The following is a 115,343-nucleotide window of genomic DNA, read 5'->3' as shown; positions in this document are numbered from 1 at the left end:
AGTTGGTTCAAAATACGAAAATCAGATTGGTGCCTTTCTAGATACTACCATAATGAAATTAAAACAACTAAACCAAACAATTGATGAAATGAATAATAAATGAGCAATTAATGTTAACACTGGTATATAATGTTTAGCCTCCATTTCCGCTGTAACAACCAAACATCCCGAACGATCAATCATCGTCCGGGATGTTTTTATCTTCTTACTGTGTATGCGTATAACTAACCGTATCGTACTGAACGCTGCCTTTATTGTAGGTAAACCAGTATTGGATCGTATTTCCTGTGCTCAGTCCGGAAACGGTTGTTTCCCAGGTGCCGGAGTTGTTGGTCATGCGGAAGTTGCTCTGTGTGCCTCCATTAATCTTGTAATGCACATCGACATAAGCGGAGGAGTACCCGTTTGGCGTGAAGTAGATTTTCGCTTCGGATGCGGAAAGCTTCGTCGTACCGGCCGTATAATCGGCTGTTGTGAACGGTCCGGAACCGCCTGAGGCAAGAGTAGTAACATTCAAACTGCCGCTTGCTGCCGAACGGTTGCCTGCTGCGTCATAAGCTTTTACCGTATACGTATAAGCCGTGCCTGCAGTAAGACCGCTGTCTGTATAGCCCGTTGTTGCGGATGTGCCGACTACTGCTCCATTTCGCAGGATCTCATAGCCGGTGATGCCGACGTTATCGCTCGATGCCGCCCAGCTTAACGTTACACTGCTGCTTGTTTGGGACGTGCTGGTCAAGCTAGCGGGCACAGTAGGTGCTTGCGTATCGCCGCTCGAGGTGCCGGTAGTGACATAGATATCGGCTGTTGCCGCCGAACGGTTGCCCGCAGCGTCGAAGGCTTTGACCGAATAAATGTAGTTGGTGTTATTGCTTAAGCCCGAATCTGTGAAGCTGGTCGATGTCGTTGTTGCGATCGGAATGCCTGCTCGTAAAATATCATAGCCTGCGACGCCAACGTTGTCCGTGGATGCCGTCCATGACAGTGTTACACTGGAGCTCGTGTTGGTTGCACCAAGGTTGGTCGGAACGGTTGGCGCTTGTGTATCCGCACCGGATGCTGCGGAAGTGGTCACATTCAGAGCTGCGCTTGCTGCTGATCGGTTGCCTGCCGCATCGTAGGCTTTTACCGTATAGCTGTATGCTGTGCTAGCTGCGAGACCGTTATCTGTGTAGCTGCTTGAAGCGGTTGTTCCTACTACGCTACCATTGCGTGAAATCTCATAACCAGCTACGCCCACGTTGTCGGTTGATCCCGTCCATGACAGCGACACGCTGCTGCTGGTTTTGGCAGGGCTTGTTACATTGGTTGGTGCAGAAGGTGCTTGTGTATCGGATGGAGGAGGCGTCGAGCCGCCGCCGTTGAAGCTGTTTGCAGGTGCTGTGACGGTCGTTCCGTCCGAGAAGGTGACGGTTTTGCTGGCGTTTGTCATGTTGTAGACGACATAGGTTTTTACACCGTTTTTATTGAATACCACGGCTAGCGGGTAGTTGGCGGTAATGCTCTTGTCTGCATTTCCCATGGCATCCAGGTTGTAAATCCAATGGTACGTATTCGCTTTGGAGTTGCCTTCCTCCGGCGTCAGGGAACCAATTCCTGCATTAAACTGATTCTTGGCGTCAGTCGGATCCGAAATCGCACGGTACATCCAAATCAGATCCTTCCAAGCATCCCAGTTCGTGCCGCCGTTCTCCGCTGCCATGGCGTTGTAGTTTTTGGCCGTATAGGAAGGGTAGTGGGTTAAGTACAGATGTCCTGCGGTAAGCGGCAGGTAGTTGATGCCGTGAACCTGCTCCGGATTGCCTGTAAACCAGGTGCCATTAGCGCCTTTGCCGCCCCATACCATCGTGACAACGGAAGGTGTGTAGTCAGCTGGATGGGTATTGTCGTTCACATCGAACCAGTATTCGTTGATCGCGTTCATTTCGGTGGTGTACAGATAAATGCCAAGATCCCGAATGGATGTGTTGCCTGTAGCTTCGCCCCATAAAATAACGCCCGCCCAAGCATTCATCGCCTCGGAGGAGGATTCGTTATTGTTGCCGTCGCCGAAGTTGGCGTGACCGGATGCCCAGCTATGACCTGCATAAATATCAAAATTGCGCAGGAACGGGAACATCGAATCATTGCGGTTTGGACTAGCAATATCGCGAATCAGCAGATTGACCATGGCTCCCCAGTTGGAATCGCTGGCCCATGTTTTATCAACACGCGCGATTTCCGCAGCAGCCTTAATGAAATAGCCGTAGTGGAAGTGGTGGTCGTTCAGCTCCTCAGCGCTGCCAAAGCTGGATGGATAGCCGATCATCGTGCCCCAATTGCTGTTATAGTAAAATAATTTCTGCGTTTGCAAATTGCCGCTCGCATCGCTTGCCTTGAAGTAGTCTTCGAGGTCGCTCTTGATATCTCCGCGGAACTTGTTGGCTGCTGTGGTGTCTCCAACCTGATCGGCGATCGGGGCAAGCGTGGCCAGTCGACCCATTTCTTTGCCGAGCCAGTACGTATCAGAACCGCCTGTGTAAGTCTGTGCTTCCGCTTCATTCACATAGCCGGCTAGCGTTGTTTTGTTGTAACTGCCTTTGTCAGGAAGGGAAGGAAGGACGCCCGTAAACTTCATACTGGTTGTAAAAGAAGTGCCCTCGGCGACCTTCATGGTGCCTCGAACGGAGTTGTACGTATAGTTCAGCAGGGTCTTGGTTGTGTTCTTCCATTGATGAGGATAAAGCGCAAAAATCGTGCCGGAGCCTGTGCCCTCTTTTGCTGTCGTGGTGTAGGTGTAGGTTGTCGTTACCGTGCTGTCGGAAGGATTGTAAGCGTAGTTGACCGTGGTGTTGGTGATGTGATTGTACGCGTACTGCTGGAATTTACTCAGTGTAGCCGCTGTGTTATCCGGCAGAAGCGCAATGGAGAAATAGTTCTTGCCGTTCAGATTATTCGTCAGTACCGAGGATCCGATGCCGCTCCAAGTCGAGCCGCTGGGTCCGAACAGGGCATAATGTCTGCCATTAAATGTAACACCAAGCACGGCGCTGTTCGCATTGCCGGACCAGATGGTCGGTGCCGAAGGGAAAGTAAGCTTCGGATTTCCGCCCGCATACGTGAAGTAGACGTAAGGAGAACCGTGTCCGTAGGTGGCTTTCAGGCTGTTCGCTCCACTAGTGAAGGATGAGGTTACGAACCAGTCATTAAACGAGTCGACCTTAGCATCGGGGAACGTTGCCTGTGCGCTGTGTCCGATGGTGAAGTCGTCATTGCCGTTGGCGTCAGTAGGAGCGGGCATCCAGCCGCAGATGCAACCGGAGTTGGCTGTGATTGTAGGGTAGTAGACTTGAAAGCCTTCTGCCTTGTTTCGAACCGCGAGCGGATGCGGATACATGCGTTCCGAATACTGGGTCCAGGCCAAGCTGCTCCACCAGTCGTTGGTCGGCATTTTTTGTGTAACGGAGTTTGTCTTGTAAATCGTGGACGGCGCATCCGATGCACCCGAAGGCAGTACCGTGGAATAGCTGCCCGCCCCGGCAGGAACCTCTCCGCTAAATGCGCTTGCAGAAGTGGGCAGAGCGAGGGCTAACAGCAGAACGAAGGCGATCAGTGAGTGAAGCGTTTTACTCATAAACATACATCCTCCTTATGTTGTTTTCACAGTCGTATCATTTAAAACGAAATCAAGTCGTCCATGAACCCCTCCTCCGTACAAAATTGTAACCGTTTCCATCGAGATAAAAAGAAAAACACGAAAAATATTTCGTGAATCAAGGCGTAAATTTTACATTTCGAAAACGGTTTAGTTTTATATTATAGAAAATTGTGGATAAAAGCAATCTTTATTCAGGGTAAAGTGGAGTTTTCCCTTATTTTCTTTGTTAAACTACGAAAAGTTTTTCAAGATAAGTGAAATTAATTAATATCTTCGAAAAATATATGTCGCCATCTGTCGATAACTACATGGACATTCTCACTACCTAAATAGCGAAAAATGTCCTTAATTGACGAGGAGAAACGTTATAGATACAATGAGTTGAAACGTTCTAATAGATGAAAGGGAGGAGTCCTATGACCAAGCCTAAACAACCTACCATCGTAGATGTAGCCAAAGAAGCGGGAGTTTCGATAGCGACTGTCTCCAACGTACTGAATCGTAAAAACGTTCCGCTAGCCAGCGAAACCATACGTAAGGTAGAAGAGGCTGTTCAACAACTCGGATACCGCCGGAATGCGGCTGCTGCGAACTTAAGTCGGAGAAGGTCCTATGAGCTCGGGCTCATCATCCCGCATTACGGCGGATATTATGGAAGATTTGCGGAGATGCTTGAGCAAAAAGTGTTCGCCTTCGGCTACCATCTATCCGTATTTTCGGCAGCTGGCATGAATCCTTCTTTTGAACAAAGACACCTCGAGCTGCTGCTGCAGCGCCGAGTGGATGGACTTGTCTGCCACGGCCTTGCGATGACCAAGGAATCCACGCGTCAGGTGGTTGGTGAAGGAACGCCACTAGTTCTTTTTAATGGTTGGGGCTGGCCTGAGGATATTGTGAACATGGCCGTTAACCTCGATTTTGCCGAGGCTTCGCGGGAAGCTGTCAAACGTTTGCATGAGAGCGGCTGCAGTTCCATGATCTATGCTGGCAGGAGAAAAGGACTAGGTGCCAACGATCAGCGGATTGAAGGCTTCATGGAGGGCATTCGTGCCTATGCGCCTAATGCGGTGCATGCCGTTATTGATGCGGGAGATCAAGGAGTCGAAGGTACACTGGATGAAGCGCTGCGTCTTAGTCAAGGCAGGGGACCACTCGGTATCTATACATTTAACGATGCGCTGGCTTTGGAGCTGCTGTCGCTTTGCCATGAGCGGGGAATCCGAGTGCCGGAGGAAGTTCGGCTGATCGGGATGGACAATGAATTTTTCGCCGGAGTCAGTTACCCGTCCATCAGCAGCTTCGATATGCCCGTTGAGCTTCAGACGAACCTCGTAGCGGCCATTCTCATGCAGCAAATTGGAGAGGACCTGAGCGAAACGAGCGAGGAACTGCTTCATACGTACTTGCCACCAACCGGTCATGAGCTTCGACTGCCACTTATATATGTAGAGCGTCAATCGACCAGGGTGTAAAAAAGACCGTCTCTATTCCACGTTACCATGGATTCGAAACGGTCTTTGCCTTAGTGGGACAGATGAGTTTTCAGCTTCTCTTCTTCTTTATGCTTCAGGAACTCCTTGCCATACTCCCCGTGCGGATTAATATTCGCATGCTCGATTTGAATCGTCGCGTGCTCAATGCCATACTTGGCTTTCAGTGTTTCATTAATCGCAAGAATAATGCAGAACGGTTGCACCGCAGGATCAATAAAAATATGCGCCGTTAGCGAATAGTGATCCGTCGAGATCGCCCACAGATGCATTTCATGCACATCCTCGACACCTTCCACGTTGCGAATCGTTCCGCGGATTTCCTCCAAATCGAATTTCTCCGGCACTGATTCCATCAGAATCAGGTAAGATTCCTTAATGATTTTGCTTCCACCAGTAAAAATAATGCCGCCGATGACCATACTGATGAGCGGGTCAAACCATAACAGGTCCGTAAAATAAATGACTATGGAAGAAATAATAACTCCAACCGAGCTGAGCAAATCGCCAAGGAAGTGCCACAGTGCGCTTTGCACATTCAAATTATCTTCCTCTTTCACACTGTTGTGCAGGACAAGCGTCAGTACCAGATTGACCACCAAACCGATCGAAGCAATGCCGAGCATGAGCCCCAACTCAATTGACTGCGGATGAATAAGCCGCTGAATCCCTTCAATAAAGATACCCAGCGCGATCAGGCACAGAGCCAATCCGTTTAGCAGCGAAGCTACAATCTCAAAGCGTAAAAAGCCAAACGTAAACCGCGAATTAGGCGGGCGTGTCGCCAAGTAAATCGCAAACATACTGAGCCCCAGCGCAATCACATCCGAAATCATATGCGCCGAATCCGAAAGCAGCGCCAGTGAATTCGAGAGGATGCCCCCGACAATTTCGACAATCGTAAAGAACGAAGTAAGTATCAGGGTGATCCAGAGCGTTTTCTTCGACTTGCTTTGTTCCTTAACGTGGTGGAGATGGTGGTAATCGTAATCCGTAGCCATATGTGAACCTCCTTATGCACCCATTGAGAATGAGAATTAATCTCTTATTTAGAATTATTCTAATTAAGTAGTATCAGTATATGCCAGAAGCTCGCAAGGTGCAACCGGAAATTTCACAAGCCGACAAAATAACGCTTACTTTTTTGTTACACAAATGAAATATTTCTGTCACGGTTCCATAATCTTCGTCAGGTAATATAATAAACAAGACCCCCTTTTTAATATATAAACTTTTGAACCTGGCCCCGTTGGCTGGGTTCCTTTTTTTTTTTTTTGTCTGGGGGAGAGACACAGTAGTATCAATCATAGATAGCCTTTTACTTTAAGTTTGATGATATAATGAAATAAATGTAAATATTGGAAGTTTAATGGATTTGAATCTAAGAATGATTTATTAGGGGGTAAAAACCTAAAGATTTAGTTGAGAAAACATTGCTTTCTAATTGAAATATGGAATTTATATTAGTAGGAGAGTGAAACTTCGTGATACATATCGGATTGGACTTTGATGATACTTTAATAGATACAAGGAAATCTATTGTGAGAGTGCTGAATAAACAACTCAATCGTAACATTATGTTCGACGAAGTTACTATATATGAGATTTCCGAACTTTATGGGCAAACTTTTGAAGAATTTAAAGGGTTTTTTATCAGTAATCAAGATGAATTACATAAAATTGAACCATATCCATTCATAAAAGAAACAATTTCAAGACTTGCCGATAAAGTGAAATTTACAATTATGACTGGAAGACCAGTTGAATGGATGGATTCCTTAAAAAAGTGGGTTAAAGAAAATAATCTTAAAGTTGAGTCATCTCTATGTGCATCACAATTTGAGAATGGAAAGCTAGAATGTGCAAAATTAAATGATGTATCACTTTTTATCGAAGACCATCCAACACATGCTCTATCTTTAGCTGATGGGGGTGTCAACGTGTTATTGATTGATAAGCCGTATAATCAAGAGTGTCAACATCAAAGGATAACGAGAGTGAAGGATTGGACAGAGGTTGGAAAGATCATTGATGCTTTTGCTGACAAGATGTAAGGACGAATTGAATAAAAGAAAAGTGTTATTCAGTCGCGCCGCTGCTGCATCTTTGTGCGCGGTTTTTTGGTTTTTATTTGGTTTGCATAAAAGGGAATCCTTGATTCCTGCTGGGTCTCTCCTCGTAACCACTACCACCTCTCCCCTAACCCTTCCCCGCCAAGAGCCAATTATGTTAAAATAATGGCGGCTAACGCAGGTGTTGCCAGACAATTAACCAAAAGCTATGCCCATGAACGGGGGATGATGTGGGTACAGCAGACATGGAGAGATGCTTAGCGAAAGGCCGCATGTTGAAGTTCCGTTACAAGATTCACCGACCTATTTCTTGCGGCGAGCTGTCGATTGTATATATGGGGCGAGATATAGAGAAGTCGGAGACGGTGATCATTAAGGAGTATTTTCCGAAGACGATGGCTTTGCGTGATGTGGATGGGTGCTCGGTTGTATGCAGCAGACCCCGCCTAAAGCCGGCGTTTGACGAGTGGCAGGATGATTTTGCCCAAGAAGGGCAGATTTTGCAGGGGCTGCAGCATAAACATGTGGTCAAGTACCGCGATCAGTTTCAGGAAAATGGCACGGGCTATATCGTGACGGAGTACTGTAGAGGCGTGACGCTGAGCACGTACAAGGAGCGGAATTTTCCTCAGGAACAGGCGAAGTTTTGGGGGATCACGGTGCCTGCTCTCCTGGAAGCTTTGCAATATATTCATGACAAGGGGATCATTCATAGGGATTTGAAGCCGGGCAATGTACTGGTAACGCGAGAGGGGCTGCCTTGCTTGATCGACTTGGGGTCGGCTCTAGATTACCGTCATGCATCAACTCGTAGGCTGCAGACGACGCCCGGATTTTCCCCGCTTGAATTTCATTCCAAATCAGCCCGTTTAGGACCGTGGTCGGATTATTACAGTCTATCGGCGATTTTGTATTATGCAGCCAGCGGCATGGTTCCGCCTGATGTGGCAGACAGGGTTATTGAGGATCCTATTCGGGACATACAGTTATTGAACTCTCATTTATCTGCGCGGCTCGGTAAGGTCATCATGGCTGGGCTGTCTCTGTCCCCGAAGGAGCGTCCTTCCTCGCTTCGAACATTCATTACGGCCGTTCGAGCCGAGAAAAGCTTTCGAAATCTATCACCGAATCATACGATCCAAACAAGTCTATTTCCTTGAAACTCGAGGGAATAGGCTATTTTTTTTGAAAAAAACGACTTGATGGAAATTTTATCAAAATTTAATAGAATCATCTTTTTAGGTGAAAAGCACTGAAAAACGGTTTGTGACTTCGATGAGGATATTGTCGCAAAATCTTTCTTGTCTGATGAATTTGTCGAAATGGGAATGGAGTCATAGTTCAATTTCATGGGTTTTCTTTACAATTACATTTCAAAGGGTAGTTTGTCCTATAATTGTGCTTTATTGACAACATTTGCTAGTATCACCTATGCTAGTTTTCGAAGTTTCCCATTTGGAAAATTATAGGACACGCAAATCTTATGTTGCGAATGGAAGAAGGGGGCCGGGTGCATGGATATTATTCGCCAAACGAACCGCACGATGCTGTTTGAGGAGATAAATCCGGAAAAACTTGATTTACTGACCATTGTAGGGGAAGTCATTGGAATAGACAGCTTAAGTGACGAGAAGATCAAGGAAATTAACCAGCATCTGTTGGTGAAGAGTTTTGAGGAGTTTTTAGTTAAATTTTGTCCGACGGTGTACTCCTTTTATAACGCGTCCACGCAAAAAGTGATGTATACGCTTCATAAACCGGAAGGGATCCCGGATGATTGTATTTCCGAGATTCGGATCGATCAAAACAACGATTTTCTCAAAATGCTGTTCACGTTGATTGAGACAAAACGCAGTCAAGGTATCGCCAATGTGGATTTCAAATTTGAAAATCTGCTGGATATGATCTCGCCGAAAAAAGTGATGGACGATATTCGTCAAGTTCGAAAGGAAATTCATTACTACTATTCGGAATATGAGAAGCTCGAGGACGGCGATCCGCGCAAGCTGGATATCGGGGACAGGCTGAATGCCAAGTTTGAGGATGCCAGCAAGAACTACAACAATGTGATGGCGATGCTTCCACTTGCGATTGACGATATCAAGACAAGATTACTTCTTGGGCAATCCCAAAGCGACAATAAGACGGATTCCGTACAAATCGGGATGCTGATGATTGGCGATACGGGTGAGCTGAAGATTGTCGAGACGCCGAAGTCTGATGCGCTGCAGTTGGCTGCTGCGAACGAAGACAGCAATACCGGACTATTGACGGTGTTTCAGGAGGACTATGAGGCCATTACGGAGAATCCGACGGATTATGTAAAGAGCCTTGTCGTTCGTACGTTTTGCCCGCTGCCGGCTCTACAGACGGAAGTCAATGTCGAGCAGGAGGTTCAGAACTACAACACCTATCTGGAATTTTATAAATCGGCCAAAGATGATTTCGTCAAAACGGTTAAGCCGCTCGTTGAGAAGATTCTTGGCGTGAAAATGTTCTTCGACCAATATACGGCTAAAGGCCGAGGGATGATGCCAAGCCTGCTTATTACAAACGCCAAGCTGGATATGATGGTGAAAAGCAGCAATATTCCGCGCCTGGAGACGTTCCTGAACACGGTCAACTCGAAGAACGATTATACAGATACGGTATGGTTCGGTATTGTGCCTTCCATTCAAATGGAGAATGCCTCAGGCAATGTGCAGGTTCGACGGGAGAGATTCAGAGGTAACGTTGCTGTTCAGTCCAAAGAAGGCAACCAGGTTGAATCCTTGACACTTCTGCTCCAGTCCGTGCGTCCTTACCGTGTGCAAATCTTCTTCAACTTCGAAACCAGTGAGTTGACGACGTTCAACAGTATGGCCACATCGGGGATCGACCGATACATCGATAAGTGTGAAGTACTGACAAGGAAGGATTATAGCGAGTTCGCCATTCCGTGTATGCCGAATTTTACGGTCATTCCGAAGGATAAATCCGGCGTCGTCATTGACAGCAAGATGCTGAAGACGGAAGACGGTGTGCAGCTTTCCAAAGAGAAAGAGGATATTCTCAAGCTGTGGATTGAAGGAGTCTATATCGGAGCGTCCTACGTCGCAGCAGGGTTGGTTGCCGCATATCAATGTCCGGAATACTTGCGCGAGACGTTTAAATCCGTGAAGAAGGAGTTTCCGGGCGTCAGGTTCGATATCGAAGCAGGCGAAAATGCTTTGAAGGCTGTTACCACGATGGCTAAGGAAATTTCCGGATTCACCAACAATATTAAGGATTCCATCAACCGTAACAATTTTGGGTTCGTATTCTCTTCAGAGAACGCCCAGGTTCAGGGTACGAAGATCAGCCGGATTACGGTGTATAAGGCGAGAAGCCTGGCACTAACCGATGATGGCTATGATTCCATATATAAAACGTTGGTGAGCAGCTACATTGAGCGTATGCTGCGTTTTCAGACCAGCGATTTCAAGCATGACAATATCGTCAAGTTCTTTAGCAACAATCCAAGCAGTCAGAAGAGCCAATGGCTAGCGGCCAAAGGGTTTGTGAATTCCATCGTGCAATCCGGCGATGACATCAATTATATGATTGACGAGGAATCAAACCTTTGCCAGATTGATCTTATTTTCAACGGCAATGTGAAAAACCTTGAGGTTGCGATCAGTAAGTCAACGAGTGCCGTTAAGGTGTAAGATTCATCCGACTGTAACGGAGTAACCCGGGAGTCCGCCCGCTAGCAAAAGAGGGCGGCTGCTTACTCGCAAGTCCGCAGTTCTTATCTGTATGGTAAAGCCGGACTTACGGGTCCGACTTTATACATAAATTTCTGTCAGGGCGCAGAGCCCTGCGGAGCAATTATACTTTAGGAGGTTTTTTGGAATGGGTTTCAGACTGAAAGTAGAAGGATCAGAAACAATCGAATTGGGAATGGACAACATCCGTACAGTTGAATTTGACACGGATACACCGGACGATTCCAATGCAAGATCGACAGATGTAGGCGTTACGCTGAAAATTTCCGGCAAAATCATCACAGCAACAGATGGCGATAACGCCGACGATACCATGAAATTGGCGACATGGTCACTGGTTTCCGCAGAGAAAGCAGATTGCTACCGCAAAGTAACGCTGGAAGTAATCGCAGCTGATCAAGTGATCCGCAAAGTATATTTCCCTAACGCATTCGTTGTGGATTACAGCGAAAGTTTCGGCGATGTGGAAGGCGTAGGTACATTCACCCTTTTGATTAAGCAAAAGAAAGACAAAACGGAATTTACCAAAGTCGAAGGCGGCTACGCCGTATAATCCAGCGCTGATAGGCAGTGCCAATTTTAAGGGACTCTCGGGTCCCTTAAAATATTTGGCCAACTGCCATGCAGCAATCACATGACGACGGGATGAGCGCGATGAAAACAAGCTACGACATATTAGGTGTGAGCCCGAACGCTTCGCAGGAGGAAATCAAGAAGGCTTACAGAAAGCTCGCCAAGCAGCATCATCCGGATGCGAATGGGGGCAGCGCTGAATCACAGCAGCGGTTTATGGAAATATCCGAGGCTTACAAAGCGGTCGGGGACGAAGCTTCCCGGCATTCATACGATCAGAAGTTTCGCCAGAACGCGCAGGGCGAAAGCAGGGGCGCAGGTGAAGAGAGGGCTTCGCGAAGCTCGGCGAGCCAGGGGACGAGATCTTTTAACATGGAAGATTTCTCGCAAAACTTTGAGCAGTTTTTCGGTTTTAACCCGAAGACAGGAAGACCTGCCGAAAGCGGCAAGAAGGAACAAGCTGGGAAGAATCAGGCGGGCAAATCGTCCGATTGGTTTGAGTCTTATTTTGGTGTTCGAAAAAATAATCCGCAAATCCTTACTCGCACAACGAAGAAGCCATACAGTCAGGAGGGATCGCTATGAAGGTGGCAACGGGTTTTTATTGGATAAAAGTGATTGATGCGCTGTTGATATTGATTACGCTTGGCGCAGCGGTCTATGTGTATGGATTCAACCGTGCCCCGCTGCCGAAAATCATAGGGGGCACAGCCGTCGCGATAGCTGTTGTCGGTTTTCTTGCCGTTCGCTGGCTGCCGAAGCTGATGGCTGGAGAAGAACAATCCGCCGTCTCGAAGCTGGCGCTGCTAGATGAAGAGGAAGAAGTCGTACACGAGTGGCCGCTTCACGGGTATACGTCGCTGCTGATCGGCAAGAGCTCAGTGCCGGGGGAAGTGGATATCAACTTATTTGAAGCGGAGTATGCTTCGCTGATCAGCAAGCAGCACGCGGTGCTCAATCTGGTAGCGGGCAACTGGTTTGTTGAGGATATTCATTCGCGCAATGGCGTCGGCATCAAGAAAGTCCGGCAGCCGAAGAAGCGAAAGCTGGAAGTGGAAGAACCGCATCTGATTGAAATCGGTGATGTGATTTATATAGCGAATACAAGACTGCTGGTTCAGTAGTCAGTCATCAGCAAAGGGGATAAACGAGATGAGTTTAACTAGATGCTCCAATGGCCACATGTTCAGCACGAAAAAGCACGGAACTACATGTCCTTACTGCTTCATGTCGGTCGAAACCGCCGTCACAGCCGAGGCAAGGAGGAAGCCTCCGGTTCCGCTCGCTGCAGACGAGAAGACGATGCCGTATCTGGAAGACGCCGAGGGCGTTGACCCGGTTACCGGTTGGCTGGTATGTATCGAGGGTCCGCAGCTGGGACAGGATTACCGCATTAATGTGGAAAAAAACTTCATCGGTCGCGCGGAAGATATGCATATTCAAATTATCGGGGACAACACGATTTCCAGACGCAATCATGCAGTGATCGTCTATGATCCGAAGAAACGCAGCTTCTTTCTGCTGCCCGGCGACGCGTCGGGATTGGCGTATCACAACAATGAGGCGGTTTATTCGCCTGTCGAGCTGACGGCTTATGATGTCATTCAGCTCGGACGCAGCAAGTTTATTTTTATTCCGCTGTGCGGTGTGCATTTCGAATGGGATCACAATAGGGCTTAGGATGATGATAATGAGACAAATTGCCAATTGGTTAATCACTCCTGAAGCTGTGCCGTACACCGTACTGACGGGATGGGGGATTCTGTTTATTCTGCTCTTGCTGCTTCGAGGGCAGCTTAAAGCTCGTCTCTCGTTTCCCGCGATCCGTGTCGGCAACGGGCAGACGATCGGTCTGCGCGAGGAGCAGGATGACTATTTTGCGACTGCATTCATGGAACATGGTGCGCTGGCTGTGCTTGGCGACGGCATCAGCGGCATGGCTAACGGAAGATTGGCCAGCACGGCTGCTGTTACCGTGTTTGTGAAGGAATTCCAGCGACTTGGCAGGAGTGCCGATCTGCGTTCCTTCTTTGCCGGGACGGCGCGCCGCAGTAATGAGGAAATTGTCAGCAGTCTTGGCGGCGGCAGAGGCGGGACTACGCTTGTAGCTGCTGTTGTGTCTGATGGCTTATTGTATTGGGGTTCCGTAGGTGACAGCATTCTGACCGTCTATAGGAACGGAGAATTCATTCCCATCAACAGCAGGCAGACCTTCGGCAGTGTCCTGCAGTCTCGTTATTTGTCAGGCGAGATTACGAAAGAGGAAGCGGTGACGAACCCTTTGCAGCACCGGCTTGTGAACTATTTGGGCCATGAAGGCTTTAAGGATATTGAAGTGGGGAATGAGCCGTTCCGGCTGCAGAAGAAAGACAAGGTCATTCTTTGCAGCGACGGCGTGTACCATGCGCTGACGGAAATGGAGATCGAGCAGCTGCTGCGCAGCTCGCGCCATCCGCAGCAGGCGGCCGAACGCATTATTGAGGCAGTGGAAGCGAAGGGGCGAAGCAACCAGGATAACGCGACCATTGTTATTTTAGATAAAGGCTGGTAATTGCCATGAGAAAAGAGAACAGCGATTTTCAGACAGCATTTCTCTCGGAAGCGGGAACCTTCCTGAACAATAAAGATTATTTTGCTTACGCTGAGCTGGATGATTTAGCCTGTTGGGTGCTTGCCGACGGACTGGACAACGATCTGGAAACAGAAAGCGCGATGCTTGCCGTACAATCCGTGCTGGGAAGCTTCAGCGAACGGCCAACGCTTTCCAGGTCAAAGCTGAAGCGCTATGTGAAGCAGGCTCACAAGCTGCTGATGCGCGAGAGCAAGCGTGTGCGGCTGAAGGCAAGTCTCACGCTGGTGGCGACGGATTACAAGCATGCGGTGTGGGTAAGCGCGGGTCATACGCGCTTTTATCACTTTCGCCAGGGTAAGCTGCTGGCGCGCAGCGTCGATCAGAGCCTGGCGCAGCAGCTGGTTCACACCGGCAAGATTCGCCGGGATGATGCGGACAGACATGAAGAGAAGCATAATCTGCTGAATTACCTCGGCAAGCCGGACGGCTGCAGCCCTTACGCATCCCGCAAAGCCCGGCTGGAGGACGGCGATATCCTGCTGCTCTGCTCGCTTGGCTTATGGGAGGGCGTGCATCATGTCGAGATGCTGGATGCGATCGAGGAATCGGAAGGTCCGGAAGAGTTTGTCGATACGCTGGAGGAAGTCATGCTCAGCCGTCAGGGACGCACGATTCATAATTACACAGCTGCCGCCATCTATGCGGGCAAAGTGTATAAAGAACAGCCGAATAAACGCAATTGGGGCAAATGGGTCAAAACGGCCGCCATGCTGCTGATCCCTCTCGTGCTTTTCGGAAGCGGGGCTATTGTCTACAAGGTTCGTGCAGCGAATCAGAAAGCTGCTGCGGTAGCGAGCATGGTGGAGAGCGAGCAAAAGGGCGATAAGGAAGCGCAAGAGGGTGACTATGCTAAAGCTGCCGGCGACTACAGCGTGGCGCGCAATGCGGCGATTAAGCTTAATGATAAGGTGCATACGAAGCTCATAGCCGATAAGCTGCAGCTCGCAGATTTGGTCGTGGACGGCGATGACGCCATGAAGGATGGCGACTACGAGAAAGCCGTTAGCAAATATGAGGCCGCAGAGAAAGAAGCGAAGTCTCATGATGGTTTTGATATGAGCGGAGTCAGCGAGAACAAGAAGAAGGCGCAGACGTATCTGCTTGTTCTGGGGATGATTCAACAGGGTGATATGAAGCTGGCCGCCAAGGATTATGCCGGGGCCAAGGAAACGTATGAGGACGCGAACAAGCAGGCTGTGCTGGCAAATTTCGCTCAAGGGACACAGCAGATTTCGCTCAAAATGAATGAAGTAGACAACCAAATGAAGAGCATCAAGAAGAGCGAGCAGCAGGCTAAGGGCGAGGATATGGAAAAAGAGGGCGATAAGCAGATGGAAGCGGAGGAGTACCAGCAGGCGATCGCTACCTACACGGCCGTCCAAGGGATTTATCAGCAGGCTGAGCTGCTGGATAAGGTCCTCAGCGTAGAACGCAAGATTCTTGATGCGCAAACGAAGCTGAATCCGCCGCAGCCAAGCAGCTCGCCGGCGGCGGACGGCGCCCCGGGCTCCGAGTCCAGCTCTGGATAGCAGGCGGTCCCGGCCGAGGGATAGTAGTGCAGATGCAGAAAGGAACGACGGGATATTGATGAGAGAAATCGTGACGGATCGTCTGAGTAAGATGGAGGACCTGGAGCAGAGGAAGCTGCTCAGGCACATTTTGACAGGTGTGTTCAGCCAATTGGCCGACCGCCAGGAGGACGCCTGCCGGCAGCTGGAGGAGCGGGTATTCCGCGAGGTTGCCGGAAGCGGTGATTTGTATACGGTATACGCTTCGGTATGCCACCGTGAGGAGCTGGATCCCATCGATGAATTCCTGCATCCGATGCTGCCGGAGGATGCGCTGCCTGCAGCAATGCCTGAGGCGGGCGAGCTGGCGGCATGCTTGGAGCGTGGCGAGGAGGCTAAGCTCCAATCTTTCTATATGGAGTGCGATATGGACCGCATGAATAGGCTGCTGGCCGAGTGGCGGACCTTTCGGGGAGAGCTTGTGACTCCGGAGGGCACGATAGGCATGAAGGTACGAGTAACTGCCAAGAAGGATTACATTCAAGCTATAGAAAAGCTGTATGGATTGTTCCGATTGAACGGAGTCCCGTGGACGACCGTTAATCATCCGTACGCTTATAAATTTATCGATGTCCATTTGGTCGAATGCGAGAGTGTGCTGCACGAAGGGCTGGTTATTAACGAGATCCGAATCCATTTGGAGGAATATGAAGCCGATAAGCGTATCGATTGGATTCCCTTATGGAACATCGAGCGATTGATGTTTCAATCGTCCGGATTTCCGATTCCGGCTCTCGACAAGATCAATTATGAGCACGTGCTTTCGATACGCAGGACGGGTAGCGGCCATGGGTACCTGGTTGACGCCCATGAGGAAGAGCTGCGATATGTCAAGCGGGAAGTGAATGAAATCGTCATCGTTTCTCCGAAGAGTAAGGCCGGAGGCTGGAGCATGTGGAAAGTGGCCCAGCCCGATCTCGCGGTTGCAGGTAAGGGGGCCTCGGGTGCAGGAAAGGCGGCGGCGGCTTCGACAACGGCTTCGGCTTTGGCGGGAACCCCAGAGGGGATGTCCGCAGGAACGTCCGTAAAGAGGCCAGAAGGGCTGCCGGTGCACGTCAGCAACCGCCGCCGAATTACTTTTGCCAGCGGATTTGAACGGTTGCAGGCGGCTTCGCTTCGTTCCATCGGAGACGTGAAGCGAATCGTCTATTCGTTCGAAGCGGCCGCAGGTCTGCGTCTGGACAAGGTTGAGTTGCTGTCTTCCGATGCGCAGGCACGGATGGAGAGCGCGGAAAGGGGATTCTACTCCATGAATCCCTTCCTGAAGGATACGCTTCGGATTGAACGCGAGAAGCGGGTACTCCTGCTGGGCTTCACGGTAACAGTAGCAGCTCCGCTAGTGCTGGATCGCATCAGCTTTCTTATGTCTGAGGTGCAGCGCCATCTGCCGGAGTACCAAGTGATGGGTGCCTGTCTATGAATTATATCTGGGAGCTGATCGTCCTGGCGCAGCAGGCTGGGATGGATAAGAAGGAGCTGCGGTTTGCCTGCGCTGAATCGTTCTCGCCCTATATGGAGCTGAGTCTCCCGCTGCTGAATGCTCATGAGGTTGAGCCTGATGCGGAGATCAATCCGTACTACAGGTTTCATGATGTATTCGAAGAGCTGTGCGATGTAGAGAACACAGATGATGCAGAGCTGCGAGGGACGCTATTCGATATTGCGGTGCATTTCCTGGGAAATCTCGATGTGCTGCAGGGCATGAACAAGCGGGAGTTCTATACCCGTTTTCTCGTGGCTGATATGGAGAACGGCCTCTTCGGGGAGACGATTCAGGAGCGGATACGACTGTTCAGCGCGAAGGAGAAGGACATCATAGGGCTTCATTTACTGCGCTGCTATGAAACGGGTGAAGCGGAATATATGTGGAAAGAAACCGTGAAACGATTGTTTCCCGGCATTCTGTTATATGCGAAAAGCAATAGCGAAGGCGAGTTTCTGCTCTATCTCGGCCGAGGCGAAGACAACGCTGTGAAGGAGCGCTTGCAGCTGCTGCAGGAGCTGTTCCTGCCGCTATCCAGTCAGGTGGAGCTATTCTGGAGCGATCACATCGGTGTTATCGGCGTGGCGGAGACGATGCGTTTGGGCGAATCCGTGCTTTACTGAGCGTGATTGTACGGAGATGACAGGCTTAGGAGGGACAACATTGAGTTATTCATACAAGCTGTATGCGAAGCAATTTGGTCAGGATGCGGAGCGTGAAGGCATGCGGTATACGCGGGAAGAGCTGACCGAGATGACCACGTTCCAATTGCGCAACATTTGCCACAAGGAGAAGCTGGTCGAAGGAATGGTCCATACGCTGGACCGTGAAGGGCTGATCCACATGATTCTGAAATACAGGAGCGCAGAACGGAGTCTTCTCATAGAGTCGTTTAAGCCCGGCGGTATGCTGCGGCTGGAAGCGGCGCTGGATAAATATCTCAAGACGCAGCTCCCGGACCACGGCAGTATTCAGGTGCCTGCCAGGATCATTTTGTATGCCGGACTTAAAGTGGACAAGCTGGATCACTACCGGATCGAGGCGAGCGGCGGCATCGGAGAATCCAATGTGCTCTTGGTCAATGATCGGATGGAGCTGTGCGCCATCCTGAATCTGGTGAAAGACGGCCGGGAGGCCGGCGTGTATTACTTGACTACAGGCGGGGAAATCGAATGGAAGCGCACGGCGAACAAGCAGTATAGTCTGTTATTTTTCCGCCGTCAGGATTCGGAGTACTTATATAAAGCTTATACACAGGATAAGCCGCTGCTTCCAGTGAATTTGCAGTATTACAAAATTCCCGTGCCCGATCTGGAAATCCGCGAGGTAGAGGAAACTTCCGCCGTGCTGGCCATTGACTTTGGCACCTCCAACACAACAGCGGGCGCCTACCTGGACAGACGCTATGTATCTTCCGTATGCAGTAATGCGGTGCTCAACGGCAGGGTTCGGCTGGACAGCATCAATTATGTTAGCTTCCCGGACCATTCGGGCAAAGCAACGGAGTGGATCGAGGTGCTGCCTACCGTAGTCAGTGCGGCGGACTGCTCCAACCCGGCCGACATTCGTTATGAATTCGGCTATGATGCGTTGAAGTACATGAGAAAGAACGGCTTCAGCGGCACAGCCACTGTGTGTCACGCGATCAAGCGGTGGGTAAACAGTTATTCCCGAATGGAAGAAATCACTGACGGACAGGGCTACACCGCACATGTCAAAAGAGGCGACATTCTGCGCGCATATCTGCTGCACGTTATTCAAACTGCGGAGCAGCAGTTCAAATGCAGGTTCAAAGCGCTGCACATATCCAGTCCCGTCAAGCTGAAGTCGCAGTTTCTCGATATGTTCGCGGAGATCATTCCGGAATATCGACTAGAGACGGAGCATGCCCTCGACGAAGGGATGGCTGTGCTGTACAACACGATTGCCGAGCAGATCGAGAAGAACAGCTTCATCGACGGGGAGACTTACAAGGCGTTGGTCATCGACTGCGGCGGCGGGACGACCGACCTGTCATCGGGCAAGTTCCGCATTGAGAACGGCAGCATTTCATACAAAGTTGATATTCAAACTACGTATGAGAATGGCGACACGAATTTCGGCGGCAACAACATCACCTACCGCATCCTGCAGTTCATGAAGGTGGTATTTGCGGAATACTACCGCTCGGGCAGTGCTGCGATCGATATCGACAGTCTCATTGATATTCCTGGCAACGACCTGTTCCGGCATGTGGATGAGAGCGGCGTTGCTTCTGTCTATGAGCGGTTCGAGGCGCGCTACCGTCAGGCTGAATCAGTAATCCCAACACGTTTTGCGGAATATGAGAACCGTACCCGTGAAGAGTATCAGCGGGTCAAAAGCAACTTCTATTTCCTGTGGGAAATCGCTGAGAACATGAAGAAGGAATTTTTCCGCAAAACCGGGATTCTGCGCAACAGGTTCAACTCGGAGAGCGACAATCGTCAGGAGAACGACCTGAAAGTCACAGCCGTGGACCGATGGTGCTTGTCTGTGCTGGAAGACGGGCGGTTCAAGCCGGTCTATGAGTTTCCGAACGTTGTTTTCAATATTAAAGAGATCAACCATTTGATCAAAGCGGATATTTATGAAACCGTGCGAAAGTTTCTCGATGAGTTCTACCTCAGTGGAAAGCTGCAGGAATATTCCATTATCAAGCTGACTGGCCAATCGTGCCGAATCGATGCTTTTCGTGAAGCGCTTAAGGAATTTGTTCCTGGACGAAGCATCGAATTCAAGCAGAAGTCCGAGGAAGACGGTAAGGTGCCCGATCTGAAGCTGGCCTGCTTGCGCGGGGCTGTCCGTTATTTGAGCGCTCAGAAGGCAGGGCTGATCGAACCGCAGATCACGAATCACGATCCGGCAGTTCCTTACTCAGTCAGCGCTTACACGCATAACCGCAACGAAGTGCTCCTCATCAGCAGCTATGACAGGCTGAACCGCAGCTATGGCACGATTTCCAGGCCAATGGGAGTTGCCGAGGTCGAGCTTTACCTGAAGGGGAGCGACAGCAAGCTCCGCCATACCTATACATACACCAATGATACTGCGCAATACCAAAGCATGCTGTACAAAGACATTCACGCCTTATATGGAGATAAAATCCCCCAGGAGGACACGGATTCCATTGAGAATGGGGAAGTGAAATTTTTGTTTTTACCGGAGATAACAATTGGGGCTTTCATGTGGTTCCGGTTGCCCGTCAGAACGAGCAGCTGCTGGTTGGCCGCAAGAAGTTTTTTGCCTTTGAAAATGATCTGTCCGAATTGGATTTCTTCGATGGATTGAAATAAGCGGTATTCATGATTCATGGAAGAAAGGAGGGAGTTTCGTTTGTTTACGGATAGATTTCCGGAATTTCGCAAAGGACGAATTCTGAAGGCGGAGATGCTGGAGTGCGTGAGGGATTATCCGCGGAACCTGCTGGACATTCAGCTGCAGGACTATTCCGATGGCATTGTCGCAGGTTCCGGAATTCGCGTGGGAGAACGTCACATATTCATCGGCAGGGGGATGGTGAAGCATCAAGGCCGCATCTATGTGCTGCCGGAGGAGCTGCCACTGGAATACCGGGCTACCGGCGTCGAATGTGTGATTAAGCTTCGTCTGTTGAGCGAGCGTTCGGACGGCGACTTCACAGAGCGATTGAGCGAGGTTGTGCTGGATGAAGAGCTGAGCTGCAGTCCGGATGAGATGGAGCTGGGCCGCTTCAAATTGAAGGAAGGCGCCAGGATTCGTACGGACTACCGCAGCTTTGCTGATTATGCAACGGAGTACAACACCTTATGCGTCATCCATGCGCCTTATGCCGGTATCGGCGGTCCGACGCTGAATCCGCAGATGCTCCGCACATTCGCCTCCGAGCTGCTGCAAAGCGCTGCTACGGATGCCGCCGATCTTGCCTTCGGCATGACATGCCTGAACCAAGGTATAGCGGAGCGGACGATCATTCTGCATTATCTGGCCCGCAAGCTTGGTGCTCCTTACAAGGATTACACGAATGCGGTGATACACCGCAGCTTGTGCCGCATTTTGGAAAGCGTCAAGGCTGGGGGCACAGGACGTATGGGCCCTCGTTCCCATGGACCGCAGCGGATGATTGTGGATTGAAGAAATAGGGAAATGACGAAAGGATGGTGAAGGCATGGAAAAATTTATGGATGAAAGCATTATGGCGAAGCTGTATGAGGAAGCGGGAGATGAGAATGACACGGATGTGAAGGAACAAGGTCCGGATCCCGAGTCTCTTGTCATGCAGCCCTTGGTGAAGATCGGAGATGAGTGGGTTCCATTCGAGGATCGAGTTCTACTGGAGGGCAAAATCCGAAGCTGCGCACGCCCAGAACCTTTCATGAGATGTCCCCGGAAGTTGCAAAGCTGAAGTATCCGTCCAACCGCCGACCGAACTTGATTCTTACAGATGAGAGCACATCGGTGAATCTGGCCTTCAATTACTCTGAAACGCTGCTGGACGATGAAGATGTTGAAGATTTTACCAAAGCGATGGGACAGATGTTGAAGCGTTCCCAACCGGCGGCGCAATGGCTCAAGGAAGAAGTTGTAGAGATACATGGCAAGCCTGTTGGCTACAGCAGCTTTGTGATTCCAGTCGTAGATTCGGAGCTGTACCAGCTGATCTTCTATGTTTCCTTGGAAGGCAAAGCATTGCTGTGCACGTTTAATTGCTTGAAGGACCAAATGAAGGGCTGGGAACGCACAGCTGAGGGGATGATGTTCTCCCTGCAGAGCATACATAAGAAAGAGGAGGCGGCAGAATGAGTGTTTCGGCCCTCTCACACGATAACATCAAAGTCTCGCCCTATACGTTTACGAGCATCCAAAGCCTAGTGTGGACCCAGGCTGTCAACGAGCATGCTCGTCTTCATTTGACGGGAGTGGTGCCTGAGGAGCTGAAGGACAGCTACGTGACCGATACGCAAATCGGGACGCCTGTGACGATTGAGCAAGCAGACGACCAGGGGAAACGGACGTTGTTTCATGGCATGGTATTGAACATTAAGGTTAGAGCTGTAAGGGAAGTGTTCTACCTCGATGTGGAAGCGGTGTCCTATTCCTATGTCATGGATATTCAGCGCAAAAGCCGGTCGTTTCAGCATTCAGGGATGACGATTCCCGAGCTGCTGGCTAGACTGGCGTCCGACTATCCTGGCGCGGACATTATGGATGAAGCGACAGGCGGAGCGGCAATCGGCCGTCTGCTTTTGCAGTATCAAGAAACGGATTGGCAGTTTATGAAGCGGATCGCTTCTCATTTTCAAGCGGGGTTATTGCCGGCGCCGACATTCGAACAGCCGAAGATTGTTGTCGGCGTTCCGGATGGCGATGACAGAGGCGAACTCGAGGCTTTTAATTTTAGCGTAAAAAAACGTGTGTCCGACTTCCTCTATACCAAGGAAAATGCAGAATTTGCAGTGGGAGAGGAAGATTGTATCGACTATGAGGTCGAAACGTTGAAGCTGCTGAATCTGGGCAGTAAGGTCGACTTCCAAGGCAAGGCGTTGTATGTGAGGGAAGTGCATTCCGAGTTGGTCGACGGATTGATTCTTCATCGATATACCCTTTGTCCAAGAAATGGAATGAAGCCGAATCCCTTATTTAACGATTTGCTCATCGGCGCCTCCATCCAGGGGAAGGTCATAGGAGTCTCCAAGGATAAGGTCAGGGTACATCTGGACATCGATTCTTCAGCTCCTGAAGGCTCTTGGTGGTTCACCTATTCAACCGTCTACGCCGCAGGCGGAAGCAGCGGTTGGTACTGCATGCCAGAGATGGGAGACCGCGTGATTGTGCATGTTCCTAGCCGATTGGCGGAAGAAGCCGTGGCCATCAGCTCTCTGCGGCAAAACAACAATGCGGGAAGCCCGTCTGTTAAATATTTTCGCTCGGCTTCAGGCAAGGAAGTGAAGCTGACCTCTGAAGAGATCACAATTACGGGTAAGGACGGAGAAATCTTCATTCGTTTGCATGAAACAGAAGGAATTGAAATCATCAGTAAGAAGAACATCCAGCTTAAGACCGAGGAAGATATTACTTTGAACGCCGAGAAAAGCATACAAATCAGCGCGAAAGAATCGCTCGAGCTAACCTGCCGGGAAAGCAAGATCAGGATGGACGGACATACCGAGATCACCGGCAAGGAAGCCAAAACAAACTAACCGGGATGAGGAGCGGACAGGCCTTGATGCAGGATATAGCGTTAGCCGACTTTGAGACGGATGAAGTACAGTGGCGGGTCCAGGCAGCCCTGCTGGAGCTGGACTTGTATGTTCGAACTCATATAGATGCCTTGACTCAAGGTTTCATCGAAGCCATGAGAGAGGTGTGCGTTCAGGCTGCTGCCCTGCAGCAGCAAGGAGAGAAGGGGGACATCGCTTATGTGACGTGTTCCATGCTGCGAACGGAAATTCTGGATGGCGGAAATCGCTATGTGGCGGAAGCTTTTGACTCCCGATGGTTCTTCGATCGCAAGCTTTGTGAAGTGGAATATGACGCTTCTTGGGCGTTTGGTTATCTTCAACGCTGCAGGCAAGAGTGGCTGCAGGCGGCTGAGTCGTATCACGGGACCGTCAAAGCGCCGGACATTGAACGGATTATGCTGCGGGAAGCCCGCAACTTCCATGCCTATCTCGTAACCGTAACCAGGTACGCCATGCCTGAAGTCATTCGTTTGCCTGAGTATCAACAGCTTACACGGTCGCAAACGGTAGAATTTCGCCTTGGCGAATACATGGATCTGAGCGAAGTGGTATACAAGGATGACTTTCGTGAGACGGATTCGGAAGCTGTTCGCCGAACGCTGGCTGCTGAAGAGGAATCGGCGTATCGCTATGAAGTGTTCAACCATGCCCATCTCCAAGACCTAGAACTTGAGAAGGTCGACCTTCGGTACTCACGCTTGAATCAGTGCGATCTCTCGCGAAGTGTGTGGAATGGAGCCGTGCTGATGGGTACCCGCTGGGAGTCTTGCATGCTTGCGCATACCGATTTGAGCTTTAGTCTCCTGCTGGGTGCAGATTTCTCAGGCTGCATGCTGAAAGGTGCCAAGCTGCAGGGGATTATAGCCGGTCAAGGGACGATGCAGATGTCGGAGGGGGCCGTGCCCGTCAGTTTTAGAGGAGCTGATGTGCAGGAAGCGGATTTTACAGGCGCGGATCTGCGAGGCGCGATATTCATCGATGCGAATGTGCGGCATACGAACTTTCAAGGCGCTCGACTCGATCAGGCGCTCTTTTCATTCGAAGCCAGAGAGCAGCTTGCGCTGAGCGAAGAGCAGCTGCAGTCGGTCATTTGGGTGAAAGCGCAGGGGGAGGCAGGCGCATGAGATATTTTCAGATTACGGAGGATGAGCGGATTCTGAATGCCGCAAAGCCCATGGGAATAACGGATATTCCCAAAGAAATGCTCACCCGTGAACGTGTTCACGAGCTTGATGATTGGCTGCTTCAATTCCAGGTGCGGGAACAGCCGGGCGGGGGGAGATTCGTGGATTTCATCGAGCGTCCGATCCCGCTGTATTCCGAACCTTTCAAGCGTCACCTGGAAAAATGCTCGAAGCAGCTGCACGTTCAACCGGTCGTACTCACCGATCTCAAACACTTGAAGCAGGAATCCTACTGGTTGGTGGTGCCACCGGTTGTTCACTGTGTATCCGAACAGAGCGAATTTCGCAAGGACGGCACGCTTCAACAGCTGGTCATCCAAGAAGAGCAGATCAGGCATCCTTTTTTCAAGGTTGGGGGGTTGCTGGAGGATGTGTTGGTCGTCGACCTGGCGATGGCGGAGAGTATCTTGCGGCGAGGTTTGACCGGTATGAGGTTTAAGCGGCTGTCTAGTGTTGCTAAGGGGAAGGAGATGACAAGCGGATGAATATCATTCGAGGGCCAATCGAGGTCAAGCGGAGCGGCGGACAGACGCAGCAAACCTTTGTCGTGGCTGGGGCGGTCGTGAGCTGCAGCTGCGGGAATATGCGAACCAGACTGACGATGCCGCTGAGTCACGGGGTATCGATCAAGGGGAAACCGCAGCTAACCGTGGAGGATTACAAGCCGTACCAGAATATTATGCCCTTTGGCATGTGCTGTACGATTCAGAATCCGGAGGTGAATGCGGCAACGACTGCCAATGAGAATGTGCTGCGGCCGATGCCCTGCAAGCCCGTCATTCAGATGCCATGGACGCACGGAAAGCAAGATAAGCTCATTGAAGGAAAGCCTGCTTTGCTCAGTCCATCCACCACGACCTGCCAATATAACGGGATCATTTCAATCGAGGATGACGGACAGGAAATGTAGAGCGGCACACCGATATGGAAAGGAGGGAGCAAGTGAGTGGAAGCCGTAGAGAAGGCAATGGGATATGGCAATATCCGCATCATCTCGCCCTATGAGCTGCAAACCATACAGCACATGGACATCATTAGGCATCCCGGAGAGCATGCCAGGCTGACTCTCTCGGGAATCATCCCGGAGGAACATGGAACTTCCTACATGGAACACTCCAGCAGCAGAGATACCGTGGAGATCCAAATTGTAGAGGAGAACGGCTCAGCCAGGCGTTTGTTCAAAGGGATCGTCTCCTTACTGAAGATTAAGGCCGTTCAGGGCATTTATTACCTGGAGCTGGAATGCAGCTCCTATACCGCTATTATGGATTTGAAGCGTAAGAGCCGTTCATTCCCGAACCCACACATGACCTATGGAGAGCTTATCGAAACCGTCATGTCGGATTATGAACAGTCGGATGTGCTCGACTATGCCACGGGTTCTTCCGCTTTAGGGTCATTTACCTTACAATATATGGAGACGGATTGGCAATTTTTGAAACGAATGGCTTCGCACTTTGGTTCTGTACTTATGGCCGATGCTGCTGGGGATGGGCCTAAACTGATGGTGGGTCTGCCGGATGGCAGAATGCGATCGCTGCCGGAAGAGCCGTTCATGGTCAAACGAAGCCTTGCCGAGTGGATGAACATCGCGTTCAACGATGGGCACGGCAGCGAAGGAGAATTCACCGCTTATTCCATAGTGACGGACCAATCGTACCAGATCGGAGACAAAGTGATGTTCCGGGAAGGGGAACTCACCGTAGTCGGGTACACAGCTGCATTAACAGACGGGCTTCTAAGTTATACCTACATGCTGTCTCCCCTTGAAGCAGGAATGAGTGTTCTGCGAATCCTCAACCATGAGATGACGGGAGCGACCCTCCTTGGCAGTGTACAGGAGGTCAAGGGTCATTCGGTGAAGGTCAAGCTGGATATCGACGAGGGGCGTAAGGGCGCGGCTTCAGGCTGGTTCCCGTACGCCTCCGCATACTCCGCCGAAGGTTCCGGCGGGGGCTCTACGATATGCCAGGGACCGGCGATCGGGTACAGCTCTATGTGCCGGGGTGTGAGGAAGGAGGGACCGTAGCCGTAGGCTCCATCCATAAGAGCCCTCCATCTAGCGACCCTTCGGTGAAATATTGGCGTAACCAAGGCAAAGAAGTCTTGTTCGGGGGACAGGCCCTGACAATGACCGCCAAAAGGGATACAAACAGCGAGGGCATCTACCTGAAGCTGGACCTTGAAGAGGGAATCCATATCCAGAGTGACCAGGGCATTTTCCTTCATAGCGACAAGGATTTGATCTTCGAAGCCGAGAAGAGCTTAACGCTGCATGCTGAGGATGCCATCTACCTGCTTTGTGAAGACAGCAGCATCATCCTGGATGGGAATGCAGATGTACGGGCGGATGAAATTAAGATGGAGGGCACGCTCAAAGTACCCGTCTTCGTAGCACCGCTGCCGGCGGAGCTGGCTTCCATTGTGCCGCCGGTCATTGAGCAGGAGTCTGCGATCCTGCAGCGAAGAAGAGAAGAAGCGGAGAAGAAGAAGGGCGGCTTCTGGGGCAAATTGCTTGATGGCGTGCAAATTGCACTAGACGTCGTGGGTCTTATTCCCGGACTCGGAGAGGTCGCTGACCTTGCGAATGCAGGCATCTCGCTTGCCCGCGGAGACTATGTGGGGGCAGCGCTATCTCTAGCAGCGTGCATACCATTCGCAGGCTGGGCAGCCACCGGCGCTAAGTTCGCCAGACGAGGCATGGAGATGTACCAAGCAGGCCGAGCAGTCGTGAAAGCCGCCACGAAGGCGGCGGACGCGGTGCGATCTGTAGTGAAGGCAGGAGAAGCCATCCTTGGCAAAGTCTTCACTTCCGCAAGGAAAGCGGTAGAGAAGCTGGACGTGCATCAAGTCATAGATAAGATAAAGTCCAGCATGAACAAGGCAGTCTTACGGGCCCAAGAGAGCATAGCCAAGCTGGAAACACGAATTGATACGGTGAAACAAGCCGTAAAGAATAAATTGGTTTCCGATGCCAACGAAATAGGCAAGCTCGTGCTGAAAGCGGGCGAGCTCAGCGGTAATGCTTTGAAAACAGCCATGAACAGATTGGCGATGAACCTCGAACCGAAATTGGCGACAAGCACAGGCCATCATGCATTCAATGAAGCTGTAGAGAATACAGGGGAACAAGCAATTAAAAAGACAGAGGTGCAGCTGAATTACAACAAAGCGATGGCTGAAGCTGAAGAGGAAGCGGCGGCGAGAGCAGCGAAAGAGAAGGCTGTGGCTGAGGGGACGGGTGAAATTCCTACCAAGTTAAAAGCCACAAAGCTATCTTCAGAAAAGATTGATCTTGAGTGGTTACCCGATAAATACACTGCCGTTGAAGTTAAAGGCACTGTTAAAGTAGCAGGTAAAGAAGTCGATGTTTCAAGAAGAGTTTACCAAATCGAGATTGATAAAAAATACTATCCAAAAGATCCGAGTGCGGCTGGAATGAGCAACAAAGAATTAATGGAAAAAGGAGAGCTCCTTATGTTATTAAGGATGGTGAGGAGAGCAGAGTAGAATTACACCATTTGATTCAGCAAGAGCCGGGAGGAATGGTGGAAATAGCTGAAACAACGCATGATAAATATAGTTCTACTTTACATGGCTTGGTAGAAGATGGTAATAGTTTTAGAAATGATCCTGATCTTGAAAAGCAGTATAATAATTTTAGGAGCAATTACTGGAAGATGCGTGCAAATGAATAATTGGGAAGGGGCGAATATGCATGAACGAAACAATTAGTAAAATGATTGAGGAGTATTCCGAAGAAAAAGATTTCTTTGGAGAGGTATCTGAGGAATATATTCAGAGTGCCGAAGAAGCACTTGGATTAAAATTCCCACAAAGTTATAGGGGATTTGTAATTAGTTATGGATCTGGCGGGATATGTGGTGTTGAAATCTTAGGGGTTCAAGGTAAACTTGGTGCTTCAGTAGTAAAGTCAACAGAAAGATGGAGGAAATTGGGGTTAAGTGATGGCCTTATTGTGATTGAAGATTCGGGGGAATTTGTAAGGTGTATGTATTCCGCCGATTTTGTTGACGAAAAAGTTTATACTTGGGACAGAAATGGAAAGGAATTGTCTGTGAGGTATGATACGTTTGACGATTATGTTATAGATATGTTTCAGGAAGGGATCGACAATTTATAGGCAATGACCTTTTATTTACCGAACCTTGATCGAGTGCTCGTCACTCAGTCAAGGTTTTTATTTGTCCTATATTCTACTATTCCCTAAGCATTAGAACGCGCTAAAATCGAAACTCGTGCGCTAAAAAAGCATGCTGAATCAGCAGACCCGTAGTAAAAATCGTATTTGAAAACCAGTAGCTCATGCAAATTGTTTGATCACAAATACAGGAACATCATGCGCATAGGGCTTATTTCAAGTTCAGTACCTCATGCAAGTAATTTGGGAACGAAATTCACCCCCATGCTTATAATTTGGACCTCTTGTCAGGAAGCGGCCGATCTCATACAATCTCACAGAAGCAGGAGATATGCTGATTAGCAAGGGTTACAGCAACTTGAAATGCTGTAACCAAGGGGGAGAAACGATGCAAAATGTCGTTGGATATGTCCGAGTATCGACTCAAGGACAAGTAAAAGACGGTTATAGTCTGCAATATCAGGTTGATGAAATAAACCGATATTGTCAAGAAAATAACTTGAAACTGCTCCGAATTTACGAAGATCGAGGTATTAGTGGGGCCAAAGTCGATGAAGAAGGCTTGACCGTTGAACGTGAAGGTTTGCAAAACATGCTTGCCGACATCAGCCAGTTGAATATTCAAGGAGTTATCGTCTTGAATACTTCGCGTTTGTGGCGTTCGGACATGGCAAAGGTATTGATTCAGCGGGAATTAAAGCGGCATCGAGTCGATGTGAAGGCGATAGAACAGCTGAATTACAGTATTTATGCCTATGACCCGAACGACTTCTTGGTCAACGGAATGCTGGAGCTACTGGATCAGTACCAACGTCTTGAGATCGCATTGAAGCTTGGCAGAGGGAGAAGAAAAAAGGCGGAGCAAGGCGGTTATGCAGGTGGAGGAATCCCCTTCGGCTATAAAGTGATCAAAGGCAACAAACTGCTGGTAGTCGATGATCGCAAAGCAGCGATTGTCAGGCGGTTATTTGAACTGAAGCAACAGAACCTTCATTGGATATTGGCTCAGTACGCAGATCAGCTGAACAAGGAAGGTTATACGACTGATCAAGGCAAGAGCTTCACCAAAGTGCAGATCAAACGGATTTTCGACCATGAACCGGTTTACCGAGGCACATATTCATACGGCAGTATTGAAGCGGTTGGTCAACACCAAGCCATCATCTAAAAAAAATTACGGTCTGCTTAAAAAATGAGCGGATAATTCTATATGTCAATTGAACTGAAAGAATGGACTGGCTGGCGTCCCATTGCGGGTCTTCGGACTAACGCTCGAGCTGAGGTTGCCGACATTCTTTCCATTTCATTGACACATGGAGGGATTTCGATGCGCCATTACAAGGAAAAGCATATTTATGTCGGCGTGGACTTGCACAAGCATACCCATACCGCCGTTATTGTCAACTGCTGGAATGAAAAGCTCGGAGAAATTCAATTCAACAATATTCCGAATGCTTTTCCGGACTTTCTTCAGCAGGTAAAGGGCTATGCCAAAAGAGGCGTAACGCCACTTTTTGGACTTGAAGATGTCGGTGGATACGGGAGGTCTCTTGCCGTCTATCTGCTTGAAGAAAAGCAGAAGGTAAAGGAAGTCAATACAGCTCTGTCTTATGCTGAACGGAAAAGCTACCCAACTACAAAGAAAAATGATAGTTGGGATGCCGAATGTTTAGCCAAAATCCTACTGAATAAGCTGGACATCCTGCCGGATGCGAACGTGCAAGATGTATACTGGACAATGGGTCAGCTTGTATCCCGAAGAACAGGCTTGATTAGGTCGCAAATCTCGTTGAAGAACCAACTTCATGCCCAACTCAGTCACCACTATCCGAGCTACAAGAAGTTTTTCAGCGATATTGACGGCAAGTGTGCGCTTGTCTTTTGGCATACGTTTCCTTCACCACAATTGCTTGAAGATATGACAGCAGAAGAGTTGGCAAAAGTATTGCGAAAGGCAAGCCACAACACCTGCTCGACGAAGAAGGCGGAGGAAATCTTAGCTTTGGTGAAACGGGATGGCGACACCACCCGAGATTATCAGCACTATCGAGATTTCTTGATTCAAAGCTTTGTTCGGGACCTGCGATTCAAGCAGGAAGAGATGAAGAATATTCATGATGAGATCAAGACACTGCTCGGTCAGCTTGATTATAAGCTGGAAACGATGCCAGGCATTGATCTCGTTACCGCGGCGTACTTGATCGCAGAGATTGGTGACATTAACCGATTCCCAAGTGCTGATAAACTGGCGAGATTCGCAGGAGTCGCCCCGGTATTATTCAGTTCCGCGGGTAAAGGGAAAGAACAGAAGAGTAAGCAAGGCAACCGTATCCTTCATGGTCTATTTTATAACCTTGCCGTTCAACAAGTACAAGTAGCTAAAGGCAGCCGCAAGCCGAGAAATCCCTTCTTCCATGAATATTATCATCGGAAGATCGCCGAAGGAAAGTCGAAAAAGCAAGCGTTGGTGTGCGTGATGCGTAGACTCGTCAACATCATTTATGGGATGATGAAGAACAAGACGGAGTTCGTTTTACCGGATGCAAAGTCGATAGAAAAGCAAGTTGGATAAGGCTTATAATGGTGGTAACTGGAAGAAATGACAGGTGCCACTTTTTCATAGAAGGAATCAGCTTTACAACTTAGGGTACGGTTAAAGTTAATAAAACTTCAGTAAACGTACCTAGGATTGAAGAAATAGATGTTAAATTTAAACGCAATAAAAAACATGATTCTGAGGAATTTAAAAGGCAATTAAAAGATCAACAAGACGGAATTAATGAGTTAACTGTAGAAGAGTTTATTGCTAATAGGGATAGGTATTTGAAAGATGGCAGGGCATTGGAAGGGGACGCCGCTCAAAAATTAGCTAGGAAGAAGGCGCTTCAAGATAAGATTGATGAATTTCGTGAAGAAGGTTTATCATATCAAGAGGCAGAACAAAAAGCTAATGAGTGGATAAAGGATAAGGCAGCACTGCATAACCCTGACCAAATTGCTGGTGGTTATCCAGAAAAAATTGACGGGTTGGGTGATTTGGGGATTAATTCATCCCTTGGATCACAGTGGAAAAATAAAATTGGAGAATTGGATAAAAAAATTAGAGACTTAGCTAAAAATATGACAGAAGAAGAAAGAAAGTCTACCTATTTGAATATCAAATTAACAGAGTAATTAGAGGAGGAAGTATGTCTAAAATCTTTGATGATTTTAAGTTTAAAGAAAAGACCCCTATAAGTGTTATTGAAAAATACAAGGATAATGTACCCGTCCAAGTGGTTGAAGTATGGAGAAATTTCGGATTTGGTGGCATTAATAATGGTTATCTTAGGGTTGTAAATCCCGACGATTTTCAAGAAGTATTAAATGACACTTATAGTAGAAATCAAAGGGCTATTCCATTATTCACTACAGCTATGGGCGATATTTTAGTTTGGGAAGATGAGTATTTATTGTCACTTAATTACAGAAAACATAAAGTGAACGTAGTGGCAAAAAATTTCAAGTTCTTTTTTAATGATATCTTTGATGATTATTACCTAAATAATGCTCTAGATTGGTCCCCATATCCAGATGCAATTAAAAAATATGAAACACCTGCTTTTGATGAATGTTTCGGTTATGTTCCTCTTCTTGGGTTAGGGGGCAGAAAAAGTGGAAAATTTAAAAAAAGTGAAGTTGATAGAACATATCTATTTGATAACTGAATTCATGGGTGAGATTGAGTGACTCAAGTAATTGGTTCAATTTTTTGGTTGGGGGCTACCCAGTGCTGAATGAACTCATAATTCACCGACGTTGCCCGCCTCGCATCACGCACCGTCTATTAAGCGGGCGGGAGATAACGAAGCTAAGCAATATCAAGTTTCCATGCCAGTGCGAAGATTTAACCGAATGAGAAAATCATCAGATAGTGTGACGAGATGCGGTAATCTAATGGAGTTAATTAGGGAATTACCGTTAATTTCTATGTAGTCTTGTTATTCACGGATTACTCCCGTTGTGACAAATTCAAGAATCCAAAAACGTCCTATGCTTCTGTATGTCTGGTGTGATTCCTGCCTGTAGAGTGTCTAACCTATAAGGGAGGACACTTGAATGGAGAAATCATTCATGAATCACCCAGTCAATGAATGCATTCAGAAGCTAGGGCTAACACACCGAGCGTTTGTTGTCTTGTATGACATCTCATGGGAAAGGTTTCGTAGTTGCTTGTATGGTTACACCGATTCCATCCCCCGCGCCATCCTGAATGTCATGGTACAGCATGGCTATGATGAGCAAGAAGCACAGCGGCAGTATCTCTTATGGAGGAAATGGACAGTCCAGCAAAAGCTAACCGCCCCCGCCGCCGCAGAAGGAAGGGCGCATCCATGAAACGACTACCGTTAGATACAGCCTTGACCCTGATGCGGCGGGAGAACGTGCTCGGACATTGTTCCAATGGTATGGACGAGCTTGTCGGCATCTTCGTAAAGTATGTCAAAGACCCGATGTCACAAGAGCAAGTCGAGCTTAGCCTCGCTCATTACCTTGCTAAATCGAAGCACAATGATGTCGTTCAACGGAATCAAGTCTTAGCAAAGGTTGCTCGATTCTTAAATCAGTATGATTGGCGGCTATCTGACGATCATATGGATTACTATCGTAAATACTTGCCGTTGTTTGGCTAACCTATCCCCGCCGTTGTGCGGGGATTTCTTTTTATACAGGTCTTAACTGCCGCGTCACCTCTTCGTATAGAGAAATTGAAGGAGCATCGCTCCTGAAAACATAGAAAAGGATGATGAACATGGCAGGATATCAATGGTTGGATGACATGAAAAACCAGTTTCACTACATTGACGACGAGGGCGCATTCGCGGAACTGGACGGAGAACAGGAGAAAGGCAGTTACGTAACATGCCGCCAAGTGAATAATACTTACTTCCTATCCGTTCCTCAAGTGCTGAGAAGGTGCTTCTTTCTTTCAGTAAATGAAAAGGCGGTGCTGTGGGAGTTGATGTCGTGGCTTGATGATATCGGGTATAGTCGAGTCTCTCTCAAAACGCTAAGTCTGTATACAGGAATTTCTGAAAAAACGGTTAGTACCATGCTCAATGGGCTTGTAATGAAGGGGATTATTCGTAGAAAACATACGTCCTCGACAGATATATTCATGGTTTGCGATCTGTCGAAAAACCCTTATATACTCCTGAGCGAGGGGATTCATTATTGGATAAGAACCTTTATCCGCCGATGCCTTCCCGAAGAAAATAGAGCCAGAAAAATAGAAAACCTGTTTGCATACGATGTTCCCCTATCCTTGAATCTTGCTCGTAAGGCGGTGAATAAGATTGTCCGTAACCCTCGTATCTAGGGCTTGCTGAACGAATCAATTTAGTTTCAAAAGCCTCACGTTCACGCATAGCCGAACCGTTTGCAACCCCGCGAAAAAAGACAGAAAGAAAAGCCGTAGTCTTCGCTCCAGATTCATCACGAGGAACTGCATGCTGATGACCGTCTCGCTCGTCGCCTGAAGGCGTGCTCGAATACGACCAAGCCCATAGCAACGCTTGCCCTCGCCGAATTTGCCTTCGATTGCGTTACGTTCCGATGCGTCGACCTTGGAGAGGCGCTTGGCTTCCTCTTGATTAGCGGATGGTCGCCCAAGTTGCGGTCCGCTGAGGCGGATGCCCAAACCCTTGCAATACCGCAGGTTTTCACGGTTACGGTAGATCTGATCCGCAAGCACCGCTTCGGGGTAGAAGCCAAATCGTTTGTAGTAGGCTTCGACTGAGGCCTTCAGCGTGAGACCTTCGTTGAAATTGTCCCAATCCCGTTTCTCTTCAAACGCAAAGCCGTTCACCAAGCTGATGGCGACTTTCGCGCCAAACTCTACGCTGGCCTTTGCCTTGCCGCGCACAATGGGACGAACGTGCGGTTGCGAGATGCTGACGATCCGATCCGGGATGCTGTGCGAGCGTTCATCGAACATCTGCCGTTGCTGGCGGTACAGCTCCTGAATGACCAACAGTTTTTTGTACAGGCTCCTAGGCAGTGCCGACAGATGACTAGTTTCAGCTAAAGCAGCAACCGTTCGTAAGTTGCGCGCAACGAACCGCAGTTGCTTTCCGATCGCTTTGCGCATCGTGCGGGGCTTTACGCGCCGCTGCTTGGACACAGCAAGGTACGCCTTCCTGGCTTTTTGCCGATAGGTTCGCGGTTTTGCGGTCTTTCCACGGTGCGGCTGATGAAGCAGGTCAATGATGATTTCCAGTTTTTCGCGCGCATCATTCAGCAGCGACAGGTCGGTTGGATACGCCATGTCGGCGGGAGCGCAGGTGGCATCAAGGAGCAGCTTTCCTTGATGAAGAGGCGCTTCGGCGTTTTGATGCGTGAGACTCCCGCTTGCGCTTCCTGCAGCGTTGCCTCCACTGGAGTCGTCATCATCCGAGCCTTGCTCGTCTGTCTGTTTCTGGACCTCTTCGAGGGCAATCCATTCATTCACTTCTTGAAGGACGTCGCTGCCAAGTCGCTTACGGAAGTGAGTCATAAGTGATGCGTGAAACGGACGTCGATTCTGATAACCAGGCAACCCCAGGAAGTACTGCAGATACGGGTTCTCCAGAATCTGCTGAAGTGTTTCTCGGTCATCGGTCCCGAGCCGCTCTTGAATGATGAGCGCCCCGAGCGCGACACGGACGGGTACCGCTTTTTGACCCTTTTGGCTCCTTTTGAAGGATTTGGCGTACTTCTCCTCAACCTTTGCCCATGGGATCATCGCCGCGAGAAGCACCCAGCGGTTATCTTCGCTTAATTTTCCACCAAACGGCAGGAAGAAGTCGCCTGGCAGAATGAGCTGACCTTCACTTCGCTGAAACATGATTTTGCCCTCCAGATGCACGGTTTTTACCGGACTACCTACCGGTTTCCTTGCATCCTATTTCGACAAAAGGACGGTTAAACCCTTGTTATTTCTAGGTTTTTTTTCGTTCAGCAAGCCCTATCTATGAACACTTCATTCAGAAGCTCAAACAAGAGGGAAGTTTCAAGGAACAGTACGAGGAAACGATCAATGAGGTGATGAAAACGTTGGAAGGTTACTATGAAGAGGAGAACCAAAAGCTCGCATAGTTCAAATTTTGGGATATACAGCTTGGAGCCGAAGCATTTACAGCGGGTGAAGGTGAACATACTCTGCCCCCTGGAGCAAGTTCCTAAGACTATCGAAGAAGGTTCAGACAATTAAGTATAGTATTATAGACAAGTGGTAAGGAAATGAGGTAAATATCTTTTCTGTTCATGCTTCCTCGCAAGCTCGGAAGCCTCTCTATGAACTGACTGGACTAGAAACATCTTATATCGTGCATCACCTTTCCAGAAAAATACCCCGTAGGAATCACGCCGCCCCCGCGCCCGCGAGGGCGGTTCTTGCTTTTCCTAGACACTGGGGGGGGTCTTCGATTGCTTGTCCTGATTCTCCGAAACGATTAAAAGTATATATTCATTTTGCTCTTAACCCCCTTTACATGCCTTCCGTGATATGGTTCTGTATTTCCCACAGCAAGTTGGTTTCGCCCTTTGACAATCGCATATAGAAGCCTGTGAACTGCCCCGCTGCCCGCCTGCTCGATGTATGCGAAATCCGCGGCGGCAGTAGCTGATTCCAAGGGCGTTACGAAAACTAGAATTATTGAAACGAGGTGATCGAATGAAAGATCGTGTAGTCGGTTATGTTCGGGTCTCTACGCAAGGACAGGTGAAGGATGGCTATTCGCTTACCTACCAGACGGAGGAAATCCAGCGGTACTGCGCCAGCCACAACCTCGAACTGCTGGACATTTATAAGGATGAAGGCATTTCGGGGGCAAAGGTAGACGAGGACGAGCTAACCATAGAACGGGATGGACTTCAAGAAATGTTGTCCGATCTGAAATGGCGAGATGTGAAGTATATCGTTGTTCTGAACACTAGCCGCTTATGGCGAGCAGACATTGTGAAGGTGCTGATTCAGCGGGAACTAAAACGGAATAAGGTTGATGTAAAAGCCATTGAACAGCCGCAATACAGCATCTATGCCCATGACCCGAATGATTTCCTAGTAAACGGCATGATGGAGCTACTAGACCAATACCAGCGGTTAGAGATTGCCTTGAAGCTAAGCCGAGGACGGCGCAAGAAGGCACAGGAGGGCGGCTATGCGGGCGGTAGAGTAGCATTCGGTTATTCAGCCGCCAAAGGACAAAAGACGCTCTCCATCGACCCTGTGCAGTCTGAGACGGTACGTAGGCTGTTCGAGATCAAGACCGAGCATCCGTCATGGTCACTGTCTCAAATCGCCGCAGAACTGAATCAGGCGGGCTACAGAACGGTTCAAGACAAGCTCTTCACGAAAGTGCAGGTGAAGCGAATGCTAGACCGTGAGGAATTCTATCGAGGTATGTATCGTTATGGACAGATTGAAGCAAAAGGCGTACACCAGCCAATTATTATCTAATCTCTACCGCCACGCTTAACTGTGGCGTAGCCGTATCGTATAGAGCAAGTAGATGTATCACTAAACAAGGTTAAACCAGAAAAGAATGGATAGGCTTGCGTCCCAATGCGGGTCATGCGAATGACTAACGCTCGAACTGAGGTTGCCGACTTTCTTTTCTATTTCATACATTCGTAGATCGAGGTGATGTCTTTTGAACGGGCATTATAAACAAAAGCATATTTACGTAGGCGTAGACCTTCATAAGGCTACTCATACTGCCGTGATCGTAAACTGCTGGAACGAGAAACTGGGCGAAATCCAATTCGAGAACAAACCCGCCGCCTTCGAGGAACTGCTTCCGTTTGTCAAGAAGTTCTGCAAAAGAGGCATGACCCCGATCTATGGATTGGAGGACGTGGGCGGCTATGGACGGTCATTAGCCGTGTTCCTCGTTGAGAACAAGCAGAAGGTGAAAGAAGTCAATTCGGCTCTTTCCTACGCTGAGCGCAAGAGCTTCCCAACCACACAGAAAAGCGATAGCTGGGATGCGGAATGCGTGGCAAAAATCCTACTGAACAAGCTCGACATCTTGCCTGATGCCAACCCACAGGACATCTATTGGACAATCGGTCAGCTTGTAGCAAGAAGAAATGCTTTGATAAAGGCTCATACCGCGCTCAAGAACCAGCTTCACATGCAATTATCCCACCACTATCCGAGCTACAAGAAGTTCTTTAGCGATATGGATGGGAAATGCGCCTTGGAGTTCTGGCATACCTACCCTCGCCGCATCATCTGAAAGGCGTGAGTTTGGAGGATTTACGGGAGATGCCGTTGAACGCCAGCCATAACCCCTGTTCGACTAAGAAAGCCGAGGAAATCATGGCATTGGTGGCGGCTGATGGCGAGACTAAGCGGGATTACCAAGAATCTAGGGATTTCCTGATTCAAAGCCATGTCCGAGACATCCGTTATAAGAAGGAAGAAGTTCAGAAGGAAGAAGAACAACTAAGCCGCATGATGAAGCAACTGGGCTTTCAGCTAGAGACAATGCCAGGCATCGACCTAGTAACGGCATCGGCTCTAGTGGCTGAGATCGGAGACATACACCGTTTTTCCAGTCCTGACAAGCTGGCTCGTTTTGCAGGTATTGCTCCTGTAAAGTTCAGTTCGGGTGGGAAGGGCAAGGAACAAAAGAGCAAGCAGGGAAACCGCACCTTGCACGGCATCTTCTATAACCTTGCTGTCCAGCAGGTGCAAGTCTCCAAAGGAAGCAAGCTCCCCCGCAATCCTGCTTTCCTAGCTTACTATGAACGAAAACAAGAGGAAGGCAAAACGAAAGGATAAGCGTTAGTCTGCATCATGCGGCGGCTGGTCAACATCATCTACGGCATGATGAAGAACAAGACACCGTACAACGCCCCGCCCCTCGCCGATCAAGTCGCCTAATGATAGAATGGTGGTAGTTGGAAAATTTGACTGCCACCATTCTATTAACGGGATTTAGCTTTACCACATAGGGTACGGGTGAAGTTGATACTCCGAAGGGAGTAGACGAAATTGATTTCGGTAAGTATTTGAAAAGTAAAATCGGTGGTCCTCCTAGTGATATGATAGATCCACATGCACACCATATTCTATTTAAAAAAGGGCTTGGGAAAACTCAACAGGAACTTGTGAAAGAGGGACAGGAAATTCTAAAAGAATATGGAATTGACTCGATTATGGGACTGGAGAATCTTGTTTGGGCTCCTAACAGGGTCAAAGGTCAGCGGAGGCGATAGCTCATTATGGATAACATACAGATATCAAAAGAAGTTCGTTCAGCAATTAAGCAGGGAGATTCTAAACGGTGTTTTGAACTTCTTGGAAACAACCAGAATCTAATTAATATAAATACTCCTTTTGGGACTTGGCTGCATGTAGCAGCATCAGAAGGCCAAGTAGAAATTGTTAAAGGTTTAGTTAAATTAGGGGTCGATGTGAATATCCGGGGTGGTGTTTACGGTGGCGGTCCGATCAATGAAGCAGCATCAGAGGGGCATATAGAGGTTGTGGATTTTTTGCTATCGCAGGGTGCAGAAATGGATGTAAGTGAACCTGAAAGAAATCCACTATTTGGGGCTATTAGTAACGGGCATGTCAAAGTCAAAGAGCCATTTCCTTTAGACGTATCCAAGCCAATCGACTATGTCAGGCTTCATTATTTTAATAAAGACGATGAATTTATGTTGGGATCGCAGATTCAATCGAATCTGCGAGATAAGCCTGACTGGAATCGTCCCACGTATCTGAATATTCCAAACAAGAAATCATTGACAGCGCTTTCCTTGGTTGTGTATGATGAGTTCATGGACGCGCGTTTACGAAGCGAATTAAGGTCTTGTATCCTTCATACAACCTTACAGTCCAAGTGTTTCAACTAAGCCAAGCAATATTTTTTTATTCGACAATAAACGCGTGTTCACAAGTGTTTTAGATCACTTTCACCTTTTTATAAACGCGTGTTTAGATATGCGAAAGGAGAGATGCCACAGATCACCTGAGGCCATGATTTTGCGTAGACACCTGAGAATAAACGCTAAGGTAATGAGGACTTAACTAAGTTACACATAAGTTACTTGGCCTAAAAAGCCGCGTCACAATTTCCATTATGAATATCAAGGAGGAGTTGTACGTGAAACACTTAAAGCACAGGGGAGCTATGAAGTACATCTTGGTTGTGGCAGGTATGATGATTGTGGTATCTCTGTCAGCATGTCAATCATCTTCAAATGATTCTGAAGAGAACGCGAAGGGGAATTCTGAAAGCGCTGACAAAGCTGCTGTAGAGATGGACTCGGAAGGAAAGTATAAGGAACCGATCACGATGAATTGGGCTGTCCAGACGGCAGCGGCTTCCAAGCTTCTGAACAATGAAACCTGGGAGGATAACCGCTGGAGCCGTTTGATTAAAGAGAAGCTGAATATTGATCTTAAGGTGGCCTTCTCTGCCGACAGCAGTACGGATGCATACAAAAACAAGCTGAATGCCGTCATTGCTTCCGGTGAGCTGCCTGATGTTTTCAAAACTCAGGATGCGAATGTATTTTTGCAGCTTGCGCAGAATGGGCAGTTGGCCGATCTTACAGAGGTCTATAACAAGTATGCGTCAGATTCGATTAAGGAGTATCAGAAGCGATTCCCGGATTCTTTTAAGGGGGCTTCGATCGACGGCAAGCTGTATGCGATTCCGCGGATGAATGATAACTTCCATGAGGCGCCGTTCCTTTGGATTCGAGAGGATTGGCTCAAGAATACGAATTCCCAGCCTCCAAAAACGGTGGAAGAGATGGTTGCTCTAGCGGAGAAATTCGCGAAAGGCGACCCGGACGGCAATGGCATTAATGGCGACACGTATGGTCTTGCACTTAACAAGGATCTCATTCGGCAAAATCATGGCAGCATTCTCGGCCTAGTCTCTGCGTTCGGCGTTCCCGGACGTGATGAGAGTGTGTTTTACCGTGATGAGAATGGAAAGATGACGTTTTCCTGGATTCAGCCGAACATGAAACAAGCGCTCACTGTGTTGGCGGATATGTATAAAAAAGGTCTGATCAACAAGGAGTTCACGAGCAAGGATGAATCCGCGCTGGTGGAAGATATTACGAGCGGTAAGATCGGTATGGCTTATGGCAGCAACTGGGGCACCTGGTATCCGTACAACAACGTGTACAAAAAGGATGGTGTCATCGTTCATCCATATCCGATCCCTACGGAGTCCGGCTTTGATTACAAGATTGGGATTGAAAGCAATGCGGTTGGCCAGATGACCATGGTCAGCGCGAATTATAAGCATCCGGAAGCGATCATTGATATTCTCAACTTGTACGACAAGACGGTCAATTATTCTACGAAGGATGATTACCTCAAGTATTGGTCGGATGAGCAGTACAGACTGTCTCCCGTATACATTGATCAACCCGGCGAGGTTTACGCAGCTGATTTGCTGAAGGCTTTTGACAAGAAAAGCTCTGAAGGCTTACCTCCAGCGGCGAAGCCCTTGTACGACTATATCACTGGTTTCGAAGATGGTTCTCTGGCAAAAGACGATAATGCCTTTGGCACGTGGGGCCAAATGTCCAAGTCCGGCTCTCTGCCGATTGTACTCAACAAGTACATTCCAGATAAGGCGATCGTCCAAAGTGTACTGGGGATTCAAAGACCCGATGTCTGGCTGACAAACGTTGCTTCACTAGATACGCTCACTATCACTGCTTTTACCGATATCATCACCGGGGCGAAGCCCGTCGACTATTTCGATACCTTCGTGCAGCAGTGGTTGAAGGCTGGCGGTCAGCAGACGCTTGATGAGCTAGATAAAATGTACCCGGCTAAATAAGGCATTGTGATGCAGACAGCAGCAGTCGGTCTTCTCTCTGCTGCTGTCTAGGCATACATTTGCTGCCATCCCGCAGCGATCCCAATGCCGAGCAGCAAACTCAACTCTATCAATCGTATAGGTGGTGGGAACCGGTGATTGCGAATGTAAAACGAAAGGATAAGCTGTTAAGGGAGCTTCCCTTATATATCATGCTCATCCCGGCAGTTGTTCTTGTGACGATCTTCAGCTATGGCTCTATGGCTGGCGTTGTCATCGCTTTCCAGAAGTTCGTCCCGGCCAAGGGGATGTTCGGGCATCAGCAATGGGTAGGCTTTCAAAATTTCCATACCTTATTCTCCATGCCCAACATAGGGGCGGTTATACGAAACACGGTCATTATTGCGGTCAGCAAAATGATTGCAGGAATCATTGTTCCGGTCGCATTCGCGCTGCTGCTCAACGAAGTCAGGAATGTATTCACCAAACGGTTTTTTCAGACGCTGGTCTATTTGCCGCACTTCCTCTCGTGGGTCATCTTATCCGGTATTCTGATCAATCTGTTGTCACCGAGCGCGGGCTTTGTCAATATACTCCTAACCAAGCTTGGGATCGAGCCGGTTTATTTTCTAGGTGATCCGGACGTATTTCCTGTGACGATGGTAATTACAGATATTTGGAAAGCGTTCGGGTTCGGGTCGGTCATCTACTTGGCCTCACTGACGGGCATCAACCCTGCATTATATGAAGCCGCAGTGATTGACGGCGCTAACCGCTGGAAGCAGACGCTGCACATTACGCTGCCCGGGATCTCATCCATGATTGTGCTGATGACTGTGCTCGGTCTTGCCAACATTCTCAATGGCGGCTTTGATCAGATCTATAACATGTACAGCCCCGTGGTATACTCCACCGGAGATATTTTGGATACGTTTGTATTCAGACTGGGTATTGAACAAGCACAGTACTCGCTATCCACGGCTGCTGGTTTGTTTAAATCAGGTGTGTCCATGATCTTTATCATTATTTCTTATTTGCTGGCTGATAAATTTACGGGATACAGAGTCTTCTAACGGAGGAAGGACAAATGACAATAAGGACATCGTTATCGCGGAAAATTTTCCTGGTATGCAATACCGTATTCCTGCTCGTGGTCGCATTTGCTTGCATAGCGCCGTTCATCAACCTGCTGGCCGTATCCTTCTCCGACAAGGTTGCAGTGGAAGCAGGTGAGGTTACGTTCTTCCCGGTCGGTTTTACGACCGTTTCGTATGAATTCATTATGAATACTTCGAAGTTCGTTGTATCACTCTTGGTATCACTCCAACGGGCTGCGATCGGCGTGCCGCTCAATCTTCTTTTGATCATCCTGACCGCGTATCCACTCTCGAAATCCACAGCGGACTTCAGGGCTCGAAGCATCTTTTCCTGGTTCTTTGTTGTGACGATTCTTTTCAACGCTGGCTTGATTCCCACCTATATGGTCGTGAAGACTACGGGGTTAATCGATTCGATCTGGTCGCTTGTTCTGCCAGGGGCGCTTCCTGTGTTCAGTATGCTGGTCGTGATGAACTATATGCGCAGCCTTCCTAAAGAATTGTTGGAAGCCGCGTATGTCGATGGAGCGGGTCATGTGCAGACCCTGATCCGAGTGGTTTTACCGGTTTCGCTGCCTACGATCGCGACCGTTGCTTTGTTTTCGGTTGTTGAGCATTGGAACAGCTGGTTTGACGGTATGATCTATATGAATCGTATCGAAAATTACCCGCTGCAGACTTACTTGCAGACAGTTGTTGTGAATCCGCAGGAATTCATGCGCAATAACACAGATCTAAGCGGAAATCTCTCCAAGTATTTATCCATGGTTAGTGCCCGCACGACAGGCGCAGCCCAGATGTTTTTGGCGATGATCCCGATTCTGTGCATCTATCCGTATCTGCAAAAATATTTCACAACGGGTCTTGTCATGGGCAGTGTGAAGGAATGATGAAGGAATGACCCTACTAGAAGGAAGGTGTTCTCTTGAAGAACAATATCAGCTTTGACGGATTTATTCAGATCGCCATCGTCGTGAAAGATATCCAAAAGGCAGCCGAGACGTGGGCTAGATTTTTCAATATTCCCGTGCCGGAAATTCGCTATCAAGCACCTGCGGCCAACCCCGATTTGACGTATCGTGGGAAGCCTGCCTATTACGGCCTGAAGCTGGCGAATATTCAAGTTGGCCAATTCGTCATTGAACTGCACGAGCCTGATGAGCATGAAAGCACCTTTCGAGAATTTTTGGATAAGCATGGAAATGGGGTGCATCATCTGGGCTTTCAGGTGGGGGATCAACGTGACGCCATCGTCGGCGAGCTGGAGGAAATGGGCTATGCGATGCGGACGATCGGTTATTACCCCGGCAGCAGCTGGACGATTGTCGACAGCGAGGATGATTTGGGCGTGAATTTGAATATCAAGCCTCGGGCTTAAAAAGTCATAACATATAGGGAGAGTCAACCATGAATCGTTTACAAGTTCCACGCCAGGTAGAAGAAAGAAACGTGATCAGCATTTTAGAAATCGTCGATGTACAAAGCGGTGAGCGTAAAGTGCTGGCCGAATATGATTTCTTGATCGAAGCGCCGAATTGGACTCATGACGGCAAGTATCTCGTATACAACAGCTCGGGCTGTTTATACACGTTCGATCTCTTAGCGGGGGAAAGCACCCTCATTGAATCCGGTTATGTGAATCAGTGCAATAACGACCATGTGCTCTCACCCGACAATTCACGCGTAGCGGTCAGCCATCATACTTACGAGGACGGTCAGTCACGAATTTATATATTCCCCATGAAGGGCGGTTCACCAGTTCTTGTCACGCCAATGGCCCCAAGTTACTTGCATGGCTGGTCACCTGACGGCAGCACGCTGGCTTATTGCGCAGAACGGGATGGGGAATACGATATCTACACCATTCCCGTTGACGGGGGAATCGAAACGCAATTAACGAACACAGCCGGACTTAATGACGGGCCTGAATATTCACCGGACGGGAAGCACATCTGGTTCAATTCCGTACGAAGCGGTCTTATGCAGGTGTGGCGTATGAATGCCGATGGCACTGATCAGGTGCAAATGACGTTCGACGAGAGCAACAACTGGTTCCCGCACGTATCCCCTGATGGAGAAGCTGTAGCCTATATCTCTTATCGAAAGGACGATGTATCTCCCGGAGACCATCCACCCAACAAGCATGTAGAAATTCGAGTCATGTCCAGTGATGGAGGCGAATTTCGTACACTCGTGGAGCTGTTCGGCGGGCAGGGCACCATCAATGTCAACTCGTGGTCACCTGACAGTAAGCAGCTGGCTTTTGTTAGCTACAGGTTGAAGGCGTAACGGATAGGTACACTAAATGAAGACCGTAAAATTAAAGGAGCGAAATATGGAAAATTCAATTCTTGGTACAACGTTTGTCTGTCAGATTGCTATGATTGTGCGTGATGTGGAAAAGGCGACCCGCCGCTTTGCCGAATTATTGGGCGTTCCCGCACCGTCTGTTATCATGGCGAATGAAGATGGCAGCGACACGGTCACGTATATGGGGCAGCCTACAAAGGGGAGGGTGAAGCTATCCTTCTTTCACATGGAGAACCTGGTTGTCGAGTTCATCGAGCCTACGGAAGATCCGACTACATGGAAGGATTTTCTGGACACTAAAGGCCCTGGTGTTCATCACATCGCATTCAAAGCCAAGAACAAAATGCTTGAAACAGCCAAGAAGCTGGAGGAATTCGGCTTTCCCCTTATTCAAAACGGCGATAAGTATGCGTATGTGGAAAGTACGGATGATTTAGGGGTTATTCTCGAGCTTCTGGATATTGATTAAAAGATTCATGCAGTTGTCTGGCAGGATGCAGCCTAGCTGAACGCCGGTTCTTCGTAATCACATATCGCCTCTCTAGGTGTTCCAATATTTACTAAATATAGTAAAATGGAATGAATAATCGCATTCGGGAGGCGAGTCATGAAGAGAATTATTTTGCTAATACTCACATCCATCCTACTCATCACGGCATGCTCCAAAGCTGAAGTCCCTAAGTATAACGACCCGGAAGAAGCGCTAAGAGCTTACTTCACAGCCCTTTATCATGAAGATTGGGAGATCTTGGCCCTATTATATGGTGGCGATGCGGAAGAGTTAGCAGGCTATAACTCGAGTATCGATAAAAACAACGTGCCTGAGCTCTTGAAGTCCTACTGTAAAATAAATGGAGGGCAAATCGTACAAATCGATAAAATCCTGAATCGGAAGGATATTTCTTCGGATGAAGTTGAATTTACGGTCACTTGCATCGATCAAGAGGGCAAACCGTTCAAGGTTCGATCAACGGAGTGGGAGCATGATGAGTTTCGATTCACTGTGAAACAAATAGGTGATTCCTATAAGGTCATGACGTTACCGCCTTATCAAGCATAGCAAAGGAGCTCAAGCCGCTGGCTGAGCTCCTTTGTCTTTTAACCGCTGGCTTGAGCAGCCAGTTACACCTTCCCCGCAAGCAAATCCTCAACCTTAGCCCTCGTCTCCTCACTAGACGGCATATTGACAGTCACGGTCAGATGCGGCGCATCCGAAACAAGGAACGATATTTGTTCAAAAACAAGCAGACCGGCCGTAGGGTGGTGATTGACCTTTTTCCTTCGGGACCGCTCAGAACGTCGTGCTGTGGCCACCAGGCTCGGAATTCCGGGCTAGCTTGATTCAGTTCCTCAATCATCTCCAACCACCAAGGATCGCCGGCGAATTTGCCGTAGCTTGCGCGGAATTGAGCTAAGCGGTGTCGGGCATGCTTTTCCCAATTGTCTTGGAGCACTTCACGTACGTAGGGGGAGTTGAATGTTCTCCACACGGTGTTGCGTTCCCTCGTAGTCATGGTTTCGTATTGGCCGTAGATCAAGCTTGCCGCTTTGTTCCAGGCGACGATCGTCAGCCGCTGGTCGGAGACAAAGGCAGGACTCGTTCCTTGCAGATCAAGGAAGTCTTGAAGCGAGGAACTAATTGGTTCTTCGATAGGTGTCACATCAGCTGGGAGCTGCTGCAAGGCCAGAATGAATAAATGCCTTCTCTCGTTGTAATCCAGCTGCAGGGTTCGGGCAATGCTATCCAGCACTTGGGAGGAAACCTGTATGTTTCGTCCTTGTTCCAGCCATGTATACCAGTCCACACTTACGCCCGAGAGCTGTGCAACTTCCTCGCGTCTCAGCCCTGGCGTACGACGACGGCCGCCTGAAGGCAGACCTGCTTGTTCGGGTGTAATGCGTGCCCGCCGGGTCCGCAAAAACTGGGCTAATTCTTCAAGCCGTGCCTGATGGGACACTTCCATGATTTCTCCTCCTGATTTCTTCAACGCATTTATATAGTAGGACTGTAACTCCTATGATAAATGCTCCACTTATTCTACTATTCCTTCTATTATACACTGCCAATAGGTCAAACGAAGAATACCTAGATTTGGGGACGGAGGAGAAGAAGTTTGGAAAAAGCATGGAATCTACAGTCCAAGCAAGAAGGAAGATGGGGCAAAACGCTGTTAATTCTCGGACTCTCGCTTGGATACTTTATGGTGCTTCTGGATATGACGGTGGTGAGTGTCGCGCTGCCTGCAATTCGAGTTGACCTAGGCGGAGGGATCGCTGGACTTCAATGGGTGGTAAACGCGTATACGATTGTGTTCGCCTGTTTGCTATTATCGATGGGCGCGTTAGCAGATAAAATTGGAGCGAAGCGTGTGTACATGGGTGGTCTGGTAGTTTTTTTGCTGGCATCAGCGATAACGGCCTCAGTGTCGTCACTGGGCAATCTGATCGGCTTACGGGCTGTGCTCGGTATAGGAGGCGCAGCATTGATGCCGGCCTCCCTGACGCTCATTGCCCACGCTTACCCAGTACCGGCTGAGCGTGCCCGGGCGCTTGGTATTTGGGCGGCGGTTACCGGGATCGCGATGGCGGCGGGGCCTATTGTCGGAGGCTTTCTGGTAGACTCCTTCGGTTGGCGCAGCATCTTTTTGCTGAACGTGCCGATTGCGCTTGTTAGTGTGGGATTGACCTATGGTCTAGTGAAGGAAACGAACCGTAAGCCGCAGCAAAGCTTCGACTGGGCAGGACAACTTACAGCGGTTATCGCCATTGCCGCATTGTCGTTCGGACTCATGGAGGGGGAGACGTATGGATGGAAATCCCCTGTGATCTTTGCAGCATGGGGCCTGGATTTATTAAGCGCCGTCTTCTTTGTGCGGATTCAAGCGAAAAGCAAAGCGCCGCTGCTTCCGCTCGGACTCTTTCGAAATGCTACGGTCTCCGCAGGCATGGTGGCAGGGATGGCGATTAATATGGGTCTCTCGGGGATTCTGTTCGTGCTGCCTTTATTTTTTCAGCAAACTGCCGGTTCCTCGGCACATGCTGCGGGTCTTGCACTGCTTCCGATGATGATACCGCTGGCTTTTAATCCTATCTTGACGGGGCGAATTGTAGGAAAGATAGGTCCGCGCATCCCGATGACAGTTGGGTTCGCTCTGGCTGCTGCTGGAACGATGATGCAAGTGTGGACGGCGGTGAACACGAATGACGCACTCACTTTCATCGCGTTATTGCTCATTGGGTTCGGAGTCTCTTACACACTCCCATCGCTCATCACCGCGGTGATCTCTTCGGTGCCGAAGGAGCAGAGCGGCGCGGTTTCAGGCGCGCTGAACTCCAGCCGTCAGCTCGGCGCGACTCTTGGGGTCTCGATTCTCGGTTCGATTGTCAGCGGCAGCGAATCTTTCACAAGAGGGATGCATGTATCGCTGGCTGTGACGGCCGTTATTTTGATCGGAGGCAGCTTGCTTTCTTATTGGATGATCGGGAGAAGCAAGACGCGATAACTGTAGAAATGCTCGGGTTTCCGCCTGTAAATAAATCTGAGATTATCTGTAATAGTCAAGCGTATATGATTGTGATTTGCTGTTCGAAGTTTAGATGAACCTGGCTGGCTGCCGGGTTCTCTTTATATATTTAAAACGACAAAAATCAACAAATATAGTAAGATAGTTTTAGGAAAAAATACCTAAAAAACGAATGGTGGTATCGGTTTGTGAACAAGGATTGGACAAAATGGTTGGTAACAACAATGATGCTTAGTATGGCAGTGCAGCCTGCCTCATCTTTAGCTGCTGAAAAGAAGGATTCAAGCGCGGCGCCCGGATTATCCTTTCAAGATTTTACACAGATTTCCCCTGCTAAAATTAAAGCCGTACAAGAAGCTGTCAGCCAAGGGCTAATGTCCGGTTATCCCGATGGAGCGTTTCATCCCGATGGTTTGCTTACGCGTGAAGAGTTGGCTGTCGTTCTTGCTAAAGCTCTTCAATTGCAAGTAAACTCCCAAGTGACCTCGTCTTTTAGTGATGTATCTGATTCCTGGGGCACTTCATACATCGAAGCAGTTCGTAAAGCCGGACTTATGGGAGGAGACTCCAATGAACATTTCCGTCCATCGGATACGGTAACTCGTGAGGAGCTTGCGACGGTATTCGTTCGAGCCCTTCATGCTTCTGATGTAAAAGGCGGGGAACGGGACCAGATTACCGATGCCGATGAGGTAAGCTCTTGGGCCGGCCAATCTGTGGATACGGCTCTAAGGCTGCAGCTATTACCTAAAAAAGAGGGCGGCTTCGCGCCAAAAGAACCGGTACAAAGGGAAGACATCGCCTTATTTTTAACAGATATTTTTAATCATAAGCAGCAGACAGCCGTCATCAACAAAATCGATGGGGATATTGTTACCATAGACGGCAAGCCCTATTTGATCGACGATCAAATGAAGAAATTGTTCAGCAGTCAAAACAAGGAGGCTCTGGAAGGGGCGACGATTACTTATACCTCTTCTAATCGTAATATGAATGGCATGACCGAGCTGACAATTAGCAAAAGCGGTAAAGCGGATCAACCTGTCACTCTGGATGTAAGCGGAAAGTCTTTGAGTGGAGTCCTACATATTTCAGGTGATTATGTTGTTTTGAAGGGCGATTCCTTTGAACAAGTTGAAGTACAGCAAGGTGCCGCTCATCTGGATGTTAACGGTAAAGTGAGCAAGCTCAACGTTCAATCAACAGGTAATGTTGCTCTCACAGGAAACAATACCATTGAGAATATGAAGGTTTCGGACAAAAACGTGAGAATTACGTTGAGCCAAGGCTCCATGATCGATAAGCTGGAGCTTCCGGAGCAAGTATCTGCCCCCGATGTCATTACCAATTACGAAGTAATGAACAATCACGTTACCGGAGGGGCAAGCCCATCCACTTCTACAAGCGGTTCCTCGTCAGGCTCCAAGAAGCGCAATCATTCCCCTGAGGTAGCCCGTGAGCTGGATGATCTTCAAACAACGGTCAACTTTGGAGACCTTCATGTGGATTTGACCGATGCTTTTTCCGACTCTGACTATGATCAGCTCCAGCTTCAAGCCGTTTCTTCCGATTCAGTTGTAGCTAGTGTCTATATGCAAGGTTCGGAATTAACACTGGAGCCGCTGCAAGAAGGAGTAACGACCATTACTGTAACGGCTAATGACGGACGAGGCGGTCAGGCTCAGAATTCTTTTGAACTCCAAGTGGTACCTCCCGATTATAGTGCTCCCATTCTTGTAGGCCAGTTACCGAATAAGCGCGTGGAACTAAACGACGGCAATGCGGAGATTGATTTGAACGGATTGTTTGAAGTGATGAACGGGGACACCCTGACACTAAGTGCGGAATCGTCGCAATCCGTGGTATCTAGCGTATATGTGAACCAAGCTCAATTAGTAGTAACGCCTCTTACTACGGGAGAATCAACGATTACCGTTACTGCAACGAATAGTCAAGCTGACTCGAACACAACAACCTTTGATGTGCATATCGTGGATACAACTGCTTTGGCGCAGGAGATCGCAGATTCCGAAACGTTACTTGCCGGTGCTGTGGTGGGGACAGATCCAGGAAACTATCCTCAATCAGCGGTAGATGATTTCTTACAAGCTGTGAACGAAGCCAAAGGGGTTAAGAGCGCCGATAGCTCCGTACAGCAAGATATGGTTGATGCATTAAGTACGCTTCAAGCAGCAGCAGCGACTTTTCATAGCACGAAAGTATCGGACGGCCCTTTTACGGCAGAGCTGGCAGCTGGAGCGAAGCTCTATCTTAACTCGAATTTATCCGGTACTTCGGGAGATGTTCAAATTAAAGATTCAAATGATGTTCCCTTCTACTCCTATGGCAAAAGAAATATTGCTGATCTTCTTAAAGTCAAGAAAAACAATCAGGATTTGACATTTGATTATCAAACTAGCAGCGATTTTGATGTGTTAGACAGCAGTAATGTGAAAGTGGCTGATGTGACGGTTGAGTCGGACAATCCGCTTGTACAAGTTACTGCAGGCACCAGCGGCTATACCATTCACCCGCTTGATGCAGTCACGGAAGCCACAGAGGCGCATCTTATCTTTAAAATAAAGGATACACATGGCTCTGAATCGTCCGTTTCCCTCCCTATCACCATGGATGAAACGGCACCTTCCGTTACGGATGCGGTTTATGCGGATCAATCCATAGTAATAACCTTTAGTGAAGCTATCTTAGCGACGATCGGAGGGACGGTATCTGTTCAATTCTCCGATACCGGAGATTTTACAACCGGACATGTGGATACGTTAAATAATACAACAGATTTTATAGTTTCAATTAATAACAATAAATTTTCTATTGCGTTAAATTCGGACAAATGGACAGCGCTGCAATCGAAATTAACAGCATTCAGCAAATTCAGGGTCTCTATTTCCAGTTATTCGGATTATTCGGCAAATCCACTGAGTATTAGTAATCAAGAAATATCGATTGGTCAGCCTTAAAAGAAAAGACTTGAATGGGGAAAAGGTGTATGTAGATGAACCAGGCAGTATGGGAGCTCAACCCCGCAAGCTTATCGGCGTTTCAATCCCTCATTCTGCCTGAGGCGGGTCTCATTTGGCAGGATCCTTCCGCGGATATCGTTGCGTTTGGAATAGTGAATGGGGAACAGCCCGCAGGTCTAGTGCTTGCACTGCTTGCGCCGAATCGAAAGGCGGCGAGGCTGCTATCCATTATGGTTCGGAGTGACATGCGAAGAAGGGGGCTCGGCAAGCAGCTCATGCTGGTGCTTGAACACAAACTCCGTGAACTCGGATACGTCAGCCTGCAGGTTGAGTTTCTGGCTGCTGAGGACTTGGAAAGTGAAGAGGGGGCCTTTCTCCAAGCATGCGGTTTCCCTTCACCCGAGCAGGGAATGTACATTCGCAGAGGGCGGTTGCGTGCAGTCGAAGACGCGCCATGGATGAAGCTCGCGCTGCCGGCTTCTTTTTCCTTGGAACCATGGCGCGATGTCACTCCTCATGATCGGGCGTTGATTCAAACGGAGGCGGGAAAGGAATATCCCGATGTGTTATCTCCTTTTGCCGATGAAGATCGGATTGATCCCGTACGGAGTTTGCTGCTAAGATATCAGGGACAGCCCGCTGGATGGTTGATTCTAGAGGAACTGGATGCTGAGACCATTTTGCTAAAAACCATGTATGTATATAGGAAGCACCAGCGGTTGGCTCGGGGAATTGCGCTAGGGTCGGTAGTTCTTAGAAAGCTAATTGATGAACGAAAATATCAATATGGTGCTTTATGCGTGGAGCAAGAGAATGAACCGATGGTTCGGTTTCTGCTCCGCCATATTTCCGGGCCAAGGCTAAGCAAAGAAGTTCTATGGAGAGCTTCCAAGTCGCTGCTTACAGTCGAGCGCAGCTAAAGGAGTCCATTCTATTTGAGAACATCACGCAAAAGGATTCGTAAAATCGTATTAGTAGCCATACTTCTGCTTATTGCGATGAAAATGTTTGGGCCGACATGGACGCCTCCCATTCGAGGAGCGAACAGCATAAGCACGTTAAAGCAGATCGAGATCAACGGTACGGGACACGAAGTTATGATCAGAGGCAAAGACCGGCACAATCCGATCATTATCTTTGTACATGGAGGTCCGGGGTGCTCGGAGATTCCCTATGTGACGAAATACCAGGATCTGCTTGAACAGTATTTTACCATTGTACAGTATGATCAGCGGGGGAGCGGGAAGTCGTATCACTTTTTCGAGGACTACTCGGGTCTGAATTCTGACCTGCTCGTTGATGATTTGCTGGCGCTGACCGATTATGTGGAGCAAGAATTCGGGCAGAACAAAGTGCTGCTGATCGGCCATTCATTCGGCACGTACATCGGCATGAAAGCTGCTGCTAAAGCGCCGGATAAATTTGCCGCTTATATCGGGATCGGTCAGGTAGCGGATCATGTGGAGAGTGAACGGGACAGCCTTGCGTTTATCATTGACCGAGCGAAGCAGGCAGGGAACCTTAAGGAAGCGGAGCAATTGGAGCTGCTGCGAGGGCCGGTTGAACGAGGAGAAAGTTACACCCCCAGAAGTGTCATTCGCAAATATGGCGGCGCAGCGAGGTTGATCGATGATAACGGAGACTATTATACGGGCTTCCTGTTCCATCCCGAGTATAACGGGCTTGATGTCCTTCGCTATGTAAAGGGTGTGGCTCTATCGCAAGAGCGTCTACTCCAAGAAGAAACGGAGCACGACATTACGCATCTTGTCCGCAAGCTGGACATTCCTTTTTACTTTGTAATGGGACAGTATGATTATATGACCTCGGTCAAAGCCGCCAAAAAGTACTATGAGGAGCTGGAAGCCCCGTCGAAGGACTTCATTGTGTTTGAGCAGTCGGCTCATTATCCGCAGTTTGAGGAAAAGGAATCGTTCGCAAGCTGGCTGCAGCAAACCTGGACGCAGTCTTTACAATCTCTTTTCATCACGTTGATATTGCCCGAATAGATGCCTGATAAGCTGTAAGCAGATACGGGATAAAGAAGCGGAAGAAACAATCGAATAGATAAGGGTAGAGATGAGGAGAAAACCCTTCCATGAAGCAAGCACAGGGCCCCAAGCGGGCGGATGTTTTTGCGGATTGGAGGGGTTTTTGTGTTCTCTGAATAACAACGGGAAAGGAGGAACCATACCCAGATTGATTCTTCTGCAAGAGGCAGCTGACCGACTTATCAGTGAGGAAAGGGTTGTATACCATGAAAAAATTTACGGCGACGACGATAAAGCTGGTCGTGGTCTTTACCATGATGACCGGGACGCTGCCGTCTGGCTTGCTCGGTGGACACGCTTATGCAGCGGACAATGAAAGAAGCTCGTTAGAAGCGAAGAAGACGCTCAAAGCTCCGGTAATTGACGGCAAGCTGGATGAATCGATTTGGCATCTAGACCAGTCCCTGGACCGGCATGTGGGTGAAGGGTCCTTCAAGGATTCGCGATTCGGCCTGCTGTGGGATAACCGCTATTTGTATGTAGCTGTTCAAGCCGATGATGATGTACTGATCCATAATGGATCTGGCTATTGGTTTGATCAGGATGGAGTCAACCTGTTCCTGGATCCGACGAAGCATCAATCGGCGCCTTTTGCCGCTGATGATATGCAGATCGGACTGATGGTTCAGCCGGATACGACGACACCCAAGCTGCAATTCGGTGCGGCGCTGAACAATCATAGCGGCAAGGATGAGCGTAAGATTTTGCGGGCTATGCAGAAGACGGGCTCCGGGTGGACGATGGAGGCGGCCATTCCTTGGGATATGCTGAACTTTGATCCGTTCCTCACCAAAGAGCTGGGCATGGAGATCGGCGTTACCGACCGCTACGGATCGGATACGGCTCAGCAGCGGACCAGCTACTGGAGCGCTTATCAATCCAGTTCGTTCTGGAATGATACGAGCGGGTATGGCATTGTCAAGCTAACAAACAGCCATCCGGTGTCTGGGGATGTGAATCCTGTGCTGTTGGATGAGAATTTTGACAGCTATGCCGACGGCAGCTTACCTTATGGCTGGATCTCGGATGTGAACAGCGGCAGCAGCCCTTTCACTGTTGTTCAGGATACGTACGGAAACGGCAGAATGCTGTTTGATGGGAAGGCTTCGGGCAAGCAGGCCAGAGCGATAGCTCCCGTACAGTGGGACAACTATACCATTGAAGGGGATATCCGGTTTGAAAGTGTCGTCAACGCCAAACGATGGGGAGCGATCATGTTCCGCGTCCCTTCGAGCGGGCAGGTTCCTTATGATCAGATGGCTGTCCGACAAGACGGAACCTATGAGTACGCTTATCGCAAAGCGGACGGAAACTGGTACTCGCCTACGCCGATTTCCGGTACCTGGAAGAAGTTGGCGTTGAATTCGGACTATACGCTCAAGGTTCGGGTATTCGGTAACAATGTCAAGGAATATATCAAAGCTAAGTCCGATTCTGACTTCACTTTGCTCACGGATCAAACGCTTCCTCAAGAAATCGTGATGGAGAAGGGGAAGATCGGCATTCAAGGCGACCAAAGCAAGCTCTCCTTTGATAATATCAAGGTCACGCGTGTGACGGCGGATGAGCTGTCGGTCATGTTACCGAGTGAAGCTGAGGCGCTATCAGGGGCAATGAGTGTTACAGCAAGTGTCTACTATTCTGACGGTATGAGGGAAGCAGCTCCTGCGGACGCTTTTAAGTGGTATTCATCCGACGATTCAGTTCTTAAAGTGATGGACCACCAGCTCTATCCGCTGAAAAAGGGAACCGTCAGACTAACCGCTGTCTACGCTGATACACAGTGGAGCGGGGAGTTAACGGTGACACCATCGGCTGCCGGAGCGGAGGTAACGACGCTGAAGCATAGCGAAGGCTATATCAAGGCGAATGCCGGGCAGGCTATCGATCTGCATACGATTGCGCTGCAGGCAGATTACAGCGATTTTTCCACCGGCGAGCTGACGGGTAGCGACGTCACGTGGACGGCGGAAAGCCCTGAAGTCACATTCAGTGGCAGCAGCATGACGGTAGAGCAGAAGGGCGTCTACCGTGTGACTGCGCATAAAGACGGAGCAGACCTGCCGCTTCTAGTCGTAGCTAAGAATGCAGCGGACAGCGACTACGTGCTGTATGAAGAGAACTTCGATTTCATAGCCGACGGCACTCTGCCGCAAGGATGGTCAAGAATTGAAGGAACGACAGCAAGCGCAGCAGCTGTGCAGGACGGCACCTTCCAGATCAATGCGCTCGCTTCACCGGATAATCCTTCACGGGTACTGCTTCCGGATTACTTGGATGCCTTTGGTGATTATAAAATTGAGGCGGATGTAACGAATTTGGGTTCTAACGATACAGCTAGGTGGAATTCCATCATGTACCGCATTCAAAATAGCAACTATCCGTATTTTCAAATGGCCGTCAGACAGGACGCCTCCGCAACCAATGGCGTTGAATTTGCCGAAAGAACACCGGCGAACGGATGGAATGTCCGCGAGAAAGGCCCATATCTGGAGGCTATCAATCCCGGCAACATGTACCATTACATGATCAAAGCGCATGGGAGCCGGGTACAGGAATGGATTGGCAGCGAGCTGCTGATCGATACGAACTTGGCTGACAGCTACCTGAAAGGACGAATCGGTCTTCAAGCTAACGGCAGCCGGATGAAAGTGGACAACATTCGCGTCACGCTGCAGCAGGAAGAGCTTCCTGCGATTGTGAATCCTTCGGATCAATATGTGGATGTTGCTGAGCCCGATACGCAAATTGCCATGGCGCCGACGCTTGTAACGGAAGCGACGAGCCTTGAGCAGCTGGAAGGCCTGACAGGCGCAGCCATGCCGGCTACAGTTATTTTGCATGTGGACAGCAGTTTGCAAGTAACGAATCCTGCCGGAACGGAGCAGCTCGGGAGCCTGGACACGGCACTGGCAGCATTACACGGCAAAATGATGCCATCTTTCTATGTGAAGGACAGCGAAACGGTGGATGCATTGGTCGCTTATGTGAAGCGTGCCGGCTTGGAGGACGCGTTCGTCATGTCCGACAATGGCGAGCTTGTGAGGCAGGCACGGACGGCTTACTCCATGCTTCGCGGGATTTGGGATGCAAGTGTGGCAGATTCTTCAGAAGCCTATATGGAAGCGAAGCTGCTGGACATTCGCAGACAAGCAACGGTCAATCTGGCGAAAATCGTGCTGCTGCCGGCGCAGGCGGCAACGCGTGCCAATATGGATTACCTGCAGAAGCGGATGGTTTCTGTTTGGGTCAAAGATTCATCCCCTGCTTCAGGCAAAGATATTGCGATGCATACCTTGATTACTGCGGGTGTAAACGGAATCGTTACCGATACACCGCAGGCGGCTGTCGATGCGCTGAAGGTGTACTCACACGGGCTGACCCTCATCCGTAAGCCTTACATGATCGGACACCGGGGTCTTCCGTCCAAAGCACCGGAAAATACGATCGAGAGTAACCGACTGGCCGTCGAGGCCGGGGCTGATTTTATCGAGAACGACATGTATATCTCCAAGGACGGACATATCGTGATCGTGCACGACTCGGATGTAAGCCGCACGACGAACGGCACAGGTAAAGTGGAGGACTTTACGCTCGAGGAGCTGAAGGCGCTCAATGCCAACAAGCCGTTCCCAACGGGCTATCCGGATGTGAAAATCCCTACCTTAAACGAACAGATTGATCTGGCGTTGGCAAATGATCGTATGATTATGGCTGAAATCAAAACAAGCACGTCCGAGGCGGTAGAAACCTATGTTCAAATCATCAAGGGTATGGGCGCGGAAGCGAACATCGATACGATGTCGTTTAATGCGAGTCAGCTCAGGCTGATGTCACAGCTGATGCCGGAGATGCCGCTCGGCCTGTTGGTGAGTGCGGGAACCGTAAAGCAGGATGATACGAAAAAGTCGCTTCGGGATGCGCTCAAGCTCGTACAGCCATTGAACGCTTCCTTTGACACAGGCTATAACAGCGAGCTGACCGGTAAGTTCCTGGAAGCCGCCAAGCATAGAGGATTAATCGTGTCGCCATGGACCTACGACAACCGAAATGATTTTATCAATATCTTCCTGAGCGGAGTTTACGGTATCACAACCGATTATGCGGATTGGGCTTCAACCTGGGCTGCATCCATTCAAGCCGATCAAGAGAGTTACACGTTGAAATCCGGTGATACATCAGCGCTGGGCGCCAAAATGACGACATTCAAGGGCGAGCAATCGGAAGTTACACCTGAGCTGGTGTGGCTGGATGGACAGGATCTCCTGGAAGCAAGCGGCAATGCAATCACTGCCAAGCATACCGGCACCGCCCATGCGCTGCTGCGCTACACGTATGCGATCGACGGCACGCGTCCGTATGACCTGTACACGCAGCCGGTCGAAATCCGCATCGACTCGGATGGCGGGGATAATGGCAGTGGTGGCGGTAGCGGCACCGATAACGACAACGACAATGGCAACGGCAACGGCAACGGTAATGGTAATGGTAATGGTAATGGTAATGGAAACGATAGCGGTAACGGTAGTGGCAACGGCGATGGAAATGGCAGTGGCAGCCATTCCTCCGGTCACTCCGGCAGCTCGGCTTCGCCTGCTGACCCTGTTCAAGTGAAGGACGAGAATGGTGTGAAAAGCGTCGAGTACTCGATTACGGATGATATCGTTCAGAACGCTGTCAATGCAGCTGCGGGTTCTGATCGTATAGTCTTCGACCTACAGCAAGAAAAAGACGTTCACAAGGCCGTGTTCACCTTGAATCCAGCTGCGCTGCAAGCCGCTTTGTCAGGTGAGAAGCAGTCATCGCTGGTGTTTCAAACAAATATGGGCAGCTTTGAATTACCGGCGGATCAGATCGATCTCTCCGTGCTTGGCAATAAGCTTGGAGTTTCACCGGATCAAGTGAGTCTCACTGTGCACATGCAGAGGAATCCTGATGCCGAAGCTGCTGCAAGTAAACAGGGCATGGAGGTAGCAGCTTCGCTGACCTTCGAAGTTAAGGCCTCAAGCGGTGAGGATGATCAGGTGGAAGTGTCCAGTTTTACGGCATATGTGCCTCGAACGTTTGCTATCGATACGGACAGCTCAACCCCAGCCCAGTCGCTGGCAGTGGTGCGTGCTGTAACGGATGTCAGCGGCAAGACGGTATACCAACCGGTGCCGTTCCGAATCGAAGCCGGCAAGGTTGTCGTGTACAGCCGTACCAACAGCACGTATCTGTTAGTACGCAGCCAAGCCGCAGCATTTAAGGACACAGCTTCCCACTGGGCGAAGGCTGATATTGAAAGAATGGCAGGTCAAAATATCATTCAAGGCGTATCTGAGGGCACCTTTGATCCGCAGCGGAGCATCACCAGAGCGGAATTTGCCACTATGCTTGTTCGCGCATTGGGGCTTGGCTCCGAGCCTGCGAAGGGTGCAGCTTACAACGATGTGAAAGCGTCCGATTGGTTCGCAGACGAGGTTGGCATTGCCTCGGCGCACGGACTGATTACGGGGTACGAAGATCGTACGTTCCGCCCTGACGCGCCGATTACCCGCCAGGAAATGGCGGTCATCTTGTACAGGGCCATGCAGTTTGCCGGCTACAAGCGTCCGGCTGACACCGTGAACGGCAGCACGGCCTTTGAAGATCGAACGGAAATCGCCGACTGGGCGAAGGAAGCGACAACAGCGTTGGCCAGCATGCAGTTGATCCATGGCGTTTCCGAGCAGCGCTTTGCGCCGACTCTTACGGGAACAAGAGCGGAAACGGCGGCATTACTCAGCCGCATGCTTCAGACGCTTACTTTTGCCAATTAATGTAAGGGGGAGATTCGGCTTCCCTTAGACAGCTGGCATACGGAAATTGAAATGAAGGGATCAGTAGTTTTCTGGGGAAGATTCAGCTTCCCTATTCTCTTAATACTCCACAAACAATAGAGGGTTATAGTAGGGAGTAGATTGAGTATGGAGAGGGTGTTCACTTGTGACAAGTTATCCCATCATCGCTTCGGTCACCAGAGAGGAACAGATACCAAGCGTGCTTGGCAGCAGCGTGCAGCGCGTCAATCTGATGGCCGGTCATATCGGCAATCTGGGCTCGATTATCGAGCAAATTCATCAATCGGGTAAGATGGTCTATGTCCATCTGGAGATGGTTTCGGGCCTTGGCAGAGACTCGCACACGGTCGAGTTCCTGGCTAGACAGTTCCGCGCCGACGGTATTGTTACGACCAAATCGAATGCGGTCGCTGCAGCCAGACAGGCCGGCATCCGCAGCATCCAGCGTATCTTCGCTATTGATACAGCAGCCGTGCAGACAGCAGTGCGGATGATCGCCAGTGCCCAGCCTGATGAAGTCGAGCTTATGCCCGGTTTGATGCCTAGGGTCATCAAGGAGCTGAAGGCAACCATTAAGCAGCCCTTGATCGTGGGCGGTCTGATCCGTTACGAAGATGAGATTGTCAGTGCGCTTTCAAGCGGTGCCGACTTTATCTCCTCAGGTGATCCATCGATGTGGCATTATGCGGAGGATGCCAGGCAGCTTTTACAAAACCGATAAATAACGTTGATATTACACAAACACAAGTCCGCTATGATGGTTCTATACAGGACATGCGTACTGTGGACTTCGGGTTGAGATGAGGAGAAAACCCTTGTTCAATAAGTGCGGAATAGGTCAGGCTGGCATCTTTGCGGGTGCCGGGATCCAGCCTATTTCGTATTTGGGAACAAGGGTTATTTTTGTTGGAAAGAGGTAGGATTGTGACGGCGAACGCGAACAGGGCAGAGCACACGGACAAGCTTGCCGTGGGTCAAGAACTGCTGGACTTGCAGCAGTACAAAGGGTACATGTTTGATCTGGATGGAACGATCTATGCTGGAAACAGGCTTTTGCCGGGGGTAGCGTCTGCGCTCCAGCTGCTGAGGCAGCGCGGGAAGCCGCTGCTCTTCGTAACCAATACCACTATCCGCACGGCGGAGTCGGTGAAGCAGCGGCTCGAAGAACTTGGCGTAGTCTGCGGAGACGACGAGGTCATGACGGCCCTTTGCGTGTCCGGCATGTATTTCAGGGAGCACGAGCCAATTGCACGGATCTTCATGATCGGCGAAGCGGCGATGAAGCAGGAGCTGGACCGCTGCGGTGTGGAGACGACGGAGGATGCACTCCGTGCTACACATGTTCTCGTCGGTCTGGACAGGCAGTTCACCTACGAGAAGCTGACGCAGGGCATGAGAGCGCTCCGCAACGGCGCACAGCTTATCGCTGCGAATCCCGATCCGTTTTGTCCCATGGATGACGGGGCGATCCCCGACACATGGTCGCTGGTCAAGGCGCTTGAAACCGCTAGCCTGCGGCAGACGGCCAAGGTGATAGGCAAGCCTTCGGCGTATTACGCCCGCAAGGCGCTCGAGCGGATGGGTCTCGCCCCGCAGGATTGTCTGATGGTCGGCGACCGCATGGAGACCGATATCCGGTTTGGGCACATGAACGGCATGCATACCGCCTTCGTGCTCACAGGCGCGGATTCCATTGAGGATATACCGTCTTCCGGCATCGAGCCGGACTATGTACTTGCTTCATTAAGTGAATTGGCAGGTTAATACGTAAAACTTCACTCATATTTCAAGGAGGAATTTCTCATGAAAAAAGTAATGATGACCCTGTTATCGGCTTCCATGCTTCTGACGGCCTGCGGCCAAAGCCAATCTGCAAAGCCTGCTGCCGCTCCGGCTCAAAGCACGGCTCCGGCAGCAACGCAAGAGACAGCCAAGGCGGATAAGCCTGTAGAGCTGCAGTTCTATTTTCCGGTAGCCGTTGGCGGACCGATTACCAAGCTGATCGATAAGCTGGCCGATGATTTCCACAAAGACAATCCGGCTATTACCGTGAAGCCTGTCTATGGCGGCAGCTACCAGGATACGATGACGAAGGTGGCAACGGCCGTGCAGGGCGGCAATTCACCTGATGTAGCCGTGCTTTTGTCCACGGACCTGTACAGCTTGATTTCGATGAATGCGATTGAAGATTTAACACCGCGTTTTTCCAAAGAATACTTTAACGGCTTCTACGAGGCGTTCATGGGCAACACCAAATCCGGCGATACGGTATGGAGCGTGCCTTTCCAGCGCAGCACGATCGTGATGTACTACAACAAGGATCTGTTTAAAAAAGCAGGACTTGATCCCGAGAAAGCACCATCGAGCTGGAGTGAGCTGAAAGAAGCGGCCAGCAAGCTGACGGTCAAGGATGGATCGGGCAAAGTCACGCAGTGGGGCATCGAAATTCCGAGCACCGGCTACCAGTACTGGATGCTGCAGGCGATGTCGCTGGAAAGCGGTACGAATATCGCGTCGGGTGACGGCAAGCAAGTATTTTTTAACAAGCCGGAAGTGCAGGAAGCGCTGCAATTCTACAGTGATTTGGGCCGCAAAGACCGCGTGATGCCGGAAGGCGCCCTGGAGTGGGCGACGGTTCCGTCCGATTTTATCAGCGGAAAAACAGCCATGATGTACCATACAACCGGTAATTTGACCAAAGTGAAGACCGACGCGAAATTCGATTTCGGCGTTGCGTTCCTGCCGGCTAACAAGAAATACGGTTCTCCTACAGGCGGCGGTAATTTGTACGTGTTCAAGAACATTCCGGAAGAACGTAAGCAGGCTGCGGTCAAATTCATCGAGTTCCTGACCAAGCCGGAGCGGGTCGCACAGTGGTCGATCGACACGGGATATGTAGGCACTACCAAAGCTTCCTATGAAACCGATCTGCTGAAAAATTACATCAAAGACTTCCCGCAAGCGGCTGTTGCCCGCGATCAGCTGCAATATGCCGACAGCGAGCTGTCCACCTTCCAGAACGGTCAAGTGACGAAGCTGTTTAATGACAACATTCAAGCAGCACTGCTTGGAAAAATGTCGCCGCAGGAAGCGCTGGAGAAATCCCAGCAGCAAGCGGATGCTATTCTTAAAAGCTTTCAATAGATTCGGAAACGAGGGATCCAAGTGAACGATCGCGCATCCAGCGCAGCAGCACGCAAAATCAATTGAGGGAAAACGGCTTCGCTTATGCGCTGCTGTTTCCCTCCCTCGTCTTTCTTGCCTTGTTCACCTTTTACCCGACAATCAAATCAGGGTACTTGAGCTTCTTCAGCTCGAATTTGGCAGGCAAGCATTTTGTCGGGGCCCAGCAGTATGTCCAGGTTTTTCAGGATGAGGTGTTTATCCAAGCATTGGTGAACAACGTATGGCTTGCTGTCGGAACCGTTCCGATCAGCATTCTGATTGCCCTTTATTTGGCCGTGTGGGTGAACAGCAAATTTGTAGGTACCGGCCTGCTTCGGGCTGCATTCTTTTATCCGACTTTCATTCCAATGATCGCCATTGCGAACATCTGGCTGTTTATTTATACGCAGGATTACGGACTCTTGGATAAATGCTTGAGTGTCTTCGGCGTGCATAGCCCGAATTGGCTGGGCGACCCGCATTGGGTCATGTTTTCCATGATTGTCATGGTGATTTGGAAGGAAGCAGGCTTTTTCATGATTTTCTATCTAGCCGGTTTGCAGAATCTGCCTAAAGAAGTGTATGAGGCTGCGGACATCGAAGGAGCAAGACCGCTGCAGACGTTCAAAGCCATCACATTCCCGCTGCTCATGCCCACGACGCTGTTTGTTATGATTATCGCGATCACCAACTCCTTTAAGCTGGTGGATCATCTGTACATTATGACCAAGGGCGGGCCGGATAACGCCAGCAATGTGCTGCTGTACCATATTTATGAGACAGCGTTCAGCTTCTGGGATATGGGCAAAGCTTCCGTTCTGACAGTGATCCTGCTCGTCATTCTGCTGGCGATTTCCGTTTTCAATTATGCGTGCCTAGACAAGCGGATCCATTACTAGGGAGAAAGGAGCCAATCTGTGCTGATTCTGACTCGAGCACTCAATCGTGCAATCATCCTACTGCTGGGGGCTATCTTTCTGGTTCCCCTGGTATGGACCATTTTTACTTCATTCACACCTTCGGCGGAAGTGATTACCAGAATCAACCCCTTCGCGGTTACGCACCCGACGCTCGCGAATTACTTCTCGGCCTGGGAGACCATCCCGTTCTTGACGTATTACGGGAATACCATTGAAATTGTGCTGGGCATATTGGCTGCGCAATTCGTGACGGTGACGCTGGCGGCATACGCGTTTGCCAGATTGAATTTTATCGGCCGTGGCCTCGTGTTTATCCTGTTTTTGACGCAGATTATGATCCCGCCGGATATTCTCATCTTCCCGAACTACACGACCATGAAAGAGCTCGGCCTGATCGACAGCAAGCTGGCGATTATGTTGCCGTACTTTGCTTCCTCCTTCGGCGTCTTCCTGCTTCGCCAGACCTTCAAGCAAATTCCGCTTGATCTGGATGACGCATCCAGAGTGGACGGAGCCTCATGGCTGCACACGCTTTGGCATGTGTATGTGCCTTCGGCAAAGTCGACCTACATCGCCTTTGGGCTGATCTCGGTGAGTGCGCATTGGAGCAGCTTCATGTGGCCCCTGATCGTGACGAATTCCGTGGAGACCCGGCCGCTGACGGTGGTATCGCGATCTTTGCCCAGTCCTTCGAGACCGGTGCCCAGTGGGGGACGGTCACGGCGGCGACACTGCTAGTGGTTTTGCCTCTGCTGCTCGCGTTCTTCGTCTTCCAGCGCCAGTTTGTGGAAAGCTTCATGCACACGGGACTGAAGTAAACTCGGAAAAACTTATCCAAAAATATCCATATTCGCACGGAGAGAAATCCCCAATCCTTTGCTATGAATTCGCATTTATTAGTAGAAAAAGGATTAGGTGATCCCTATGAACCTGAGCGAACTCAAAGAGCAGCCGTACGATCTCGTTGCCAGCCTGGGACAAAATTGTGACCCGGCCAGCTATCTGCGTGTACACGGGCTGCGTAAATTTTCCATGCCGCTCGATTGGGTCGTGTCTTCTTCCTTAAGTGACGTTAATCGATTACTACGCAACCGGTTTTCCGGTTACATGAATCTCAGCCATATGCGGCCTATTCTCGGCATCTCCCAATATGTCGATGAATCAGAGGCGCCTAGCGGCCAGCAGCAGCTCAAATCGTATTTTATCAAGGATACGCAGTATAACATCGTGTCCGTTCACGACTTTCCCATTGTTCCTCTGAAGACTTGGAGAAAGACGTATCCAGCTTATTACGATAAATTGAGCATGCGTATGGGACGATTTTTGCAGGGAATCGATCTTGCCAAATCTGTTTTGTTTGTCCGATACTTCGGCAGCTATGAACAAACGTTGGAATTGGAATCGGTTCTGAGTACGCTAACGAACAGGGAGTTTTGCATTCTCTTGGTGAATCCGGTGCCGAATTTGAAGGACGTCGTGGAGGTAGATTGGGGACTAAGGCGCGTCTGTTCGGTTCAAATCCCCAGCACGGACAACAAGGATGCTTGGTATAAGCTTTTGGGAGGGATTCGGTTGGTGTAGCAGGTTTGATGAAGTGCTTTGCGGCGGTTAGGAGCTGGATTCTTGCTGGGGCATTTGATGGTTTGCGGCTAGAAGGAGATGGAAGCAGGGTGGAGAATAAGGATAGCACAGGGTTTGCATGCATGAACCTCTAAGCTACTTATTATGAGCATGAAGTTGCATGGCTATACACAGCTTGGGTAGACTATAAGAGACTAATGATAACAAGGAAAAGCCTATTACGATCGTTCTCGAGGATCGAGCCTCATTTTAAACATGATCTCGATCCTCTCCGTACAAAGAAGGATTGTCCTATTTGGGGTAGATTGTCGTATAGAGAGGGACAGTGAGATGGATTTTACACAAATTAACCGTAAAAAGGCAGTGATTGATGCCAAGCGACCGTTGCCGTCAGCCGCGGTTACAACTTTAAGAGAGCGACTTCTAGTAGAATGGACTTACCACTCCAATGCAATAGAAGGCAACACGCTTACTTTGTCGGAAACCAAAGTAGTGCTTGAAGGAATCACGATTGGTGGCAAGTCGCTTCGTGAGCACTTTGAAGTCATTAACCACGTTGAGGCAATTGAATTAGTAGAGGAATTAGTAGGCAAGCAGGTTGTGATAAGCGAATTTGTTATTAAGCAGTTGCATCAATTAGTTCTAAAAAACATAAGGGATCGCGAAGCCGGAGCTTATCGAACTACGAATGTCTTTCTGCAAGGAAGTACGCATGTTCCACCGATGAATTCGTTAGTGCCAGGACTTATGAAAGATTTATTGGACTGGTATCGGCAAGAAAATAAGCTGCACCCTATTGAAATAGCTGCCTCCTTTCATCATCGATTTGTCTATATCCATCCTTTTATCCCCGTAAATGTGTACATAAATTAAAGTGTACATAATTTAAGTGAAATACTATAAAACTCCACATGAGAAAAGTAAAAGCAGCAATACTGAACGAGAAATAATAGTTTTTTTATTAGTGCTTAGATCAATTTAAAAGATTGGTATAAAGAACCACTTGCTACTCACGTATGTGATTTGAATAAACAATTCTGAAATTTAATGTGGAGGACGTAGCCTAAGCGAAGCGCGGGAGCGTTCTTTTTTATTGGACAAAGGGGCAATAGAGCATGGTTGCAGCATACTAAACTAAAGGGTTGATTTTTAGAAGGAATCTATATAAAGTTATTGTGATGACCATAATTGTGAAGGTCACTTAAAGGATTATTTACTTACGTTCTTCATTGTGGATTGAAATAGTGGAAGAAGTAACAAGTAGGTTAACTTGACTTAACTAACGAAGACCTAGTGCCGAATCTGGCAGATAAATCAAGAAGCTGACGGCGACTTACATACAAGACAAAAAGAAAAAACTCCTTTTTTTGCGAGGGAGTTTTTTAATATTAATTCGAAATTTACTCATGATTTTTCTTAAGTAAAGCTTATTACCTGAGATTGGGATAAGGGCTTAAGTCGATCTTCCCACCAAGATTATTTTCCGCTGCCTCTTGTATATCGTCTACCATTCCCGAACATCCATTTGCATTGTATATTTGCTTATTAGAATTCATCACGTTCAGTAATTCTTTAAACTGCTCTTCGTTAAAATCGTCTAATTTCCGTCTGACATGATCAAATCGCATATACCCATCTTGGTAACTACCGGCATTTGAAAAATATTTAATGAGCATTTTCCGATAGTCATCCATCTTATTGACCTGCCTTGCAAGTTCTCCGAATTTATGAAGGGAAATGTTACTAAAATTGCGAGAACGTAAGTACTGTGTTGCACTAATAAGGTGATCCTCCGGACTCCCACTGAGGAACCATGAACGGACATAACGAGAACTATTTCTCTTAATCTCCGCATCCATTTGCTTCTGTACATCTTCATCAAGAAGGGTAAATAGTCGCGGAGATTGATTAAACAAATCAATAATTTTATTTAGTTGTTCTTTATCTAGTGAAACCTGGCTATAGTACGCCGGGTCATCCGTCAAACACTTAATGACTAGATCAGGGTACATTCGATTAATTAACTCAATTGTTCGGGCATTTACATCCCTATTGTCCTCACAGTCCTTGTCATCCAGTCTATAAGTGAATTTCCAGAGTTTTTTAAACAGGCTTACCACGGCTTTCTCATTCATTTCGCCTAAGTACCGCTTCATAAACATTCGATCGTACTCAGACTCATCGTCAGCAAGGTCATAAATCTGAGGCAGTTTCGTGATAATCAGATCAACCAACTTGGCCGTATGAGCGGAGGACTTCGTCAGCACCCCCTCGAGCATGTTGCGAATATGCGCTCGAACAGTCTCTTTATTCGGCGTAAACAGCACATTGTCTTCCGTATCAAGAATATTGGGGTGCGCGGATAAATTGCGATGGTCCTTTAGATATTCAATATTCGCCTTGTCCGATAGCTCGAGGAGCTTGGTTTCCTGGGATATCTTGTCAACCAGCATCATCTCCCATCTGGAGGATGTGACGTCTCTCTTCTTATCTGCCTCCACCTCTTGTAAGATTCTCATCGCACCGGGATCATTTTCACGCTCCACCTGGTCCTTTAGTTTAAATACAAGATCAGAAATAACGACCGCATAGAGAGAAAGAACCGCAGATCTAAAATTCCCAATCGCATATGAACTCATAACCTCACGAAAATATTCTTTCGTTTTAGGGTGTTTAATACGTTCCGATGCTAGGTCTAAGGAATAATCTTGCATAGTTAAACGCTCCTTCGATTAATATACATCTACACTAACATTAACATGTTTTTCATTGAAAACATAATCTCGACCTGGGGATCTGAGAGAAAGAGGAGAGATTCGCGCCCAGCAAGCCGCATTGCTTCTCAAGCTCTTACTATAGTGTAGGGACGGACGAAAGCCCTAGCTGGGTTAGGGAAGATATTATTGTTTTTTATGATACTTTTGGTAGATCCAAATCGAACGTTTAATTGATCCCAATAAAATAAAATGTACTTATAAATCAGGAAGAAGGCGAATTTGCACATGAAATTATTTGATAGGGATTATACCGTACTAACGAGTGAAGAAAAGAGCGAATACGATCAAGTTTTAGAGAGAGAAAAAGTCCGTAAGCTTGGTGAGCTCGATGTTAGAAAAAGCTTATTCAGGGAATACCCCAAAGCTGCTAGACACTTTAAAAGCCTATTCCCGAACAACTATTTAGACATCGTCGACTTAGATAAACGGGAGGAAATTGAATCTGTCGTAGATAAGTTCCTTACCAAATTGGACGATGGTTCGATTAAAGATGAACGTGACGTTGCTAGGTACATTAAGGACGCTAATGCCTACTACATAATCGGTTCCATTTTTAATTATTACGACTTTGGACACCACGATGCTTTTATCTTCCCTGAATTCCAACTTAGCGCAACATTTAAAGTGGATTATTTGTTGATAGGGCAAAATTCAGATGGGTACTCTTTTATATTCGTAGAGCTAGAGCATCCAGATAAGCTAATTACACTTGCTGATGGCGAGCTTGGAGCAGCTTTTAGAAAGGGGATTAAACAAACAAAAGATTGGAAAGTATTGTTGCAGGGAAACTACGCGGCATTTACCCATGAATTAAAAAAATACAAGCACCCTGACATGCAATTACCTGACGAGTTCTATATATTAGATACAACTCGGTTTAACTACGTGGTTGTCGCTGGAAGACGGGAAGATTTAAACGAAACAACCCGTAGAATTCGGCGGGAACACCTTGAAGAGCAGAAAATACGACTTCTGCATTATGACAATATATGCGATACTACCAAAGCTTTGATTGATCAACGTAATTACTAAAAAACGGAAACGCCCCCACATAAGGAGCTCTATGGGATTTTACTCCAAACATCCAGGGATTCCTCAGTCGAAATCTTTCGTTGAACGAAAATTGGTTTCTCTGTCAAAGGGCTGCCAAAGGGGCATCCCTTTGTTTTTGTCGGGAAGACATAAGCGTAAGCGTCAATACTCCTCTCAAAGACAAGGTGGGGGGCTGTTTGACGTTTACATTTATGCATGTTACACAATTCTGCTATCTTCATGCTGTCTTGCGAACCAACGAATTGCTTGGGTTGCAACTACCTTCAAACATCCGGCAAATTCACCTAGTTGGTCTTCAGGGCATTCCCTCCCCTTTAGTCTGTAGTTAGTCTTGGCATGAGCAATCATATTACGAGTGTCTGAGATAGCACTAGCCAGTTCTTCGAGACACGCAGAACGTAATTCTTTATTGTCCCCTTTCTTTTTTATTTCACTAATTTTTTCAAAAAAACGGGAGCAATATCAATAATGTCAGTGAGATCACAACAAGTTTCTACCGTTAATTTAATTGCCTGATGATCCTTTTTATTATTACGATGCTCATCATACAGCTGTTCTAACTCCAGCATGTAAGTTGCATCGGGCTGAAGAACCTTAGGGCTATACAACTTCTTCATTATGGATTCCAGCATTTCTTTTCGTAATACTGTTTGGGAGACAAACTCAATTACCTTCGTGTAATTCAGAATGCGATATTCATTATCTTCGACTTCGTTACATGAATTATAGATCTCGAGCACTGTAGAGATCCCTTTTCCGTAAGCGTCTAACAAGAAGGTGTATTCCAAGGCAGTCTAGATTTTGAGACAATTCCTTTAGAGTAAGTCGTTGGAGTTTTTCGACTCTACTCGAAAAACTCTAATGGGAGTGTGTCCAATTGCAAACTCTAGAAATGAGGAATCGCTATCGGCTTCAGCAGTGGACCGAGATTGTTCGTGACTGCCGTTCCAGTGGTCAGACCGTGGTTCGATGGTGTGCCGAGCACGATGTCAGCGTGAAAAGCTACTATTACTGGCTTCGAAAGATCCGTGAAGCTGCTTGTGAATCCCTTCCTGCCTCCTCATCTCCGAATGAACCAACACTGGTTTCAGTCCCTCCATCTTTGCGGGCGAACCCTCCGCGTTCCGAAGCAAGTCATGAACAAGCGGCGATCATCCTTCGTACGGATGCCGTTACGATCGAAATTCATCAGCATGCGTCTACCTTACTTCTCGAACAGACGCTTCGCATCCTGCAGTATGTTCGGTGACATCTCGAAGGCCGATCAACTGTATATTGCTTGTGGTTATACGGATATGCGAAAATCCATTGATGGTCTTATTCTCGTGGTGCAACATCAGCTACAATTAAACCCGTTTCAGAATCATTTGTTTTTGTTCTGCGGTCGCAAGCGCGATCGAATGAAAGCCTTGTACTGGGAAGGTGATGGCTTCGTCCTGTTATACAAGCGACTGGAATCAGGTCAATACCAGTGGCCCATGGATGCGGAAGCCGTACGCTCGATTACGCCACAGGAGTTTCGGTGGTTGCTGGAGGGGCTATCTATCCATCAGCCGAAAGCTGTCAGAAAGCTGGATTTCACTCCTTCCATCTAAGTCAAAAAAGTGCCGAAAACCCTTGTGAAATCTGGGTTTATACCTGCTTCTATGGTATAATGGTAGACATAGAAAACAGTGAAGGAACGGTAGCTCATGAGCCCCTCGGAACAGCTCCAAAAAATGGAACATCGCATCGGCGACCTGGAAAAAGAGAATAAGCGGCTACAAGAAACCGTGCAATTTCTAACGCAGAAGCTGTACGGCAAAAGCTCCGAGAAAACAGCTTCCCTCCCAATAGGAGTGGAGCAGCTGTCTTTATTTGATGAGGCAGAGACAGCAGCTTCACGCACTGCACAGGAGCCAAGCATCGAGCAGATCCAAAGCTACCAGCGGAAGAAGCATGTAGGTGAACGAGCGGAGCTGCTCCAGGATCTTCCGCATGAAAAGCAGCTATTTCAGGTACAGGACCGTTGTTGTGACGTATGCCAAAGCGAGCTTGTCTTGGTGGGCGAAGAGTTCGTGCGCACGGAAGTGGAGTTTATCCCTGCCCGCGTGCGAGCGATTGATATCTACAGAGAAACCTTGGAGTGCCGGACCTGTCGGAAAGAGGACATGCCTCAAATGAAAAAGGCAGTGACGCCTACGCCGGTCATCCAGCATTCAATGGCCTCCGCTTCCTCTGTGGCATGGGTCATGTACCAGAAGTTTGTGAACAGCATGCCCCTGTACCGTCAGGAGAAGGAATGGAAGAGCATCGGTCTTGATCTGAGTCGGGCAACTATGGCGAATTGGATGATCGCAGCCTCAAGAGACTGGCTAAAGCCATTGGTGAATCGACTGCATGAGTTGCTTGTAGGGGAGCGATATCTTCATGCGGATGAAACGCCCTTGCAGGTGATGAATGAGAAGGGACGGAAGAACACGACTGACTCTTACATGTGGATCTACAGCAGTGGGCAGCATAGTGAGCATCCCATACGAATCTTTGAGTACCAACCAGGGCGAGGGGCGAAGTACCCGCAAGCGTTCCTGAAAGGATTCAAGGGATATCTACATAGCGACGCCTACTCGGGCTATGCGAATCTAACAGGGACGACATCCTGCCTGTGCTGGGCGCATCTTAGACGTAAGTTTGTTGAGGCGTTGCCACCAGAGGCGAAGCAGTCGGAAGAGTCGCTTGCTAGTGAAGGAGTAGCTTATTGCAACAAGCTTTTCGAGCTGGAGTCACAGTTTAAGTCACATACTACTGAAGATCGAAAGGAGCAACGTCTGGTGCAGGAAAAACCTGTACTCGATGCTTTTTGGTCATGGGTAGAAACGGCCAAAAGCAAGGTGCTTCCTAAATCCAAGCTAGGCGAAGCGCTGAAGTATGCGCGTAACCATAAGCAAGAGTTGATGAATTACTTACAAGATGGGAACTGTGTGATCTCGAACAATTTAGCAGAAAACAGCATTCGTCCCTTTACGGTCGGCCGAAAAAATTGGTTATTCAGCGGCAGTCCACGGGGGGCAACCGCAAGTGCAGCGATCTACAGCATCGTAGAGACCGCAAAGGCAAATGGATTGAACCCGTACAAATATCTAGTATATTTGTTGCAGCAGCTGCCAGGGAATGCATTTCGTCAACAGCCAGAGCTACTTGATGCGTGCCTTCCATGGAGTACGGAAGTTCAAAGACATTGTACATAAACGCAGAGCCTGTGGTTATTCATGAACCATGGGTTTTTCTTTTGCCATACACCTGGTTATTAGACGCTTACCCTTTTCCATTCAATAACGGCCGCATTTTTTGCGTTCTCTTAGGAGAATCTGTTCTATCATCATCATCATAGTACTCAAGTCCAGTAATTCGGGTTACCCGCTGAAGATTCAAAGAGAAAGCACTTTGCAGCTCAAAAATGTAGGATTGAACAATATCTTCAAATATTCGAAGATCTAAATCACGGTTGGTTTTGATTTGTATAAATGTGTCCTCGCTTACCACCGGAGGATAATATTTATCATAATTTCCATCTAATGATAGTCGAATACCAAAGCTGGTTAACCCCTGGGCAATGGATACATCAATTTCAGTATCACCCCAAAGCTGATTAATGGAATACTCCTGTTCATCCAGTTTTTCTAATACATTCAAATCGCAATCCACATAAACAAGAAAGAATCGTGGACTTAAAAACTGCTTATTTTCTACAACCTCTCCAACAAGAGCCGTATTCATAGCTTCATAGAAATATCCAAATGTAACTTCTTCATCCTCAAAAACCCTCTGGAGGCCAATCCTTATTTCTGAATCATCGGTAATATAAATTTCCATATCAAAGTGTTCCTGCTGCAGGAATTGTTTTAAATCAAAATCCTCTTGTCTTCGAATCTCATATGAACTTAATTCAATAGACTCAATTGTAAGATCAATACGATTTTCATGACAGAAAGAAAATATTTCATGCAACTTTTTTTCTACTTCCTCAGATTTAAAAATTATTCTACCCACGTGTATCCTCCTCCAGGAATCGATCTGTCTATTTCACGAGTTTGTATCACACAAAAATGTACTTAGTAAAAGCACGTAAGGAAACAGCTCTGTAGTAGGATTGTCCGCCCGATTAGCGTCCCTTTAATGTATCAATAATGTTTTGAAGTTTTAATAATTTTCTAATAAACGGTTTCTGACATGGTGTATCTTTTATCGACTCTAAATTTATAAATAAATTCTCTAATCTGTTCTGATCAAAATATCCATAGTCAAAATGATCCCTGACCTCATCATTATAAAATTTTGACTCATCAAAAATAAAATTAGAGATATCAATATATTCTCTACCAAACGGATCTTTATTAACTAATAAAATCTCGTACTCTTTAGATTCTCCAGAACAAGTGTTATTTGGGTATCTTAAGAATTCATAATGCATAAGTATGTCTGCAATATCTACTTCACGTGTTAAAAGGATGGGGGATCCGTATTCGTACAGGCCTCCATAATCTTTATACGATGTAATGATATTAGTGTAATATTCAATACATTGTTTTTTTCTTTAAGTTGTTTCGACACTTGTTTTCTTTCAAACTGAGATAGTGATCTTTTTATAACTATCTTCCCATTTGAAACTGATGGATGTGAAAGTAGATTTGTTTGTGTGTGATTATACAATTTTGTTAATTCTTTGATAGCTTCATTAATTTCATTTAGATTTAAAATACTAAATGTTTTGAAATAATGGTTCCCTTCAACAAGTCTATAATCTTCTTCAAAACCCGGAAATCTACGAATATTGAACAGGATTTCACTACAATATGATAAGAAAGCTCTCGCAATTTTATGATTATCATTGTTTATATACCCATTCGTAACTAACTTTGAGTTCTCACAGTAATGGCTACCAAAGAACGCTGCTTGTAATACAGGGCTTTTTATTTGGAATTCACTCATATTCTGCTCCTTTGTGTTTGATTGCAATGATAAAATTATTGAAAACCTGGGAGTAATACCTTTGACGGAAGTGTCGATGTGTTGCCGATTAGGCAGTAGGATCAGACATCATAAGTCTTACTTGCCATGACATTTTTTGTATTTTACACCACTACCACATGGACAGGGACTATTCCTAGGGATTTTATTGATAGTTACCTTTTGTCCTCGTAAATATTCCGAAGCAAGACTATCTAGCTGCTCATCATACTCTTCTTCATACCTCATATACGTAGCCTCATCTACGAACCAACGAGTAGAGTCTATATATCTTCCGATACCTATCCACTCATAGTAACATTGTTGATTTTTCTTTAGTTGGCAGTGTGTAAATAACTGTTTAGCCATTTTTTCACGGTCTTTTAGTAGACCTGTTGTAAGTGTAATGCCGACTCCTGACTTGAGGTCATTTGGATTATTGAAAAGAGCCATACTAAAATCATGGAATTTACCATCGACACGTGTCTTATTAGAGATTATATCTAAGTACTTTATAAGATTTTCTCTCGCATCATTACTTAAGTCGAGAAGGTTAATAATGATATTTGTGAAACCAAACTGTCCAAGATCTTCTAAGTCTGAAATAATTTTTTTAAACTGAGGGTTTAGTTTCTGCTCGAGTGGTTGAACAGGCATACCCATAGTTTTAAGTAAATACCTCTGATTAAATTCTGGAGCATAATCCGGGATATGTATTAAGTCATATTCATTCTCATTATCATAAAAAAGATTTGTTTCAAAGTAGTGTGCAAACAAGTCAAGTTCATCGGTAGTTACAATTGTTGACTTGTCGCTTACGCGATTATTTATTTTTACTCTTCTGTGCAAGTAATGTAGAAAATGAGAGGGGGATGTAATACTTTCGGCCATTATTTTTAGATCATTTATATTTAAAGAAACTGGGTATTCATCGTAACTATACATTCTAGCTTTTCCGTATTTTTGCAACATAGTTGCTATTTGACCGAAATTATGAAGTGTCATACTAACTAAGAATATCCTATAATAATTTGCTTTCTCAATCCGTAATAGCTCGTTTCCTTTTCGGTCTCTAAAAATAGGAAGTTCACTATTATTAATATAGTCTCTAGCCCTGTGGGCCTGCACAAATGCACTCTCAATATTGTCCTTAATTATCCGTTCAAGTCTTCTTATGCCCCCTTTTCGTGCACTTTCAGAAAACACGCCACTTTTTGATTCTATTAATAGAATATTTGTATCGTAGATAATGAGACAATCAATTTCAAATTTTTTAAGTTCTCCGTCTGTAACTGACTCATAGAAAAGAGATTGATGTATAGTAGCATTCGGGAAAATAATTTTGAATGCGGAGGCTACTTCAGATTCTAAATATTTACCTTTGTGTTTTTGATATTTTTCCCATTGTTTAGAATCATTCTTCATCTTTTCTTCAATAACTGATTGAATTGCCCACATTAGACTTGAAGGGGATGGCACAATTAGATCATTTTTATATTTAAAAATTGGATTTGCTCTGAAAATGTTTGTATCAGAGGGGAACTTAAAGTTTTCATTGAACGAATGTCCATACTCAACTGAAAAGCAATCAAGAAAAGAATTAAATTTAATTGAATTATTTTCGTCTAAACCCAAGATGTTAGACTCTTGAAAGATCAGTAACCCTCTTAGTTGGTCTAAAGAATATGTTTGGTTTTTGTTACGAAATCTTTGATTTACTCTGATGGAGTTTCGAGAACTATCGGGTGGTAAACTCGAATTAAAAAAACAATCTAATTTATTTGAATAATAATCTGTAATCCTATCAACAAAGATCGTTGCATCTTCAATATTAAAACCTAGGTTATCATCCATCCACTTTTTAAATGGATTGAAGAGTGCTAATAGTTGATACCCTTCTTGATCATAGAATGTATCGCCTCTCACAGTTGAATGGTGAGTTACTAGCGAAGAGATCAAACGGTCTTTTTCACTTTCAGCATCATTGGGAATTTTATTGTGATTTTTATAATGATAAGTGAAGGTCCAATTAGTAAAGTATTTCTCAACTTTACTGGCTAGAGTTGCTATTTGATAAGAATCTAATGTTAGTTTTTCTTCGTTAGCAACATATTGTTCGCGGCTAAGAAGCAACCCTAAGATAAACTCCAACTGACTCAATGTTAAAAAAGAATTTGAGTTACCATGAAAGTCATTAAAAATAATTAATCTAGATGATAGATCTTCCACTAATTTTATTGGGTCGGCTATTCTGATAAGAGAAGTGATTTCGTCAAATAATTCGTTCATTTCTTTGGTTAATCTTTCATTAACCTCAATTAAAATCTGGGCAGGGTCTCTTTTCATATTCATAGCCTCCTTGAGCTTCAGTTCCAACGTTCTTGGAATATGTATATATTTTTCCTTGTCCTAAAATTTAGTAGACTGAAGTTTTACCAACCTGCCAAGGTTGTCCTATTCCTCTGTCCAATCTGACATTTCCTCATAATCTGCTGGTTCTCCCAATCGTTTTAAATAATCGAAACCGCCATCTACCCCTACTTTTTTACAACTACAATATTTAAAATCATGCAGGTTGGTAGATTCGATAACATCTAGGCAATGCCTGCATCTTATAGCATTCCGAACTATCTTTTTATTTAACATTAAGAATGTCTCCCTTTAACTCAAGATTTAAGATTATTATTCCGATGTAGAAATTATAGAGAAATACTAGAACAATACGCCTTATATGTAAAGCACTAGAAATTGATGTGGGTGGTGGTGTAAAGGTGCTAGATGCTGATTTAAATAACATTATTCGAATAAATCAATTTCGTTTCTTTACAGATGTCATGTGGCTTGATTGGAATGGTGGTCGTAAGCAATTTGCGGTTATATCCTTGGCTAAAAAAATTCATTGCAATCCAATTGATGAAGACAATAGCAATATACGATGTGAGGTCAAAGTTATACATCCAGTTTCAGAATTTATCATTAGCCGGTACTATTTTCGTGAGTATGCCACTATGAAAAAACACTCTGACAATCTGATCGGATTTTTGAATTACATCATAAAAAATAGGAAAGCGTTAAATATTACCGCGTTCACGGATCTAAAGCTTTCACATGGGACAAAATTTTTAAACTATTTAGGAAGCGAAAAGAAGGTAAGCCGAGGAACAGTTAAACTATATGAAAGAACCTTAACGAATTTCTACGCATTTCTGTCCGATAAGGGATTGCTTAATGAAGTTCCAAAAAACAAGTTAATACGTAAACAAGATCAATGGGGTAAGAAATTTTACGAGTCACCGTTTGCAGGGGTAATTTACCCAAGCTATAAATTATCGAAGAAAGAACACGCTTTTCCACTTAAATACTTTCCATTACTCTTGGAGATTGCAATACAAGAGTTGTTTATGGATAAGGATATCAGCATCTGGTTAAATACGATCCTGTTCAGTAGCCTTCTTTATGTAGATCCTCGTACTGCAGTGGAGACGTTTTTGCAGACATCTGCCAAGCGGCATTCGCTCAGATCGCCGGATACCTTCACGAACCGCAAAAGCATGAAAAAGGCACTGGACTATATCGCCGTTGGTCTGAATTCGGGCTCGATCGTGTATTCCCGGCGGCTCGCGCAGTTGATTTTATTGCTGTTGTCCGCTTCCATAGAAAAAACCATTGAGATTTTCCATGCGCTCGGTTTGGAAGACAAAGCAGAGCTGAAGTTTAAAGTATCACTGCTGACACCGATCTGCCACAAGATGCCGGGAGTAGGGCTTTTAATTATCAGGGAGCTACTAGCAAGAGGTGATATTCCTGGGAACATCCGCTTATCGTTGTATACGGTGCTTTCGGTTATTCGCGGAGGGTATATCCCTGATGCCCTCGAACTGGTGGAATACCTGCGAAGGGTGGAAACGCATCCTAGCGGTATACGAAGACTCGATCGAGTTCTGCAGAACTTATACCGGGCGGAAAAAATCAGCAAAGCCGGATCAGGTGTAGATTACATATCGACTAATGGAATGGGCTGAAATGTCACTGATGTTTGTGGTTACGACATCCTAAAATCAGTTGAAAAGATCTATTAGAAGTTATTATGGAATAACTAACTGGGACGTTTATTCAACGTCACTATGGAGTTGGATTAATAGCAATAAGTAAAATAGGATCGAGAAAGATCAATGTCGGACAAGAGACACTTAGGTGGAGAATCACTCCTTCAGAGTAAGGGATTCTTGGTTTAACAGTGCAGCAAGATGAAGTTAAGGGACAATTTACAAGGGGTATCCTTTAATATGTTCAATAAATATTTTATGTACATATCTATTCAATAACCTGATACACAGAATTAAAAACAGTTATGATGTAATTTTCACATTATGTACAATAATTTTTACGGAGATAAATGGGATTATTGATGGTAATGGGCGGACGGCCCGCTTGCTTATGAATTTGATTCTAGCTCAGCATGGCTATCCCCCTGCCGTGATTCGTCAGCAGGATCGTGCCAAGTACTATGAAGCCCTTCGTTCTGCCGATGAGTCAGGTTCCTTGGCCGAATTAACCTTACTTATTGGGGAGGCAGTGGATCGAATGCTGGATGATTACATATGGGTGCTTGGAGAATGAGCATTTTAGGTCCCTGATTAGGTCCTTTAGGCAGAAAATCGGATATTGAAATAAAAGTGCCGAAAAATCCAACGGATTTTATCGACACTTTGAAAAAGGGTTCCTGCTTTTCTATGCTCCACGCCGTCTCTGTCTGCCGCGTCCGCCCTGGACTCCGTCCAGTTCTTTTTCCGATAATTCTTGCTCAAGATCCTGTAACTCAATTTCCTGACTTTCTGCCTGGGTTTCTTCCTGTTGGACTGTTTTTTGATCCTCGGACATATAGACATAGCCTCCTTCGGTGAGATACAGCTAGTTTAACATGGTCATGAAGCTCGTTATAATAACCCGAAAGAGGTATTTTATCCCCATCCCATCGTCCCTCTACGATCCAAGGACCGTTGATCGAAATCCGCCTTGTGCCGACGATCCGTTCTTAGACGTCCAGCATTTCCCTGACAGCATGGAAGTACCCCTGGGACACTGCTTCCTCAAACATCCGCCGTATAAAAGCAAGATCAATCACAGGACAGGTAACCCCTGTTCCTTTTAAATAAGCAACCGTTTGCGAGGAGTCGAATGTGTAAGGCGAATCTTTGGCACCGTCTCCCTCCAGGTAAGCCATGGCTAGTTGTAGGCCTTCCTGATGCTTGTTCTCATGAAGATCGAGCAGCCATGATGTATAATCAGCGGGATCAACAAGATCCACCATGTATCCAAGCTGATTGATCATACCTAACAATTCATCGTAGAAAAGCGGATTCGGATTGCAGATATGGAACATACGGCCTACGGTATCCGGCTTAAGCGCGAGTACAGTGATCGCTTGTCCCGCGTAATCGATAGGGGTGAAATCGACCTTCCATCGTGCGCGCGGTGCACGCTCGAGAAGAAGCATGGCTTTCAGCATCCGATAGAAAGCATTTCCGTCGATATTGCGTTGAAAGCTTCCTGTCAATGAATCGCAGGTTAAATTGCCGGGTCTGTAAATCGTAACGGCCAGCCCCTCGTCGGCAGCGGCAAGCACCATTTTTTCCGCTTCCAATTTGCTTTCCGTATATACACCTTTCACATGAAGCTCTTCAGGAATCCGTTCGTGCTGAAGTGCTTGATCCCACAGCCCCAGCTCAGCCAATTCCTCAGGGATGCCTATCGTTGAAATATAATGGAAGCGGACACCCGGTTTTGCTGCAGCCAGCTTGAGCAAAGCGGCCGTTCCGGCAATATTAGTCCGTTCAAATTTGCGGCGATCACCAAAATGCCTGACGTCGGCAGCCGCATGAATAATGGCGTCGATATGTTGGACCAGCATCTCATAATCCTGACTCCGCTCACACAGCTCATCGCGATCCAGATTACCTTCGATCATGATCACCCGGTCATTCATCAGCTCCAGCACTTCACTGCCGAAGTAGTGGTGCATGATTTCCAAAAGGCGCTGCGCTCCAACTCCCGGTTGAGACCCCCGCACCAAAGCATAGATAACCGTGTTTCTGCTCATTCTTAAGAGGTCATACAAAATGCGTGATCCCAGAAAGCCCGTCCCGCCTGTAAGAAGTACATGACGAGGTTCGGCGTAGGAGAGCTTCCTTACCGATTCCATGCCGAATTCTAAGGGATGTTCGATAAGCTCACGGAAGTTCTCTCCGTCCCATGCCGAAGAAGGATGGGGCTTTCGATCATCTATGCTCATTTCGTCTTCGCGGGCTTCATGGCTATGTTCCTCCGCGTTCTGGAGTTCATCAAGATGCTGGGCAAGTCGTGTCAACGTTGTATATTCAAATAAATTGCCGAGCGTCAGCTGCGGATATTCCGGCTTTAAATAAACTTGCATCTGAATGACATTCAGCGAATCGCCGCCTAATTCGAAGAAATCGTCGCTTTCGGCTACATGCCCGAGCTTCAGCAATTTTTTCCAAAGCTGCGCGATTTTCTGTTCGGTTTCGCTCAAAGGCTTGGCATCAACAACAGGGTCCATGCTGTCATTTGCATAGTCATAGGTTGCAAGCTGTTTGCGGTCTACTTTTCCAGTCGGAGACAGGGGCATCACGTCGATTTGACGGATCCATCTCGGCACATAATAGCTGGGCAGCTTGCTGCCCAAATATTCTTTAATCGCCCCATCTTGGATCGGGCCGCCATCTTTTGACGTGAAGAATCCGATCAGCATGGTGTGTCCCTCTTCGTCCTTACGAGGAATGACGGCTGCATCTCTGATATCCGGGAATTGTGTGAACGCATCTTCGATCGCTCCGATCTCAATGCGGTGTCCGCGAATTTTCACCTGATGGTCACGCCGTCCTACATATTCGATCGAACCGTCACTCAGCAGCTTGACGATGTCGCCGGAGCGGTATACGTTTTCCCCGGGGTTAAAAGGACTGTCGATGAAGGCTGCCGCCGTTTTCTCCGGCTGGTTCAGATACCCCTTTGCCATGCCTATTGTTGCAATATACAGCTCCCCGGGCACATTGACCGGACAAAGCTGGCCTTCCTCATTGGTAATATACACCCGATAATTGCGTAAAGGACGGCCAATGGGAATCTGGGCCACCTGCTCGGGCACATCACCAACAACCTTGTGCATCGTCGCAACCACCGTACACTCGGTTGGACCGTACAGATTATAAATGTCAATCCGCTTACCGAATCTCCGCTGAAAAGCACGGACGAGTTCACCGTTAAGAGCTTCTCCGCCTACCATGACAAGCTGGACCTTCTCTAGCTTTCGATATCCGCTGTCGGACAAATAGGAAATCAGCTGGTTGAAGAACACAGTAGGAAGAATGGCAATTTTTGTTGTGCCTGTCCGTTCAACCGCACTGGCGAAGGCTTCCACCGAAACGCGTTCCTCCCGGGATAAGAGATACAAATGAGCGCCGTGGAACAGCGCAGCCACGGTATCCCAGACCGAGGCATCGAAGCTGTAAGTGGCATATTGCGGCAAAACATCGTATTCATTCATGGCAAATTCGCTGCCAATGACACTCCCCATATTGACAACGCCCTCATGCGCGAGCATCGTCCCTTTGGGCTTGCCGGTTGAGCCGGATGTATAAATCACGTAAGCCAGCTCACTCGGTGCGATGCCCACGTCCGGGTTATGCGCAGGATAATCCTCCAAGTCTGAATCAACCGCAATCATGTCCCTAATCGTAGTGACCGAATTTGAAAGCGCATGTGCTTTGCTCAAGGATTCCGCGTTAGCAAGAACGATCGGAGCCCTTGTATCCTCCAAAATATAGCGCACGCGTTCCTCTGGATGTTCCGGATCAACGGGCACATAGGCGCCGCCCGCTTTCATGACAGCGAGTAGACTAACAACCGTTTCGATGCTGCGCTCCATATACAAAGCAACAAATTGGCCTTTGCGCAGTCCAAGCTGCAGCAGCTTGTGCGCGAGACGGTTTGCCCGAGCGTTCAGCTCCTCGTAGGTGTAGCAGCCTTGCTGCGAAGAGACGGCAGGACGGTCGCCAAACCTTGCCGCTGACCGTTCAAACATACCGTGGAAGGTTGCATCCTTCGGATAATCGGCTTCGGTATGATTGATCTCCTTATAGAGCCTTAGATCGTCGTCCGTCATAATATCGACCGCTCCGATCGAAGTCGCGCTGCGGAATAAAGCTGCATGCAGCAGCTTCAGATAAGCAGCGGTAAATCGATCCAGCGTAGTCTGGAGAAAGACGCTTTCATCGTAGTTAACCTGAATCTCCGCAAAGTTGTCCGCGTGATGCCACTGCCAAATAAGCAGCGGCTTCTCCTGTTCCAGCAGTACAGAACCGCAATTGAAGATCAAATCTTCATTTTCCAGCGCTAGAGCACCTTGGTTTCGAGCAGCCAGTTGAAGCTTGACCGCATCAATCAGCCTATCAAAGGTAAGCCCCTTTTCGAAGGAAACGGCAATCGGTACAGACTCTCCGTATTCAGTGATGCCGAGGAAGCCGATTTCATCCTCACCCGTCATCCGATACAGCCATGCGGCAAACGTGGCAAAGTGAATCGCCGTTTGTCGGCCGGGTGCACTTTCAGCCTGATGAAGAAGTTGCTCGCAAACTTCTGACCCCAGCTTTCTTTATACGTAGCGACACGATGCGTGCGCTGTTGGCTTGGGAAATCTAGAGGCAGCGTGAGCGGATATCTTTCACTCATACTGCTGAAACTTTGGGTAGCATCCTGTTGTTTGGAAGTATTCTGCTGCGGAATCATGGTTGTTCCTTCTTTACACGAAATTGTGCAGTAAGCTGCTTTAATTCATCCGCAGTTGATGATAATTGATGCGTCGAGCGGGCAATTTCTTCTACGGACTGCTTCTGTTCGTCAATTGAGCGTGTCATTTCAGTTGCATTCGAAGCTGTGGACTTGGCGGAATGAGTAAGCTCTTCCGCCGATGCAGCGATTTGCTCCGTGCCAGCCGACATATCTTGGGCTGCCGTCGATACTTCATGGATGCGCTGCGACACCTTCTGAATAGCCTCCAAAATATCCCCAAACAGGCGTCCTGTTTCACTGGCGACCGACATCCCTTGTTCAACAACCTGTTTGCCGCTCTGCATCGCATCGGTCGTCTGACCGATCTCATGTTGAATTTCTTTGATCAGTTCCTCAATTTGTTTGGCCGACTGCTGCGATTGCTCAGCCAGCTTACGAACTTCAGATGCGACTACCGCAAAGCCGCGTCCGTGCTCGCCGACACGAGCAGCTTCAATGGCTGCATTGAGTGCGAGGAGGTTCGTCTGGTTCGCGATACCCGTAATCATACTGAGGATGTTTCCAATTTCTTGGGAGCGGCGGTCCAGAATCGTAACAGATTGAGACAAATTGCCGACAAATTGGTTGATTTGCTGCATTTGACCGGTCATGTTTTTGACCACCGTATCGCCTTTTTCCGAAATCTGCTCGACAGCCTGCGCTTCAACCGCCACAGACGAGGAGCTATGCGCGACCGTCTGCACAACTTCAGCCATGTCGGAGATGGCACGTGAGCTCTCGAAGCTCGAATTTTCCTGGTACTGAATACTTTTCGCAATTTCTTTCACACTGCTGTTGATGACTTCGGCATGCTCGTTATTCCGATTGGATGATAGGTTGAGCTCTTTAGCCGAGGCCGCAAGCTGATGAGAGGCCTCTTGAATGCTTACAATCGTTGCATTCATATTGGACACCATCTCGTTAAATTTCTCATTCACTCTGCCAAGATCATTTTTGCCAGTTGGAATTCTGATGTCCAGGTGCCCTTGGCTTACTTCGTCAATGCCATGGATCAAGGCTTTGATCGGTTGGAACGATCTTCGAATGACGATGATTTGAAAGGTCAGGATGATGATCAAAAAGCCGGCGAGCAAAGAGATGCCGTAGATCAGCAGCTTATGTAGGCCTTCAGGAATCGCCTTTGCGTCTATATCGACCGCGTAATAAGCATAAATTTTTCCGTTTGTATCTTTAATCGGATAGGCGATGGTCGTCCAAATCCCGTAATCGTCTTGATAGTAGTCTGTCAGCGTCGGAGTTCCTGTCGCTAGCAACCGCTTCAACATATTTGCTACGACAACCGGCTGTTCATAAAGATCGCCTGCCATGAGCTTCGCTTCCGTAAGCTCTTCAGCAACGTGAGTTGGCATTGCGATAATGGACGTTTTATTGCCGTCTTGAAGCTCTGTCCCGAAAATATAGGCCTGGGCGACGCTTGGATTGTATTGGCTGACAAGATCAAGCTGCTTGCGGATTTCTGCTTGGACGGGACCTTGATAGTCCTTTTCTTCTTTAGCCTGCATGACCTGCTTGGAGTCAATTTGTGCCGCCCAATTTCCTGTGACGGTTTTAATTTGGTTTTGAAGCTGGCTGACCAAAATATCTTTCTGCAAAAAGTAACTGGAGACGATGAGCACGGCCCCGATCAGAACAATGTTGAACGACGTGAAAAGAAGATTTTTCGAGAAAAAGGACATGGCAAAAAAACGTTTCATGTTGTTGACCTCCGCTGAAGTTGTTATGCTGTCACGGTACATATCATTCTGCTCTTTCGCTCTCTTTACCTCCCATTTATATCTTGGTTAATTATTCCTGACGGCAATCTGAAGGAAATCGCTTGGGTCATTGCATGGCTAACGAAAGGCGTATAAATAGCGAAGCATTCTGTAACACAATTGGAATATTTCTGATACAAGCGCTTAACATCGATGGGCTATACTACTTACATGACCCCCTTTTTATATAAAACATTTGAACCTGGGCACCGTTGCCTGGGTTCCTTTTTTTTGCGCGGACGAGACCGAATGCAGCTGCATGTGTTCAAACACATGTGTTGATTCGGCCGAAGCATATAAGCTCCTCGTCAGTTTTGCAATGCGGCAGCGCTAACGTATACAATGTAGCTATGCGGGAAGCAAAGCGGTAGTGGAGGGAGAATAAGATGGACCAGCACCCAATGGCTCAATTGAAACAGTTCAAATACGAGTTAACTCGATTTATGATGATGTATAAATTTGCTTTGGCCGAGATGGAGACCCGGATTGAAATTCTGATGGAGGAATTCGAGTTTCTGCATGAATACAATCCGATTGAAAATACGAAGTCACGCTTGAAATCACCGGAAAGCATTATCAACAAGATGATGCGCAAAGGCTACGAAATTTCAATGCCCAACATCCGGGAAAACATCAAGGATATCGCGGGTCTGCGGATTACTTGTTCGTTTATCACCGATATTTATCAAATTAAGGACATGCTGGAGAAGCAGACGGATTTGAGAATCGTGGAAGAGAAGGATTACATCAAGCACCAAAAAGCGAACGGCTATCAAAGCCTTCATCTGCTTATGGAAGTTCCTGTCTTTATGTCGGATGGACGCGAATACGTATGTGTAGAAGTTCAGATCCGTACGATTGCCATGGATTTCTGGGCCAGCCTGGAGCACAAAATTTATTACAAATATAACGCGGAAGTGCCGGATCAGCTGCTGCGGGAGCTGAGGGAAGCTGCGGATTCCGCTTCTGCGCTGGATCGCCAAATGGAGCGGCTGCATAAAGAGATATCTGATATTAAAGAGGTTCAGGCAGAGGCCGCCGAGGTGCAGAGCCATGAGATTGTCATAAATAAGCAGCAGTTTGCGCTTCCGCCTGCCATTATGAAACTATTTGGAGAGGGTACCTAGCACGCAATAACGGAGCTGTTCTGAAAATGAAGGGGATCTCTCGAATAACGTCGGAAGTCATTTGGTTCTTCATTCCTCGGCAGCCACACAGGATGCGGCCGCTTCGCTGGAGCAGCCGGCAGCATCGTTAGCGCGAATGAGCGCCTATGCCGGTTCGCTGCACAGCATGGCAGAGAGCCTGAAGCAGGGCACGCAGACGTTTAAGTGCTAGGAGTCTGTCCGATGGATGCAGTCGAAGGTATAAGCGGTCATTACTCCGCCCGACAGACTGCTAGAATGAAAAAAGTGCTTGTGTGAGAACTCACACAAGCACTTTTTGTATATGCAGCGGACGAAGCGCATGGCTCTCGTCGATGTAGATGAAGGCGTCGTAGCGCCGCGCCACGACGGTCGGCACGTAGTTGCCGCGCTCGTATGCCGCGCGGTAGACGACACCGATGGCACGATGACCGAGCGTCTCGTGTCCCAGCATCGGATCCTCCTTGTCCAGCAGGAGGATCCGGTCGCGCGCGCCTGCACGGTGCAGGAGCTCCTCCCAGCTGCCGCGCTGAGCGGGCGGCACCTGCATCGTCGCCAGCGGCGCGCCCCAGCTCGTCGCGGCAATGACCGTGCCGCGGTACGTGCCGAAGCCGATGACGAGCACATCGGCTTCACCGTGCGCTTCGCGCACGAGCTGGCCGACGTTGACCATGCCGTCGGCCAGCATGTCCGTCGCACGGGCGTCGCCCACGTGCGTGTTATGCGCCCAGACGATCGCCTTGGCGTCTGGGCCGTGGAAGTCGGTCAGCCGCTGGAGCGCGCTGACCATGTGGCGGTCGCGGATGTTCCACGACTCCGCGTCATGCTGCACCATCGTGCGGTAGTAGTCCTCCGCATGGACCGCTGTCAGCGCATTCAGCTCCGCGCTGAGCGCCGCTTCGCGGTCGTGGCTGCCGAGCCGCACGCGCTTATCGTGAAGCTCGCGCAGCAGCTTCACGACCTCATCCTTGCAGCTTTCTCCGTAAAAAGCTGCCGACACGCCGTAGTACTGGCCCTCCCGCTCGTAGGACTCGAAGCATTCAAAAGCTTCCCGCGCCATCGCCAGCTGCTCCGGCGTTCCCTTTTCCGCTAGATAGCGTTCGATTTCCTCTATGGACTCCCAGAGCGAATACACATCCAGGCCGTAAAATCCGACCTGCTGCTCTGGAGGCTTCCCGGTGTTATACTGTCTCAGCCATTCCACCAGCTCCTGCGTCTCTTCATTGGCCCACATCCACGTCGGCCAACGGTCAAACGCTTCAAGCGCCTCGCGAGCCGTGCTCTTGGCACCGGGATACTGCTTGATATAACGGTTGACCTCATAACATGCCGGCCAGTCGCCTTCCACGGCGATGAACTGGAAACCTTTCGTCTCAATCAGCTTACGGCTCAGCTCCATCCGCCATTTATAAAACTCCGATGTTCCATGGCTCGCCTCGCCCAAAAGAACGTAGTGCTTATCCTGCACGGCATCGATCAAAACATTCAAGGACTCTGCGGATTCCAGCGGCAGCGCCTTTTCCTCGATCTGCTTCACAATCCATTCTTCATTCATAAATAGGGGTAATCTCCTGTAATCAGTATGGGGAATACTTTGGCTGTACAGGCCTAGTATGCTCAATCGCCTAAAAATTGTTGCGGTTCTCTACGTACGGAGCGCCCCATAGGCAGGAGTTCATTTTATAGAAATATTTTGTAACACAATTGGAACATTGCCGTTACGCTCAGTTAACAATCATGGGGTATGATTACTTACAAGACCCCTTTTAAATATAAACTCTTGGACCTGACCCCGTTGGTTAGGTCCCCTTTTTTTGTTTGGGGAAAGGAAATGCTTACCGTATGGGCGATCTCTGTACCATTGTAAGTGAAAAGTCGGGCTCAAATCACAGATTGGGCGGTTTCTGGTCGGCGGACACAAGGGCTCTTAGGATACAGTAGGCTTTTTCAGTAGGTTTTCTAGTGCTTCTGATGCTTTTAATTGCATGTTTGGCATTAGATGCGAATCTCGAAATGAACTTTGTGCTTCAAATCTAGGGAGCAGATCGCCACGGCTGGCAGCTGCTCCCTTTTTCATTGACGAACAAGCAGAGTAACGTAGCAGTTCCTTCTACTTTCAGATTAAGAAGGAGTTAGTTGGAATTTATCGAAATAATGTGGAAACAGGAGGTAGTCATGATCAATAGAAAACCCATTTATGTAGAAATTCTTATGAAGGTACCAATGGAAACATTGTGGACATATACGCAAACACCTAATTTGCATCAACAATGGGACTTAAGGTTCTCAGAGATTACATATATTCCCAAATCCAATGAAGAACATCCCCAACGCTTTTTATATAAAACCAATATCGGTTTTGGGCTTTGTATTGCGGGAGAAGGCGAATCGGTAGGTAACAAAGAGAAAGACGGCATTATGACCTCTACCCTGAAATTCAGTTCATCTAATCCCATTTCGCTAATATCTGAAGGAGCTGGCTTTTGGCGTTATGTGCCTACAGTTGATGGAATCCGTTTCTTAACAAGATATGATTACAGAACTCGTTTTGGCGCATTTGGCATATGGATCGATAGATTCATATTCCGACCGATAATGGGGTGGGCGACAGCATGGAGTTTTGACTGTTTGCGTCTTTGGCTTGAGCAGGGGGTCTCTCCATCTGTATTGATCAGGCGTTCTATTTCGGAGGTTATGATAACAACAAGCTTATTCAGCATTTGGGTGTATCAAGGACTTGTGCCAAAGCTGTTAGTTCCGGATTCGGGGGAAATGGACATTTTAAGGAGTATTGCAGGTATTGCCGATTACGGAAGACCACTCCTGACTTTAATGGGATTAGGAGAAATTGTAATCGGAATCTTGTTTCTTATTTTGAGCGGCAAAAGGCGAAGAAGACTGCATAAATTGAATATCATGGTTTTAATTCTTCTTGGATTAAGTGCGGCATCACATCCAGCGACCTATATAGCGCCTTTTAATCCAATTACTCTGAATATAGCGATGATAGCTTTATCGATAACCAGTCTACTAAACGCAACAGAGCTTCCGATTGCTGAAAGATGTCTCCGAAATTCACCTGAAAAGGGTAACCAAACATGACCTCAATCTACGAAAAAGCCCTCGGTGAAGATTTTGCCAAGCTCCACCCTCAGATCCAAAAAAGATTTAGCTTCGGAAGCGAAAATCAAATAGCTTCTATTGGAAAAGGAGTTATGGAACATGTTTGGTATGGTAAATGGTTTACAATTCCGTTTCTGGCACTAGGTACTTGGCGAAACATCCTTTTTCCTCAGAGAGGTAAGCATATTCCTTTCACGATCGAGAATTACGCATACAGGGATAGCTTTGGGCGAGAGACTGTTACTTGGATTCGAACATATCAATTTCCAAACCGAGTCAGACGTTTTGATGCTACGATGATTTACAGTGAAAAACGACATAAAATTATTGATTATTTAGGTACTCACCAGCATTTGGCAGTGGAAATCGATATGTTTGTTGCGGAGAATGGCGGAATGGGGCTACGTTCTGGGAAACAATTTTTTTATGAGGGGATTCTAGGCTTTCGGTTTCCAATGATATTCTCCGGTTATGCTGATGTCTGCGAGTGGTACGATGATGAAAAAGGAAAGTTCCAAATTAATGTGCAAGTGAAAAACAAATTTTTCGGACCGCTATTTGGTTATCGTGGATCCTTTAATGTTGAATACGTCCCCATAGATAAACGCGACATTCCTCAACACGTGAGGCCAGTGCGGGAAGAGAGACGTGAGTAACTTGTTAGCAAAGTTCTTGTGTATATATTAACAACTAGGAAAAGGAAATTATTATGAGATCAGTAGTGAAGAAATCAGTGATTATTTATGGGATTTTTGTATTAGTAATAGGATTATGTATTTTCCAAGGATGACCACATGAAGGCCATTCAGCAGCACTTGATCGACAAGCTGAGGCAGCTGGCGGTGGTGAAGATGATAGCCCCCGGGCTGGATTGGAAGCTGTAAAGGGGATCTTCCCACATAACGGTATGATTCCGGTCAGCGGCTGCTTGTTGCTTGATATACTTTGTGTTCTTGCTACGCTTGATCTTTTGATATCTTGATGCTTGTTCATGCGGATTTATATGGCCTTACCCCTTAAGATCGGACCCAAAAAGGCCCGATCTTTTTCCTTTTTGTTAATTTTTTGAATTCCATATTCGCCTCTTGCATACGACGTACGTCTTGGGTATATAATAGGCAATACAAAGAATACGAACTTGTGTTCTTATTTTTACCGGGTGCGGGAGGCTGATGATAGGTGAATGCGCCATTGCTGAGTAAGGATGAATTGCAGATGGTAAAAGAAGCGCTTATTTTGCCCATTATGATGGACTACATTCAGGACGATATTCATTTGGCGAACCAATCGGGATTCAAGCTGGATTTGCTGCTTGTTCACAGCTTGGAACAGGTGCAGGGCCAGATCTTTCAAGAGCATTATGCGCTGAAGAGAGCGCTCAGGGAGCGGGGAATCAAGCTGTTTCCGGAAAAGCGGACGGACACCGGTATTGATGCCGATTATTTGTGCCGCGGATATACGCATCATATTACGCTGCTTTGGGACATTTTGCGTACCGAGGTACTGACCAAGGCGAGTCACTATATGAACGTGAAGCTGACAAGCGGGTGAGCCGGCATGGGTAATCAACATCAGCGTGTCATTATGCTGGCGGATTGCCAATCCTTTTATGCCAGTGTGGAAAAGGCGGCTAACCCGCAATATGCCAACAAGCCGCTTGTTGTGGCCGGTGATCCGGAACGGCGCAGCGGCATTGTGCTAGCGGCATGCCCGATGGCCAAGAAGTACGGCGTGACGACGGCGGAGCGGGTGGGCGAGGCGATCGCCAAGTGTCCCGATCTGATCGTGATTAAGCCGCGCATGCAAACTTATATTGAGATCTCGATGCAGATCACGGAGATATACAGAAGCTATTCCGATCTCGTGGAGCCGTACTCCATCGATGAGCAATTTATCGACGTGACCGGATCCCAGCGCATCTTTGGGGACCCATTGACGATTGCCGCAGCAATTCAGGAGCGGGTATGGAACGAGACGCGGGTCAAAACGAGGCTGGGCATCAGCTTCTCCAAGGTGACAGCCAAGATGGCCTGCGATAATTTTGCCAAGAAGTCGGATTCCGGCTTATTCACGCTGACGAAGGAGGGAATGACCCAGAAGCTGTGGCCGCTGGACATCGGCAAGCTGTTTATGGTCGGAAGCCGGATGATGGCACACTTTCATACGATGGGTCTTCCGACGATCGGCGCGCTGGCCCAAACTCCCTTAGGCAAGCTGAAGGAGATGATGCGCCGCAAGTTCCGCAAGAATTGCGATATCGACGCGGAGCTGTACTGGCGCATTGCCAACGGGATCGATGACAGCCCCGTAAGCCCTTATACGCACAGCGAAGCGCCCAAAAGCATCGGCCATCAGATGACGCTGCCCCGGGATTACGCAACGCTGGATGAGATCAAGGTGGTGCTGCTGGAGCTCTCGGAGCTGGTTTGCTTGCGCTGCCGCTCGCTCAAGTACATGGGCTCGGTCGTATCGGTGGGCTGCCAGGGAGCGGATTTCGACCGGCCTACAGGCTTTTACCGGCAGATGAAAATTCCCGATCCTACGAATGTGACGAATCATGTGTACAAGGCCGTTGTTCAGCTATTCCAGCAGCATTGGGACGGCCTTCCGGTGCGCAAGGTGGCTGTCGGTATCTCGCAGCTTTCGAGCGAGGAGAGCTACCAGCTTACGATGTTCGAGGAGCGGGACCGGTTCCGTGAGCTTGAGCGGACGACGGATGAGCTGAAACGAAGGTTCGGTGAAACGGCGATTGTTCGGGCTGTGTCGGCCACTTCGGCCGGGCAAGCGGCGGACAGAGCCAAGAAGATTGGAGGTCATTATCGATGATGAGCAAAAAACTGACAAACAACGGCTTATGGGAATCATCTCGAATGATGCTGCCGGAACACAAGCTTCGCATCCAGGAGGCAAGCCAAGTGCTGGGCAAGCTGGCACTGCCGGAGCTCGATGAGCAGGAGCAAGAGGAGATCGGGAGGCAGCTTGCCGCTGCCGTAAGCGGCGGAACACCCGTCGAGCTTGTCATATACGGCGAATACGGACATCGCAGCTTAAGAGGCAGGATCGAGAAGACCGATTACTTATCCGGGCGGGTCCAGCTGAGCGGCGAATGGATCCGCGTCCGGGACATTCTGGGCGTTCGGGAATAAAAGAAAAAAATCAACAAAATTCGATATTTTTTTCTTTTCTTGTTCAAAAACAAAGGGATTTCCGCTAGGGGAAGGGAAGTAATACATCAGAACTATGATGTAGGAGCAGGCAGTGATGAGGAAATTTCACTATGTGATCGTTACGTTAATATTTCTGGCCCTAATTCCTTCCGTTGAAGCTACACTGAAAGACTATCAAGCTTCTTTGTTGAAAGAACTGCGAACATCGGAAGAATCCCAATTGATTTCAGAGGCAAATTCTTTGAAGTCGGTGATTGAACGCAATGTCAATTTGATGGGAGCGCTTGAGGCTTACGTGAGGTCGGACTATCTGCTTCACCGTTCAAGCGACGAAGACGTACAAAATTTTTTGGCTTCCCTATACGGAGAGGTCGAAAGTTCCGCCTTTAATCTTATTATTGCTCCGCATGGTATAGCCAAATTTGTATATCCGCTGAGCGGGAATGAAAACTTTGTCAATTGGAATTTGCTTCAGGATGATCGTCAAGATGTTCAACTGCAGATTCAGCGTGCGCTTCAAACGAAAGAAATGACACTTAACGGTCCTTTTAAGCTGTTGCAGGGGAATAACGGGTTGGTGGCCAGAAAAGCGATTTATCAAGACGGGATGTTCTGGGGATTTGTTTCCGTGGGACTAGACATGGACCATTTGCTGAAGGAATCAGGAATTAAAGAAAAGAGTAAAAGCGATTTGCAGCTTGCCATCAGAGTGATGGGGCTTGAAGCATTTTACGGGGATAAGCATATCTTTGAGCAGCATCCGATGTACTCTACAATCGTGCTTGCCCATGATGAAGTATGGGAGCTCGCAGCACTGCCTCCCGAGAACAGTTTGAAGCGTATTGCCGAGCAAATAATCTGGATCCGCTGCTCGTACCTAAGCGTCCTGCTGCTGGGGCTGCTGTTTTATTTGTATATCGTACGGCAGAAGAACAATCTAAGTATCATGGTAGAGGAGCGGACGCAGGCTCTGCGCATAGCCAATGAGGATTTGACAGCCATGAACGAAGAACTATTAGCCGGCGAACATGAGCTGCAGGAATTTACGGTGAAGCTGCAGGAATCGGAGCAGCAGCTCTCGTATATAGCGTATCACGATATGCTGACGGGAATATCCAATCGCGCTTACTTCCTAACCGCTCTTCAGTCGTCTATCGAGCAAGCGGAGACGAGCGGAATGCCCATCAGCATCTTATTCTTTGATCTCGACAATTTCAAAATCGTGAATGATTCCCAAGGGCATCATACGGGTGATCTCTTGCTCCAAGGGGTTGTGGAACGGATTCGGCATGCAGAAGTGCCCATCGACCTGTTTGCACGCTTTGGCGGTGACGAGTTTGCGATTTTATTGAAGGGCTACAGCGAGGATAAGGCGATTGAACAGGTATGTGAGCAGCTGCTGGATTTATTTAAGCTTCCGTTCCATATCTCCGGTAAAATGTTCTTCGCTAACATCAGTGTAGGCATCGCTATGTATCCAAGCGGCGGCACGACGGGAGAAGAGCTGCTCAAGAATGCGGACATTGCGATGTACACGGCCAAGAATGATAGCGGAAGCACGTATCGTTTCTTCAATAAACAGATGGAGACGAACTCGATCTCCAAGCTGGAGATGGGGAATCATTTACGGGAAGCGCTCGACAGGGGCGAGCTGGAAATCGTGTATCAGCCTCAGGTGGACTGCTCAATAGGAGAAATTAGCGGTGTAGAAGCGCTGCTGCGTTGGAATCACACTACCAAGGGTTATGTTTCTCCTGGAGAATTTATTCCGCTAGCGGAAGAGATGGGATTGATCGTGCCGATCGGGGAGTGGATCTTACGCGGGGCCTGTGAGCAGATGAAGAAGTGGCAGAGCCTGCTAGGAAAACCGCTGCCGATTTCGGTTAATCTATCCGTAAGGCAATTGCACGATGATAAGCTGGTCGATAAAGTACAAAGGATTCTGCAGGAAACAGGCCTGGATGCGTGCTGTCTGGAAATGGAAATTACAGAGAATGTCGCCATGCAGGAAGAACAGTTGGATGCGCTGCGTGAGCTGCGCAAGCTGGGAGTCGCGATATCCGTCGATGATTTCGGGACGCAATATTCTTCACTAAGCTACTTGAAGCGATTCCCGGTTACGAAGATCAAGCTGGATCAATCGTTTGTTCGCGGCGTTCATTCAGACGACAAAGATCAGGCGATGATCAAAGCGATCATTTCCGTTGCGAGGTCGTTCGATCTCGACATTATTGCCGAGGGTGTAGAGACCGAAGCGCAAGCAAGCTTTTTGGTTGCCAGCGGCTGTAATCAGATTCAAGGATATTACTTCTATCGGCCGATGAGCGCGGCGCAAACCGAGCAGGTACTGCTTGAGAGCCAGTGGAAGATGTCTAATCTGGATGCTGCTGCAGCAAGCGAGTAAAAGCGGGGAGCTGCCCCGCCGACTATGGCTCTATCACAGCTGCCTGGCATCAAACAGAAAAAACCGTCCTGTCCTTACTCCTATGGAGTGAAGGAACAGGGCGGTTTTTCGCTTATCGTTACAGCTGTACGCTCTGCTTTTTCTTTTCTTTATAATAAACCCAATGCGTGAAGCCGATCTCCTTCAGTCTGGCGCGAACCTGATCCCATTCATCACCTACGCGGCTGGGAACATGACTATCGGAGCCGAACGTAACCTCGACACCGTAATGCAGCGCGCGTTCGAGAATTTCATCGGACGGATACCAGCCGCCGACGTCTTTGGTCTTACCGGACGTATTGATTTCAATGGCGACTCCGCAATCGCTGATCACCTGCAAAGTTTCATCCACCTTTGGGGTAGGAATATCTGAGAAAGCAGGGTAGAAGCCTTTCATGGCATCAATATGTCCAAGGATTTGAAAGAGGCCGGTGCGAGCCGATTCTTGAATCAGGCGGTAATATTCTTCTTTATGTACGACTTTTTCGGGATTACTAAGTCCTTTCCAACGGTTGCGGTTAAAAATGCTGACGCCGCCGGACAAATGAACCGAGCCGATGATGTAGTCAAAGGGATATTTGGCATACTCCTGCTTATAGATCTCGATATGCTCCGGGAAAAAGTCCGATTCAACGCCAAGCAGCACGTCGATTTTTCCAGCGTACTCCTGCTTCAGCGCGAGCACTTCCTCCACATAGCGGGGGAATTCGCTTTTAGCCATTGCAATCTGAGGCTGAGCATGCTCTAGCGGGCTTCCGAAATACGGAGAGTGGTCGGAGATGCCGATAACGGACAAGCCTCCCTTGATGGCCGCTTCAATGTAGTCCCGAATTTTATCCTGCGCATGACCGCAGCGATCATGATGCGTATGCAAATCAAACTTCATACTGCTTTCCCTCCATCCTTATTCCGATCCAAGAAATTGGGTTTCCGGCATGCCTTTCAAATCACATAAAAACTGCTGCATAGCGGAACTTAAGTATCTGCCTGACTTATATACTACACCTACGGGATGCGTAATATCCAGTTCACTGACCTTGACCATTTTCAAGGTGCCGTGACGCAGCTCATCCGTAACCGAAAGCTTGGAAATGATCGCAACACCCAGGTTGAGTTCAACCATTCGTTTAACTTCCTCACTGCTCGACAACTCCATAACAATATTCGGAGTCACGTCGAGCGATTTGAACACCTGATCCACAAAGCGGCGCCCGGCGGTTTCCGGCGAGAGCATAATGAATGGAATATTGCGAAGCTTCTCAATGGATAAATGGGAAAACCGGCTGAGGGGATGCTGGGCGGATACAATGAGTTCAAATGAATCGTAATAGAGCACGGAGGTTTCCAACGACTGATTTTTCTCCAGTAAGTAGGTAATGCCGATATCGATCTGTCCGTTGTCCACATTATTCATAATCTGAGATGAGGGCATGGAATGAATGGTGGTTTTAATCAGAGGAAACTGATCTTGAAAATAAGATAGTACCCGCGGTAGTATCTGCATCGCGATAGACGTTGTGGTGCCGATATGAATGTGGCCTTGCGGAGTTTGGCTCAGGTCGGCAAGCCGCTGCTTCAAATCATTGGCGATGCGCAAAATCTTCTCGGCGTGCTCAAGAAACAGTTTTCCGCTGTCAGTTAAAGTGACAGGTTGATTTCGGTCAATTAAGATGGTGCCGAACTCATCTTCGAGACTTTTGATTTGTGCGGATACCGCAGGCTGAGTCAGGTTAAGAAGCTCCCCAGCTTTCCGAAAACTCATCGTTTTGGAAATCGTAAGCAGTGTCTCTAATTGGTTCATATTCATGCGATCACCTCCTGCAAACTGAATGAATTACAAATAAAATTTATCGAAATTGTAAAGGGAATAAAAAGCTTTTCTAACCTCATTATATGCCATGAGGATGTTGACGGCAATGTTTCGAATAGGGTGGAAGGGGATGGAAAGAATAACTGTGGAAAAGTAGTTAATCTCATTGAAAATTACTCAAATTTGAATATAATAATTTGTGTAAGAAAAAATCAATGTCAGAGAAAGGGAAGACGAACATGTCAGAACGCAAATCAAATACGACCTGGGTCGTCGTAGGGCTCATGCTGGGACTGCTCTTAGCGGCGCTTGACCAAACGATTGTCTCTACGGCGATGCCGACGATTGTCTCCAAGTTGGGCGGCTTTGAACAATTCGTATGGGTATTCTCCGCCTATCTAATCGCCAACGTGACGGCGATGCCGATATTCGGAAAATTGTCCGATATGTACGGGCGAAAGCTGTTTTTCATCATCGGTATTATCGTTTTTATGATTGGCTCTGCGCTTTGCGGCACTTCCGGGTCCATGACGCAGTTAATCGTATATCGGGCGATCCAGGGGATTGGCGGCGGTGCGCTGATGCCCATTACGTTTGCCATTATTTTCGATATCTTTCCTCCTGAGAAGAGGGGCAAGATGCAAGGGCTCTTCGGGGCTGTCTTCGGCATCTCCAGTGTGCTGGGACCTGTCATCGGTGCTTATTTTACAGACTATGTGACGTGGCAATGGATCTTCTACATCAATCTGCCTATGGGGATTATCGCATTGCTGCTGATCATTTTCTCGTACCATGAATCGGTGCACCATAGTAAGCCTAAGATTGATTGGGGCGGAACGGTCCTGCTGACGGCTGCTATCCTTTCGCTTATGTTTGCACTGGAGCTGGGCGGCAAAGAGTATGCATGGGGATCCTGGCAAATCATTACGCTGTTCGTCGGATTCGTTGTTTTGCTGCTGGTGTTCATTGCGATCGAAAGAGTCGCATCGGAGCCCATCGTCCCTCTGGATCTGTTCAAGAATCGTTTGTTTTCCTCGAGTATGGGGGCAAGCTTCGCCTACGGGGCGATTCTGATCTCAGCGGGAACGTACATCCCTATCTTTATTCAAGGTGTATTTGAAGGCTCTGCAACGAGCTCAGGCTCCGTCCTGACGCCGATGATGCTGGGCGTTGTGGCAAGCAGCGCACTCGGGGGCCGGTTTATCGGGAGGTTCTCCTACCGCAATGTTCTATTGGGCTCTATCGCGCTTGTTATTGTAGGAACAGCTCTGCTGAGCAGCATCTCCATTGACTCTAAACGATGGGTCATCACGATGTTTATGATCGTCCTTGGTCTGGGTCTTGGAGCTAATTTCCCGGTCATTTCGATGTCATCGCTGCATAAAATTGATTTTCGCCGCAGAGGCTCGGTCACCTCGCTAGTCGGCTTCTTCCGTTCGGTAGGCTCGGCTATAGGGGTAGCTGTCTTTGGAAGCGTACAGGTCAACTCGTTAGCGGATAAAATCAAGGAGGCTGTGCCAAATCCAGCCATGGCGGAGAAGTTCCATGACGCGAGAGCGCTGCTGCAGCCTGAAGTCAGAGCGCAAATCCCGCCGGACGTGCTGCATAAGCTTATAGCGGCATTGGCTGATTCGATCGCTGCGGTGTTCCAGATTACGGTGATCATCGCGGTGCTGGGATTGATATTCATCCTCGCGATGGGCAACGCCAAGCTAGAGGTGGGGAAGGCCCCCGTTAAAGGAAGCGCTCCTTCCGGTCATTAAGGAGGTGTGCAAGAATTGTCCATGAAGCTTATCATTCTCGGACTGCTGATGGAAACGAATCGTCATCCGTATGAAATTAGGCAAACGATGAAAGAAAGAGGCATGCAGCACTATATGAAGCTGCAGGACGGTTCACTCTATTATGCTATCGACCAGCTGAAGAAGGATGGATATATTGAGGCTGTCCAGGTAGTCAAAGAATCGAACCGTCCCGAAAAAACGATCTATCAGATTACCGATTCGGGCAAAAAGAAATTTCATGAGCTGCTCCTGGAGCAGTTCCATGAAGAAGTTCGATTTGAGCATCCTTTGTACGTTGCACTTCCTTTTTCAGGCTACGGCGACCAGCAGAAGATTGCTGACATTCTGGAGCTCAAGATCATGGAGCAGAAGCTGCTGATGCAGAAGATGAAAAGCTTGTATGAAGAGCACATCTCCATCGTCCCCCGAGTTGTGCTGCACATGATGATTGGCGGCTATACCAGAGCGGAGGCTGAGCTGAAGTGGCTGGAGAAGCTGCAAACTGACTCTCGGCAGGGCAGGCTGCAGGAGCAAGGAAGCCCTTTGGATGTACCTTGGGAACCATACACATGAAAGAAGCCGCTGTTCCTGATCGAGAGGGACGGCGGCTTTCATTTTTCGGCACCAGATATGATAGCAGCCGGAGGGCTTCAGCCATTCGGCCTTCCCCGGATTGGCTCGTGACTTCGGAGGCCAATTCGTTTACCCTATCATCAGGATACTTGCTGCAGCAAGTAACGAAAGTGCAGTCAGGCATAAAAAAGATTAAAGTAAGCACCAAAGGAAGGGATGGCAGTGCTAGCAATCGCATTTTTTAAAGGATTTATATTTTCTTTATCACTTTGCTGCGACCTGGGGATTGTGAATGTAGCCATGATTCAAACCGGCATCGAGAGAGGAGCCAAGCGTTCCTTTCAGCTTGGATTCGGATCTTGCTTCGGAGATTTAACGTATTTGACGCTCGCTCTTCTCGGAGTGACCGTTATCTTTCAAATTCCGTTTGTCCGTTGGGTACTGTGGATAGGAGGAACCCTTGTACTTGGATGGCTTACCGTGCAAATGGTCCGCAAGGCGCTGAAGGAGCAGTCCGTCCAGCTGCAGGCGGAGCTTAAGAAAGGGAATGAGTTCTGGTGGGGGCTAGGGCTTGCCCTGTCTTCGCCAACCGTTATCTTGTGGTTTGCGGTGGTGGCAGGGCCGATCATCGCCAGCTTGGGTGTTCAAGATGTAAGGACCACCATCGTTTTTGTAGCGGGGTTTTTCGTGGCGGGGCTTGCCTGGTCGGCCTTTATTGCACTGGCGGCAGGAGCGTCACGGCGGTGGTCAAGCACCCGCTTTGTGCGTGTGCTCTCCATCATCTCCGCCGCTATGTTCTGCTTCCTTGCTGTGAAAATCTTTATGGACGGCTGGCAAAATCTGTTTCACAGTCCGGTATAAGCTGAAGCGCGAAGCTGCGCAGATTGTCGCAAACCAAGTCAGGCGTAACGCCTGCAAGCGCGAGCTGCTCCTGCACATTGTCGGCTGTGGCCACGCCGGTTAAGACCAATGCAGTAAGGCAGCCGGCCATGGCTCCGCCGCGGATGTCCGTCGCGGCATTATCGCCGATCACCCACACCTGATCGGCGGGTAAACCGAGCCGCTCGATGGCGTAAGCCATAATGATCGGCGAGGGCTTACCGATCACGACCGGCTCCACGCCGGTCGCGGTGCGGATGGACGCCGCAATGGATCCGGCGCCCGGCATAAGCCCACCATCCGACGGAAGCAGATGGTCGGGATTGGTCAGTACATAGGTGGCGCCGCCTTTAATATGGCGCACCGCATCCGTCAGCTTCGCGTAGCTGAAGCTGCGGTCAATGCCTTGGACGACGTAGTCCGGCGTCTCCTCCGAGAGGAGGAAGCCGGCCGCCTCCAAGGCTATTTGCAATCCGGCTTCGCCGATCATGTGCACGCGTCGTCCTGACTGCTGCTGCGCCATGTAGTGCGCAGCAGCCTGTGAGGACGTATAGACCGCGTCCGCGGATACTTCCATGCCGAGCCCCTTCAGATGCTCGGCTACCTGCTGCGGTGTCCGCGAGGAATTGTTGGTGACGAGCAAATACGGCAACTCTCTGCGGTTCAACAGCTCAATAAATTCCTTCGCGTAAGGGATGGGGTCGTGTCCTCTATATAAAGTTCCATCTAGATCAATGAGAAATCCATTCATGATGTGTTCTGCGCTCCCTTTCGTTAGCCGGCATAGGGTTCCGAGACAAGCGAATGTCCTTGCATAGCCGGCAGTGTGATTTCTACAGTGGTTCCTTCTCCAAGCTTGCTGCGGATTTTCATCGTGCCGTCGTGTGCCTCAATAATGCGGTAGCAGACCATGAGGCCAAGCCCCGTGCCTTTCTCCTTCGTGCTGTAGAACGGCTCGCCGAGCTTAGGGATGCGTTCGGGAGCAATCCCGCAGCCGTGGTCGATGAAACGAATGCACAAGCTCTTCTGATCCTCGGAAGGGAAGGCCTGAATGCGCATCGTTCCTCCACCGGACATAGCTTCCAGAGCATTTTTCAAGATGTTAATGAATACTTGCTTCAGCTGATGCTCGTCACATGTAACAAGCGGGAGCTCGGGGGCGAGCTCAACTTCGATGAGAATATTATTCATCAACGCTTGCGGCTGTAAGAGTTCAATGGTGCTGACCACAATAGAATCAAGCTCCTGCACCTCGAAATGAATAGCTTGTGGCTTCGAAACAAACAGAAATTCATTGACGATAAATTCAATGCGCTGCAGCTCTTTTTGCATAATTTCAATATAATATTTTTCCTTGGCGTTGTCCGTTCTCATCAACTGCAGGAACCCTTTGAGCGCTGTAAGCGGATTGCGGATTTCATGCGCTACGCCTGCCGCCAGCTGCCCGACTGCAGATAGCTTATCGGATTTGAAGAGCAATTCCTCGGTTTTCTTCTGTTCCGTAATATCCTTAAAGGTAATGACGGTTCCAAGCAGTCTCCCGTTTCCCTCGAGGATCGGACTGCACATGTACTCAGCGGGAAAGCTGGAGCCATCCTTTCTCCAGAACGGTTCTTCTTTGACAACCTTGACCTCCCGGTGAAGGATGGAAGAAAGAATCGGGCATTGTTCCTGGTTTAGCGCTTCTTCGTCCAAGTTATTGGACCGCAATAAATTATGAATTCGCTGACCGAGCATTTCATCGACTCTCCAGCCTGTCATCTCTTCCGCAGCTTTATTCCAGAACATCGTGCGGCCATTGATGTCAACACCATAAATGCCTTCAGATACAGAATTCAAAATGAGCTGATTTTGCCGATGCAGCTTATCAATTTCCTTCTTCTGCTCATTCACTTCGGTAAGGTCCTTGAGAATCCCGTAGACGCCGATAATTTTGCCTTCAACCTTGGTAGGGACAAATGTAACGTTGGACTGAACAGGGTGGCCGTTCTTATGGATGAATGCCGCTTCGAAGTGCTGCGGTGTACCGGTAGATGCCACTTGAAAATGATGGAGGGCGATAAGAAGATCAGGTGGATGAATCATAGGAATAAACGAGGTGTGCATCTTGGTGTCAGCATTATGACCGATCAAGCTTTCGAGTTTAAGATTAGAAGCAAGGATGTCTCCCTCAAGGCTGAAAGAGATGATGGCATCCGGGTGATTGTCATAAAGGGATTTGAATCGCTGCACGTCTTCAAGCATGGACTGTTCTTCCGTTCTAAGATGCTTGATGCAGTGCCAGGCCTGATAGAGAATCAGTCCGAAGAAAAAGATATCGATAGCAATTCCAATCTTTTTCAAATATTGAAAGTAAGGAATCGGGTGCAGAATAAGAAGATCTGCCAGCAGTAATGCACAAGCTGCGATATGATAAATGAATGCAATTCGAAATAAGCTCCACAGTCGATTGCGTTGTTTCGATTTAAACATCACGGAATCTCAGCACTCCTTGTGCAAGGGATTTTCTGCCATAATTGTAACAGTATTCGACAGGAAATTATACAATTTGTGCATATTTTCTGCAAGTTTCAGCTAGGATCGCCAAAGGTAAGCCTCTGGGCAGGATGGGAACCGGCATGCAGAGGCTTCATGATCTATTTTTTGTATGCGTGTCAACCTGAATGGACTGTGTTTCGTCAGATCTGTAGGAGAAATGCAGAAGTCAACCCGTAAAAACTGGATGGGATGCTCTTCTGTGAGCAATTGGCACTATTTTCTGAGGAAAAGCAGTATACTTGTCCTAAAAATTTAGGTATAATGTAGAAAAACGTCGAGTATGCGGATTATTTTCACAAAAGGAGATCGGAGCTTATGAAGGCTGAGTATATTAACCCCTTTTTGGAATCGGCTAGAATCGTTATTGAGCAAGTTGCTAATATACGCCCTACAACAGGTCAACTCGGCGTCAAGGACGTCAAATTCGTTGAGAATTATATTTGGATTCAAATTGGTATGACAGGACAAATGGAAGGTGACATCGTTTTCGGACTAGCGGAAGATGTTGCGTTGAAGATGGTATCCGCTATGATGGGCGGTTTTGTTATTACGGAAATGGATGAAATGGGCAAGAGCGCGATTTCTGAACTGGGCAACATGATCAGCGGTAACGCGAGCACCATGCTCTTTAATCAAGGGGTTCGTGTGGACATCACTCCTCCTAAGATTGTTCAATCCGCTTCGGCTGCGGGCTTCACGCCCAAGAAAGCGCTGACTATACCTCTGATTATGGATAGTATCGGTGAGCTGGACATTCAAGTGTTGATCACTTAATTGATGATGCATATCGCGATTCATATTTGTTAGAATAATGGAGTCTGCTTCGGCAGTTCTCCATTTTTTTATACATAAGTAACCGAATAAGGAGAATGATCTTGAATATTGCTGATAAAGTAGTAGTGATTACCGGGGCATCCAGCGGGATTGGGGAAGAAATGGCGCGGCAATTTGCCAAGCGCGGCGCTATTCCGGTTCTGACTGCCCGCAGTAAAAATAAATTGGACGAGATTGCAGGGAGCTTGGGCGTCAAGCATGCCGTTTATGCCATGGACGTGAAACAAACGGAGCAGGTTCATAAGGTCATAGAGCAGATTATAGAACGCTTCGGACGGATTGATATTCTGGTGAATAACGCAGGTTACGGCATATTCGAGTCGTTTGTGGATGCACCGCTGGAGCATTTTGAAGATATGATGAACGTCAATTATTTGGGCATCGTACGTTGTACCCAGGCAGTGCTTCCCCACATGATGAAAGCGGGGGCAGGGCACATCGTGAATATTGCTTCGATGGCGGGCAAGGTGGGATCGGCCAAGTCCACAGGCTATTCGGCAACGAAGCATGCGGTCATCGGATTTACCAACAGTCTCCGTCAAGAGTTGATGGGCACGGGAATTGGGCTTACCGCAATCAACCCGGGACCGATATCCACGCCTTTCTTTGATAAAGCAGACCCAAGCGGGAATTATGTCAAAAATATTTCCTGGTTCATGCTGAAACCCGAAAAGGTTGTCAACGAGCTGATTCACGCTGTAGAACGCAGCATCCCAGAAAAGGACCTTCCTAGGATCGCAGGGATTGGCATCAAGCTCTTTCATCTTTTTCCGCGGCTGTTTGATCGAGTGGCTGCAAGAATGCTTAATAAAAAGTAAGGAAGTAACAGCCTGTGATAGACATGACGTCAACTGGTTCATGATCACAAAAAAGTGGCTAAGCTGAGAATCTCCAAATAGGAGAATGCTGCTCAACCACTTTTTTCACTAGAAAAGTATCCGACTGTTGATAACTGGATTGAAGAGCTCAGCAAAATGTCAACAGCAATCGGAGAAAAGCTACTGAAGCTCGTAAGGGAACCTACTTGATCAACAAACTGGACGACGAAGTTGTTCATGCTTACTTGTTCGTGTCGGAATCACCTTTCGATCCTGCTTTCATAGCTTGATTCTTTTCCCGAATCTCCTCGAAAATACGGCGAACCTCCGCTTTGCCTTCAGAATGGTTCTGGTTCCAGTGAGAGGCTAAGGCTGGCAAAGACTTGTGAATATGATTGTAAATCGCCCATATTTTCACTTTTTCAATCATTTCGGGTGAAGAATCCCCCGTAATCAGTTCAGCTGTTTTTTCAAGTAAAGCTTCAAATTGTTTCTCAAATTCTGTATTCATAGTTTCTGCCTTTCGTAAGGAAGATAAGATAGACGGTCGCATTTAGTCTAGCTCAAGCAGGCACAACTGTCAAAACGGGAGGTTTCGCATGTCAATGACCGCAATGACCGAGAACGAACCGCGTGATGGCCAACTTCTGCAAAGAGAGCAAGTTCGTTGCTACGCCAAGCAGGTGTCCTTGTACCTCATCACCTATATGAGTCAAGGACTTAGGGTAAAAGGTTTTTTGGCTGTGCCGGAGGGCTCGGGGCCAAGGCCTGCCGTCATCTTCTGCCGGGGCGGCATTCGACGAGTGGGTATGGTCCGCAAGCGGAAAATTGTGTCCATGGCCCAGAAAGGCTATGTTGTATTTGCACCATTTTACAGAGGCAATGAAGGCGGAGAAGGGCGGGAGGACTTTGGCGGGGAAGACCGGTTTGATTTATTCCACGCCATCCCTATGGTGCAAGCATTGGAGGAGGTTGGCCCCGGCCCCGTTGCGTTAATCGGCTTTTCCAGAGGAGCATTAATGGCGCTAAGGGCGGCAAAGGAATGCAGCGAGGTTGGTCCTGTCGTGGTTTGGAGCGGAGTCAGCGACTTGTTCCATACCTACGAGGAGAGAGTGGATCTGCGCCGAATGTTGAAAAGAGTCGTAGGACACCCTAAAAAGAACGAACAGGCTTACTGGGAACGGTCTCCGATTTATTGGATCGAGCATGTTAAGAGTCCGGTATACATTGTGCATGGAACCGGAGATACACAGGTAAGCGTAGAACAGGCAAGGAAGCTGGCGTTGTCCCTGGAGCGTGCGGATAAGGACTATACAATGAATCTCTATGACGGTCTCGACCATCGTTTCCCAAAACATCAGGAGGAGCAGGCGCTCGAAGCCATTTTTACTTGGATCGGTGATAAGCTGAATGTTTATAAAGAGCACTCCGTCCGCATGTAATCCGTAATAAATATAGGCTGTTAGGAAGTTCATGGAAATTTTTTCAACGTTTCATATTGTTTACTGCCTCCCAATGTCCTAATATTAAATAGGAAGATCGGATGCTGAATCCGTTCATGCTGGGGGGCTTTTATGTCGAAGTATTTAATCCTGATATTTACGACTGACTTTTATACTTTGGATAAGGCCGAGCAGGAACAAGTGTATCAAGAATTTTACATGCTGGTTTATCCGATGATTTACTTTATTATGAGAGATCATTCAAGCGTCGAAGATATTATTCAGGAGTCTTTTTTTCGTGCTGTGAGAAAAGCGCTGTCACTGAAAGAGCATGATAAATATGAAGGCTGGATCAAGAAATTAGTGCGGAATGTAACCTTGAATCACGTGCGCAAACATAAGAGAAACCGGGAAGAATTGGAGTCTGAGCTCGTTCTTGTCAGCAAGGAGACCGCTCCCTCGACGGAACAATCGCAGCCATTGGAAAAGGAAGTTGAGCTTCGGCTCATGCGCGAAGCCATAATCACTTATGTGAATCAATTAAGTCCCGCATATAGACAGATCATTGCGATGAAGTGGATCCACAATCTCTCCTACAAAGACATGGCAGGAGAGCTCGGGGTCTCGGAGGGAGTCGTCAGACAGCGTCTGTACAGAGCGCGTGAAGCGATTCGCCGCAAAATGGAGCAGGATTGGGGAAGCTACCACGAGTAAGACAATAGACAGCCGATAAAGGAGAGCGTCAGTCTGAATTCTGTTCCAATGAACAGAACTCAGACTGCTGATAAAGGAAGATGGAGGGCTCCGTAGTTTGCGGAGAAGCGTAGCGGTCACCTTTGACAGTTTTGTTATCCCTTTAGAAGGCTCTTATTTCAATTGAATAACAAAATGTCAGCAGTACTCGGAGAAAAGCTACTGAAGCTCGGAACGGCCTCAATTTTATCAACCAACTCAGTTCTGTTCGAATGAACAGAACTTTTTTCAGTTAAAAGCGCGACGATCCTATTAGGACGAATTAGCCGCTAACCTTTGGGTGGCTATGAGAGCATAGGGTTTATATATGATTGCTTCACATCCATATTGGTCGGCCAATGGGCTCAGCCTAGTGTAGGTAGATGGAGTGGTTTGTTCCTTTGGGGGTTTGTATCGCTGCAAGTCGTCGCTTATAATTGAGGAAATGTTCGAAGGAAAAGAAAAGAGGGTTTAAGATGAATAACAATTTTGAAGGACTGCAGATTGCTCAGTCTTATGTAGATAAATTAAATGAAATGGGCATCACTCAGCCAAGTCCGATTCAGCAGGAAGCTATTCCTGCTCTGTTGGAGGGGAAAGACGCCATTATCCAGTCGCAGACGGGAACAGGCAAAACCTTGGCTTATTTACTTCCTGCGCTGCAGAAGATTGACCCGCAAGACAGAAAACTGCAAGCCATTATTGTGGTGCCTACGAGAGAGCTCGGTATGCAAATTATTCACTTAATTGAGAAGCTGACGCAGGGAGGCTCGATCCGCTCCCAGGCCTTAATCGGAGGAGCGGCGCTAGCCTGACAGGTCGATAAACTGAAGCTTCATCCACATATTGCTGTAGGAACACCTGGGCGCATTTTGGAGCTTGTTAAAATGCGTAAGCTAAGCCTGCATCATAGTAAGATCACCGTGGTGGATGAAGTAGACCAAGTATTTGAGCTGGGGGCTATGCATGAAGTAGAGGCGATTCTCAAAGGCATGCAGCAGGGCAACCAGATGATTTTTGTATCTGCGACGATTCCCGATCGTATTGTGCAATCCTCGGAGAGATGGATGAAGCAGCCCGTTGTGGTGAAAATCAATCCCAACCAGCGGACGGCTGAAACGCTTGAGCATCTTTACTTCGTTTGTGAGGAGCGGGAGAAGATTGATACGCTGCGGAGACTTGTGAGGCTGATCAATCCTCCTTCCGCTATTGTTTTTGTAAACGCAACGGCGGATATCTCCGAAGTGGTGCAGAAGCTCCAGTACGTCGGTCTTTCTGTGGAGGCATTGTACGGTGAGGCCGGAAAACAGGAGCGGGCGAAGGCCATGCAAGCGTTCCGCAGCCGCAAGTTCCAGCTGCTGCTGGCGACGGATATCGCAGCGCGGGGCTTGGATATTGAAGGCGTGACTCACGTCTTCCACCTGGATCCGGCGACGAACGCGGAGTATTATTTGCATCGCGTTGGACGGACAGGCCGGATGGGCCGCAAGGGCACGGCCATCTCGATTATTACGCCGAAGGAGAAGTTCATCCTCGGCAAGTTTGAAAAGGAGCTCGGCATCAAGATTGTGCCGAAGTCCATGTACGAGGGCCGGATCGTCGATCCGGCCGATGATCGCAGCGCGGCTGCCATGCGCAGCCGCCGTCAGGCCGCGCGCCCGGCGGGCGGCGCAGCTTCTCCGCGCAGCGGCGGCGGCCAAGCCGCCGTCGCGCGGGAGGGCGCCGCACCTGCGGACGCGGTGCGCGTGAGCGCCGCGGGCCCGGCAGCCCGCGGCCCGCAAGGCGGGGCAGCAGCGGCGAAGCCGGCTGCCCGTACCGGCGCGGCCGCAGGCGGCAGGGCCGCGTCGCCCGCCGCTCGCAAGGCCGAGCGCGAGCGGGACCGCAAGAGCAAGGGCGCGCCGCGCTGGCTCAAGGCGAAGCAGCAGGGCAAGGAGTAAGCGCCCTGCTGCTTCGAGCCTGCCCTTGCGGCAGCCGGCGAGCCTGCCCTTGCGAGCAGCCGGCGAGCCTGCCCTTGCGAGCAGCCGGCGAGCCTGCCCTTGCGAGCAGCCGGCGAGCCTGCCCTTGCGGCAGCCGGCGAGCCCGCCCTTGCGGCAGCCGGCGAGCCTGCCCTTGCGAGCAGCCAGCGAGCCTGCCCTTGCGAGCAGCCGGCGAGCCTGCCCTTGCGGCAGCCGGCGAGCCTGCCCTTTGCGGCAGCCGGCGAGCCTGCCCTTGCGGCAGCCAGCGAGCCTGCCCTTGCGAGCAGCCAGCGAGCCTGCCCTTTGCGAGCAGCCCAGCGAGCCTGCCCTTTGCGAGCAGCCAGCGAGCCTGCCCTTTGCGAGCAGCCAGCGAGCCTGCCCTTGCGGCAGCCGGCGAGCCTGCCCTTGCGAGCAGCCGGCCTCTGAAGAGGCGCGATTGCTTGCAGCGAATCATGTGCCGTTTGACAGGTTTGCCGTGAATCCGAAGGAGGGATGAAGCTTTGAAGAAGCTAGTCATCTTCTTAGTCACAGCCGCCATGCTAGTTGCATGTTTTGTAGCGTTAATCCGCTATGTCAGACCTGCTCAGGCGCTTGATTTAAACTATGTTGAGGTGTCCGCAGGGGATAAGATCGCTGCTATGCTTGCAAGCCGCAAGCTTGAGCTGGTTTTGACCGAAGCGGATATCGATAATCTGTTAAAAAAACAGCTCGCCGCAAGTGCCGCGAACGGCCAGTTGCCGCCACAGATTCGGATAGAAGGCGCACAAGCCAAGCTTCACGGGGACGTGCTGGAGGCGGATGTCAATCTTCGTTGGAAGGATCGGCTTCCTATAGGCGCAAAGCTGTTCTTCACGTTATCCTGGAACCGGCCTAATATTGAGTTGATACATACCCGTACACAAATCAAAGATGTGAAGCTGCCGCCAGCATGGCTTCAGCTCGCTACCGTTCAAATTCCAATTGAAGCGCAGCTTCCCAAACTGATTGGAGTGAAGGAAGTCCAATTTGAAGAGGATGCCGTGAGGATTCATTTAAAGCTAGGACAATCATAATGGCCGAAATAACAAAAGGATGGCACAGCCCGTTGTGGACTGCCATCCTTTTTCTGCATGCAAGTTATTCCTTATTCATGATACCGCATTTGATGTAAATCCTAGCGAACGCTGTGCTGCCAATGCGTGGCGATAATCATCCATGCTTCGCTATCGCAAGCTAGGCCCCATGCTGTTCGGCCGTTTGAAGGGGAATCGCGGTCTGAGGATGTTCCTTTAACCGCTTGGCGTACAAAACGACCAGCAGCACCACCAGCATACCAACAGCTATTGCGCTCACCGTGGCACTGACATGGAAGCGATCCAGGCTCCAGCCTGAAGCAAGAGGAAGGACGGCGCCGCCGAGCCCGCCGGATGCAATTAGGAAGCTTGTCGTTTGCTCGGTCCGGCCGGGAAGAAGCTGATTGGCATAGATAAGTGCAACGGCAAACATACCGGACATGAACAGACCCAGCAGCAGGACAATGGCGAAGCCGCTCCATGCGGATGAATTAAACACCCACCATAGAACCATCAGCAGACTGAGTGCGTAGGATACCGCCAGATAGCGGAAATACGTTAGTTTCTCTGCAATAACGCCTGCGAATATGCGCCCGATGACCATCGTCAACCAGTATGCGGTGACCGTCAGGGAGGACATAGAGCTGGACAATTGCATTTGCTCCTTGAACATGGATGGAAGGAAGTTCACAATCGTATTTTCCATTCCCGCGTAGACAAAGAAAACGAACATAAACATAAGCAGGACTGCGAGCGCCCGTTTGCTCAACCTAGGCAGCTTGACTGACGGTTGATCGCGTTTTGCTTTATGGGCAAGCAACTGATCATGCTCCCCGAGCGAGAGCTTTGACCAGATGACCGCCATGGCAAGCGAGCTGCCTCCCAGCAACAGGAATGCATATTTCCAGGCTCCCGCAGCAATCAGCACACTGGAAATGAGCGGCATAATCAAAGCCCCAACACCGAAGAAAACCTCGAGCTTGCTGAACGCAATGGCCTGCTGCTCCTTTGCAGCGAGCAGGACGAACGTACTGATACTCGATTCGACCAGACCGAAAGAGATTCCGGCAATAAAAACGAAGGTAACGGCCATTGACCAGGGCAGCAGCAGTACTGTAGCGGCCATAGCGGCAAAAAAGGAGAGCAAAAGCCGTAACAATCGTGCTTCTTCGACTTATGATTCCAGCCAAGTACGGCGCTGCCAGCACCCCGAGCAGAAAGCCACCGAATTCCATAAAAACGAGAAGTCCTCCGTCTTGATAGCTGCGCCCATAATATTTGAGAAGCTCAGTTAACACAGCCCCAAAAATAACGTGTGTGCATCCGGTTAGTAAGTAAGACAAGCATCCCATTGTAAGCAGTCTTCTCATGATGTTTGAGTTCCTCTGCTTTCAAAAAATTTGGATGCTGCAAATGCATGCTCAATCGCTTCTGCAACAGAATGGACTTGATAAGCCGAAGCTAGCTGGACATCTCGATGTGCTGTCTTCATGGCATAGCTGTTAGGGGTTATGCCGAACATGGATACATCATTGAAAGAGTCCCCCACGCAGGCAACTTCTTCGGGTCTAAGTCCTAGATGCTCCAGCAAGACAAGCAGTGAGCTGCCTTTGGACACATTCTGCGGCATGACATCCAGACAGTCGTGATCCGCCATGTAGATATCCAGTTGCTCACCAAATTTTTGCTGTAGAGCCTCTTTCACCTGCATGAGAACTTCGACCTTGCCGAAGAAAGAAAATTTGCACGAGCGCATATCGCTTTGAAGCGCTGCTCCTACATCCTCCTTCACGATGAAAGGCTGGAACATGCGAGCCTGAATCTCAGCTGTGGCGCTATCCATTGTAACCGTATAATTAGCGTCTCCCGTACAAATCAATTTGACCATATCAAACTCTTTGACGACTTGATACACCTCATACGCAAGCTCAGGGGAAAAGAAATGAGTAAACAGCCTAGTGCCGTCTTTTACATGAACAAAAGCGCCATTCTGCGAGACGGAATGAGCCTCAAAATCAATTTCCTGCATAACCTGCTGCATCTCAACATGCATCCTGCCGGAAGCCAGGCAAAGCTCGATTCCCGCTGCTTGAATTCGTTTCAAAGCATCGATTTCGCGGCGGCTTACTTTCTTGCTGTGATCGAGAAGAGTTCCGTCCAAATCGCTGACAATCATTTTAATCATGCGGTTATTTCTCCTTCCGTTAATACAATCTCAACATCGCAGGCTAGCAGCTTCTCCTTCATTTCCGGGCTAAGCTCCTGATCGGTTATAAGAATGTCAATACTCTCAAAGCCTACAACTCGATGGAACAGCTTTTTGCCGAATTTCGAATGATCCGCAAGCATAATGACCTGATCAGCATGCTGCATCATGGCTCTTACCAAATAACTATCTTCCTCATTGGGCGCGGTCAAACCATCCTCTGTAATGCCGCATGTACCGATCAGCAGCTTATCTACATGATAGTCATTCAGCATTTCGATGGCTTTCGCGCCGTAAACACTATGGTGCTGGTTGTCGAGCACACCTCCTAGCATATGGACGGTTGTATCTCCTTTCCGGGCTAACGTTGCTGCTATCTCAATCGAGCTGGTTACGACAACGTTGTTCTTGGAATTCATTGCCGTAGCGGCATGCAGGACGGTTGTGGATGCATCCATCATAATGTAATCTCCATCAAGAATAAGTGCTGCTGCGGTTTTGCCGATGGTTAGCTTGGAAGAAGATTCGGCTTGCAGCCTTTGTTCGTAATTACCGACATCCTTGGAAAGCGTAGGAAGAATGGCTCCGCCTCTAGTGCGGATAATGCGACCTTGCTCCTCGAGCTTGACCATATCACGTCGGGCTGTGTCACGGGAGACATCATACTGCTCGCAGATTTGGTCTACAGTAATTCGTTTATTTGTTTTTAAGTAATTGATGATGGATATGAGTCGTTCCTCCTGAAACAACTAGCTTCACCTCTGTTTCGTAAGTGTTTATAAGTTTATATAAGTATAATGCTTATTATACATAGCTTTTTTCAATCGGCAATAAGGATTTTATTGATTCTTTGTAAAAGTAAAGAAGACTGCGATTCCGCTCTGACTTCTAAAGCGAAAACGCAGTCTCTATTTATTTGAAGTTTATTTGAAGCTTACTTTACTTATTTGCTAGCTTACTTGCTCTTTGCTTGCTTTTTCTTCACTTGCGAGTAACTGGGATACGTAATTTCTCCGGTGTCCAGCTTGCTAAGCTCTTGCTCCGTCCATCCTTTAAGCTTGTTGTCCGCCGTTACACCGGTAAGCTTAATGTGATATTTTTTCTCCAGATACTGATGCAGCTTGTCCATTTGCTCCGCATTAATGTCCATTAGCCGTTCTTTTCCCTGTAATTGTCCCAGCATGACGCCGATGGATTCTGCAGCAAGACTTGTATTCGGCTGTATTCTCGTACTTCCGAATGCAATGGCGGAGGAGCCCACGTTCTTACCGGCTGCGATAACATTATCGTAGTTTTTCAGAAGAAAGCTGCGCAGCGGCATGCCGTACTTGTCCGGCCGTCCCATTTCAATGCCCCATTTGTTTGCGCTTGTTCCTTGAAGATCGAGCGGATAGCCGCCGATGCTGACATTGTCCCAGAACATTTTACCCGAAAGCAGATCCGATGGCTTCAACGTATAGTCCATTTCGTAATGATTATATTCGCGAATATAAGGGTAAGTAGGCAGGTCACCCACTTCAGCGTGTTCCCAGCCGGGAAGCGTCTGACGGAAATGATCGACAATCAGCTTCGTTTCGTTGTTGCCTAGATAGACCGCCTCTTGAACGGACTTGCTGCTCGCAGGATCGACCGTATACACAAGCAGTGCGTTGATGAGTACATCTCCGTCTCTCTGATTCACTGCGTTTAATCCTCTCAAGAATACTCTGTCGTTGGAAGGATGATAGGAACTCGTGACACCGCTTAACCCAATCGCGTAGCTGTCGCTGACATATCCGCCTCCGAAGCGTTTGTTTTTCTCGCTCTGCTTCAGCTTATTGAAGGTAGTATTGAACGTTTTCCAGTCCACGTGAGTAAATTTCATCATCATGCCTGAGCTCATATATTCAATGTTATTTTGACCATAGAACGCTTCTAATCCAGGTAGACGGGTAACCTCAAGACGACTTAATAATGCTGCATTGTCCGTATTGTCTACCCAGTAGGATGCTCCAATGGTTTTCTTAGTCTGCTGCTGATCAACGTATGTTATGGAAGTGATATGGTGTAACTGGTCCTCAGCATCATGATTTTGCATGTCTTGAATTTGAATGCCTTCTTCGATAGGAATGGAGCCAAGCAGTTTTTTCATATAGGCCTCGAATTCAGGAAGCTTGCGAATTTTAGCGTTTCGAAATCCATCAAATAACTCCTTCGCTCTCCCTTGCACAAGCAGCTTGCCATGCTCGTCCCGCGTCTCGTCCAGGAATAGCATTTGTCCTTGAAGGACCTGACCGCCGAAGGCATTCTTCGGATCTAAAATCTTCACGCGAAGCCCCTCGTCTGCAGCTGCTCTAGCCAAGTAAAGTCCTTCCAGCTCACTGCCGATTATAACCACATCGTAGGATTCATCCGGAGGTGTTACTTCATTCATGGGTTTGTTTGCGTTTTCAACTTTCATTGTCGACTGGGGCTCCGTGGGGACTGTTAACTCAGGCTGATTGGCAGTGGTCTGGATCTTGCTCTCGTTAAGTGCTAAAGGTCGGGATTTGTGGATGCTGAGAGCGATAGCTGCCGCTGCAAGCAAGAGAAGTATTGCTGCGATTACAATTAGATGAAGTGATTTGATTCGATAACGCATGCATTCGCTTCCTTTCATCCTTTCTTTGTAGCTTAAGTGTAGCACGTCAGCTTGATAGTTTAATAGTTCCTCATTATTTTTTTGCACACCCCCCAAAACAATCCGACCGGACCGAATTCTTGTAGCATAACCAGGAACCCTTCGCGAAGGTCCGAAACATAGTTTCATATCATTATTAATGTAAAAGGGAGAGGGAACTTGATGAAGAAGCAGTTATTCAAAAAAATGGTAGCAACTTGCTTGGCGTGTGTGATGATTGTGGGAGGCGGCACTGCTGCATTTGCAAAAGATAATGGTCATGGTAATGGACATGGAAACGGGAAAGGCAATAATGGTAAAGGTAATAATGTGCAAGCTAACATAAACATCAACCTGAATTTCAACGATATGAAAAATGCAGAGTGGGCGCTTCGCTACATAGCAAGTCTCGCCTCTAAGCGTGTGTTTGAAGGCTATGAGGACGGCTCGTTTAAGCCGGACAATACCGTAACTCGAATTGAAGCAATCACAGCCGCTGTTCGACTGATGGGACTTCGCGACCAAGCGGAATCCACAGCAGAAATGCAGACTAAGCTGAACTTCAAAGACGCTGATAAAATTCCTTCATGGGCAGTTGGATATGTAGCCGTTGCCCTGGAGAACGATCTTTTCACAGAAAGCGATGACAGCGTTCAGCCGCAAAAAGAAGCGGACCGACTCTGGGCGACTACACTGCTGGTTAAAGCTTTGAAATATGAAGCCGAAGCGAAAGCGAAAATGAATACGACCTTGACATTCAAGGATGCCAAGCAAATTCCTGCAGGTTCCGTGGGCTATGTGGCTGTAGCTGTGGATAAAGGACTGGTAGATGGTTTCGAGGATAACACATTTAAACCTAATCAGCCTGTAACAAGAGCGCAGCTTGCAGCATTGCTAGATCGTACTAGCGGACAACTGCCGGGAGAAGATCAAGATTCTAGTACAGGTACAGTAAGTGCTGTTGTATCTAACAATGTGCTTCTTCTGACCAAATCTGGTACTACAACGCAATATGTGCTGCATCCTGATGTATTCGTGCTTCGCAATGGAGTGAAGGTGGCTGCGACATCGCTTCAAATAGGCGATGAAGTGAAACTGAGTACGTTTAATAATCAAGTTGTCTATATTGAAGTAACGAAACTGGCTCAGTCGTCGACTATTGACAGCGGCACGGTAAGTACTGCGGTTGCCAATAACGTATTGACCCTTACGAAGTCCGGCTCCACCTACCAACTAGCTCTGCACCCTAGCGTCTATGTGTATCGCGGAGGCGTGCAAGTAAGCCCAGCAGCCTTACAAATCGGTGATGAAGTAAACATTCGCACTGCGGATAATCAAGTGATTTATATTGAAGTGACGAAGCTTGCACAAGCAGATACGAGCTTTGATGTACTGGGTACACTGAACAGTACGACACTTAACGCTTCTGGCGGCATTTCGACGATTTCGATTAATCAAACGATCAACGGCAGCAATCAAACAGCCATTTATAATGTATCCTCAAGTGTTACTTTAACCGGAAATCTTACTCAGTTCACAGCGGGCCATTTGATCGAACTCAAAGGCAAGGACCAGCTTGTAACCAGCATCGATATTAAATAATAAATATACACATATAGAGATTATTGAAAAAGGTATAGAATGTACACGACAAGCCCCTTGCTGATACAGGCAGGGGGCTGTTGATTTTGTTTGAGGGCGGTATAGT

100 protein-coding genes and 4 pseudogenes (1 of these 104 only partly in view) are annotated in these 115,343 nt (G+C 48.2%); 79 read left to right on the top strand and 25 right to left on the bottom strand.

The annotated features are described in order from the left end of the window. A protein-coding gene (locus L0M14_RS21265; protein ID WP_235118573.1) for a hypothetical protein crosses the window boundary here: on the top strand, positions 1 to 103 show its end. 497 nt of this gene lie to the left of the window's left edge; 103 of the gene's 600 nt are visible here — the last part of the coding sequence; its start codon lies off the left edge, out of view; the stop codon is at positions 101 to 103. A gap of 102 nt (positions 104 to 205) precedes the next feature. Here the strand turns inward: L0M14_RS21265 and L0M14_RS21260 are convergent, their stop codons facing one another. After that, positions 206 to 3,613 carry a glycosyl hydrolase gene (locus tag L0M14_RS21260; RefSeq protein WP_235118572.1) on the bottom strand — a complete coding sequence of 1,136 codons (3,408 nt, stop codon included), beginning with the start codon at positions 3,611 to 3,613 and terminating at the stop codon, positions 206 to 208. Between the two features lie 440 nt (positions 3,614 to 4,053). On the opposite strand from L0M14_RS21260, the gene L0M14_RS21255 reads away from it, so the two are divergent. Next, positions 4,054 to 5,109 (top strand): LacI family DNA-binding transcriptional regulator, encoded by a 1,056-nt coding sequence (locus tag L0M14_RS21255; protein WP_235118571.1) that lies wholly within the window; start codon positions 4,054 to 4,056, stop codon positions 5,107 to 5,109. Between the two features lie 50 nt (positions 5,110 to 5,159). On the opposite strand, the gene L0M14_RS21250 is transcribed toward L0M14_RS21255, so the two are convergent. Beyond that, on the bottom strand, positions 5,160 to 6,128 hold the full coding sequence (locus L0M14_RS21250) for a cation diffusion facilitator family transporter (protein WP_235118570.1): 969 nt from the start codon (positions 6,126 to 6,128) through the stop codon (positions 5,160 to 5,162). Between the two features lie 483 nt (positions 6,129 to 6,611). Here L0M14_RS21250 and L0M14_RS21245 point away from each other — a divergent pair, with 483 nt between their 5' ends. From L0M14_RS21245 to L0M14_RS21100, 30 genes and pseudogenes are all read left to right on the top strand, one after another. Further along, positions 6,612 to 7,181 (top strand): 5' nucleotidase, NT5C type, encoded by a 570-nt coding sequence (locus L0M14_RS21245; protein ID WP_235118569.1) that lies wholly within the window; start codon positions 6,612 to 6,614, stop codon positions 7,179 to 7,181. A 248-nt stretch (positions 7,182 to 7,429) separates the two neighbouring features. Further along, positions 7,430 to 8,359, top strand: coding sequence for a serine/threonine protein kinase (locus tag L0M14_RS21240; protein ID WP_235118568.1), 930 nt, complete (start codon positions 7,430 to 7,432; stop codon positions 8,357 to 8,359). 354 nt (positions 8,360 to 8,713) lie between these two features. Continuing rightward, the gene (locus tag L0M14_RS21235; protein WP_235118567.1) at positions 8,714 to 10,885 is read left to right on the top strand and encodes a transcriptional regulator; all 2,172 of its coding nucleotides are present in this window, start codon (positions 8,714 to 8,716) and stop codon (positions 10,883 to 10,885) included. A gap of 187 nt (positions 10,886 to 11,072) precedes the next feature. After that, positions 11,073 to 11,498: a membrane-associated protease 1 gene (locus tag L0M14_RS21230; RefSeq protein ID WP_235118566.1), complete on the top strand. Its 426-nt coding sequence runs from the start codon at positions 11,073 to 11,075 to the stop codon at positions 11,496 to 11,498. A gap of 101 nt (positions 11,499 to 11,599) precedes the next feature. After that, positions 11,600 to 12,103, top strand: a complete 504-nt coding sequence (locus L0M14_RS21225; protein WP_235118565.1) for a J domain-containing protein — start codon at positions 11,600 to 11,602, stop codon at positions 12,101 to 12,103. Then, positions 12,100 to 12,642, top strand: coding sequence for an FHA domain-containing protein (locus L0M14_RS21220; protein ID WP_235118564.1), 543 nt, complete (start codon positions 12,100 to 12,102; stop codon positions 12,640 to 12,642). Before L0M14_RS21225 ends, L0M14_RS21220 begins: the two co-directional genes overlap by 4 nt. A 28-nt stretch (positions 12,643 to 12,670) precedes the next feature. Then, the gene (locus tag L0M14_RS21215; protein WP_235118563.1) at positions 12,671 to 13,198 is read left to right on the top strand and encodes an FHA domain-containing protein; all 528 of its coding nucleotides are present in this window, start codon (positions 12,671 to 12,673) and stop codon (positions 13,196 to 13,198) included. Positions 13,199 to 13,208: 10 nt separating this feature from the next. Continuing rightward, on the top strand, positions 13,209 to 14,069 hold the full coding sequence (locus tag L0M14_RS21210) for a PP2C family protein-serine/threonine phosphatase (RefSeq protein WP_235118562.1): 861 nt from the start codon (positions 13,209 to 13,211) through the stop codon (positions 14,067 to 14,069). Between the two features lie 5 nt (positions 14,070 to 14,074). Further along, the gene (locus L0M14_RS21205; RefSeq protein ID WP_235118561.1) at positions 14,075 to 15,679 is read left to right on the top strand and encodes a PP2C family protein-serine/threonine phosphatase; all 1,605 of its coding nucleotides are present in this window, start codon (positions 14,075 to 14,077) and stop codon (positions 15,677 to 15,679) included. Between the two features lie 58 nt (positions 15,680 to 15,737). Then, on the top strand, positions 15,738 to 17,138 hold the full coding sequence (locus L0M14_RS21200; RefSeq protein ID WP_235118560.1) for a normocyte-binding protein: 1,401 nt from the start codon (positions 15,738 to 15,740) through the stop codon (positions 17,136 to 17,138). Beyond that, positions 17,135 to 17,824 carry an iron-dependent peroxidase gene (locus tag L0M14_RS21195; protein WP_235118559.1) on the top strand — a complete coding sequence of 230 codons (690 nt, stop codon included), beginning with the start codon at positions 17,135 to 17,137 and terminating at the stop codon, positions 17,822 to 17,824. Before L0M14_RS21200 ends, L0M14_RS21195 begins: the two co-directional genes overlap by 4 nt. A 16-nt stretch (positions 17,825 to 17,840) precedes the next feature. Beyond that, positions 17,841 to 20,515, top strand: a pseudogene (locus L0M14_RS21190) (molecular chaperone). A gap of 40 nt (positions 20,516 to 20,555) precedes the next feature. Continuing rightward, entirely contained in the window at positions 20,556 to 21,332 is a 777-nt protein-coding gene (locus L0M14_RS21185; RefSeq protein ID WP_235118558.1) for a DNA and RNA helicase, read from the top strand. Positions 21,333 to 21,366: 34 nt separating this feature from the next. Further along, entirely contained in the window at positions 21,367 to 21,603 is a 237-nt protein-coding gene (locus L0M14_RS21180) for a hypothetical protein (RefSeq protein ID WP_235118557.1), read from the top strand. Beyond that, complete coding sequence (locus tag L0M14_RS21175) at positions 21,579 to 22,001, top strand: hypothetical protein (RefSeq protein ID WP_235118556.1); 423 nt, start codon at positions 21,579 to 21,581, stop codon at positions 21,999 to 22,001. Before L0M14_RS21180 ends, L0M14_RS21175 begins: the two co-directional genes overlap by 25 nt. Further along, positions 21,998 to 23,398: a contractile injection system protein, VgrG/Pvc8 family gene (locus tag L0M14_RS21170; protein ID WP_235118555.1), complete on the top strand. Its 1,401-nt coding sequence runs from the start codon at positions 21,998 to 22,000 to the stop codon at positions 23,396 to 23,398. The genes L0M14_RS21175 and L0M14_RS21170 overlap by 4 nt, the downstream gene beginning before the upstream one ends. A 26-nt stretch (positions 23,399 to 23,424) precedes the next feature. Beyond that, a complete protein-coding gene (locus L0M14_RS21165) occupies positions 23,425 to 24,564 on the top strand; it encodes a pentapeptide repeat-containing protein (protein ID WP_235122989.1) in 1,140 nt (379 codons plus the stop codon). Beyond that, positions 24,561 to 25,109 carry a serine protease gene (locus L0M14_RS21160; protein WP_235118554.1) on the top strand — a complete coding sequence of 183 codons (549 nt, stop codon included), beginning with the start codon at positions 24,561 to 24,563 and terminating at the stop codon, positions 25,107 to 25,109. Before L0M14_RS21165 ends, L0M14_RS21160 begins: the two co-directional genes overlap by 4 nt. Next, positions 25,106 to 25,534: a DUF4280 domain-containing protein gene (locus L0M14_RS21155; RefSeq protein ID WP_235118553.1), complete on the top strand. Its 429-nt coding sequence runs from the start codon at positions 25,106 to 25,108 to the stop codon at positions 25,532 to 25,534. Before L0M14_RS21160 ends, L0M14_RS21155 begins: the two co-directional genes overlap by 4 nt. 36 nt (positions 25,535 to 25,570) lie before the next feature. Further along, positions 25,571 to 26,653 (top strand): contractile injection system protein, VgrG/Pvc8 family, encoded by a 1,083-nt coding sequence (locus tag L0M14_RS21150; RefSeq protein ID WP_235118552.1) that lies wholly within the window; start codon positions 25,571 to 25,573, stop codon positions 26,651 to 26,653. Then, positions 26,590 to 28,134 (top strand): hypothetical protein, encoded by a 1,545-nt coding sequence (locus tag L0M14_RS21145; protein ID WP_235118551.1) that lies wholly within the window; start codon positions 26,590 to 26,592, stop codon positions 28,132 to 28,134. Before L0M14_RS21150 ends, L0M14_RS21145 begins: the two co-directional genes overlap by 64 nt. Before the next feature lie 11 nt (positions 28,135 to 28,145). Continuing rightward, entirely contained in the window at positions 28,146 to 28,322 is a 177-nt protein-coding gene (locus tag L0M14_RS21140; protein ID WP_235118550.1) for an HNH/ENDO VII family nuclease, read from the top strand. A 20-nt stretch (positions 28,323 to 28,342) separates the two neighbouring features. Continuing rightward, the gene (locus tag L0M14_RS21135) at positions 28,343 to 28,768 is read left to right on the top strand and encodes an SMI1/KNR4 family protein (RefSeq protein WP_235118549.1); all 426 of its coding nucleotides are present in this window, start codon (positions 28,343 to 28,345) and stop codon (positions 28,766 to 28,768) included. A 406-nt stretch (positions 28,769 to 29,174) separates the two neighbouring features. Next, entirely contained in the window at positions 29,175 to 29,954 is a 780-nt protein-coding gene (locus L0M14_RS21130; RefSeq protein WP_235118548.1) for a recombinase family protein, read from the top strand. Between the two features lie 159 nt (positions 29,955 to 30,113). Continuing rightward, positions 30,114 to 31,358: an IS110 family RNA-guided transposase gene (locus L0M14_RS21125; RefSeq protein ID WP_235122988.1), complete on the top strand. Its 1,245-nt coding sequence runs from the start codon at positions 30,114 to 30,116 to the stop codon at positions 31,356 to 31,358. A 116-nt stretch (positions 31,359 to 31,474) separates the two neighbouring features. Then, positions 31,475 to 31,960, top strand: coding sequence for a polymorphic toxin type 15 domain-containing protein (locus tag L0M14_RS21120; RefSeq protein WP_311198921.1), 486 nt, complete (start codon positions 31,475 to 31,477; stop codon positions 31,958 to 31,960). Between the two features lie 14 nt (positions 31,961 to 31,974). After that, on the top strand, positions 31,975 to 32,493 hold the full coding sequence (locus tag L0M14_RS21115; protein WP_350340481.1) for a GAD-like domain-containing protein: 519 nt from the start codon (positions 31,975 to 31,977) through the stop codon (positions 32,491 to 32,493). 391 nt (positions 32,494 to 32,884) lie between these two features. Beyond that, positions 32,885 to 33,163, top strand: a complete 279-nt coding sequence (locus L0M14_RS21110; RefSeq protein ID WP_235118547.1) for a preprotein translocase subunit TatA — start codon at positions 32,885 to 32,887, stop codon at positions 33,161 to 33,163. Next, the gene (locus tag L0M14_RS21105) at positions 33,160 to 33,459 is read left to right on the top strand and encodes a hypothetical protein (RefSeq protein ID WP_235118546.1); all 300 of its coding nucleotides are present in this window, start codon (positions 33,160 to 33,162) and stop codon (positions 33,457 to 33,459) included. Before L0M14_RS21110 ends, L0M14_RS21105 begins: the two co-directional genes overlap by 4 nt. A gap of 119 nt (positions 33,460 to 33,578) precedes the next feature. Further along, positions 33,579 to 34,145 carry a helix-turn-helix domain-containing protein gene (locus tag L0M14_RS21100; RefSeq protein ID WP_235118545.1) on the top strand — a complete coding sequence of 189 codons (567 nt, stop codon included), beginning with the start codon at positions 33,579 to 33,581 and terminating at the stop codon, positions 34,143 to 34,145. 15 nt (positions 34,146 to 34,160) lie between these two features. On the opposite strand, the gene L0M14_RS21095 is transcribed toward L0M14_RS21100, so the two are convergent. After that, positions 34,161 to 35,651: an IS5 family transposase gene (locus L0M14_RS21095; protein ID WP_235117997.1), complete on the bottom strand. Its 1,491-nt coding sequence runs from the start codon at positions 35,649 to 35,651 to the stop codon at positions 34,161 to 34,163. A gap of 828 nt (positions 35,652 to 36,479) precedes the next feature. On the opposite strand from L0M14_RS21095, the gene L0M14_RS21090 reads away from it, so the two are divergent. From L0M14_RS21090 to L0M14_RS21040, 10 genes and pseudogenes are all read left to right on the top strand, one after another. Further along, positions 36,480 to 37,265, top strand: a complete 786-nt coding sequence (locus tag L0M14_RS21090) for a recombinase family protein (protein ID WP_235118544.1) — start codon at positions 36,480 to 36,482, stop codon at positions 37,263 to 37,265. A 193-nt stretch (positions 37,266 to 37,458) separates the two neighbouring features. Continuing rightward, positions 37,459 to 38,696, top strand: a pseudogene (locus tag L0M14_RS21085) (IS110 family transposase). A 341-nt stretch (positions 38,697 to 39,037) separates the two neighbouring features. Further along, complete coding sequence (locus tag L0M14_RS32250; RefSeq protein ID WP_405030796.1) at positions 39,038 to 39,673, top strand: ankyrin repeat domain-containing protein; 636 nt, start codon at positions 39,038 to 39,040, stop codon at positions 39,671 to 39,673. Between the two features lie 251 nt (positions 39,674 to 39,924). After that, on the top strand, positions 39,925 to 41,628 hold the full coding sequence (locus L0M14_RS21070; RefSeq protein WP_235118542.1) for an extracellular solute-binding protein: 1,704 nt from the start codon (positions 39,925 to 39,927) through the stop codon (positions 41,626 to 41,628). Between the two features lie 191 nt (positions 41,629 to 41,819). Further along, the gene (locus L0M14_RS21065) at positions 41,820 to 42,680 is read left to right on the top strand and encodes an ABC transporter permease (protein ID WP_235122986.1); all 861 of its coding nucleotides are present in this window, start codon (positions 41,820 to 41,822) and stop codon (positions 42,678 to 42,680) included. Between the two features lie 14 nt (positions 42,681 to 42,694). Next, entirely contained in the window at positions 42,695 to 43,594 is a 900-nt protein-coding gene (locus tag L0M14_RS21060) for a carbohydrate ABC transporter permease (RefSeq protein ID WP_235118541.1), read from the top strand. A gap of 35 nt (positions 43,595 to 43,629) precedes the next feature. After that, positions 43,630 to 44,082 (top strand): VOC family protein, encoded by a 453-nt coding sequence (locus L0M14_RS21055; protein WP_235118540.1) that lies wholly within the window; start codon positions 43,630 to 43,632, stop codon positions 44,080 to 44,082. Positions 44,083 to 44,111: 29 nt separating this feature from the next. Continuing rightward, positions 44,112 to 44,993, top strand: coding sequence for a TolB family protein (locus tag L0M14_RS21050; RefSeq protein ID WP_235118539.1), 882 nt, complete (start codon positions 44,112 to 44,114; stop codon positions 44,991 to 44,993). 46 nt (positions 44,994 to 45,039) lie between these two features. Then, complete coding sequence (locus tag L0M14_RS21045; RefSeq protein WP_235118538.1) at positions 45,040 to 45,483, top strand: VOC family protein; 444 nt, start codon at positions 45,040 to 45,042, stop codon at positions 45,481 to 45,483. A 138-nt stretch (positions 45,484 to 45,621) separates the two neighbouring features. Then, the gene (locus tag L0M14_RS21040) at positions 45,622 to 46,074 is read left to right on the top strand and encodes a hypothetical protein (protein ID WP_235118537.1); all 453 of its coding nucleotides are present in this window, start codon (positions 45,622 to 45,624) and stop codon (positions 46,072 to 46,074) included. A gap of 136 nt (positions 46,075 to 46,210) precedes the next feature. Here L0M14_RS21040 and L0M14_RS21035 read toward each other — a convergent pair whose 3' ends face one another. Then, positions 46,211 to 46,978: a helix-turn-helix transcriptional regulator gene (locus tag L0M14_RS21035; protein ID WP_311198755.1), complete on the bottom strand. Its 768-nt coding sequence runs from the start codon at positions 46,976 to 46,978 to the stop codon at positions 46,211 to 46,213. Positions 46,979 to 47,128: 150 nt separating this feature from the next. Here L0M14_RS21035 and L0M14_RS21030 point away from each other — a divergent pair, with 150 nt between their 5' ends. The 12 genes and pseudogenes from L0M14_RS21030 (at position 47,129) to L0M14_RS20975 (ending at position 65,931) form a co-directional block, all read left to right on the top strand. Further along, entirely contained in the window at positions 47,129 to 48,517 is a 1,389-nt protein-coding gene (locus tag L0M14_RS21030; protein WP_235118536.1) for an MFS transporter, read from the top strand. Between the two features lie 209 nt (positions 48,518 to 48,726). Then, positions 48,727 to 51,516 (top strand): S-layer homology domain-containing protein, encoded by a 2,790-nt coding sequence (locus L0M14_RS21025; RefSeq protein ID WP_235118535.1) that lies wholly within the window; start codon positions 48,727 to 48,729, stop codon positions 51,514 to 51,516. Positions 51,517 to 51,551: 35 nt separating this feature from the next. Next, positions 51,552 to 52,439: a GNAT family N-acetyltransferase gene (locus L0M14_RS21020; RefSeq protein ID WP_235118534.1), complete on the top strand. Its 888-nt coding sequence runs from the start codon at positions 51,552 to 51,554 to the stop codon at positions 52,437 to 52,439. A gap of 15 nt (positions 52,440 to 52,454) precedes the next feature. After that, the gene (locus L0M14_RS21015; RefSeq protein WP_235118533.1) at positions 52,455 to 53,528 is read left to right on the top strand and encodes an alpha/beta fold hydrolase; all 1,074 of its coding nucleotides are present in this window, start codon (positions 52,455 to 52,457) and stop codon (positions 53,526 to 53,528) included. A gap of 248 nt (positions 53,529 to 53,776) precedes the next feature. Continuing rightward, entirely contained in the window at positions 53,777 to 59,371 is a 5,595-nt protein-coding gene (locus L0M14_RS21010; RefSeq protein ID WP_235118532.1) for a glycerophosphodiester phosphodiesterase family protein, read from the top strand. A 166-nt stretch (positions 59,372 to 59,537) separates the two neighbouring features. Further along, complete coding sequence (locus tag L0M14_RS21005; protein WP_235118531.1) at positions 59,538 to 60,113, top strand: glycerol-3-phosphate responsive antiterminator; 576 nt, start codon at positions 59,538 to 59,540, stop codon at positions 60,111 to 60,113. Positions 60,114 to 60,316: 203 nt separating this feature from the next. Continuing rightward, positions 60,317 to 61,156, top strand: coding sequence for an HAD-IIA family hydrolase (locus L0M14_RS21000; RefSeq protein WP_235118530.1), 840 nt, complete (start codon positions 60,317 to 60,319; stop codon positions 61,154 to 61,156). Between the two features lie 39 nt (positions 61,157 to 61,195). Continuing rightward, complete coding sequence (locus L0M14_RS20995; RefSeq protein ID WP_235118529.1) at positions 61,196 to 62,536, top strand: ABC transporter substrate-binding protein; 1,341 nt, start codon at positions 61,196 to 61,198, stop codon at positions 62,534 to 62,536. 62 nt (positions 62,537 to 62,598) lie between these two features. Continuing rightward, on the top strand, positions 62,599 to 63,456 hold the full coding sequence (locus L0M14_RS20990) for a carbohydrate ABC transporter permease (RefSeq protein WP_235118528.1): 858 nt from the start codon (positions 62,599 to 62,601) through the stop codon (positions 63,454 to 63,456). Between the two features lie 27 nt (positions 63,457 to 63,483). Next, positions 63,484 to 64,295, top strand: a pseudogene (locus tag L0M14_RS20985) (carbohydrate ABC transporter permease). Between the two features lie 106 nt (positions 64,296 to 64,401). Beyond that, positions 64,402 to 65,058 carry a DUF1796 family putative cysteine peptidase gene (locus L0M14_RS20980; protein ID WP_235118527.1) on the top strand — a complete coding sequence of 219 codons (657 nt, stop codon included), beginning with the start codon at positions 64,402 to 64,404 and terminating at the stop codon, positions 65,056 to 65,058. A gap of 330 nt (positions 65,059 to 65,388) precedes the next feature. Beyond that, positions 65,389 to 65,931: a Fic family protein gene (locus L0M14_RS20975; protein ID WP_235118526.1), complete on the top strand. Its 543-nt coding sequence runs from the start codon at positions 65,389 to 65,391 to the stop codon at positions 65,929 to 65,931. A gap of 557 nt (positions 65,932 to 66,488) precedes the next feature. Here L0M14_RS20975 and L0M14_RS20970 read toward each other — a convergent pair. Further along, positions 66,489 to 67,772 carry a hypothetical protein gene (locus tag L0M14_RS20970; protein ID WP_235118525.1) on the bottom strand — a complete coding sequence of 428 codons (1,284 nt, stop codon included), beginning with the start codon at positions 67,770 to 67,772 and terminating at the stop codon, positions 66,489 to 66,491. Positions 67,773 to 68,060: 288 nt separating this feature from the next. On the opposite strand from L0M14_RS20970, the gene L0M14_RS20965 reads away from it, so the two are divergent. After that, positions 68,061 to 68,867 (top strand): Shedu anti-phage system protein SduA domain-containing protein, encoded by an 807-nt coding sequence (locus tag L0M14_RS20965; RefSeq protein WP_235118524.1) that lies wholly within the window; start codon positions 68,061 to 68,063, stop codon positions 68,865 to 68,867. Positions 68,868 to 69,313: 446 nt separating this feature from the next. Here the strand turns inward: L0M14_RS20965 and L0M14_RS20960 are convergent, their stop codons facing one another. Beyond that, positions 69,314 to 69,661 carry a hypothetical protein gene (locus L0M14_RS20960; protein WP_235118523.1) on the bottom strand — a complete coding sequence of 116 codons (348 nt, stop codon included), beginning with the start codon at positions 69,659 to 69,661 and terminating at the stop codon, positions 69,314 to 69,316. A 104-nt stretch (positions 69,662 to 69,765) separates the two neighbouring features. Between L0M14_RS20960 and tnpA the strand changes: the two genes are divergently transcribed. The 3 genes from tnpA (at position 69,766) to tnpC (ending at position 72,115) form a co-directional block, all read left to right on the top strand. Continuing rightward, a complete protein-coding gene (tnpA, locus tag L0M14_RS20955; RefSeq protein ID WP_235118522.1) occupies positions 69,766 to 70,137 on the top strand; it encodes an IS66 family insertion sequence element accessory protein TnpA in 372 nt (123 codons plus the stop codon). Positions 70,138 to 70,183: 46 nt separating this feature from the next. Next, positions 70,184 to 70,483 (top strand): IS66 family insertion sequence element accessory protein TnpB, encoded by a 300-nt coding sequence (gene tnpB, locus L0M14_RS20950; protein ID WP_235118521.1) that lies wholly within the window; start codon positions 70,184 to 70,186, stop codon positions 70,481 to 70,483. 96 nt (positions 70,484 to 70,579) lie between these two features. Then, a complete protein-coding gene (gene tnpC / locus L0M14_RS20945) occupies positions 70,580 to 72,115 on the top strand; it encodes an IS66 family transposase (RefSeq protein ID WP_235118520.1) in 1,536 nt (511 codons plus the stop codon). A gap of 67 nt (positions 72,116 to 72,182) precedes the next feature. On the opposite strand, the gene L0M14_RS20940 is transcribed toward tnpC, so the two are convergent. From L0M14_RS20940 to L0M14_RS20920, 5 genes are all read right to left on the bottom strand, one after another. After that, positions 72,183 to 72,917, bottom strand: coding sequence for a hypothetical protein (locus tag L0M14_RS20940; RefSeq protein ID WP_235118519.1), 735 nt, complete (start codon positions 72,915 to 72,917; stop codon positions 72,183 to 72,185). 112 nt (positions 72,918 to 73,029) lie between these two features. Beyond that, positions 73,030 to 73,338 carry a hypothetical protein gene (locus L0M14_RS20935; RefSeq protein WP_235118518.1) on the bottom strand — a complete coding sequence of 103 codons (309 nt, stop codon included), beginning with the start codon at positions 73,336 to 73,338 and terminating at the stop codon, positions 73,030 to 73,032. Between the two features lie 29 nt (positions 73,339 to 73,367). Next, positions 73,368 to 73,856: a hypothetical protein gene (locus L0M14_RS20930; RefSeq protein ID WP_235118517.1), complete on the bottom strand. Its 489-nt coding sequence runs from the start codon at positions 73,854 to 73,856 to the stop codon at positions 73,368 to 73,370. A 117-nt stretch (positions 73,857 to 73,973) separates the two neighbouring features. Further along, entirely contained in the window at positions 73,974 to 76,220 is a 2,247-nt protein-coding gene (locus L0M14_RS20925; RefSeq protein ID WP_235118516.1) for a YecA family protein, read from the bottom strand. A gap of 108 nt (positions 76,221 to 76,328) precedes the next feature. After that, positions 76,329 to 76,520: a DUF7695 domain-containing protein gene (locus L0M14_RS20920; RefSeq protein WP_235118515.1), complete on the bottom strand. Its 192-nt coding sequence runs from the start codon at positions 76,518 to 76,520 to the stop codon at positions 76,329 to 76,331. A 125-nt stretch (positions 76,521 to 76,645) separates the two neighbouring features. Between L0M14_RS20920 and L0M14_RS20915 the strand changes: the two genes are divergently transcribed. Both L0M14_RS20915 and L0M14_RS20910 read left to right on the top strand, forming a co-directional pair. After that, positions 76,646 to 77,896: a hypothetical protein gene (locus tag L0M14_RS20915; protein ID WP_235118514.1), complete on the top strand. Its 1,251-nt coding sequence runs from the start codon at positions 76,646 to 76,648 to the stop codon at positions 77,894 to 77,896. 409 nt (positions 77,897 to 78,305) lie between these two features. Then, complete coding sequence (locus L0M14_RS20910) at positions 78,306 to 78,494, top strand: hypothetical protein (protein WP_235118513.1); 189 nt, start codon at positions 78,306 to 78,308, stop codon at positions 78,492 to 78,494. Positions 78,495 to 78,605: 111 nt separating this feature from the next. On the opposite strand, the gene L0M14_RS20905 is transcribed toward L0M14_RS20910, so the two are convergent. From L0M14_RS20905 to L0M14_RS20890, 4 genes are all read right to left on the bottom strand, one after another. After that, positions 78,606 to 78,755, bottom strand: coding sequence for a hypothetical protein (locus L0M14_RS20905; RefSeq protein ID WP_235118512.1), 150 nt, complete (start codon positions 78,753 to 78,755; stop codon positions 78,606 to 78,608). A 154-nt stretch (positions 78,756 to 78,909) separates the two neighbouring features. Next, on the bottom strand, positions 78,910 to 82,437 hold the full coding sequence (locus L0M14_RS20900; protein ID WP_235118511.1) for a non-ribosomal peptide synthetase: 3,528 nt from the start codon (positions 82,435 to 82,437) through the stop codon (positions 78,910 to 78,912). After that, entirely contained in the window at positions 82,434 to 82,679 is a 246-nt protein-coding gene (locus L0M14_RS20895; protein ID WP_235118510.1) for a hypothetical protein, read from the bottom strand. The genes L0M14_RS20900 and L0M14_RS20895 overlap by 4 nt, the downstream gene beginning before the upstream one ends. After that, positions 82,676 to 84,436, bottom strand: a complete 1,761-nt coding sequence (locus L0M14_RS20890) for a methyl-accepting chemotaxis protein (protein ID WP_235118509.1) — start codon at positions 84,434 to 84,436, stop codon at positions 82,676 to 82,678. Before L0M14_RS20890 ends, L0M14_RS20895 begins: the two co-directional genes overlap by 4 nt. Before the next feature lie 446 nt (positions 84,437 to 84,882). On the opposite strand from L0M14_RS20890, the gene L0M14_RS20885 reads away from it, so the two are divergent. Together L0M14_RS20885 and L0M14_RS20880 are read left to right on the top strand one after the other, a co-directional pair. Then, the gene (locus tag L0M14_RS20885) at positions 84,883 to 85,623 is read left to right on the top strand and encodes a GTP pyrophosphokinase (protein WP_235118508.1); all 741 of its coding nucleotides are present in this window, start codon (positions 84,883 to 84,885) and stop codon (positions 85,621 to 85,623) included. A 61-nt stretch (positions 85,624 to 85,684) separates the two neighbouring features. Next, a complete protein-coding gene (locus L0M14_RS20880; protein ID WP_235118507.1) occupies positions 85,685 to 85,834 on the top strand; it encodes a hypothetical protein in 150 nt (49 codons plus the stop codon). Between the two features lie 90 nt (positions 85,835 to 85,924). Here the strand turns inward: L0M14_RS20880 and L0M14_RS20875 are convergent, their stop codons facing one another. Further along, entirely contained in the window at positions 85,925 to 87,196 is a 1,272-nt protein-coding gene (locus L0M14_RS20875; protein ID WP_235118506.1) for an erythromycin esterase family protein, read from the bottom strand. Positions 87,197 to 87,816: 620 nt separating this feature from the next. Between L0M14_RS20875 and L0M14_RS20870 the strand changes: the two genes are divergently transcribed. The 6 genes from L0M14_RS20870 (at position 87,817) to L0M14_RS20845 (ending at position 94,335) form a co-directional block, all read left to right on the top strand. Further along, positions 87,817 to 88,743 (top strand): DoxX-like family protein, encoded by a 927-nt coding sequence (locus L0M14_RS20870; RefSeq protein ID WP_235118505.1) that lies wholly within the window; start codon positions 87,817 to 87,819, stop codon positions 88,741 to 88,743. Beyond that, positions 88,740 to 89,420, top strand: coding sequence for a DUF4166 domain-containing protein (locus tag L0M14_RS20865; protein ID WP_235118504.1), 681 nt, complete (start codon positions 88,740 to 88,742; stop codon positions 89,418 to 89,420). Before L0M14_RS20870 ends, L0M14_RS20865 begins: the two co-directional genes overlap by 4 nt. A gap of 523 nt (positions 89,421 to 89,943) precedes the next feature. Continuing rightward, entirely contained in the window at positions 89,944 to 90,315 is a 372-nt protein-coding gene (locus L0M14_RS20860) for a YhjD family protein (protein WP_235118503.1), read from the top strand. A 6-nt stretch (positions 90,316 to 90,321) separates the two neighbouring features. Continuing rightward, a complete protein-coding gene (locus L0M14_RS20855; RefSeq protein ID WP_235118502.1) occupies positions 90,322 to 91,590 on the top strand; it encodes a DNA polymerase IV in 1,269 nt (422 codons plus the stop codon). After that, a complete protein-coding gene (locus tag L0M14_RS20850; RefSeq protein WP_235118501.1) occupies positions 91,587 to 91,910 on the top strand; it encodes a YolD-like family protein in 324 nt (107 codons plus the stop codon). The genes L0M14_RS20855 and L0M14_RS20850 overlap by 4 nt, the downstream gene beginning before the upstream one ends. Before the next feature lie 115 nt (positions 91,911 to 92,025). Then, the gene (locus tag L0M14_RS20845) at positions 92,026 to 94,335 is read left to right on the top strand and encodes a bifunctional diguanylate cyclase/phosphodiesterase (RefSeq protein WP_235118500.1); all 2,310 of its coding nucleotides are present in this window, start codon (positions 92,026 to 92,028) and stop codon (positions 94,333 to 94,335) included. A gap of 118 nt (positions 94,336 to 94,453) precedes the next feature. On the opposite strand, the gene L0M14_RS20840 is transcribed toward L0M14_RS20845, so the two are convergent. Both L0M14_RS20840 and L0M14_RS20835 read right to left on the bottom strand, forming a co-directional pair. Further along, positions 94,454 to 95,260 (bottom strand): histidinol-phosphatase, encoded by an 807-nt coding sequence (locus L0M14_RS20840; RefSeq protein WP_235118499.1) that lies wholly within the window; start codon positions 95,258 to 95,260, stop codon positions 94,454 to 94,456. Positions 95,261 to 95,278: 18 nt separating this feature from the next. Next, a complete protein-coding gene (locus L0M14_RS20835) occupies positions 95,279 to 96,181 on the bottom strand; it encodes a LysR family transcriptional regulator (protein ID WP_235118498.1) in 903 nt (300 codons plus the stop codon). 242 nt (positions 96,182 to 96,423) lie between these two features. On the opposite strand from L0M14_RS20835, the gene L0M14_RS20830 reads away from it, so the two are divergent. The 3 genes from L0M14_RS20830 (at position 96,424) to L0M14_RS20820 (ending at position 99,402) form a co-directional block, all read left to right on the top strand. Further along, entirely contained in the window at positions 96,424 to 97,947 is a 1,524-nt protein-coding gene (locus tag L0M14_RS20830) for an MDR family MFS transporter (protein WP_235118497.1), read from the top strand. 21 nt (positions 97,948 to 97,968) lie between these two features. Beyond that, positions 97,969 to 98,541 carry a PadR family transcriptional regulator gene (locus tag L0M14_RS20825; protein ID WP_311198920.1) on the top strand — a complete coding sequence of 191 codons (573 nt, stop codon included), beginning with the start codon at positions 97,969 to 97,971 and terminating at the stop codon, positions 98,539 to 98,541. Between the two features lie 222 nt (positions 98,542 to 98,763). Next, on the top strand, positions 98,764 to 99,402 hold the full coding sequence (locus L0M14_RS20820) for a LysE family translocator (protein WP_235118495.1): 639 nt from the start codon (positions 98,764 to 98,766) through the stop codon (positions 99,400 to 99,402). On the opposite strand, the gene L0M14_RS20815 is transcribed toward L0M14_RS20820, so the two are convergent. Both L0M14_RS20815 and L0M14_RS20810 read right to left on the bottom strand, forming a co-directional pair. Further along, the gene (locus L0M14_RS20815; protein ID WP_235118494.1) at positions 99,362 to 100,171 is read right to left on the bottom strand and encodes a TIGR01457 family HAD-type hydrolase; all 810 of its coding nucleotides are present in this window, start codon (positions 100,169 to 100,171) and stop codon (positions 99,362 to 99,364) included. The two genes, L0M14_RS20820 and L0M14_RS20815, sit on opposite strands and share 41 nt — an antisense overlap. A gap of 23 nt (positions 100,172 to 100,194) precedes the next feature. Beyond that, positions 100,195 to 101,892, bottom strand: coding sequence for a PAS domain-containing sensor histidine kinase (locus tag L0M14_RS20810; RefSeq protein WP_235122985.1), 1,698 nt, complete (start codon positions 101,890 to 101,892; stop codon positions 100,195 to 100,197). 381 nt (positions 101,893 to 102,273) lie between these two features. On the opposite strand from L0M14_RS20810, the gene L0M14_RS20805 reads away from it, so the two are divergent. Together L0M14_RS20805 and L0M14_RS20800 are read left to right on the top strand one after the other, a co-directional pair. Beyond that, on the top strand, positions 102,274 to 102,732 hold the full coding sequence (locus L0M14_RS20805; RefSeq protein WP_235118493.1) for a chemotaxis protein CheX: 459 nt from the start codon (positions 102,274 to 102,276) through the stop codon (positions 102,730 to 102,732). 95 nt (positions 102,733 to 102,827) lie between these two features. Further along, positions 102,828 to 103,610, top strand: coding sequence for an SDR family NAD(P)-dependent oxidoreductase (locus L0M14_RS20800; protein WP_235118492.1), 783 nt, complete (start codon positions 102,828 to 102,830; stop codon positions 103,608 to 103,610). Between the two features lie 241 nt (positions 103,611 to 103,851). On the opposite strand, the gene L0M14_RS20795 is transcribed toward L0M14_RS20800, so the two are convergent. Next, positions 103,852 to 104,121 (bottom strand): DUF2573 family protein, encoded by a 270-nt coding sequence (locus L0M14_RS20795; protein WP_235118491.1) that lies wholly within the window; start codon positions 104,119 to 104,121, stop codon positions 103,852 to 103,854. Between the two features lie 88 nt (positions 104,122 to 104,209). On the opposite strand from L0M14_RS20795, the gene L0M14_RS20790 reads away from it, so the two are divergent. From L0M14_RS20790 to L0M14_RS20775, 5 genes and pseudogenes are all read left to right on the top strand, one after another. Further along, positions 104,210 to 105,052, top strand: a complete 843-nt coding sequence (locus tag L0M14_RS20790) for an alpha/beta hydrolase family protein (protein ID WP_235118490.1) — start codon at positions 104,210 to 104,212, stop codon at positions 105,050 to 105,052. A gap of 132 nt (positions 105,053 to 105,184) precedes the next feature. Then, positions 105,185 to 105,766, top strand: a complete 582-nt coding sequence (locus L0M14_RS20785) for an RNA polymerase sigma factor (protein WP_235118489.1) — start codon at positions 105,185 to 105,187, stop codon at positions 105,764 to 105,766. Between the two features lie 494 nt (positions 105,767 to 106,260). Continuing rightward, positions 106,261 to 106,767: pseudogene (locus L0M14_RS31620) on the top strand (DEAD/DEAH box helicase family protein); the annotation flags it as partial. Next, entirely contained in the window at positions 106,747 to 107,721 is a 975-nt protein-coding gene (locus tag L0M14_RS20780) for a helicase-related protein (protein WP_311198919.1), read from the top strand. The pseudogene L0M14_RS31620 and the gene L0M14_RS20780, both read left to right, overlap by 21 nt. A 518-nt stretch (positions 107,722 to 108,239) precedes the next feature. Continuing rightward, positions 108,240 to 108,791 (top strand): hypothetical protein, encoded by a 552-nt coding sequence (locus L0M14_RS20775; RefSeq protein ID WP_235118488.1) that lies wholly within the window; start codon positions 108,240 to 108,242, stop codon positions 108,789 to 108,791. A 160-nt stretch (positions 108,792 to 108,951) separates the two neighbouring features. On the opposite strand, the gene L0M14_RS20770 is transcribed toward L0M14_RS20775, so the two are convergent. The 4 genes from L0M14_RS20770 to L0M14_RS20755 all read right to left on the bottom strand — a co-directional run bounded on the left by L0M14_RS20770 (position 108,952) and on the right by L0M14_RS20755 (position 113,617). Next, positions 108,952 to 109,950 (bottom strand): MFS transporter, encoded by a 999-nt coding sequence (locus tag L0M14_RS20770; protein ID WP_235118487.1) that lies wholly within the window; start codon positions 109,948 to 109,950, stop codon positions 108,952 to 108,954. Positions 109,951 to 110,157: 207 nt separating this feature from the next. Further along, a complete protein-coding gene (locus tag L0M14_RS20765; protein ID WP_235118486.1) occupies positions 110,158 to 110,976 on the bottom strand; it encodes an HAD family hydrolase in 819 nt (272 codons plus the stop codon). Beyond that, on the bottom strand, positions 110,973 to 111,746 hold the full coding sequence (locus L0M14_RS20760; protein WP_235118485.1) for a DeoR/GlpR family DNA-binding transcription regulator: 774 nt from the start codon (positions 111,744 to 111,746) through the stop codon (positions 110,973 to 110,975). The genes L0M14_RS20765 and L0M14_RS20760 overlap by 4 nt, the downstream gene beginning before the upstream one ends. A 206-nt stretch (positions 111,747 to 111,952) precedes the next feature. Next, positions 111,953 to 113,617: an FAD-dependent oxidoreductase gene (locus L0M14_RS20755; protein ID WP_235118484.1), complete on the bottom strand. Its 1,665-nt coding sequence runs from the start codon at positions 113,615 to 113,617 to the stop codon at positions 111,953 to 111,955. A 201-nt stretch (positions 113,618 to 113,818) separates the two neighbouring features. On the opposite strand from L0M14_RS20755, the gene L0M14_RS20750 reads away from it, so the two are divergent. After that, a complete protein-coding gene (locus L0M14_RS20750) occupies positions 113,819 to 115,237 on the top strand; it encodes an S-layer homology domain-containing protein (protein ID WP_235118483.1) in 1,419 nt (472 codons plus the stop codon). Positions 115,238 to 115,343 lie beyond the last annotated feature (106 nt).

The organism is Paenibacillus hexagrammi, assembly GCF_021513275.1.
Taxonomy (GTDB): Bacteria; Bacillota; Bacilli; order Paenibacillales; family NBRC-103111; genus Paenibacillus_E; species Paenibacillus_E hexagrammi.
Note: the sequence above shows the minus strand (reverse complement) of the source record. Positions and strands in the feature narration are given on the sequence as shown.

Bases quoted from the DNA above. Each gene is read 5' to 3' on its own strand.
- L0M14_RS21260 (WP_235118572.1), bottom strand. From the start codon at position 3,613: ATGAGTAAAACGCTTCACTCACTGATCGCCTTCGTTCTGCTGTTAGCC.
- L0M14_RS21255 (WP_235118571.1), top strand. From the start codon at position 4,054: ATGACCAAGCCTAAACAACCTACCATCGTAGATGTAGCCAAAGAAGCG.
- L0M14_RS21250 (WP_235118570.1), bottom strand. From the start codon at position 6,128: ATGGCTACGGATTACGATTACCACCATCTCCACCACGTTAAGGAACAA.
- L0M14_RS21235 (WP_235118567.1), top strand. From the start codon at position 8,714: ATGGATATTATTCGCCAAACGAACCGCACGATGCTGTTTGAGGAGATA.
- L0M14_RS21230 (WP_235118566.1), top strand. From the start codon at position 11,073: ATGGGTTTCAGACTGAAAGTAGAAGGATCAGAAACAATCGAATTGGGA.
- L0M14_RS21225 (WP_235118565.1), top strand. From the start codon at position 11,600: ATGAAAACAAGCTACGACATATTAGGTGTGAGCCCGAACGCTTCGCAG.
- L0M14_RS21220 (WP_235118564.1), top strand. From the start codon at position 12,100: ATGAAGGTGGCAACGGGTTTTTATTGGATAAAAGTGATTGATGCGCTG.
- L0M14_RS21215 (WP_235118563.1), top strand. From the start codon at position 12,671: ATGAGTTTAACTAGATGCTCCAATGGCCACATGTTCAGCACGAAAAAG.
- L0M14_RS21210 (WP_235118562.1), top strand. From the start codon at position 13,209: ATGAGACAAATTGCCAATTGGTTAATCACTCCTGAAGCTGTGCCGTAC.
- L0M14_RS21205 (WP_235118561.1), top strand. From the start codon at position 14,075: ATGAGAAAAGAGAACAGCGATTTTCAGACAGCATTTCTCTCGGAAGCG.
- L0M14_RS21200 (WP_235118560.1), top strand. From the start codon at position 15,738: ATGAGAGAAATCGTGACGGATCGTCTGAGTAAGATGGAGGACCTGGAG.
- L0M14_RS21195 (WP_235118559.1), top strand. From the start codon at position 17,135: ATGAATTATATCTGGGAGCTGATCGTCCTGGCGCAGCAGGCTGGGATG.
- L0M14_RS21180 (WP_235118557.1), top strand. From the start codon at position 21,367: ATGGAAAAATTTATGGATGAAAGCATTATGGCGAAGCTGTATGAGGAA.
- L0M14_RS21175 (WP_235118556.1), top strand. From the start codon at position 21,579: ATGTCCCCGGAAGTTGCAAAGCTGAAGTATCCGTCCAACCGCCGACCG.
- L0M14_RS21170 (WP_235118555.1), top strand. From the start codon at position 21,998: ATGAGTGTTTCGGCCCTCTCACACGATAACATCAAAGTCTCGCCCTAT.
- L0M14_RS21165 (WP_235122989.1), top strand. From the start codon at position 23,425: ATGCAGGATATAGCGTTAGCCGACTTTGAGACGGATGAAGTACAGTGG.
- L0M14_RS21160 (WP_235118554.1), top strand. From the start codon at position 24,561: ATGAGATATTTTCAGATTACGGAGGATGAGCGGATTCTGAATGCCGCA.
- L0M14_RS21155 (WP_235118553.1), top strand. From the start codon at position 25,106: ATGAATATCATTCGAGGGCCAATCGAGGTCAAGCGGAGCGGCGGACAG.
- L0M14_RS21145 (WP_235118551.1), top strand. From the start codon at position 26,590: ATGCCAGGGACCGGCGATCGGGTACAGCTCTATGTGCCGGGGTGTGAG.
- L0M14_RS21135 (WP_235118549.1), top strand. From the start codon at position 28,343: ATGAACGAAACAATTAGTAAAATGATTGAGGAGTATTCCGAAGAAAAA.
- L0M14_RS21130 (WP_235118548.1), top strand. From the start codon at position 29,175: ATGCAAAATGTCGTTGGATATGTCCGAGTATCGACTCAAGGACAAGTA.
- L0M14_RS21125 (WP_235122988.1), top strand. From the start codon at position 30,114: ATGCGCCATTACAAGGAAAAGCATATTTATGTCGGCGTGGACTTGCAC.
- L0M14_RS21115 (WP_350340481.1), top strand. From the start codon at position 31,975: ATGTCTAAAATCTTTGATGATTTTAAGTTTAAAGAAAAGACCCCTATA.
- L0M14_RS21110 (WP_235118547.1), top strand. From the start codon at position 32,885: ATGGAGAAATCATTCATGAATCACCCAGTCAATGAATGCATTCAGAAG.
- L0M14_RS21105 (WP_235118546.1), top strand. From the start codon at position 33,160: ATGAAACGACTACCGTTAGATACAGCCTTGACCCTGATGCGGCGGGAG.
- L0M14_RS21100 (WP_235118545.1), top strand. From the start codon at position 33,579: ATGGCAGGATATCAATGGTTGGATGACATGAAAAACCAGTTTCACTAC.
- L0M14_RS21095 (WP_235117997.1), bottom strand. From the start codon at position 35,651: ATGTTTCAGCGAAGTGAAGGTCAGCTCATTCTGCCAGGCGACTTCTTC.
- L0M14_RS21090 (WP_235118544.1), top strand. From the start codon at position 36,480: ATGAAAGATCGTGTAGTCGGTTATGTTCGGGTCTCTACGCAAGGACAG.
- L0M14_RS32250 (WP_405030796.1), top strand. From the start codon at position 39,038: ATGGATAACATACAGATATCAAAAGAAGTTCGTTCAGCAATTAAGCAG.
- L0M14_RS21065 (WP_235122986.1), top strand. From the start codon at position 41,820: ATGCTCATCCCGGCAGTTGTTCTTGTGACGATCTTCAGCTATGGCTCT.
- L0M14_RS21060 (WP_235118541.1), top strand. From the start codon at position 42,695: ATGACAATAAGGACATCGTTATCGCGGAAAATTTTCCTGGTATGCAAT.
- L0M14_RS21050 (WP_235118539.1), top strand. From the start codon at position 44,112: ATGAATCGTTTACAAGTTCCACGCCAGGTAGAAGAAAGAAACGTGATC.
- L0M14_RS21045 (WP_235118538.1), top strand. From the start codon at position 45,040: ATGGAAAATTCAATTCTTGGTACAACGTTTGTCTGTCAGATTGCTATG.
- L0M14_RS21040 (WP_235118537.1), top strand. From the start codon at position 45,622: ATGAAGAGAATTATTTTGCTAATACTCACATCCATCCTACTCATCACG.
- L0M14_RS21035 (WP_311198755.1), bottom strand. From the start codon at position 46,978: ATGGAAGTGTCCCATCAGGCACGGCTTGAAGAATTAGCCCAGTTTTTG.
- L0M14_RS21020 (WP_235118534.1), top strand. From the start codon at position 51,552: ATGAACCAGGCAGTATGGGAGCTCAACCCCGCAAGCTTATCGGCGTTT.
- L0M14_RS21010 (WP_235118532.1), top strand. From the start codon at position 53,777: ATGAAAAAATTTACGGCGACGACGATAAAGCTGGTCGTGGTCTTTACC.
- L0M14_RS20995 (WP_235118529.1), top strand. From the start codon at position 61,196: ATGAAAAAAGTAATGATGACCCTGTTATCGGCTTCCATGCTTCTGACG.
- L0M14_RS20980 (WP_235118527.1), top strand. From the start codon at position 64,402: ATGAACCTGAGCGAACTCAAAGAGCAGCCGTACGATCTCGTTGCCAGC.
- L0M14_RS20975 (WP_235118526.1), top strand. From the start codon at position 65,389: ATGGATTTTACACAAATTAACCGTAAAAAGGCAGTGATTGATGCCAAG.
- L0M14_RS20970 (WP_235118525.1), bottom strand. From the start codon at position 67,772: ATGCAAGATTATTCCTTAGACCTAGCATCGGAACGTATTAAACACCCT.
- L0M14_RS20965 (WP_235118524.1), top strand. From the start codon at position 68,061: ATGAAATTATTTGATAGGGATTATACCGTACTAACGAGTGAAGAAAAG.
- tnpB (WP_235118521.1), top strand. From the start codon at position 70,184: ATGCGAAAATCCATTGATGGTCTTATTCTCGTGGTGCAACATCAGCTA.
- tnpC (WP_235118520.1), top strand. From the start codon at position 70,580: ATGAGCCCCTCGGAACAGCTCCAAAAAATGGAACATCGCATCGGCGAC.
- L0M14_RS20935 (WP_235118518.1), bottom strand. From the start codon at position 73,338: ATGCATTATGAATTCTTAAGATACCCAAATAACACTTGTTCTGGAGAA.
- L0M14_RS20930 (WP_235118517.1), bottom strand. From the start codon at position 73,856: ATGAGTGAATTCCAAATAAAAAGCCCTGTATTACAAGCAGCGTTCTTT.
- L0M14_RS20925 (WP_235118516.1), bottom strand. From the start codon at position 76,220: ATGAAAAGAGACCCTGCCCAGATTTTAATTGAGGTTAATGAAAGATTA.
- L0M14_RS20920 (WP_235118515.1), bottom strand. From the start codon at position 76,520: ATGTTAAATAAAAAGATAGTTCGGAATGCTATAAGATGCAGGCATTGC.
- L0M14_RS20905 (WP_235118512.1), bottom strand. From the start codon at position 78,755: ATGTCCGAGGATCAAAAAACAGTCCAACAGGAAGAAACCCAGGCAGAA.
- L0M14_RS20900 (WP_235118511.1), bottom strand. From the start codon at position 82,437: ATGACGGGTGAGGATGAAATCGGCTTCCTCGGCATCACTGAATACGGA.
- L0M14_RS20895 (WP_235118510.1), bottom strand. From the start codon at position 82,679: ATGATTCCGCAGCAGAATACTTCCAAACAACAGGATGCTACCCAAAGT.
- L0M14_RS20890 (WP_235118509.1), bottom strand. From the start codon at position 84,436: ATGAAACGTTTTTTTGCCATGTCCTTTTTCTCGAAAAATCTTCTTTTC.
- L0M14_RS20885 (WP_235118508.1), top strand. From the start codon at position 84,883: ATGGACCAGCACCCAATGGCTCAATTGAAACAGTTCAAATACGAGTTA.
- L0M14_RS20875 (WP_235118506.1), bottom strand. From the start codon at position 87,196: ATGAATGAAGAATGGATTGTGAAGCAGATCGAGGAAAAGGCGCTGCCG.
- L0M14_RS20870 (WP_235118505.1), top strand. From the start codon at position 87,817: ATGATCAATAGAAAACCCATTTATGTAGAAATTCTTATGAAGGTACCA.
- L0M14_RS20865 (WP_235118504.1), top strand. From the start codon at position 88,740: ATGACCTCAATCTACGAAAAAGCCCTCGGTGAAGATTTTGCCAAGCTC.
- L0M14_RS20855 (WP_235118502.1), top strand. From the start codon at position 90,322: ATGGGTAATCAACATCAGCGTGTCATTATGCTGGCGGATTGCCAATCC.
- L0M14_RS20850 (WP_235118501.1), top strand. From the start codon at position 91,587: ATGATGAGCAAAAAACTGACAAACAACGGCTTATGGGAATCATCTCGA.
- L0M14_RS20845 (WP_235118500.1), top strand. From the start codon at position 92,026: ATGAGGAAATTTCACTATGTGATCGTTACGTTAATATTTCTGGCCCTA.
- L0M14_RS20840 (WP_235118499.1), bottom strand. From the start codon at position 95,260: ATGAAGTTTGATTTGCATACGCATCATGATCGCTGCGGTCATGCGCAG.
- L0M14_RS20835 (WP_235118498.1), bottom strand. From the start codon at position 96,181: ATGAATATGAACCAATTAGAGACACTGCTTACGATTTCCAAAACGATG.
- L0M14_RS20830 (WP_235118497.1), top strand. From the start codon at position 96,424: ATGTCAGAACGCAAATCAAATACGACCTGGGTCGTCGTAGGGCTCATG.
- L0M14_RS20825 (WP_311198920.1), top strand. From the start codon at position 97,969: ATGAAGCTTATCATTCTCGGACTGCTGATGGAAACGAATCGTCATCCG.
- L0M14_RS20815 (WP_235118494.1), bottom strand. From the start codon at position 100,171: ATGAATGGATTTCTCATTGATCTAGATGGAACTTTATATAGAGGACAC.
- L0M14_RS20810 (WP_235122985.1), bottom strand. From the start codon at position 101,892: ATGTTTAAATCGAAACAACGCAATCGACTGTGGAGCTTATTTCGAATT.
- L0M14_RS20805 (WP_235118493.1), top strand. From the start codon at position 102,274: ATGAAGGCTGAGTATATTAACCCCTTTTTGGAATCGGCTAGAATCGTT.
- L0M14_RS20800 (WP_235118492.1), top strand. From the start codon at position 102,828: ATGATCTTGAATATTGCTGATAAAGTAGTAGTGATTACCGGGGCATCC.
- L0M14_RS20795 (WP_235118491.1), bottom strand. From the start codon at position 104,121: ATGAATACAGAATTTGAGAAACAATTTGAAGCTTTACTTGAAAAAACA.
- L0M14_RS20790 (WP_235118490.1), top strand. From the start codon at position 104,210: ATGTCAATGACCGCAATGACCGAGAACGAACCGCGTGATGGCCAACTT.
- L0M14_RS20785 (WP_235118489.1), top strand. From the start codon at position 105,185: ATGTCGAAGTATTTAATCCTGATATTTACGACTGACTTTTATACTTTG.
- L0M14_RS20780 (WP_311198919.1), top strand. From the start codon at position 106,747: ATGCATGAAGTAGAGGCGATTCTCAAAGGCATGCAGCAGGGCAACCAG.
- L0M14_RS20765 (WP_235118486.1), bottom strand. From the start codon at position 110,976: ATGATTAAAATGATTGTCAGCGATTTGGACGGAACTCTTCTCGATCAC.
- L0M14_RS20755 (WP_235118484.1), bottom strand. From the start codon at position 113,617: ATGCGTTATCGAATCAAATCACTTCATCTAATTGTAATCGCAGCAATA.
- L0M14_RS20750 (WP_235118483.1), top strand. From the start codon at position 113,819: ATGAAGAAGCAGTTATTCAAAAAAATGGTAGCAACTTGCTTGGCGTGT.